The sequence below is a fragment of the Desulfitobacterium hafniense DCB-2 genome (assembly GCF_000021925.1).
In the GTDB taxonomy this organism is placed as follows: domain Bacteria; phylum Bacillota; class Desulfitobacteriia; order Desulfitobacteriales; family Desulfitobacteriaceae; genus Desulfitobacterium; species Desulfitobacterium hafniense.
The window spans coordinates 503,187-618,529 of sequence record NC_011830.1 but is presented as its reverse complement, the minus strand read 5'-3'; the positions used below and the strand labels follow the sequence as shown (position 1 = coordinate 618,529).

At 49.4% G+C, this 115,343-nt stretch carries 89 protein-coding genes (2 of these 89 cut by a window edge); 25 read left to right on the top strand and 64 right to left on the bottom strand.

The features are described 5' to 3' along the window. From DHAF_RS02855 to folE, 6 genes are all read right to left on the bottom strand, one after another. Positions 1 to 645 carry the 5' portion of an AAA family ATPase gene (locus tag DHAF_RS02855; protein ID WP_011459180.1) on the bottom strand. 303 nt of this gene lie to the left of the window's left edge, so the window shows 645 of its 948 coding nt (coding positions 1–645); the start codon lies at positions 643 to 645; the stop codon falls past the left edge of the window. A gap of 232 nt (positions 646 to 877) precedes the next feature. After that, on the bottom strand, positions 878 to 1,723 hold the full coding sequence (locus DHAF_RS02850) for a bifunctional 5,10-methylenetetrahydrofolate dehydrogenase/5,10-methenyltetrahydrofolate cyclohydrolase (RefSeq protein ID WP_015942841.1): 846 nt from the start codon (positions 1,721 to 1,723) through the stop codon (positions 878 to 880). After that, entirely contained in the window at positions 1,720 to 2,358 is a 639-nt protein-coding gene (locus DHAF_RS02845; RefSeq protein WP_015942840.1) for a cyclodeaminase/cyclohydrolase family protein, read from the bottom strand. The genes DHAF_RS02850 and DHAF_RS02845 overlap by 4 nt, the downstream gene beginning before the upstream one ends. Before the next feature lie 404 nt (positions 2,359 to 2,762). Next, positions 2,763 to 4,439, bottom strand: a complete 1,677-nt coding sequence (locus DHAF_RS02840; RefSeq protein WP_015942839.1) for a formate--tetrahydrofolate ligase — start codon at positions 4,437 to 4,439, stop codon at positions 2,763 to 2,765. Between the two features lie 33 nt (positions 4,440 to 4,472). Further along, positions 4,473 to 5,378, bottom strand: a complete 906-nt coding sequence (locus tag DHAF_RS02835) for a formate/nitrite transporter family protein (RefSeq protein WP_015942838.1) — start codon at positions 5,376 to 5,378, stop codon at positions 4,473 to 4,475. 40 nt (positions 5,379 to 5,418) lie between these two features. Next, positions 5,419 to 5,985 (bottom strand): GTP cyclohydrolase I FolE, encoded by a 567-nt coding sequence (gene folE, locus DHAF_RS02830; RefSeq protein WP_011459178.1) that lies wholly within the window; start codon positions 5,983 to 5,985, stop codon positions 5,419 to 5,421. 286 nt (positions 5,986 to 6,271) lie between these two features. Here folE and DHAF_RS02825 point away from each other — a divergent pair, with 286 nt between their 5' ends. Next, positions 6,272 to 7,813 carry a PucR family transcriptional regulator gene (locus tag DHAF_RS02825; RefSeq protein WP_015942837.1) on the top strand — a complete coding sequence of 514 codons (1,542 nt, stop codon included), beginning with the start codon at positions 6,272 to 6,274 and terminating at the stop codon, positions 7,811 to 7,813. 189 nt (positions 7,814 to 8,002) lie between these two features. On the opposite strand, the gene DHAF_RS02820 is transcribed toward DHAF_RS02825, so the two are convergent. The 10 genes from DHAF_RS02820 to DHAF_RS02775 all read right to left on the bottom strand — a co-directional run bounded on the left by DHAF_RS02820 (position 8,003) and on the right by DHAF_RS02775 (position 19,653). Further along, positions 8,003 to 8,560 carry a 4Fe-4S dicluster domain-containing protein gene (locus tag DHAF_RS02820; protein WP_015942836.1) on the bottom strand — a complete coding sequence of 186 codons (558 nt, stop codon included), beginning with the start codon at positions 8,558 to 8,560 and terminating at the stop codon, positions 8,003 to 8,005. Positions 8,561 to 8,571: 11 nt separating this feature from the next. Next, entirely contained in the window at positions 8,572 to 10,614 is a 2,043-nt protein-coding gene (locus DHAF_RS02815; protein ID WP_015942835.1) for a molybdopterin-dependent oxidoreductase, read from the bottom strand. Positions 10,615 to 10,881: 267 nt separating this feature from the next. Beyond that, entirely contained in the window at positions 10,882 to 11,736 is an 855-nt protein-coding gene (locus DHAF_RS02810) for a dimethyl sulfoxide reductase anchor subunit family protein (RefSeq protein WP_015942834.1), read from the bottom strand. Beyond that, positions 11,736 to 12,305, bottom strand: a complete 570-nt coding sequence (locus DHAF_RS02805) for a 4Fe-4S dicluster domain-containing protein (RefSeq protein WP_011459174.1) — start codon at positions 12,303 to 12,305, stop codon at positions 11,736 to 11,738. The genes DHAF_RS02810 and DHAF_RS02805 overlap by 1 nt, the downstream gene beginning before the upstream one ends. A 14-nt stretch (positions 12,306 to 12,319) precedes the next feature. Then, the gene (locus DHAF_RS02800; RefSeq protein WP_015942833.1) at positions 12,320 to 14,518 is read right to left on the bottom strand and encodes a molybdopterin-dependent oxidoreductase; all 2,199 of its coding nucleotides are present in this window, start codon (positions 14,516 to 14,518) and stop codon (positions 12,320 to 12,322) included. Positions 14,519 to 14,561: 43 nt separating this feature from the next. After that, positions 14,562 to 15,227 (bottom strand): TorD/DmsD family molecular chaperone, encoded by a 666-nt coding sequence (locus tag DHAF_RS02795; RefSeq protein WP_011459172.1) that lies wholly within the window; start codon positions 15,225 to 15,227, stop codon positions 14,562 to 14,564. 159 nt (positions 15,228 to 15,386) lie between these two features. Then, positions 15,387 to 17,030 (bottom strand): PucR family transcriptional regulator, encoded by a 1,644-nt coding sequence (locus DHAF_RS02790; RefSeq protein WP_015942831.1) that lies wholly within the window; start codon positions 17,028 to 17,030, stop codon positions 15,387 to 15,389. Between the two features lie 119 nt (positions 17,031 to 17,149). Continuing rightward, entirely contained in the window at positions 17,150 to 17,593 is a 444-nt protein-coding gene (locus DHAF_RS02785; protein WP_015942830.1) for a hypothetical protein, read from the bottom strand. Further along, entirely contained in the window at positions 17,580 to 17,795 is a 216-nt protein-coding gene (locus tag DHAF_RS02780; RefSeq protein WP_005809912.1) for a helix-turn-helix transcriptional regulator, read from the bottom strand. The genes DHAF_RS02785 and DHAF_RS02780 overlap by 14 nt, the downstream gene beginning before the upstream one ends. 301 nt (positions 17,796 to 18,096) lie before the next feature. After that, positions 18,097 to 19,653: a glycosyltransferase family 2 protein gene (locus DHAF_RS02775; protein WP_015942829.1), complete on the bottom strand. Its 1,557-nt coding sequence runs from the start codon at positions 19,651 to 19,653 to the stop codon at positions 18,097 to 18,099. A 514-nt stretch (positions 19,654 to 20,167) separates the two neighbouring features. Between DHAF_RS02775 and DHAF_RS02770 the strand changes: the two genes are divergently transcribed. The 9 genes from DHAF_RS02770 (at position 20,168) to DHAF_RS02730 (ending at position 31,511) form a co-directional block, all read left to right on the top strand. After that, on the top strand, positions 20,168 to 22,435 hold the full coding sequence (locus tag DHAF_RS02770; protein WP_011459168.1) for a molybdopterin-dependent oxidoreductase: 2,268 nt from the start codon (positions 20,168 to 20,170) through the stop codon (positions 22,433 to 22,435). A 22-nt stretch (positions 22,436 to 22,457) separates the two neighbouring features. Next, entirely contained in the window at positions 22,458 to 23,273 is an 816-nt protein-coding gene (locus DHAF_RS02765; RefSeq protein WP_005809919.1) for a methyltetrahydrofolate cobalamin methyltransferase, read from the top strand. 36 nt (positions 23,274 to 23,309) lie between these two features. Then, the gene (locus DHAF_RS02760; protein ID WP_015942828.1) at positions 23,310 to 23,966 is read left to right on the top strand and encodes a cobalamin B12-binding domain-containing protein; all 657 of its coding nucleotides are present in this window, start codon (positions 23,310 to 23,312) and stop codon (positions 23,964 to 23,966) included. A gap of 30 nt (positions 23,967 to 23,996) precedes the next feature. After that, positions 23,997 to 24,335, top strand: a complete 339-nt coding sequence (locus DHAF_RS02755) for an oxidoreductase (RefSeq protein ID WP_015942827.1) — start codon at positions 23,997 to 23,999, stop codon at positions 24,333 to 24,335. 13 nt (positions 24,336 to 24,348) lie between these two features. Next, positions 24,349 to 26,922, top strand: coding sequence for a molybdopterin-dependent oxidoreductase (locus DHAF_RS02750; RefSeq protein WP_005809925.1), 2,574 nt, complete (start codon positions 24,349 to 24,351; stop codon positions 26,920 to 26,922). 12 nt (positions 26,923 to 26,934) lie between these two features. Further along, positions 26,935 to 27,750 (top strand): 4Fe-4S dicluster domain-containing protein, encoded by an 816-nt coding sequence (locus tag DHAF_RS02745; RefSeq protein WP_015942826.1) that lies wholly within the window; start codon positions 26,935 to 26,937, stop codon positions 27,748 to 27,750. Between the two features lie 43 nt (positions 27,751 to 27,793). Then, positions 27,794 to 29,020 (top strand): MFS transporter, encoded by a 1,227-nt coding sequence (locus DHAF_RS02740; RefSeq protein WP_005809928.1) that lies wholly within the window; start codon positions 27,794 to 27,796, stop codon positions 29,018 to 29,020. 89 nt (positions 29,021 to 29,109) lie between these two features. Then, positions 29,110 to 30,309 (top strand): uroporphyrinogen decarboxylase/cobalamine-independent methonine synthase family protein, encoded by a 1,200-nt coding sequence (locus tag DHAF_RS02735; RefSeq protein WP_041271911.1) that lies wholly within the window; start codon positions 29,110 to 29,112, stop codon positions 30,307 to 30,309. A 341-nt stretch (positions 30,310 to 30,650) separates the two neighbouring features. Then, positions 30,651 to 31,511, top strand: a complete 861-nt coding sequence (locus tag DHAF_RS02730) for a methyl-accepting chemotaxis protein (protein ID WP_015942824.1) — start codon at positions 30,651 to 30,653, stop codon at positions 31,509 to 31,511. Between the two features lie 14 nt (positions 31,512 to 31,525). Here the strand turns inward: DHAF_RS02730 and DHAF_RS02725 are convergent, their stop codons facing one another. Continuing rightward, complete coding sequence (locus DHAF_RS02725; protein ID WP_005809935.1) at positions 31,526 to 33,625, bottom strand: sigma-54 interaction domain-containing protein; 2,100 nt, start codon at positions 33,623 to 33,625, stop codon at positions 31,526 to 31,528. 329 nt (positions 33,626 to 33,954) lie between these two features. On the opposite strand from DHAF_RS02725, the gene DHAF_RS02720 reads away from it, so the two are divergent. Both DHAF_RS02720 and DHAF_RS02715 read left to right on the top strand, forming a co-directional pair. Continuing rightward, positions 33,955 to 35,160: an MFS transporter gene (locus DHAF_RS02720; RefSeq protein WP_005809937.1), complete on the top strand. Its 1,206-nt coding sequence runs from the start codon at positions 33,955 to 33,957 to the stop codon at positions 35,158 to 35,160. A gap of 626 nt (positions 35,161 to 35,786) precedes the next feature. Continuing rightward, the gene (locus tag DHAF_RS02715; protein ID WP_005809944.1) at positions 35,787 to 37,508 is read left to right on the top strand and encodes a methyl-accepting chemotaxis protein; all 1,722 of its coding nucleotides are present in this window, start codon (positions 35,787 to 35,789) and stop codon (positions 37,506 to 37,508) included. A gap of 134 nt (positions 37,509 to 37,642) precedes the next feature. On the opposite strand, the gene DHAF_RS02710 is transcribed toward DHAF_RS02715, so the two are convergent. The 7 genes from DHAF_RS02710 to DHAF_RS02680 form a co-directional block, all read right to left on the bottom strand. Next, on the bottom strand, positions 37,643 to 39,097 hold the full coding sequence (locus DHAF_RS02710; protein ID WP_015942823.1) for an MDR family MFS transporter: 1,455 nt from the start codon (positions 39,095 to 39,097) through the stop codon (positions 37,643 to 37,645). Positions 39,098 to 39,396: 299 nt separating this feature from the next. After that, complete coding sequence (locus DHAF_RS02705) at positions 39,397 to 39,990, bottom strand: ATP-dependent Clp protease proteolytic subunit (RefSeq protein WP_080510884.1); 594 nt, start codon at positions 39,988 to 39,990, stop codon at positions 39,397 to 39,399. A 7-nt stretch (positions 39,991 to 39,997) separates the two neighbouring features. Then, positions 39,998 to 40,387 (bottom strand): helix-turn-helix transcriptional regulator, encoded by a 390-nt coding sequence (locus DHAF_RS02700; protein ID WP_011459161.1) that lies wholly within the window; start codon positions 40,385 to 40,387, stop codon positions 39,998 to 40,000. Between the two features lie 202 nt (positions 40,388 to 40,589). After that, positions 40,590 to 42,620, bottom strand: coding sequence for an FtsX-like permease family protein (locus DHAF_RS02695; RefSeq protein ID WP_015942821.1), 2,031 nt, complete (start codon positions 42,618 to 42,620; stop codon positions 40,590 to 40,592). Then, positions 42,617 to 43,381, bottom strand: a complete 765-nt coding sequence (locus DHAF_RS02690; RefSeq protein WP_015942820.1) for an ABC transporter ATP-binding protein — start codon at positions 43,379 to 43,381, stop codon at positions 42,617 to 42,619. The genes DHAF_RS02695 and DHAF_RS02690 overlap by 4 nt, the downstream gene beginning before the upstream one ends. 173 nt (positions 43,382 to 43,554) lie before the next feature. Beyond that, positions 43,555 to 44,550 carry a sensor histidine kinase gene (locus DHAF_RS02685; RefSeq protein WP_015942819.1) on the bottom strand — a complete coding sequence of 332 codons (996 nt, stop codon included), beginning with the start codon at positions 44,548 to 44,550 and terminating at the stop codon, positions 43,555 to 43,557. A gap of 96 nt (positions 44,551 to 44,646) precedes the next feature. After that, entirely contained in the window at positions 44,647 to 45,339 is a 693-nt protein-coding gene (locus DHAF_RS02680; protein WP_041272034.1) for a response regulator transcription factor, read from the bottom strand. A 93-nt stretch (positions 45,340 to 45,432) separates the two neighbouring features. Here DHAF_RS02680 and DHAF_RS02675 point away from each other — a divergent pair, with 93 nt between their 5' ends. Then, positions 45,433 to 46,641 carry an RNA-guided endonuclease InsQ/TnpB family protein gene (locus DHAF_RS02675; protein ID WP_011459156.1) on the top strand — a complete coding sequence of 403 codons (1,209 nt, stop codon included), beginning with the start codon at positions 45,433 to 45,435 and terminating at the stop codon, positions 46,639 to 46,641. A gap of 255 nt (positions 46,642 to 46,896) precedes the next feature. On the opposite strand, the gene DHAF_RS02670 is transcribed toward DHAF_RS02675, so the two are convergent. Further along, the gene (locus DHAF_RS02670; protein WP_015942816.1) at positions 46,897 to 47,376 is read right to left on the bottom strand and encodes a flavodoxin; all 480 of its coding nucleotides are present in this window, start codon (positions 47,374 to 47,376) and stop codon (positions 46,897 to 46,899) included. Positions 47,377 to 47,524: 148 nt separating this feature from the next. Between DHAF_RS02670 and DHAF_RS02665 the strand changes: the two genes are divergently transcribed. Continuing rightward, on the top strand, positions 47,525 to 47,908 hold the full coding sequence (locus DHAF_RS02665) for a winged helix-turn-helix transcriptional regulator (protein ID WP_015942815.1): 384 nt from the start codon (positions 47,525 to 47,527) through the stop codon (positions 47,906 to 47,908). A 120-nt stretch (positions 47,909 to 48,028) separates the two neighbouring features. After that, entirely contained in the window at positions 48,029 to 48,319 is a 291-nt protein-coding gene (locus tag DHAF_RS02660) for a hypothetical protein (protein WP_015942814.1), read from the top strand. Between the two features lie 174 nt (positions 48,320 to 48,493). Here DHAF_RS02660 and DHAF_RS02655 read toward each other — a convergent pair whose 3' ends face one another. Next, entirely contained in the window at positions 48,494 to 50,488 is a 1,995-nt protein-coding gene (locus DHAF_RS02655; protein WP_015942813.1) for a methyl-accepting chemotaxis protein, read from the bottom strand. Between the two features lie 258 nt (positions 50,489 to 50,746). Beyond that, positions 50,747 to 52,618: a sigma-54-dependent Fis family transcriptional regulator gene (locus tag DHAF_RS02650; RefSeq protein WP_015942812.1), complete on the bottom strand. Its 1,872-nt coding sequence runs from the start codon at positions 52,616 to 52,618 to the stop codon at positions 50,747 to 50,749. A gap of 335 nt (positions 52,619 to 52,953) precedes the next feature. Between DHAF_RS02650 and DHAF_RS02645 the strand changes: the two genes are divergently transcribed. Further along, positions 52,954 to 54,117, top strand: a complete 1,164-nt coding sequence (locus DHAF_RS02645) for an iron-containing alcohol dehydrogenase (RefSeq protein WP_011459150.1) — start codon at positions 52,954 to 52,956, stop codon at positions 54,115 to 54,117. Positions 54,118 to 54,333: 216 nt separating this feature from the next. Here the strand turns inward: DHAF_RS02645 and DHAF_RS24875 are convergent, their stop codons facing one another. Further along, the gene (locus tag DHAF_RS24875; RefSeq protein ID WP_011459149.1) at positions 54,334 to 54,546 is read right to left on the bottom strand and encodes a helix-turn-helix domain-containing protein; all 213 of its coding nucleotides are present in this window, start codon (positions 54,544 to 54,546) and stop codon (positions 54,334 to 54,336) included. A gap of 113 nt (positions 54,547 to 54,659) precedes the next feature. On the opposite strand from DHAF_RS24875, the gene DHAF_RS02635 reads away from it, so the two are divergent. After that, on the top strand, positions 54,660 to 55,046 hold the full coding sequence (locus DHAF_RS02635) for a response regulator (protein ID WP_011459148.1): 387 nt from the start codon (positions 54,660 to 54,662) through the stop codon (positions 55,044 to 55,046). A 402-nt stretch (positions 55,047 to 55,448) separates the two neighbouring features. Here DHAF_RS02635 and DHAF_RS02625 read toward each other — a convergent pair whose 3' ends face one another. Continuing rightward, positions 55,449 to 56,339 (bottom strand): DUF3102 domain-containing protein, encoded by an 891-nt coding sequence (locus DHAF_RS02625; protein ID WP_011459147.1) that lies wholly within the window; start codon positions 56,337 to 56,339, stop codon positions 55,449 to 55,451. Between the two features lie 133 nt (positions 56,340 to 56,472). Continuing rightward, complete coding sequence (locus tag DHAF_RS02620; RefSeq protein WP_005809975.1) at positions 56,473 to 57,051, bottom strand: cyclase family protein; 579 nt, start codon at positions 57,049 to 57,051, stop codon at positions 56,473 to 56,475. A gap of 230 nt (positions 57,052 to 57,281) precedes the next feature. Here DHAF_RS02620 and DHAF_RS02615 point away from each other — a divergent pair, with 230 nt between their 5' ends. Beyond that, a complete protein-coding gene (locus tag DHAF_RS02615) occupies positions 57,282 to 57,749 on the top strand; it encodes a MarR family transcriptional regulator (protein ID WP_015942810.1) in 468 nt (155 codons plus the stop codon). A 184-nt stretch (positions 57,750 to 57,933) separates the two neighbouring features. On the opposite strand, the gene DHAF_RS25995 is transcribed toward DHAF_RS02615, so the two are convergent. After that, positions 57,934 to 58,110, bottom strand: a complete 177-nt coding sequence (locus tag DHAF_RS25995; RefSeq protein WP_005809978.1) for a hypothetical protein — start codon at positions 58,108 to 58,110, stop codon at positions 57,934 to 57,936. A 159-nt stretch (positions 58,111 to 58,269) separates the two neighbouring features. On the opposite strand from DHAF_RS25995, the gene DHAF_RS02610 reads away from it, so the two are divergent. Next, positions 58,270 to 58,512 carry a helix-turn-helix domain-containing protein gene (locus DHAF_RS02610; RefSeq protein ID WP_005809979.1) on the top strand — a complete coding sequence of 81 codons (243 nt, stop codon included), beginning with the start codon at positions 58,270 to 58,272 and terminating at the stop codon, positions 58,510 to 58,512. A gap of 128 nt (positions 58,513 to 58,640) precedes the next feature. On the opposite strand, the gene DHAF_RS02605 is transcribed toward DHAF_RS02610, so the two are convergent. The 13 genes from DHAF_RS02605 to DHAF_RS02545 form a co-directional block, all read right to left on the bottom strand. Beyond that, the gene (locus DHAF_RS02605; protein ID WP_015942809.1) at positions 58,641 to 59,357 is read right to left on the bottom strand and encodes an ABC transporter permease; all 717 of its coding nucleotides are present in this window, start codon (positions 59,355 to 59,357) and stop codon (positions 58,641 to 58,643) included. Further along, positions 59,354 to 60,073: an ABC transporter ATP-binding protein gene (locus tag DHAF_RS02600; RefSeq protein ID WP_015942808.1), complete on the bottom strand. Its 720-nt coding sequence runs from the start codon at positions 60,071 to 60,073 to the stop codon at positions 59,354 to 59,356. Before DHAF_RS02600 ends, DHAF_RS02605 begins: the two co-directional genes overlap by 4 nt. Positions 60,074 to 60,159: 86 nt before the next feature. Further along, positions 60,160 to 60,675 carry a PadR family transcriptional regulator gene (locus DHAF_RS02595; protein WP_005809983.1) on the bottom strand — a complete coding sequence of 172 codons (516 nt, stop codon included), beginning with the start codon at positions 60,673 to 60,675 and terminating at the stop codon, positions 60,160 to 60,162. A 140-nt stretch (positions 60,676 to 60,815) separates the two neighbouring features. Then, positions 60,816 to 62,396, bottom strand: a complete 1,581-nt coding sequence (locus DHAF_RS02590) for a sensor domain-containing diguanylate cyclase (protein WP_011459143.1) — start codon at positions 62,394 to 62,396, stop codon at positions 60,816 to 60,818. Positions 62,397 to 62,599: 203 nt separating this feature from the next. Beyond that, a complete protein-coding gene (locus tag DHAF_RS02585) occupies positions 62,600 to 63,592 on the bottom strand; it encodes a hypothetical protein (protein WP_015942807.1) in 993 nt (330 codons plus the stop codon). Beyond that, positions 63,582 to 63,809, bottom strand: a complete 228-nt coding sequence (locus tag DHAF_RS02580) for a helix-turn-helix domain-containing protein (protein ID WP_005809987.1) — start codon at positions 63,807 to 63,809, stop codon at positions 63,582 to 63,584. The genes DHAF_RS02585 and DHAF_RS02580 overlap by 11 nt, the downstream gene beginning before the upstream one ends. Before the next feature lie 10 nt (positions 63,810 to 63,819). Beyond that, on the bottom strand, positions 63,820 to 64,806 hold the full coding sequence (locus DHAF_RS02575) for a hypothetical protein (RefSeq protein ID WP_015942806.1): 987 nt from the start codon (positions 64,804 to 64,806) through the stop codon (positions 63,820 to 63,822). A gap of 105 nt (positions 64,807 to 64,911) precedes the next feature. Next, complete coding sequence (locus DHAF_RS02570; protein WP_015942805.1) at positions 64,912 to 66,120, bottom strand: MFS transporter; 1,209 nt, start codon at positions 66,118 to 66,120, stop codon at positions 64,912 to 64,914. Between the two features lie 393 nt (positions 66,121 to 66,513). Next, on the bottom strand, positions 66,514 to 67,605 hold the full coding sequence (locus tag DHAF_RS02565) for a response regulator (RefSeq protein WP_015942804.1): 1,092 nt from the start codon (positions 67,603 to 67,605) through the stop codon (positions 66,514 to 66,516). 166 nt (positions 67,606 to 67,771) lie between these two features. After that, positions 67,772 to 72,424, bottom strand: a complete 4,653-nt coding sequence (locus DHAF_RS02560) for a cell wall-binding repeat-containing protein (protein ID WP_015942803.1) — start codon at positions 72,422 to 72,424, stop codon at positions 67,772 to 67,774. A 134-nt stretch (positions 72,425 to 72,558) separates the two neighbouring features. Next, positions 72,559 to 73,656, bottom strand: a complete 1,098-nt coding sequence (locus DHAF_RS02555; RefSeq protein WP_015942802.1) for a response regulator — start codon at positions 73,654 to 73,656, stop codon at positions 72,559 to 72,561. Between the two features lie 26 nt (positions 73,657 to 73,682). Continuing rightward, positions 73,683 to 75,620, bottom strand: a complete 1,938-nt coding sequence (locus DHAF_RS02550; RefSeq protein ID WP_015942801.1) for a sensor histidine kinase — start codon at positions 75,618 to 75,620, stop codon at positions 73,683 to 73,685. 83 nt (positions 75,621 to 75,703) lie between these two features. Then, complete coding sequence (locus DHAF_RS02545; RefSeq protein WP_242659924.1) at positions 75,704 to 78,760, bottom strand: hybrid sensor histidine kinase/response regulator; 3,057 nt, start codon at positions 78,758 to 78,760, stop codon at positions 75,704 to 75,706. Positions 78,761 to 79,158: 398 nt separating this feature from the next. Here DHAF_RS02545 and DHAF_RS02540 point away from each other — a divergent pair, with 398 nt between their 5' ends. Genes DHAF_RS02540 through DHAF_RS02530 form a run of 3 tightly spaced genes read left to right on the top strand, consistent with a single transcriptional unit; the run spans position 79,159 to position 83,793 of the window. Next, entirely contained in the window at positions 79,159 to 79,875 is a 717-nt protein-coding gene (locus DHAF_RS02540) for an ABC transporter ATP-binding protein (protein WP_015942799.1), read from the top strand. Between the two features lie 9 nt (positions 79,876 to 79,884). Next, the gene (locus tag DHAF_RS02535; RefSeq protein ID WP_015942798.1) at positions 79,885 to 82,458 is read left to right on the top strand and encodes a COG1361 family protein; all 2,574 of its coding nucleotides are present in this window, start codon (positions 79,885 to 79,887) and stop codon (positions 82,456 to 82,458) included. A gap of 3 nt (positions 82,459 to 82,461) precedes the next feature. Continuing rightward, a complete protein-coding gene (locus DHAF_RS02530; protein WP_015942797.1) occupies positions 82,462 to 83,793 on the top strand; it encodes an ABC transporter permease in 1,332 nt (443 codons plus the stop codon). 118 nt (positions 83,794 to 83,911) lie between these two features. On the opposite strand, the gene DHAF_RS02525 is transcribed toward DHAF_RS02530, so the two are convergent. Continuing rightward, positions 83,912 to 88,270 (bottom strand): InlB B-repeat-containing protein, encoded by a 4,359-nt coding sequence (locus tag DHAF_RS02525; protein ID WP_015942796.1) that lies wholly within the window; start codon positions 88,268 to 88,270, stop codon positions 83,912 to 83,914. 344 nt (positions 88,271 to 88,614) lie between these two features. Between DHAF_RS02525 and DHAF_RS02520 the strand changes: the two genes are divergently transcribed. Further along, on the top strand, positions 88,615 to 89,916 hold the full coding sequence (locus DHAF_RS02520) for an IS110-like element ISDha10 family transposase (protein ID WP_015942795.1): 1,302 nt from the start codon (positions 88,615 to 88,617) through the stop codon (positions 89,914 to 89,916). A 397-nt stretch (positions 89,917 to 90,313) separates the two neighbouring features. Here the strand turns inward: DHAF_RS02520 and DHAF_RS02515 are convergent, their stop codons facing one another. The 12 genes from DHAF_RS02515 to ahpC form a co-directional block, all read right to left on the bottom strand. Continuing rightward, complete coding sequence (locus DHAF_RS02515; protein WP_015942794.1) at positions 90,314 to 91,681, bottom strand: cadherin-like beta sandwich domain-containing protein; 1,368 nt, start codon at positions 91,679 to 91,681, stop codon at positions 90,314 to 90,316. A gap of 19 nt (positions 91,682 to 91,700) precedes the next feature. After that, entirely contained in the window at positions 91,701 to 91,964 is a 264-nt protein-coding gene (locus DHAF_RS02510; protein ID WP_015942793.1) for a phage tail protein, read from the bottom strand. A 75-nt stretch (positions 91,965 to 92,039) separates the two neighbouring features. Next, positions 92,040 to 92,288 (bottom strand): phage tail protein, encoded by a 249-nt coding sequence (locus tag DHAF_RS02505; RefSeq protein WP_015942792.1) that lies wholly within the window; start codon positions 92,286 to 92,288, stop codon positions 92,040 to 92,042. Positions 92,289 to 92,582: 294 nt separating this feature from the next. Next, entirely contained in the window at positions 92,583 to 93,797 is a 1,215-nt protein-coding gene (locus tag DHAF_RS02500) for a PucR family transcriptional regulator (protein ID WP_015942791.1), read from the bottom strand. An 86-nt stretch (positions 93,798 to 93,883) separates the two neighbouring features. Continuing rightward, positions 93,884 to 94,408 (bottom strand): 4Fe-4S dicluster domain-containing protein, encoded by a 525-nt coding sequence (locus DHAF_RS02495; protein ID WP_015942790.1) that lies wholly within the window; start codon positions 94,406 to 94,408, stop codon positions 93,884 to 93,886. Continuing rightward, positions 94,405 to 95,121, bottom strand: a complete 717-nt coding sequence (locus DHAF_RS02490) for a TorD/DmsD family molecular chaperone (protein WP_015942789.1) — start codon at positions 95,119 to 95,121, stop codon at positions 94,405 to 94,407. The genes DHAF_RS02495 and DHAF_RS02490 overlap by 4 nt, the downstream gene beginning before the upstream one ends. A 2-nt stretch (positions 95,122 to 95,123) precedes the next feature. After that, positions 95,124 to 96,365 carry an NrfD/PsrC family molybdoenzyme membrane anchor subunit gene (gene nrfD / locus DHAF_RS02485; protein WP_015942788.1) on the bottom strand — a complete coding sequence of 414 codons (1,242 nt, stop codon included), beginning with the start codon at positions 96,363 to 96,365 and terminating at the stop codon, positions 95,124 to 95,126. 13 nt (positions 96,366 to 96,378) lie between these two features. Next, positions 96,379 to 96,990 (bottom strand): 4Fe-4S dicluster domain-containing protein, encoded by a 612-nt coding sequence (locus DHAF_RS02480; protein WP_005810043.1) that lies wholly within the window; start codon positions 96,988 to 96,990, stop codon positions 96,379 to 96,381. A 4-nt stretch (positions 96,991 to 96,994) separates the two neighbouring features. Beyond that, positions 96,995 to 99,592 (bottom strand): molybdopterin-dependent oxidoreductase, encoded by a 2,598-nt coding sequence (locus DHAF_RS02475; protein ID WP_011459126.1) that lies wholly within the window; start codon positions 99,590 to 99,592, stop codon positions 96,995 to 96,997. Beyond that, complete coding sequence (locus DHAF_RS02470; protein WP_005810047.1) at positions 99,546 to 101,558, bottom strand: molybdopterin-dependent oxidoreductase; 2,013 nt, start codon at positions 101,556 to 101,558, stop codon at positions 99,546 to 99,548. The genes DHAF_RS02475 and DHAF_RS02470 overlap by 47 nt, the downstream gene beginning before the upstream one ends. A 388-nt stretch (positions 101,559 to 101,946) precedes the next feature. Then, on the bottom strand, positions 101,947 to 103,614 hold the full coding sequence (locus tag DHAF_RS02465) for an FAD-dependent oxidoreductase (protein ID WP_015942786.1): 1,668 nt from the start codon (positions 103,612 to 103,614) through the stop codon (positions 101,947 to 101,949). Positions 103,615 to 103,619: 5 nt separating this feature from the next. Beyond that, positions 103,620 to 104,183 carry an alkyl hydroperoxide reductase subunit C gene (ahpC, locus tag DHAF_RS02460; RefSeq protein ID WP_005810052.1) on the bottom strand — a complete coding sequence of 188 codons (564 nt, stop codon included), beginning with the start codon at positions 104,181 to 104,183 and terminating at the stop codon, positions 103,620 to 103,622. Between the two features lie 369 nt (positions 104,184 to 104,552). On the opposite strand from ahpC, the gene DHAF_RS02455 reads away from it, so the two are divergent. After that, positions 104,553 to 104,990, top strand: a complete 438-nt coding sequence (locus tag DHAF_RS02455) for a hypothetical protein (protein WP_015942785.1) — start codon at positions 104,553 to 104,555, stop codon at positions 104,988 to 104,990. Here DHAF_RS02455 and menC read toward each other — a convergent pair. The 7 genes from menC to truA form a co-directional block, all read right to left on the bottom strand. Then, on the bottom strand, positions 104,987 to 106,123 hold the full coding sequence (gene menC, locus DHAF_RS02450; protein WP_015942784.1) for an o-succinylbenzoate synthase: 1,137 nt from the start codon (positions 106,121 to 106,123) through the stop codon (positions 104,987 to 104,989). The genes DHAF_RS02455 and menC overlap by 4 nt on opposite strands. Further along, entirely contained in the window at positions 106,113 to 107,474 is a 1,362-nt protein-coding gene (menE, locus tag DHAF_RS02445) for an o-succinylbenzoate--CoA ligase (RefSeq protein ID WP_015942783.1), read from the bottom strand. The genes menC and menE overlap by 11 nt, the downstream gene beginning before the upstream one ends. A gap of 46 nt (positions 107,475 to 107,520) precedes the next feature. Next, the gene (gene menB / locus DHAF_RS02440; protein ID WP_015942782.1) at positions 107,521 to 108,360 is read right to left on the bottom strand and encodes a 1,4-dihydroxy-2-naphthoyl-CoA synthase; all 840 of its coding nucleotides are present in this window, start codon (positions 108,358 to 108,360) and stop codon (positions 107,521 to 107,523) included. A gap of 80 nt (positions 108,361 to 108,440) precedes the next feature. Further along, positions 108,441 to 109,244 carry a 2-succinyl-6-hydroxy-2,4-cyclohexadiene-1-carboxylate synthase gene (gene menH, locus DHAF_RS02435; RefSeq protein ID WP_015942781.1) on the bottom strand — a complete coding sequence of 268 codons (804 nt, stop codon included), beginning with the start codon at positions 109,242 to 109,244 and terminating at the stop codon, positions 108,441 to 108,443. A 27-nt stretch (positions 109,245 to 109,271) separates the two neighbouring features. Continuing rightward, the gene (gene menD, locus DHAF_RS02430; protein ID WP_011459122.1) at positions 109,272 to 110,924 is read right to left on the bottom strand and encodes a 2-succinyl-5-enolpyruvyl-6-hydroxy-3-cyclohexene-1-carboxylic-acid synthase; all 1,653 of its coding nucleotides are present in this window, start codon (positions 110,922 to 110,924) and stop codon (positions 109,272 to 109,274) included. Positions 110,925 to 110,939: 15 nt separating this feature from the next. After that, a complete protein-coding gene (locus DHAF_RS02425; RefSeq protein WP_005810068.1) occupies positions 110,940 to 112,118 on the bottom strand; it encodes an isochorismate synthase in 1,179 nt (392 codons plus the stop codon). A gap of 243 nt (positions 112,119 to 112,361) precedes the next feature. Beyond that, entirely contained in the window at positions 112,362 to 113,177 is an 816-nt protein-coding gene (truA, locus tag DHAF_RS02420; protein ID WP_015942779.1) for a tRNA pseudouridine(38-40) synthase TruA, read from the bottom strand. 323 nt (positions 113,178 to 113,500) lie between these two features. Here truA and acs point away from each other — a divergent pair, with 323 nt between their 5' ends. Next, on the top strand, positions 113,501 to 115,343 hold the 5' portion of the coding sequence (acs, locus tag DHAF_RS02415; RefSeq protein WP_011459120.1) for an acetate--CoA ligase. It continues 89 nt past the right edge of the window; 1,843 of the gene's 1,932 nt are visible here — the first part of the coding sequence; its start codon is at positions 113,501 to 113,503; its stop codon lies off the right edge, out of view.

The window sequence follows — 115,343 nt, the reverse complement described above, 5'->3', positions numbered from 1 at the left end:
GTCCAGATATAAATACAGGCAGCGCCGCCGCAGGGCATGGCTTAAGTTGCGGGTATTATTGCTGGTGAGCAGGACGGATGGGATGCTGGCCGCGCTGATCGTGCCCGTTTCCGGAATGGAGACCTGCCAGTCTGAGAGGATTTCCAGGAGAAAACTTTCAAATTCCTCGTCGCTTTTATCCACTTCATCGATGAGCAGAACCACTGGTTGGGGACTGCGGATAGCTTTCAGCAAAGGTCTGCTCAATAAGAATTCTTCCGAATAGATGGTTTTGCTGTTAGCGGCCCAGGCATTGTCTTCCGGATTTTGCTGATCTGAGTCCTGAGGATATGCCCCCTGAAAAGGTTTATCCTGAATGCCCTGCAGCCGGGTATTCTGAGATTGAATATAAAGCAGCTGCTTCTGGTAATTCCATTCATACAAAGCTTTGGCTTCATCGATCCCCTCATAGCATTGCAGGCGGATCAGGGGCCGCTGCCAATAACGGCTCCAGGCTTTGGCCAGTTCAGTTTTTCCGGCACCGGCCGGACCCTCGATCAAAAGGGGCTTGTTCAGCAGCAGTGAACACTGCATAGCCATGAGGGTATTGTCATCGGCTATATAACCCTGTTCTTTCAGACCTTGCCGCAGCTCATCAGAATCCATTGGTTCCCCTCCTTTTTCTTCAGTTCGCTCCTGACTCTTGTCTATTTTCTCCATCCAGGAAGGCAACTCCTGTACACTCTCGTGAAAACCCTGGTGAAAACCCAGGCAGATAAAATTACCAGCCTGCAGCTGAAGGCGCCTAGTAAAAAGAGAGCTTGCCGCAAGCATGCTCCCTTTTTACAAACACGATTATGTTTTCTCTGCATCCTCACAGGCCAGCCCCGGATTAAGATCATTGGCTTTTACAGGCTCTCACTAAATTATTTAAGAGAATGGTGGTGGTCACCGAACCCACCCCTCCCGGTACAGGAGTGATCCCTTTGACCTTGTCCACTACGGCATCATAGTCCACATCGCCGCAAATTTTGCCGTCACCGGCATCATTAATGCCCACATCGATGACGATGCTGTTTTCCGCAACATAGTTGTCATCGATCATTCTGGCTCTGCCCATGGCCGCAATGACGATATCCGCGTTTTTAGCGACTTCCGGCAGGTTCCTGGTCCGGGAATGACAGATGGTCACGGTGGCATTGTCCTGGAGCAGCATCATGCTCAAGGGCTTGCCAACGACTAAGCTTCTTCCCATCACCACCGCATTGGCGCCTTTCAGCTCAATGTCATAATGGCGCAGGATGGCCATGACGGCTGCCGGTGTGCAGGGCAAAAGGCCGCTCATATCCCCTTCAAAGACCTTCTCCAGATTGAGAGGGCTCATGCAGTCAATGTCTTTGTCCGCTGAAATGAGGTGCTTAATGACTTCTTCATCCAATTGTGGGGGCAGAGGCCGGAAAAGCATGATCCCATGCACAGAAGGGTCATCATTGACCTGAGTCATAACGGCAGTAAATTCTTCCATGCTGATATTCAGATCGAGGGGGTAGGTCTTGGTGGCGATTCCTACAGTTTCACAATTCTTAATGATATTATTCTCGTAGTAAACATCATCGGGGCGGCTGCCCACCCGGATAATTCCCAGCGTCGGCGCTTTTCCTTCCGCTTGCAAGGCCGCAACTTCCTGACGGAGGTTCTCCTTCATGGCCTGAACCACCGGCTTGGCATTAAGAATTTGGGTCACGATGATTTACCTCCCGTAATGGAATTCTGAACTTCAGCAAAAATCCGGTCGGCCTTGGCTGTATAGACTGTACAGAGATCGGCCAGTTCGGTCTCGATTCTGTGCTTGAACTCCTGATCCTTCATGATCTGGGTATTGATCAGAACATTGAGTTTGGCCCCTTCCAAGGCCGCCTTCAGGAAGGCCACACCCACGCCCACATCACTGATGGCGATCCGGGTGCCTTTCTGGGCGAATTCCTCCTGCAGGTCGATCCCCTCCGCACAGCAGCGGGCGATCTCCAGAGGAACCAGGGTGGCATTGACCAGGGCTTTCTGCAGTGTTTCCTCTTTGCGCTGAATTTCCTCTTCGGTGTTTTTAGGCATGCCATAAGCCTGAGATAGGGGATAAAAGGCTGCGGCATCTTCCGCCACCAGAGACTGGAATCTGGCGATGACTTTTTCGCTTTTTTCTATTAAAATCTTAACCTCTGCTTCAACATCAGCGTATTTTTTCTTACCCACGGTCAGATTCCCGACCATTACACCCAGTGCCATGCCCATAGAACCCACATAGGCCGAGGCTCCGCCGCCTCCCGGTATAGGTTCTTTTGATGAAAGGGCCGCTACAAAGTCTTTAGCGCTTGACTCAAGCATCCTGTTCATCTCCTCTCTCTAAAAATCGGTCTCATCCGCACAATTTATCTCTTTAGCTCTACCCTTTTCTATCTATCTTTATTTAACTCTACTCTTTTCACCTATTTTATTATCTGTACCCTTTTCACTTATCTTTATTAACTCTACTCTTTTCACCTATCTTTATTAACTCTACCCTTTTCACCTATCTTTATTAACTCTACCCTTTTCACCTATCTTTATTAACTCTACCCTTTTCACTTATCTTTATTTATCTCTATCCTTTTCTCCCGGATTTTTATATTATCCGCACCCTTTTACCAAGCTTTATAAAAACCCTCTCCCTATAACCCTGGGAACTGAGATGACAGCGTTAAACCGCCATCTCAGCTCAATTTGACAATGAAGCACTCCCTGGGTGCCGATCAGAATAAACCGGAAATCCTGCCTGTGTTGTCCACATCAATGCTTTCGGCAGCCGGAACCTTGGGCAGGCCGGGCATGGTCATGATATCCCCGGTCAGGGCCACAGCAAAACCGGCCCCTGCCGATACTTTGACACTGCGGATGGATATTCTGAAGCCGGTGGGACGTCCCAGCTTTTTCTGATCATCGGACAGAGAGTACTGGGTTTTGGCCATGCAAACCGGAATATTGCGGTAGCCGATGCTTTCGATGCCCTCGATATCCTTGGTGCTGGAACCGATAAAGTCCACACCGTCGGCACCGTAGATTTTGGTGGCAATGGCGGTGATCTTTTCTTTAAGCCCCAGATCGATGTCATAAGCAAAGGTGAAGTTCTTGGGGCTGTCCATGAGCTTAAGAACCTCTTCAGCCAATTCTACACCGCCGGCTCCCCCCTTTTCCCATACTTCGGAAAGGGCCACGTTGACACCCAGCTTTTTGCATTCCTCTTCCACCAGCTGGACCTCGGCCAGGGTATCGGTTGGAAAACGGTTAATGGCTACGACGGCGGGAAGTCCGAAGTTAACCGTAATGTTCTCCACATGTTTGAGCAGATTGGGGAGTCCTTCCTTGAGGGCTGCCAGGTTTTCCTGATTCAGATCGGCTTTGGCAACGCCTCCATGGGATTTAAGAGCGCGGACGGTAGCCACGATGACCACGGCATCCGGTTCCAGACCGCTTAAGCGGCATTTGATATCGAGGAATTTCTCAGCGCCCAGGTCGGCACCGAAACCTGCTTCTGTGACCACATAATCCCCGAGCTTTAAGGCCATCTTGGTGGCCATAACACTGTTGCAGCCATGGGCAATATTGGCGAAAGGTCCGCCATGGATAAAGGAGGGGGTATGCTCCAGGGTCTGCACCAGATTGGGTTTTAAAGCGTCTTTGAGCAGGGCCGCCACAGCTCCCTGAGCCTTCAGCTGACCGGCGGTGACCGGTTCTCCCTTGCGGTTATAGCCGACGATGATTCTCTCCACTCTTTGCTTCAGATCGTCCAGGTCACTGGAGAGGCAGAGAATGGCCATAATCTCCGAGGCCACGGTAATATCGAAACCATCTTCCCGGGGCATGCCGTTGGCTTTGCCCCCCAGGCCGTCATTGATATATCTGAGCTGACGATCGTTCATGTCCATGCATCGTTTCCAGGTGATGCGCCTTACATCGATGTCCAGGGCATTTCCCTGATAGATATGGTTGTCCAGCAAAGCGGCGATTAGGTTGTTGGCGGCACCGATGGCATGGAGATCCCCTGTGAAATGAAGGTTAATATCTTCCATGGGAACCACTTGGGCATAGCCGCCGCCGGCCGCCCCGCCTTTAACTCCAAATACAGGTCCCAGGGAGGGCTCGCGCAAAGCGATGACGACTTTCTTGCCCAAATGAGTAAGGGCGTCCCCCAGACCAACGGTGGTGGTTGTTTTCCCTTCACCGGCCGGCGTGGGATTAATGGCGGTCACTAAGATCAGCTTGCCGTCGGGGGTATCCCCTCTTTCCTTCAGGAGATTGTAGTCGATTTTAGCTTTGTACTTTCCATAGGATTCTACATACTCTTCGGCGATGTTCAGTTTTTCAGCGATCTCTGCCACAGGCAGCATGGTGGATTCCTGAGCGATTTCGATATCACTTTTGAAAGCCATGTTGTTTTTCCTCCCCTTATTGTTTAGATCTGTTTATTTTGATTTTGCCCAAGCGTTATCTAATTTTCCCGGCATAAGGCGGTCTGTTTTTTCCGCGGCTGCCGGCCTCCCTTTGTACAGGGTACCCAGCCAATAGAATACACCGACAAAAAGACTGCCCCCGATAATATTGCCCAAGGTTACCGGAATAAGATTATTGACTATAAAGCTTTCCCAATTGAGATGAGCCAGCTTGGCCGCCGTGACACCCAAAGCCTCGGCCTGCTCTACCCAGACGGGATTCATTTTGGCTATGATTCCTGCGGGAATATAGTACATATTGGCGATGCTGTGCTCAAAGCCGGAGGTGATAAAGAGCATAATCGGGAAAAATATGGCCAGCACCTTTCCCGCGATATCTTTGGCCGCAGCTGCCATCCAGACCGCCAGACAAACCAGCCAATTGCACATAATCCCCATTAAGAGAGCCTGGTTGAAGGTTAACCCGGTCTTGTAGACGGCGGTTTTGATGGTGAAGCCGCCGAGAAGTCCTCCGGAAAAGTCCAATTGGCCGGAATAGATAATAAACATAACGATGGTCAGGGCGCCTATAAAATTGCCCAGATAGACGATGACCCAATTTCTCAGCATATCGAACCAGCGGACTTTCTTTTCAATACAGGAAATGACGATCAGGGTATTGCCTGTGAACAGCTCTGCACCGGTAATAACCACCATCATAAGACCTGTCCCGAAGATGATCCCGGCCAGCAGCTTGCCTAAACCAACGGAATCCAAGGTGTGAATGGCAACATTTGAGCCTTCTGAGGCAAAAGCGATCAAGGCGCCGGCCAGTATTCCCAGTATAAACAGTTTGTAGGCCGGAGTGCTTGCTTTCTTTTGGCCGATTGCTACATATTCTTCTGTTATTTCTTTGGGACTCAGATACAGATTAGCCATCCTTTTTGCTCCTTCCTGTGCAAGATCATGCAAGCCTTCCCTAGGTTTTAATCAAGGATAAGAATTCCGCTCTGGTTTTGGCACTTTTCCTGAACAGGCCCCGCACTGCGGAAGTCACGGTTTTGGAGCCTGGTTTTTTGATGCCCCGCATACTCATGCATAAATGCTCAGCTTCTACAACCACGGCCACTCCCTGGGGATTTAACTTTTTCATAATGACATCGGCAATTTCCCGGGTTAAGCGCTCCTGAAGCTGTGGACGCCTGGCGATACTTTCCACCACTCTGGCCAGTTTACTGAGTCCGGTGACTTTGCCGCCGGCAGGAATATAAGCGACGTGAGCCTTGCCGATAAAAGGAACCAGGTGATGTTCACACGTCGAATAAAAAGGAATATCCTTTACCACGATCATTTCTTCATGTTCTTCTGTAAATACACATTCCAAATAAACTCCCGCATCTTCTGCCAACCCGCTAAAAATCTCAGCATACATCCTGGCTACCCGGTCGGGCGTATCTTTAAGCCCTTCCCGCTCAGGGTCTTCTCCGATTGCTTCTAAAATCATGAGTACTGCTTCCCTGATTTTTGCTTGTTCTATCAACTGCATAACCTCAAATCCTGTCGTCATACCTGAATGTGTTATCCTATCTTCCAGTTCAGAATAGCATTTTTCACCGAATGCGTCATTGTTCATAACTGACAGTATTTTTTATAGTTTTTTGATATTTTTGGACAAGTCAGACAGTTCCAATTTCTTTAACTCTTACTTCTGATGGAGAAAGATGCTTATCTATTTGGAATCTTCTTTAAAAAAGATATATAATGACTCTATCCGGTCTTTTTGAGCAATGTGCTGTAAATCGTTCAGCCGACCTGGCGGGAGGGGGAGTAAATTGAATATCAATATGCATATTCTTTTGGACGAACTAAGAGAGCTGAACCCCAAATCTTATCTCCATGATTCCATTGACCTCACCATCCGCTCCATGGCAGGTTTTGACAAAACATCCGACGGCTTTTTAAAGGACACATTGTATTTAGCCACCACAACTGCCTTGGCCGCCTGGGAAGGAAAATTGCAGGATGTGAATCTGATCGTCACCGGTGCTTTTGATCTTGATTTTGCCCAACGCAACCGGTGCAATATCATTTGTTTCGATGATTCCCTGACACCTGTCGAGATTGCCGGCCATATCTTCAGAATTCAAAAGAAATATGATGATTGGAACAATGCCCTGCTCTCAGCACTGATAGCCAAGAAACCCACGAAACACCTCTTCGCCATTGCCCTGGAAGAGATTCATAATCCCATGATGTTGCTCGGCCCCCTCAATACACTGATCCTGGCCGCTGGCGACATCCCGGCAAGCTGTACCGATACCCTTTGGCGGGAACTGCTGAATGAGGGTTATCTTTCCTATGAACATCCTTTATACAGTGAGCTTCTTAAAATAGCAGAAAAGAAACCTTCTGAGCAGCCTTTTATCGTTAAATTTCCTATGCATGATTACACTTATCTTATCGCCAATCTGTTTCAATCGGGAAAACGCTGCGGGGCTCTGCATCTGCTTGAAGTCAATCAACCTTTTTCCTTGGGGCAGATAACCCTTGTGGCCCATTTCCGCAGTATTCTTGAACAGGCTATTAAAACTATTCCGGATCTCCAGATTCTCTCCTCCAATGCCAACGGCTTTGTTTATCAGCTGCTGAATCACATCTATGTCAAAGAAAGCATTATCATCAATTCCCTCCAAGCTAAAGGGTGGAAGGTGTTTGATGAATTTCTTTGCTTAAATTTAATGCAGAATAAGATGCAGAGGGATGATACTTTATTGAATATTATTGTCCAGGAGCTGTCCAGAGTTTTCCCTGCCGCTATCATTCTGAATTACAAAGACGGGGTGGTCATGATCCTGCGTCATGCTGATTTTCCCTTTGACCGGGAAGATTTGCGGGCCAGGCTGGCCTCTTTCGTCAGGAAGTTTTTCTTAACCATCGGGGTCAGTTCGGTCTTCTATGATTTCAAAAACCTGAAAAGACATTATGATGAATGCAGTCTGGCTATCAAATATGGTCTGGCTCAGGATCCTACTCTGGCCCTTCATTTCTTTGATGATCATGTCTTCCGGCACCTCAGCCGGTTCATCTTCGTTGAGAATGGCAAGAACCAATTTATCCATACCAAGGTTGAGCTGCTCCATCATTACGATCTAAAAAATAACACGGAGCTGGTTAAAACCCTGCTCACTTATTTTCAGTTCGGACAAAGTAAATCCCTGGCCGCGGAAAAGATGCACCTCCATCGGAATACCCTGACCTACCGGCTGAACAGCATCAACAATCTTGTCGGTATTGACTGCAGCAGCCGGAATCTGCAGGAGGAGGAAATCTTTCACATCATGCTGTCCTGCAAATTCCTTGAATATATACCGTAAATTTGCATCCTTGACAACACCTTGTACATTTTGTTACAATATGAATAAGATAATTAAAGAAGTCTGTGTTCATCAACCCCAAGCAAAGCCTTTTGTAAATATCTACAAAAAAAAGCCCGGTTCTTTGTAATTTTCTACAAAGACTGGGCTTTTGTTTTGGCCTCTGATTCCTGGGGTTATTCCATTATGTTAAAGAATTTTTGTTCCTCTGGGCGGGTAATAAAAAGTGGAGGGTTTTGTTAAACGCAACGTCGGCAAAGGAGCCGTCAGGCGCAGAATCCTGTCCGTCGGATTGCCCTGAATTTCTCTGAGTTGCAAGGCTCCGGTGACACAGGCCTGCACGCAATAGGGTGCATTCCCTTTATCCAGCCGCTCATGGCAAAGCTGACACTTGCCGGCTTTGCCGGTCTGGGGATTGATTTGGGGAGCGCCGAAAGGGCAGGAGGCCACACAGGATTTGCAGGAACCGCATTTGTCCGGAAAATGAAGGACGATACCGTCCCGCCGCTTGGCATAGGCTCCGTAGGGACAGACCCGCAGGCATTCAGGATTGGCGCAGTGATTGCAGGCTGTGGAGAGAAAAAAGCGGGAAATCTGACCCCGGTCATAATCCACATCTTCCACCTGCCGCAATTTCCGCCAGGTCAGGGAAGGAGGCAGGCGGTTATGGTTGGCGCAGGCTTTGATGCACGCTCCGCACCCCAGACATCGGTTCACATCCAAAAAGAAACCCAATTGTTTGGCCATGTTTTCCCTCCTCATGAGGTGGTTTTTCTGATTCCGACAAAGGTCTCATTCAAGGCTAATCCATAAGCTCCTGTGGCATATTTCCCCATATCGGTCAATTCGCCAAGGTTGAGCAGATTCAGGTGGGGGGATTTTAGATTGGGCCGGTTCTCCTGATAAATCACGATAACTCCCTCTCCTATGCCCAGATCCTGCTCGATGATGACCGGGAAACTCCCGCCCCGGTTCCATAGGATGGCCTTGTCTCCTCTGTTCAAGCCATAGCCTTCAGCGGTTTTAGGATGGAGCCGGGCTTTCAATAAGGAGTCGCTCTCTTCGGAATAGAGATAGACCTGGGAATTCAGCCCGGATAAATGATGGGGGGTCAGCAGGCGCAGAGGAGTTTCCGGGGGTGCTTGACGTGGCGGCCGGTAAACAGGCAAAGGTGGGAGGCCCCATTCCTGAGCTTTCTCCGCATAAAATTCATACTTGCCTGAGGGAGTTTGGAATTGCCGTCCCTGCCAGGCGGTCCCGGGATAGTTTACCCGCCTGGGACCCTTAAGCAGCTCCTCAGCCGAGTCAATTCCCAGTATGGCCAGCATCTCCGGTCCGATGGCGCCGAGGACCCACTCCTTTTCCGACCCTTCTGTGGGAAAAGCCGAGCTGCCCGGTGAGCTTTGATTAAGGCGTTTCGACAAATCCCAGGCAATCTGCAGATCGGAGCGGGCTTCCCCCACCGGCTCAACGGCCGGTTCATTGATCCCAATATAGTAATGCCAGTAGCTGGCATGAAGGTCCCAATGTTCATAATGGGTGGTCACAGGAAGAAAGAGGTCGGCCGCGGCGGAGGAACGGGTGTGAAAGAGGTCACTAACCACGATAAGCTCCAAGGTTTCACTGAGTTTTTGCCAGCCGGCATGATTGCCATCCTGCTGGAAGGGGTTGCGGCTGGCGATCCAGAGCATTTTCACAGGAGGATCGGCTGCTAAGGCCAGCTGGGGAAATTGATTGATATCCAACTCCCGGTCCTGAGCATGGCCGCATTGGGAATGGGCTAAGGGCCCGGCAAAACGCCAGGTTTCAAAATGCCCGTACTGAACTCCTCCGCCGGGCCGGCCGATATTCCCGGTCAGGGCTCCTAAGGCGTCGATGGCTCTCAGATTCTGTCCCCCGTTGGTATAGCGCTGCAGTCCAAAGCCCGCCCAGATGCAGGCCGGTTTCACCGCCCCATACTCCAGGGCCAGTTCCTTCATGGTCTCCAGGGAAACCCCCGTCACTGCCGAGCATTTCCGGAGATCAATCTCCGCCTTCAGATAATCTATAAATTCATTATACCCCAGTGAATAGTCGGGCAGCTCCGGATCTGTAAGCTGATGATCGACGATAATTTTCGCCAGGCCTAAGGCTAAGAGCCCATCCGTACCCGGATTCACCCGCACAAATTGATGAACCCGGGCAGCCGTAGCTGAAAAATGGGTATCCAGACAAATGACTTTGGCCCCTTGGTCCATAGCCCGAAAGATAATGGGCATCTGGTGAGCGGCATTCCAGGCGGGATTGGCTCCCCAGATCCAGATGAGCTTAGCCTTCTCCATATCCAGAGGATCGGAGCAAAAGAAGGCCCCGAAATCGAAGACTTGAGCCTCCACCCCTGCCGACCAGCAGGGAGAGCCCACGGCCCGGGTGGTGGGACCAAGACCTGTCAGAAAAGCCTCCAGGGCATTATGAAGGATCCCGAAGTTGCCGGAGTATTTATTGTGAGCAAGGGGCAGGGTGGTTCCATACTTATCTTTAAGGTCAAGAATCTTCCGGCTGATGGTTTCCAGAGCTTCATCCCAGGTGATCCGCTCCCATTGCCCCGAAAAGCGTTTGCGCTGGCGCAGGGGGTAGCGGATCCGCTGCGGGCTGTATACTTTATGAATCTCATCCATAACTTTGGGGCAAAGCTTGCCCCGGGTATAGGAGTGGGCAGGATTGCCCTCGATGGAGGCCAACCGGCCATGGCGGGTGGTGCTGATTATGCTGCACGTGTCATAACAGTTTCGGGGACAGATATGATGATGTAAAGTATCCATGCCGGAATCCCCCCTGCAATCATCGCTGTTCATGAATTACCCTTATCTTCGCTAAAGAAGAGTTTTTTCCTGCTCAATTTTTTGTGCTAAAGTCATATTGAATCCCTCCTTACACCATAAATATAGCCCAATAGCAATTTAGTGTCAAAGCACCCAATTAAAGATCTTGTGTCGAAGATTACCAGGTTTTGATCATAGTTCAAAGTTAAGATACCCTGGACCCTCACCTCAAGAGTGAAGAGCCCAGGGTGTTTAAATTTAAGAGAATTACATCAAGGCCGTGATCTGCATTCCTACCGCACTGACATAGAAGAGTCCTCTGCCCAGGAGCTCGCCCACGACACCGCAGGTGAGAGCCAGAACAATGAGCTGGGATTGGGGATTATCCTGCTTGCTGATGGTATTGAGGATAAGAAGGATGGGGAGAATCCAGCCTACCGCCGCCCTCAGCCAGAAGACGGGGCTGCTTAAAAGGGCCTGAGCTGTAGCGGCTCCCTCCGGGGTAACTTCCAAGCCGGAGAAGTAGAGCAGATAGAGGATAGCACTACCCATGACACTGCCTAAGGCGATGCCCAGCATCTGCTTCATCTCTCCCCCGGCCAATGCCTTGCGGCCTAAGACGGCGGTGACGAGGGTGCCTAAGATCATGCCAGTCATCAGGAAGAAAATCACCGGTCCTAAGTTGTTCCAGGCGGGAACCCGGGGCAGGGTGTAAATCAAGGCGCTGCTGATGATCCCCAGGAAGCCTAAGGCCGAAGTGAGAGCTAAAACTCCTGTGAGCTTGCCTCCGGGTCTTCTGGAGAGAAGGGCCAGATAGGCCCAGGCCCCAAAGGTAAAGACGAAGAGAAGAATTTCCCGGCTTAACCAGGAGGTGCCCAGATGGGTTAAGGCCCGGTAAGCGGCCAAAGGATGCCCTAAGTGGAAAAGGGAGGCGATCATCGCCACGGCCAGGAGCACTCCTGAGACCAGGACGGAGCTTTGCATAAATTTTTGATACTCGGGGCCGGCCTGTACAGCCTGTTTACCCCGTTTCCTTTCCAGCAGCCAGAGACAGAAAATGATTCCCACGGATGTTTGACCAAGAACGGTAAAGAGCACTAATGGCCATTCCCAATGTCCCATTATACATCCCTCCTTATTTGCTTCCCTTGTTTCGGGCCGATAAACCGTATGGACGGATGGGTGACTGCCGGATCAGGCATTCCCGGCAGGGTGGTCAGAACTCCGGTCTTCAAATCCAGTTCATCCGTCATCTCCACCAATTGTAAGGCTTCGGGAACACAGGCCGCCACACAGGCCGGCTGCTGCCCCTGATCCAGGCGCTCATAACAAAGATTGCATTTCTCTACTTTTTTGACAACGGTATTGAATTGGGGGCGGTCATAAGGGCAAGCCATGGTACAGAGCTTGCAGCCGATACAGCGCTCCTGGTCATGGATGACAATGCCGTCCTCCCGTTTGGTGTAGGCTTTAACCGGACAAACCCTCAGGCATTCCGGGTTTTGGCAATGGTTGCAGGCCACGGAGATAAACATCCGGGTGGGCAGGGAAAAATCTTTTTCCCGCAGCTGATAGACCTGACGCCAACGGACCGAGGCATCGCTTTGGTATTCATTCTTGCAGGCCATTTCACAGCCTCTGCAGCCGATACATTTTTCTGAATTATGCAGGAAACCTAATTGCTTACTCATGCTTCATCCCCTCCTTACGCCTTTTCAATGGCCACAAAGTTATCATGGAAGGCAATACCGTCCATTCCGGTGGCCAGCTTGCCCATATCCGCGGGAATGGCCTTGACGGTATAGTTCACATTGAAGGGAGAATCCTTATACCAGGCCTCATAGCTGACGATCACATCCGGGGAGGTGGTTCTGGTCAGATGAGCCTTAATCGTGACTTCACCTAAGTCATTGTAGACCCGGACCTGATCCCCTTCGGCGATCCCGTGCCGGGCAGCCAGCTCGGGATGAATCTCCAGAAGGGGCTCCGGATTGGCAGCCATCATCCAGTCCAGGTTCTGGAATTGAGAGTGGATACCGTGTTGGGGATGGGGGGTCATAAAGCGAATGGGATATTGGGCAGGAGCCTTCATTTCCTCCACCCAGATGGGGATGGCAGGCAGACCATTTTGAGCGGCGCGCTCACTGTGGACTTCAAATTTCCCGGATGGAGTACGGAATTTACCATCGGCCCAGGCTGCCGGTGAGAATTTAGCTTTGCGGGGTCCAGCCAATAATTCCTTATAATCGGTGATTCCCAGCATGTTATAGACTCCGTCATTGAACTCCCTAGCTGTCCATTCCTCGGGATCACCCTCGGTGGGGTAGGTGCAGGAGCCGGGTTCCAGGGCATTCATGGCCTTGGACAAGGCCATGGCGATCTCCACATCGCTCTTGGACTCGTACATGGGGTCGATGGCCCGCTGATTGACTCCGACCCAGTGATGCCAGTAGCTGGCCATGACATCCCAGTCCTCAAAATGAGTGGTGGCGGGGAGGACGATATCCGACTGCTCCACCGTCTTATTGAAGAAAGAGTCTACGGTAACCACAAGTTCCATGGAATTGAACATTTTGATGATATCATGGGTATCGGGATCCTGGGACACCGGATTCCGGGCGGCAATCCAGAGCATTTTGACCGGCGGATCCGTCAGAGCCTGAACATCGGCGGCAAAATTGTTCATATTGACAGAGCGGTCCGTATGAGTGCCGTCAGGTCCTGCCATCCCCACCGAGCCTTCCGGGGCAGGCATGACCATGGCATGGTAGTTAAAACCCCAGGTCTCCAGATGGGCATAGTTGATGCCGCCGCCGGACTTGCCGATATTGCCGGTCATCAAGCCTAAGGCGTCGATGATGCGGACATTCTGCCCGCCGTTGGTGTGGCGCTGCATACCGTAGCCCACCCAGATGGAAGCCGGTTTGGCAGTGGCGTATTCATGGGCAAGCTGGATGATGATTTCTTTGGGAATGCCGGTTTTTTCCGCGGCCCAATCCAGGGTGATGTTTTTCTTTACATAGTCCGCCCATTCTGCAAAGCCGATGCTGTTGGCCTGGACATAATCCCAATCCACCAGATCATGATCCAGTATATAGCGGGCCATGCCGAGAGCCAGAGCCCCGTCGGTACTGGTATTGATCTGAATATAGAGATCCGCCTTGGAGGCTGTGGAGGTCAGAACGGGATCAATAGCCACTACTTTGGCCCCTCTCTCCTGAGCTTTGGTGATGAAGGGCAGGCTGTGCACTCCCGTCCAGGCGCAGTTGGAGCCCCAAAGAATGATGTAATTGGCATTGACAAAATCCTCAGGATCGTTGTTGACGATGGTCCCAAAATCATAGGTTTGGGAATCGATGCCCGCCGGCCAGCAGGGGGTTCCGATGGCTCTGGTGGTATAGCCGATGCTGGACATGGTTCCTTCAATACCGTAGTGGGTAATGCCAAAGTTGCCGGAGTACTTATTCATACAGATGGGCAAGGTGGAGCCGTAACGCTTTTTCAGATCGAGAATCTTTCCGGCAATGGTGTTCATGGCTTCATCCCAGCTGATCCGCTCCCAGTTCCCTGAACCCCGGGGAGTTTGCTTCATGGGGTATTTAATCCGGTCCGGGCTGTAAACCCGGCGGGTATAGTTATAGCCTTTGAGACAGAGCTTGCCGTTGGTATAGGTGCTCTTGGGGTCTCCCTCCACTTTTTTGAGCACCCCGTCTTCTACATACGAGATCTGGGCACAGGTGTCATAACAGTTGCGGGGACAGACATTGCGGAATGTCTTAACTCCGGCTTCAGCCCCGGCAGCCCTGGCAAAATTCGATTCAGCCAGCATGTTAAAGCCGAACAACCCGGCCCCGGCGGTGACTGCAGCGGTTCCGCCAATAAATTGGCGACGTGTGATTTTCATAGTAGACCTCCTTTTTTGTGCAACTCCATGGGTGGGGTAATTTTTAAGATGGAACAGCTCTCACCGTTTTTAGGATCATCTCGCCCAGGACATGAAAGAGGGGTTCTCTGGCCTGGGTGAAAAGGCCTGTCACAAAGCGAGGGAGCCAAATTCTCAGATGTTCCTGGTAAAAAGCATTGTAGTTTTTTAGATAGAGTTCGGCTTCTCCGGGTTGGTTTTTCTGAAACCCTGCCAAGGCCTTGGCGAGAAGGTAGGCGGCAAACTCCAGTTCCGTAGCAATGTAATCGTCAGGCTCTTTGCTTGCCCCTGCCAAGGATAACCCTTCCGAGCGATACCAGCGGCGAACGTCCAAGGTGGATTTTTGCATGACCAGGCGTTCCCCATGGCGATAGACGGACTCATAAGGGGGAACGGTTGGAGATTGAGGCCCCACAAACAGCCGGTTGAATTCATACCCCAGAGTTTTTTTCTCTTTTCCCTTTTGGGCCTGGAGCAGTTGATTGAGAATCTCTTCTTCCTCAGCCAATACCCCTTCCTTTTCCTCCAGCCACTGAGCATAGGCTTCAGACAACGTTGTCAGAGTTCGCTGGAGATTCTCCCCACCTGCAGAGAAAACCCCGCTTAGAGCCATCAGTGTGGCGATGCGGGCTTGAAGATGAAGTGTTTGCGCATCTCCTTCAGGTGAGCACACGAGCTCTGCCATAAGCATCCCTCCTTTAGTTTTGGTGACGTCGTGAATTTTTTCTTTTTTCTAACTTTACTTTACTTGTTCGGCATTATAAAACTTCATGAAAATCTTCCGCTTCCTTTGTAATAAAAAACAAAACCCTTGCACTCCATGAGGTGCAAGGGTTCCAAGGATTTGTCATCATTCCTGCCAGAGGGACTTCAGCCGGCCGATTTTTAAGGCGATAAACAAATTCATCCGGGTTTCCAGGCTGTTCAGATCCCGATCCAGGACCTCGGCAGCCTTTTTCAAGCGATAGCGCAGGGTATTGGGATGGAGAAACAACCGGTCTCCCGCCAGATTCAAATCCCCGTCCGAAGCCAGATAAGCCAGCAGGGTCTCTTCCAGGTGCAGATTATTCTCCTGATCGAATTTAAGCAAAGGGCCCAAGACCTCATTGCGAAAATCCTCCAGCTCCTGCTGCTCAAGATTGAGCAAAAGCCGCATCACTCCCAAATCCTGAAACAGGATCACCCGTTCCTGAAGGTTGAACAATTGCCCCAGCTCCAGGGCGGACTTAGCTTCCTGAAAGCTGCGGTGGATAAAGCGGGCGGAAGGATAAAGATTGCCCACTCCAAACATCATGGACCGCTCCTCTTCCAGGCCTTCCAGTAAGATTAAGAGAGGACTGAGCAGTTTTTTGGCTGTAGCTTCCCATTGACTGAGGGGTATCATCCCTTCCAGGGGATAAAGAAGGACAATCTGATCATTGCGTTCCAGGAAGATGGTCCGGGGCTGACTGCGCAAGGCCGTGGACACAGTATCCAGAAGTTCCTGAAAAGCTAACTGGTCCATGGAGTCCGGGTCATAGCCGGGGATCTCTCCAACCACCACCAGGTGGGGTTTGGTCAGATCCATTCCCCAAAGCTTGCCCCGTGATTGCACCACTTCCAGAGAGTCGAAGTTATTATACAGAAGATCAAAAAGGAAATCCCGATAATGCTGGCGCTCCGTGTCCTCTACGGATTGGGCTTTTGCCAGTTCAAAGTAAAGCAGGACCGCTGCTTTATAGAGGAAGAGTCTCCCCACCGGATTCAGCTCCCCCTGCTCTATTCCCAAACCGATGTATCCAAGCACCCCCTGATGGCCTGCCAGAGGATACCAGCTTAAAGGAAGCTCCTTATACTGGGCGTCATTCCATTTTCCTATGCCCAAGGGAGTCTCCAGCAGTAAATCCATGGATTTGAAATGGGAGAGCTTCGGCGTCACAAAGGAAACAGGATGAAAGGGGAAGCGCCCTCCTCCTTCCCAGGACAGAACCTTAAAATGCTTATCCAAAAGAAAGAGATCCACTCCCAGAGTTTTTTTGAGCTCGGCAAGAATGCTCAGCCCGTATCCCTGGGTAATCTGCTCGGTTAAATTCCTGGTGAACGCTTCGCAAGCGCCCAGGATTCTCCCTTTTTCCCGCTCCATCCAGTCCGCGGCCTGGGTACAGAAGTCCTCCCAGGTCCGAGAAAACGCACATAGGAAACTGCCCTGGGTACGGGGAGTCTTTTCCTCACCTTCCGCTATACGAAGACGAAGGTATTCTCCCTGATCCTCCAGGTGCACATGACTGCCGGCTAAGGGCAAGCTCAGAGACTTGCCCGGCAGCCTGTTGTTCCCGCCCTCCGAGAGCCCGCTCTCCCGACTGCTGAAAGATAAAGTTTGGATAGCCAGAGCCAGCATCTCTTCCTGAAAAAGGGGATCTTCACGAAGAGGCTCCAGCTTCTGCTGTTCAAGAAAACGCCCCAGTGTCACTGCCTCAGGCATATGGTTCAAGCCGCTCACCTTCCTACGAGACATTCTAACCTTATTTTATCATCCTTAGTAAGCAGCCACTATAAATTTCACCTATAAAGCGGTAATTCCCAGTGAAATTATATTTAACATTTTTAAAGAAACAAGAATCAGTTAAGACCGCTTCAATATTTATGATTGAGATGTCTGAATATGACCACCCCGGCAACATACTGAAAGACAAAATACCCTGCCAAATATAAAATGATCAGTTTGGCGTTAGTAATCACTTCCAACTTTCCCAGTATGGCAAAAAGCACTACAGAAGCGCTGAGCACCGGCAGCCCCAGCAAATAAGCATATCTTCCCGATTTATCCCTTAGTCTTTCTTTACGCTCATCACCCAATTCGATCCTCTCATTGTCCAACCGCTCAGCATATCTGCTTCTGTTTTGGGGAGCGGTCCAATAAAAGTATTTGATGATCATAATCGCTCCGGGAGCGATTAAACCACCGGCAAATCCAAATAATAAGCTATCCAATCTTGTATCCAGCATCAGAGCTATGGCCAGGCATACAACACCGCCCAGTATAAAGAGCATTCCTGCCCAAAGATTACTTTTTTTCATTCTCTTTTCTCCTTTCATAGATAAAAATCTCTTCTATGGACTTTTCAAAAAAATCTGCTATAGCAAAGGCCAGCTCTAAAGACGGATTGTATTTTCCGTTTTCGATTGAGCTGACCGTTTGCCTTGAAACACGAATGGCCTTGGCAAACTCTTCCTGATTCAGCCCCCGCTCCCTTCTCAACTGCTCCACTTTGTTGTCCAAGCAATCACCCCCTAATGTGACGACAAGTTTCCTTTACATTTTTATTGTAATCCAGTTCCATCTTGTTTGTCAAGGTTCCTTTACATTTGTTCTTAAGCCCCGAGTGCCACGTCACACCGGACTGGACCCTCACCCGCACCGGAACCCACAGCGGCTTGTTCGGATAAGGCAACTGCAGACAATGCTTATGAGAGGGTCTTCGTATATTCAAAAAATCAGCAAAGAGATAGGCGCTGTCCCGCAAGAGGCAGTGCCTATCTCTTTGCTTTTCCGTATCGGTTTGGGGTATGGTTCAATAAGTTTACTCCTCCCATTTCACCAGCCGGGGATTAGGGTCAAGAATGGACTCATACTGCTCTTTCCAACCATAGCGGGCTTCCGGGTCCAATTCCATATAGCGCTGATATTTAGCCATGCGGTGCTTGGGATCGGCCCAGCCCAAATGTTTTAGCCTTAATGACGATAGCTTGTAGGGAAGGGTCTTTATGCTTTTCGGGAAGCGGCCGCAATGCTGGGCAACCTCATTCCACTCGGCAACAAAACCCGGCCGGTAGCGCAGCAAAAAGGGCCGGTAGGTGGAGTGGGCATTCCAATACTCATCTTCCCGGTAATGGCTCTCATCCCAAAAATCATAAAGCCGGAAATACCATACATCTGTGTCAGGATCCTCGATCAACATCCTGACCTCCTGTCTGAACCTGTTCTCAAACACTTCATCGGCATCAAGGTTTAATATCCATTCCGGATTAGTTGCCGCAGTTGCCCGCCATTGCTGCTTCCTGAGCTCTACCTCATTGGCAAATTTAGAAGCGGAATTCTCAATGATCTGAAGAGGAATTCCTTGAAGTATGCTTAGGCACAGCTCTACACTGTTATCCGTGCTTCCATCATCGATGATCACCGCAGCATCGATATAGTGCCGGTGCTCCCGGAGCACCCTTGCCAAATCTTTAGTTGCTTCATTTTTCATGACCATGGATAAGGTCAGTTTCGGTTTATGCTGCTCTTGTACGGTACAGCTCCCCCGCCCCGGCGGTTTTTCCCCCCTACAAACGGCCTTAAATTCCTCCACCCCTGCCATTGATGATTCCCGGTAAATATGGTAAGCCGGATAATGGGTGTCCACCCATAAGCTTAAGCCCAAGGCATTGGCTCTTACACAAAAATGCCTGTCTTCTCCCCATAGGGTCAGGTTTTTTATCTCGCTGAAACTGATTCCCGCCTGCAGGGCTTGGCGGCTGAGCAGAGTGCAGGCGCCCAGTCCCCCCACCTCATAAACCCCGGGTATTCTCAACTGGTCGATAAACCCCTGGGCTCTTATATCCAGATCTTTCTGGCTTAATTTTTCTCCCCTTTGCCGGGGTGACATGTCGTAATGATCATAAAGCCATACATTAGGCATCTCCCGACTTCCCGGATACCAGGCAGTCCAGAAGATTTCCGAAATGATCTCTTTGCCGGTACTCACAAGGTGCCGGAGGGTTGCCGGATGCAGAACCAAGTCCGAATCAACCAGAAACAGATAATCATACCCCCACTCAAGGGCTTTCTCGATCATTAAATTTTTGTATCCGGCTACTTTCTGAATCAAGTGATCCCGCCAATGGTGGGTGATATCGTCGCATACATAGTCCCCCGGCCTTTTCTCCCCCTTGTCCCCTTTGATCAGGGTGACCAATCCCTCCTCTTCAAAATTCACCAGCAATCGGCTGGATTCTTCGCTCTCGTTATCATCGACAAAGATATAGTTCAATTCCAGCTCCCCTTGCTCGAGGCCCCTCAGAGAATCCAGGAATTCTTTTAGTACATGGGGGCTTTGGCGTATAGGGCTGCCGATTAATACTCTCTTTTTCTCCATAACCTTCTCCCGTTTCAAACTTATTAAGCACATTGCTTCTTATCATATTACGTCCCATTGGCAAGTCATGTGATTAATTCTGCCACCCCCGCTACAAACGACGCTCAAAAACCACGTCCGTATTGCGGGGAAAGCCCTTGACAAATTCTATGGCAACTATGCCGCAGCCGCCCAAATCAATAAATCAAACTTCAGCCCTGTTTCTCAGGGCCCTTTTTATTTCCAAAATCACTGCCATCGTGGGCTGACCCATCTTATTTGACCTTGTCGTCCCTGCTTGTGCGACAGAAAATCATAATGCGAAAGTCTCATCGCATAAGTGCGATTGATGCAACAAAAAAGTTGGTTCAAAGAAGAACTTTGGGTTGCGCGAAGCCCCTCACTGTCGGCCGGCGGGACAGTTTAGGGGTAATCTTTCCATTGCCGAAACCGAACTTCAACGTGGCACACATTTTGCAATACAAAAGGGCAGGCAAAAATTCATCTTCAAAATATCATGATTGGAGGAAATCCCATGGCTACACTACATTGGAACGAAAAATCCGCCCCGGCTGTGACCGAGCTGGCGGACGGCACCAAAGTCTATCGTACGAATGCCTGGTCGCCCCCGGGCTGTCACGGGGTGGGTTGCGGCCTGCGTATTTTCGTTAAAGATGGCGAGCTTCAGAAAGTGGAGGGCGACCCGGATCACCCCATCACCAAAGGCCGTCTTTGCGTCCGCTGCCTGACCATGAAGGAATATTTCTATCATCCCGATCGGATCAAGTATCCCATGAAACGGGTCGGCCAGCGCGGCGAAAACAAGTGGCAACGCATTACCTGGGATGAGGCCTACGACATCATCGTGGAAAATTATCAGGCCTGTGCGGAAAAATGGGGCGTCAACTCCGTCTCCGTCTGGTCCGGCACCGGCCGGGAAGCCTGTCGTTATCAGACTCCCCTCTGCCTGGACGTTTTCGGCAGCAAAACTATCGTCCATCCCAACAGCGGCTGGTCCTGCCTCGTTCCCCGCATGGCGGTGATGAGCTGGATTCTGGGCAGCGCTTACGTGGAATACGACTATGCCAACGGTCTGCCCTTGCGTTACGATGATCCTCGCTGGGAACCACCGAAGTATATGCTGGTCTGGGGCCGGGACCCACTGCGCTGCAATGCGGACGGCCTTTGGGGTCATTCCATGATTGAACTCATGAAACGCGGCACCAAGCTGATCTCTGTAGATCCCCGCGCCAACTGGCTGGCGACGCGGGCGGAATACCATCTCCAGCTCCGGCCCGGCACCGACGCTGCTTTAGCCCTGGCTCTGCTCCACGCTGTCATCAAAACCGGTAAATACGATAAGGAATTTGTGGAGAAATGGTGTTATGGCTTTGAGGAGCTGGCGGAGAGAGCTAACCAGTATAATCCGGAATGGGCCGAGGGGATCACCGGTGTGGCGGCCGCAGATATTTACGCGGTAGCTGAGTGCCTGGTTCAGAAACCCTCCAGCGCCTGCATCGGTCTGGCTATCGACCAGAACCCCAATTGTATCCAGATTGGGCATGCCCTCTACAGTATTTTCGCCATCACCGGTAACCTGGATATTCCCGGCGGTTTGTTCATGGGACAGCCGACCTTTTTTGCGGGTGACGTCAACAATGATCCGAACCAGAAATCTGAAGAAGCAGAAGCAGAGTTTGAAGGGATCGGTTACAAAGAATTTCCCGCCATCCCGATGATCGTAAATACCACCCATCCCGACTGTACGCTGGATACTTTGGAAACCGGCAGGCCGTATCCGATCAAGTTCGCTTTTATCCAAAGCACCAACTTCCTCGCTTCCTCGATTGTCGTCCAGCCCAAACGGTGGTATGAAGCGATGCGCAAACTGGACTTTATTGTGGCTTCCGATATTTTCATGAATCCTACGATTGCCGGCCTGGCCGATCTGGTGCTGCCGATCTCCACTTCCCTGGAACACGACGGGATCGTCATGAACAGCATGGCTTCCCAGCCCGGTCAGTACGGTGCGCTGGTGAAAATCATCGAAGATTTTGGAGAAACCAAGAGCGATCTGGAAATCCTCCTAGATTTGCATCACCGCCTGCACCCGGACAGCCAGGACCCCAGATGGAAGGATACCGACAGCTATCTCAGCCATGATATGGCCCCCATGCCCGGCGTCGACATTACCTTTCCTGAGCTGAAAGAACGGGTCATCGCCCAATACGAACTGGAGTACCGCAAATACGAGAAGGGCCTGCTGCGTCCGGACGGCCAGCCGGGAGTCAATACGCCCACCGGCATGATTGAATTGTACAGCACCATGCTGGAGGCGCTGGATGAAGACCCGCTTCCATATTATATGGAGCCCAAGTTCAGCGCCGTCTCCAGGCCGGATATCGCCGGGGATTATCCCATGATCATGACCACCGGCGCCCGGCGCTTTACCTCCTTTCACTCCGAGCACCGCCAGATCAGGACCTTGCGGGAAATTCATCCCTGGCCCACGGCGGAGATCAACCCCAAGACCGCTGCTGCCAAAGGGATCACCGAAGGATCCTGGATCTATGTGGAAAATCCCTGGAGCAAAGCCAAGCTGTATGCCCACCTGACGCCCATCGTCAAAGAAAATGTCGTTTCCATCGATCATGGCTGGTGGTATCCGGAAAGAGGCCCGGAAAAAATGTTTGATGTCTGGGAATGCAATATTAACAACCTGATCCCTAATAAGGAAAACGGCAAACTCGGTTTCGGCACCCACTTCAAGAGCATGCCCTGCACTATCTACCGGGCGGATTAAGGGAAGAAGGGAAGACTATTCATTGATTATTATCGGCGAAAAAATTAATGGCACAATTCCCAATGTTAAACAGGCCATTGAGACAAAAAACGAGGGATTTATCCATGATCTGGCTATGAAGCAAGGGCAAGCCGGCGCAGCTTATATTGATGTTTGTGCAGGTACTGCCCCCGAACTTGAAGCTGAAACACTGGCATGGCTGATCGACATTGTGCAGCAGGCAACGGATACCCCTATTGCTATCGACAGCCCTAACCCCAAGGCGATTGAAGCCGTTTTCAACTGCGTTAAGCATCCGGGGCTGATCAACTCAGTGTCTTTAGAGGGCGACAAATGCGACGTCATTTTTCCCTTGATCAAGGGGACCCCATGGCAAACGGTGGCGTTAACCTGTGATAATGCCGGAATCCCCAAAGATGTCCAAAGCCGGGTGAAGATTGCCGGGGCGATCGTTGAAAAAGCTCAAGCTTATGCTATCACCCCTGACAAAATTCATATTGACCCCTTGGTGACCGCCTTGTCGGCGGACAATCAGTCCCTGCTAAACTTCGCCGCGGCTGCCCGAAAAGTCAAGGAGCTTTACCCTGATATTAAAGTAACTTCCGGCTTGAGCAATATTTCCTTTGGTATGCCGCTCAGGAAAATCATGAACCAGAACTTCTTGGCCCTTGCGATGTTTGCGGGAATGAATTCGGCGATCTTAGATCCCTTAAACAGAGATATCATAGCCACGATCCTGGCTGTTGAAGCATTGCTGGGACAAGATCGCCACTGCCGCAATTATGCTAATGCTTATCGTCAGAACAAGATCGGGCCAGTAAAAGCGGCGGCTGATTGAAGGGCCGGTTCTGATTGACATTTTGGAGGGAAACGTATGATTGATTTGCAAAAGTTTACTCAATCTATTGGGGATTTGGATGAAAATGCGGTAATAGAGGCTCTGAATGAATTTGTTGCCGCCAATCCCACGGAAGAAGAAGCTCAAGCCCTCGTAATCGCCTGTCAGAATGGTATGGCCATCGTGGGGGACCTGTATGAGAAGAATGAGTATTATGTGGGCGATCTTATCTTTTCAGGAGAGATTTTATCCTCTGCACTGGATATTTTAAAACCCGTTTTAGGAACAGGCAACAGGGCTAAGGCCGGTTCGATTGTCTTAGGCACCGTCGAAGGAGATTTGCATGATATCGGCAAGAATATTTTTAAAGGGATGGCGGAAGCGGCAGGTTTTGAGGTTTATGACTTGGGAATAGATCAGTCTCCCAGTGCTTTTGTCAAGAAAGTCAGCGAGGTTAAGCCGGCGATTGTAGGTATGAGCGGTGTTTTAACTCTGGCCTTGGATTCCATGAAGCACGTCGTGGATGCCCTTGAGAAAGCCGGGTTGCGAAAGGATCTGAAAGTGATTATTGGCGGCAATCCGGTTACGGAGATTGCCTGCAGGCATATTGGCGCAGATGCCTTCACGGTTAATGCCGCGGAAGGGGTAAAGATCTGCCAAGGCTGGACAGCTCAGCAGCCAGGAGATCATTGAGACAAAATTACTTTAAAGGAGATGAGAAAAATGGCACAATACGGACTGTTGATTGACAATGAATACTGCACTGGTTGCCACAGCTGTGAAGTGGCCTGTAAAAATGAAAAAATGCTGCCCCTGGGTCAGTGGGGCATCAAACTTCTGGAGCTCGGCCCCTGGCAGCTGATGGATGACAAGCACTGGGAGCACCGCTACATCCCTGTTCCCACCCAATACTGCGACCTCTGTGAGGACCGTGTCGCCGGCGGGGGGCAGCCTTCCTGTGTCCTGCACTGCCTGGCCAGCGCCATGGAATTCGGCCCGCTGGAGGAACTGACCGCAAAAATGGCCGCCAAAGGCCGCCAGGCCTCAATCTTTATTCCCTGAAAGGAGTTGCCTTATGTCGGACATCAAAACAACCATCAAGACCCTCGGTTTCTGTGGACCTTGTACCGCTTCCGACCCGGCGGAAATCGATGTGAAAGACGGAAAAATTCTGCGCACACGTCCTTTCCGTTATACGGACCATGCCCCCAAGGAAGGGCTCAACGCCTGGACCATCAAGGCCCGCGGCAAGGAATTCCGCGCGAAAGAGAAATCCGAAATTTCCCCCTTTGCCCTGGCCTATAAACAGCGGGTCTATTCGCCCAACCGTATTTTATACCCGCTGAAGCGGGTGGATTTTGATCCCAACGGGGAAAGAAACATCCAAAACCGCGGCAAATCCAAATACGTGCGGATTTCCTGGGATGAAGCCACCGATATCATCGCCCGGGAAGTGCTGCGCATCAAAGAAAAATACGGGATGAATTCGATCTTCGTCCAATCCGACGGGCATCATGCGGTCAAGACCATCCATGGCCCCCGCGGAACCCAAGGCGCCCTGCTGGATATTTTAGGCGGTTATACCCTGCAGGCCCGCAACCCGGACAGCTGGGAAGGCTGGTATTGGGGTGCCAAGCATATCTGGGGTCAGGATCCCGTTGGGCAGGGCAATCAGAACAATCTGTTTCTGGATGTAGCCCGAAATTCGGATATGGTCCTGTTCTGGGGCTGCGATGTGGTGACTACCCCCTGGGGCTGGGGCGGGCACTTTCCCAGCCGTTACTGCTTCTTCCTGCGGGATATCGGGGTGCGCCAGATATACATCTGCCCGGACGTCAACTACGGCTGCGCGGTGCACGGCAACAAGTGGATTCCGGTTCTGCCCAACACCGACTCGGCCTTACAATTGGCTATCGCCCACACCTGGATTAAAGAGGACCTTTATGATCAGGAGTATATCGCCACCCACGCCGTTGGCTTTGGGACCTTTGTCAATCAGGTCATGGGGCGGGACGATGGCATAGAGAAAACGCCGGAATGGGCGGAAACCGTGTGTGGCGTTCCGGCCCGGACCATCAAAGCCCTAGCCCGCTCCTGGGCCAAACAAAATACCTCCATCGCCCACTGCAACGGCGGCTCATTTATCCGTTCCACTTATTCCCATGAACCGGCGCGGCTGGAGGTGGCCCTGCTGGGCATGCAGGCTCTGGGCAAACCGGGGCGCAACCAGCTGAAGATGATGGAATACCAGCTTTTCAGCCTGGATTCCCAGATGCCCGCCCCCCGGGCCCAATTCATTCCGGATTTGGTTTCCATCCTCTTCCCCTATGCCGCCGATACCCGGGAATCCTTAGTTACGGAAACACTGGTCCCGGAAGCCCTGGCCGGCGATTATTCCCGAGAGAATCCCCTCACCTGGTACGGCTGCACCTGTGCGGGGGTTCCGGTAGAAGATCAATTCCGAAAAATTGAGTACCCGGCTCCGGGCTGCGAACGCATCCACATGGTCTGGACCGACTCCCCCAAATGGACTTCTTCCTGGAACGGCGGCTTTAAATTTATGGACGCCCTCCACAGCGAGCACATCGAATGTGTGGTGGCCCAGCATATTTGGATGGAAGACGATTGTCTGCTGGCCGATATTATTCTCCCGGTCAATACGAAGTTTGAGGAGTATGATATCAACTGCGACATCACTTCCGGCAATTACAACATGCTGCTCATCGAAGAACAATCCATCCCCCCTTTGGGTGAATCCAAAAGCGATTATGAATGCGCCATGGCCGTGGCCGAAAAGTTGGGAGTGCTCCAGGAACTGACCGGCGGTGAATCCATCGCGGATAAAGTCAAAAAAGGCTTTATGAACTCGGGTGTCCAGGATTACATCAGCTTTGAGGAGTTTAAGGAACAGAAGTGCTACGTGGTTCCGGCAGCGGAAGACTGGGAAGAGGATGTGGCCGGCTTTTATGCTTTCTACAGCGATCCGGAGAATTTTCCCCTTACCACACCCAGCGGCAAGCTGGAATACTATTCCCAGCGTCTGGCTGAATCCTTCCCTGAGGATACGGAGCGGGGACCCTATCCCAAGTGGATCGAAAAAGGCGAGACCCATCCGGATGAACGCTTAAGCACGCCCAGGTCTGAAAGCTATCCATTCCTCCTGGTGTCCAACCACCCACACTGGCGGCTGCATTCCCAAATGGACGACTGCGCCTGGTTCCGGGAGATCAAGACCTGCAAAGTCAAAGGTCCCGACGGTTATGCCTATGAGCCGGTCTGGATCAACCCCGTGGACGCGCAAAAACTTAACATCAAATCAGGCGACATCGTTAAGCTTTTCAACGAGGGAGGCTGGGTTCTTGGGGGGGCTTACGTCACGGAGCGCATCAGACCCCAGGTCGTTCTCCAGGACCACGGCGCCAGAATCGACCCCATTGTGCTGGGAGAAAGCGACCGGGGCGGTTCCAACAATCTCATCGCCCCGAAAAAGATCACTTCTAAAAATTGTGCCGGGGAAGTCACCAGCGGTTATTTGGTCGGGATCGAAAAGGTGGATGTCTTCGAATTGGCCCAACGCTACCCGGAGGCCTTTTCCCGCAAGTATGATCCTGAAACCGGTGTGATTGTCGACGCCTGGCTGGCAGAATAAGGAGGCCTGATTATGAAAGTATTTATCGTGGACATGGAACGATGCAATGGCTGCTACGGCTGCCAGATTGCCTGCAAAGACGAACATGTGGGCAATGCCTGGCCGCCCTATGCCCTGCCCCAGCCCAATACAGGTCAGTTCTGGATGCGGGTCAAAGAAAAAGACCACGGGCAGGTGCCCAAAGTGACGGTGGAATACACCCCCTGGCCCTGTATGCACTGCGACAAGCCGGCCTGCCTGGAAGCGGTACCGGAAGCGGGCTATAAACGGGAAGACGGTCTGGTCATTCTTGATCCGGAAAAGGTTAAAGGCAAGAAGGAAATTGTCGAGGCCTGCCCCTATCAGGCCATCTTCTGGAATGAAGAGTTAGCTATCGCCCAGAAGTGTACCGGCTGCGCCCACCTGGTGGATGCCGGGAAGCTTCCCCACTGTGTGGACCTGTGCGCCACCGGGGGTCTGCGCTTCGGGGAGGAGGAAGAGTTTGCCCAGGAGATTGCCAGGGCAGAGACCATGCTGCCGGCAAGCGGCTGCCGTCCCCGCGTCTATTATCTGAACCTGCCGAAACTCTTCCTGGCCGGCGAAGTATGGGACCCGCAAGCCAACGAAATTATTGAGGGTGCCACGGTCAGCCTGACCTTCCCCGGCGGTGAAACTCTGACGACTGAAACTGATGATTTCGGGGATTTTTGGTTCAGGAAGCTGGAGGCGGGCATGTATTTCCTAAGTATTGAAGCCGAGGGTTATGCCCCTGTAGAGAAGACCGGAATTAGATTAAATGAAAGCCTGAATCTGGGGGATTTCCCCCTGAAGAAGCCGGGAGCCCTGTGAGATCGACTCCCCAAAAACTTAAGAATAGAAGGAGTAAAAAATCATGAATGAAATGAATCGCGTCACTCGCTATGGCATCGTATTTGCCATCATGTTCATGAACTTTTTTATCCCAACCCATGGGATTGTGGCGACAACTTTCGCCGCCATGGCCGAATCCTATCCTGATGTTTCCGCCTCTGCTCTTACCTATGTTACTGCCGTTGTGAATGTGGCCCAAGTCGTCGCCTCCATCGGCGCCGGGGTCCTGATCGGCCGCAAATTGAAATACAAGACGGCCGGCATCATCTCCCTGCTTTTGTTTACCGTGGCCGGCGGCTTCCCTTTCCTGATGGGAGAAGGCCTGTCCTTCGGAGCCCTGCTGGCCAGCCGCTGCCTGTTTGGCCTGGGCCTTGGCGCTTTCTCTCCTATCGTCAATTCCACCATTGCCTACCTGTTTGACAAGGAAAACACCCGGGCTTTCATGATGGGGGCTAAAGATGTCTTCTTCAGTCTCGGTGCCACCATCGGCAATATTATCGCCGGGATTCTCTGCCTGATCAGCTGGCAAACCACCTATGTCTTTTATCTTTTCGGCATCATCCCCCTGGTTTTCTTCGTCATCTTCTACAAGGAACCTGAATTCGTCCAAGAAACCAAAAAGGAAAAAATCAAGATCCCCAAGACAGCCTTTTATTACCTCTTTCTCCTCCTCGTCGTGATGCTTCTGACTCAGTTCTGCTGGAACTATATCGCCTTTATTCTCACGGATATGGGCTATTCCAGCGCCGTCATCGGGACGATCGTCACCTGCTTCACTGTTGGGGCGATCTTAGGGGGTATTGCTTATGGCTTCTGCTATCGTTTCTTTAAAAACTATATTCTTTTTGTGGCCATGATCATGGTTTCCCTCAGTTTTATCATTATCTATGGGGCTAGTTCCTCTGTTTCCACCTCGCTCTTGTTTGTCTTCGGCATCGGCTTCTTTCTCTCCGGTTTTGCCAGCGTCATGTTCACGGCCGGCATCCCCATGAGCTTGTCCCTGACCGTTCCGGCCTCGGCGATTGCCGCGGCAATGGGGCTGTTCTTCGCCTTTCAAAACTTCGGCAGCTTCCTGGCTTCGCCGGTCGGCCAGCTCTTCTTCAGTATTGTCGGTCAAGACGCGCCCATTAATACGATTTTCATCTTCGGGCTCGTGGTGGCGCTTATCTTTACGGTTATCGTCTTCATTACCAGCACACGGGACGCTAAACTGGCCAAAGCTCAAAAACAAGAGATGAATTCTGTCTGAAATCTGTTAGGATAATACCGGGCAGGCGGCCGCTGCCCCACTCCCCCAGTGTCCGCAGGTCAACCTGCGCGGCCGGGGGGATTCGCACAATGAAGGGAGGATTTCGCTTGGCTTCGCTATCCTTGGTTCAGGAAACCCAACAAAATCTCTGGGATGCAACAAATTTCAGAGAACCCAAAAAAGTGCCGGTGGGCATGGAATTTACTTACTGGCCCTTTTCCTACGCCGGCGTAACGTATAAAGAGGTTGCTCACGATCCTCAGCTCACTGCGGAAAAATATCTGCAGTTTTTAGATGATATTCACCTTGACTACACCTGGGGAATGGCCTCTTTGCCCAACCCCTATAAAGCTTTTCAGGCCCTGGGTTCGAATTCTTTTTTCTTGGCCAATGATCAGACGACAGTGGCACACAACCAGACAGCCGATGTCTACATGGAAGATGACGAATATGATGAATTCAGCAAAGATCCTTATTATTTTATTAATGAGATCTTACTGAAAAGGAAGCTGCCGAAGCTTGATCAAGGGCGCAAGGAAGCTGCCTATGGGGCGCTTCGGCAAAGCATGCTGGAATTCCGGCATTTTGACCTTACCAATGAATTGATTTTGCAGGGATTAGCCGAAAGAGCCGTCTATACCTTAGTCAATGCTCCCATCGTTTTCAACTCTCCTTTAAAACTTCTTTTTGACAAAGTCAGAGGAATGAAAAACACTCTGATCGACTTACGCAGGCGACCGGATAAGGTCAGAGCGGCCTGTGCTCAACTACTGGCAGCAGATAAGGCGGCAATTCCCCTGAAGCCCGAAGACCTGGCCAAGATGCCGGGACTTAAGGTCGGACTGACAGGGTATCATGTGGAATGTTTCCTGAGCGGAAAGCAATTCGATGAATTTTTCATGAAGCCCTTTTTGGAAGTATGCGAGCCTTATATGCAGGCAGGCGTGAAGTTTTTCCTCAAAGGTGAAGGCAAGTTTCTCAATACGATCGAAAGGTACCGGCAAACACCCAAGGGCAGCATGATTATTATGCTGGAGGAAGATGATCCTTTCGAGGTCCACAAACTGGTTGGTGATTGGTGCACACTGGCCACGGGTATAAGCGCCAGCCTCTTAAAATACGGAACGAAGCAGCAGTGCATCGATTATGTCAAAAAGTGCTACGATACTTTTGCCCCGGGCGGCGGATTTATCTTCATGCAGGACAGGCCGCTTCTCAGTGCCAATGATGCCAACCCGGAGAATATTATAGCCGTTTATGAATTCGCCAACGAATATGGAAAAAAATAAGAAGGGATGAGGTATCCGTGGCTGAAGAAAAGTATAGCATAACCGAGTTATTTGCCATGCTGCAGGCTGATGATTCCTGGGAGAAGGACCCGGAGCAAAGAGCGCAATGGATAGAACGTTTTAAGATGTCACTAAACGTTTGGTATTGTTAGAAATAGGGGCAGGCTTTTGCTGTAAAACGACGAACCGGCAGACTGCTGAATCATATCGGCCGGTTCGTTGATCTGTTTACTCTGATTTAAACAATTGAAGTGTATGCCATCACACTATTCTTGGTAAGCCATTCACAATTTAACGTCGGAAAGGTTGTCTTTTCCGATATATCTAAAAAGGGGCGAATCATGATGAACCTAGCTGTGCAAAGTGATGAAGAATTATTGGCAGGTTATGCCGCAATATTATCACGACTGAAAGAACTGATCAAAGAAGACCTGATGGTACTAATAACCGATAAAACTCATATTCTTTATTTTTATCCCGGATACAAACTGAATGCTTCCAACATGCAACTGGTCGGCCTTGAATTGCCTGCGGACGATGATCTCGGCCGGTGTGTGAGGACCGGAGAATCCAATACGGAATTACGCCCCAAAGAAGCATTTGGTGTTCCTTTCTTAGCTATGACGGCCCCCATTCATAATAGCCGGGGGGAAATCATCGGCTGTGTATCGATTGGGCGGAGTATGGAAAAAGAGGCCAATCTGGAGGAAGCATCACAGAGCCTGGCCGCCAGCCTCCAGGAAGTGAACGCCGGCCTGCAGGAGATCGCCTCAGGCTCCCAGATACTTTCGTCTAAAATTAACAGCGTGGTCCAATCGGCCAATGACTCTGCGGTAAAAATTAAAGAAGTCAATCAAGTCATCCGTGCCATTGCCGATGTATCCGCCCATTCCAACCTGTTGGGGTTAAACGCCGCCATTGAAGCCGCACGTGCCGGAGAACAAGGGAAGGGCTTCGCCGTTGTGGCTGAGGAGATGCGGACCCTTGCCAGGCAAAGTAAAGATTCGGCAAAAATGGTTACAGAAATACTTACCCAAATGAAAGATTCCATAGAAAGCATCATCTGGGAAGTTGATCAAATCGGTGGTATTGCCGGAAATCAGGCGGCATCTACCCAAGAGATTACAGCTGCCCTTGAGGAAATAAGCGAAAATTCCCAAACCTTAGTAGAACACGCTAAGATTAAGATCGAGAACCGCTGAGGCCGCTCCTATCCTTAGGCCAGATTATATCTTTTAATCTTGCGGTAGACTGTTGATTTGCTTACCCCTAATATTTCAGCCACTAACGGAATATCATGATTAAATTCTTTCAGCATTTTTTCCAGCATGACTTTTTCCACATGATGAATCGTGCCATAAGCATCCGCCTTTTCAGTATCTGGAGCTTCTCCCGGCGCAAGGGACGGTGGAGATGACTGGATGACAATATTCGGGATATGTTCCGGCAGGAGAACCTTGCAATTCCGGCTTTTGGCTATCGTCATCATATACAGGATTACATTCTCCAGTTGCCGTACATTGCCTGGCCAATCGTATTCCTCCAGGATCTGGAGCGCTTCATTGGAGATGGACAGAGACTCCGGATTGTTTTGCCCGCAGCTGTTCATGAAATAGGAGACAAGCAGCTTGATATCCCCCTTTCGGTCCCGTAACGGCGGGATGTTGATGGGGAACATGGAGATTCTGTAGAAGAGGTCGGGGCGAAACTGACCGCTCTCCATCAAATCCTTAAGGTTACGGTTGGTGGCCGTGATCAAATTGAATTCAATTTGATGGGAGACGTGATCGCCGATCCGCGTTACCTGCTTGTCCTGGAGAACACGCAATAAGACAGCTTGAAGTTCATAGGGCATATCGCCGATTTCATCCAAAAATAACGTACCCCCATCAGCCATTTCGATTTTTCCCTTCCGCCCTTTCCTGTCCCCGCCGGTAAAAGAACCGGAAGCATAACCAAACAGTTCACTGCTGATCAGCTCACGAGGGATTGCCGCACAGTTGATGGCCACAAACGGCCCTTTTTTATCCTGACAGTTGTGAATGGCTTTGGCAAACAATTCTTTGCCGGTACCGCTTTCCCCGGTCAGCAGGATATTTCCATTTGAGTTGGCGAAACACACAGCCTGATCAATGGCGTTGCGGAAAGCATGACTCTCGCCAATCAAACTGTTGAAACAGTCGGCAGCCGGTGAGCATTTGCCCGGAGCCGTAGCTTGGCCGGACTCTTTGGCATTGGAAAAAAGCAGGATCGAACAGGATCTGCCTGCCGCTTCAAAAGGCCTGATCTGAACAGAATAAAGGCCGGTGGCCGGCGGGGAACAAATCACTTCGGTAATGATCGTTTGTGCCTGGGTTTGGATAAGGGGAAGGAGTTTGGAATTGGCAGGAAGATACCTTCTAATATTGCCGGCTTGACCATCGGTCGGCAGGGTGGGAAAAAAGCGGCGGCCTGCCGGATTAATGCCGATGATCGTTCCTGCCGGGTCGACGACAATAATGGGGGGATCGTTGATCAGGTCGGGGCAAGGGATTTCTTCCCGGCCAACAGGGATGTCTCTCTCGGCAGGGGGGCGGATACTGGTCTGAATCCGGTGTGCCAACAACAGCACTTGAGTCAGGATGGTGGACACTTTCTCCGCGGTATCTTTTTCCCAGGGAATTCCCGTTTCCCGGTAAGCCAGGGTAATGATGGCATCGAGATTGCCGCTCACGTCAAAAATCGGTGCGGAAGCACTGTTGATATTGAGGTCGCTCTCCAGATAATGCTCCGGTCCCAGCAGTACTGCCGGACACATGGAGCGTTTACAGAGCAGATGGGAAGTCAGTCCGCTCTTGCGGATTTCTCTGGGTTCATTGCTAAAAAGAAACTCCTGAACAAAATAAGACTCGATACCGCTTTCTGTTTTTTGAAAAAAGAACGTACCCTGCCGGTCGTGAATGTTCATAAAGATGGGGATCTTATTGAAATCTCCGAGGTCATGGATCGTCGGAAAGACAATCTGGGCAAAGGGCATGAGATTTTCGTTTCTCAGCATATCCTCCTCCGGATCATGGGTTTTATCTGACGGCCGTAAGCCCAGCTTATAGGATTCGATCCAAACCTTTTTAATCTCGGCGCGCGGATATTCAGAGGTCATTACGGCATCGAGGTCCCCGTCCAGCAGGGACTTCTTACAGCGAACGGTGGTCTCCCAACGGTCTTTGGTCATAGGTCGGTTGTCCACATCCCACAGGGGAGCTTGCTGAAGATTGGGAACGATCATTTGGTTCAGTACGTCATCGAATTTTTTTAGGTTAAACGACTTCGATTGCATAAATTTCCCTCCCAAAGCAATTTGACGTCAAGCTACTGATTTAGTTATTATAAATGTTGTCATTTGTGAATGGGAATTCTTGCTCAATATCTTATTTTAACATTTTTTCATACGAATCACATTGTATAATCCCAGATTCGACTATATGTTATATTTTTAAGCATCGATTGTCGCAGCTTTGAGGCGAAGCTGCTGCGGAAACAAGTACGCCAGCCCTGGAGCGCCTGAGCGGCGCGGATGTATGATAAGCTGCATGAAAGTCTGATATGTAACTAGATCATATAAGATGCATGTGAGGATGCTCACTATTTACGAAGGAGGATTACTCTATGAACTCTCAACCAAACAAAAAATTAGGACCTATTGTGGCCATCATGTCAATGTTCATTTTTATCCCTGACTTTTTCATAATCTCAAGTATTCTCAGCAAAATCTCTGAGTCTTATCCCCATATCTCCATGGCCGGTATTACCTATCTGCTCACCTCGGTCAGCCTGGCCCAGATGGCCGGAGCGCTGATTACCGGTGTCGTTCTGGGGCGCAGAATTTCATTCAGAGGGCTGTCCCTCATTGCCATTGCGATCTACGTGATCTTCGGGGGAATGCCTTTCTTCTTTTCCATGTCTTTCGGCGCGCTGATGTTTACCCGGGTTGCTTTTGGCCTGGGTCTGGGCTGCTGGCTTCCCATCTGCCAGTCCTATATTGCCAAATTGTATGACGACGAGGCCAAGCGTGCCGATATCCTCGGCATCGGCATGGCGCTCTTCAATGTCGGACTGATCCTCGGCATTATGGCCGGAGGTATCCTTGGGGCATTTAACTGGCGTTATACCTTCGCCTTTTATCTCCTCGGCAGTATTTCCTTTGTTTTAGTAGCCATTTTTATGAAAGAACCAGTAAATGAAGCGGAAGGAAAAAAAGAAAAGATACGCATCCCCAAGGAGGCTTTCGGAATTATGGGCTTTTTCATACTGGCTCAGTTGATCTTTGGGGTCTTCTCTTCTTACATCAGTTACGTCGTAGCGGAAATCCACGGTACACCCATCCTTGCCAGCACCATGATGACCGCCTTCAGCATCGCCTGCATTGTGATCGCCCTCTTCTTTGGCCCATTGTACCGCCTGGTTAAGCAGTATATCCTCTTGTTTGCTTCAGCCCTTGTCGTCGTCAGCTATGCCCTGCTCTATCTTGGCGGCACTTCCGCTTCCATTCCCTTGTTATTTTTAGGCGCCGTGTGCTGCGGACTGGCTACGAACATGTGCAGCACGGGGGTTGCTATGATGTTAAGCATTACGGTGCCCCAGGCTTCTGTAGCCGCTGCCATGAGCGCCTCCATAATTTGTATGAACGTCGGAACCTTTCTCACCAGCCCTTTTCTGCAAATCATCTCTATAGCTGCCGGTGAGGGGGCCCCCGCCTATACAGCCTATCTCGGCGCCCTTCTGCTCGCCGTCGTCCTGCTGATCATCGCGGTTCCCTTCAGCACAAAACTCAGAAGAGCTGCCAAGGCAAAGGAAACTATGCCAGCTGCTTAAAGTGTTTAAAGAGCACAAAACTCAATTCAAGTAACGAATCAATAAGAATAGACAAGGAGAAAAAAATCACCTTGTCTATTCTTGTTTTTAGTCCTTATTCTCTGTCTTTGACTCTGACTCTTTCTCTTTCGCTAACTCTGCTTTGCATTTGATGCATTTCTTGCTTATCGGGGGATTAAGGGCACCACATTGGGGGCATTTTACTGGCTTTTGAGCGCTGGGTGGTCTAAAACACATTGTTTAATTCCCTCCTCATCATCATTATAAAAAATTTGTCATTCTATGTAATAATGCAAATTTCATGCCACCCAGCCAGTCCGGATTATATGAGGTTCAGTTATTTCAAATTATCATAAATGCGCCTTTTTACTATATTTTAAAGCTACAAAATTACACGCCATGCCCTTGGGGGCTATCCAGCTTTCTCATTCTATGTCATTGCTGCGACAGCCTTTTCGCATAGTGAAAAAACCTATTGGCTGAATGTTATCATATTACGTCCCATTGGCAAGTTATGTGATTAATTTGCTCCCTTTCTACTGCAAACGAAGGATTTTGTTGGTATTTGTCGAATATTGCGCATCACTAGGATTTTTAGCAGAAAAAAATATAGGGGGGACAAGCAGATGAAATGGGTGGAAAATATAAAAACCGTTTACAAGTTGGGGATTCTTGTCATCATTGCCTTCTTTTCCTTAGGTTCTGTCGGGTTTACAGGCTATTACGATCTCAAAATTGCCAACGATAATTTGCAGACAATGTATGAAGATCGCTTAATCCCGGTAAAGATCGCCTACGATACTCGTTCCGATATCCGGGCTATGAACGGCTTCCTTTTGGAATCGATGCTGACCGCTGATCGGGGCAAAAATCAAACCCTTCTGGACTCTATTCAGGAAAAAGGGCAGGGAGTTGAGGATAAGCTCAGCCAGCTGGAAAACCTGAGCCTGGATCCGCAAAGCCAGGAGTTGTTTCTGAAGATTAAAGCCTCCTATAAACAATACGACCAAGTTAAAAATCAGATCGTTGCCTTTGCCAAGGCAAATCTCAATGACAAGGCCTATAACCTCTATGAAACCTCCGGTGGTCATCTGTCAGACCAATTAGTGGAAGATATGCGGGCTCTGGGAGAATACTACGCCAGCCTTTCCCTCCAGGCCAGTCTGGACTATGAAGCAAGCTTTAAACATACTTTGTGGTTTATGGGGGCGATCGTTGCCGCCGCTCTCTTTTTGCTGGCAGGAAGCGGCTATATCATCGCTTCTTCCCTAACCAAACCCCTGGGGACAATGGTCGAAGTCTGCAATGATTTTGCTGCCGGAGATTTCCGGGATAAACAGCGGAGAAGCGGTGCCGGTAGAGAGGATGAGATTGGCCTGTTGTACCAGGCCTTAGCCGCCATGCAGAATAATCTCCGCCCTTTGATCAAAGGAATCTCCACCTCCGCGGAACAGGTAGCGGCCTCCAGCCAGGAGCTTACGGCCAGTTCGGAGCAATCCGCCCAGGCGGCAGGGCTGGTGGCCGCCTCCATTTCCCAGATCGCCTTAGGAGCCGAACAGCAATTGGCGGCTGCCAATGAGACGGCTGCCGTGGTCGGGCAAATGTCCCTGAACATGCAGGAAATCGCCGCCAAAGCCAATCAGGTGACCTTCCAGTCCAGCCATGCCAATGAGCAAGCCAATCAAGGCATCACCACTGTGGAAAAGGCGGTGGCCCAGATGACTCAAATCGAGGGCACAGTCAATTCCTCTGCCGATGTGGTCGCCAAGCTGGGCAGACGGTCTCAGGAAATCGGGGAGATTGTGGACACCATTTCCGGAATTGCGGCCCAGACCAATCTTCTGGCCCTCAACGCCGCTATCGAAGCGGCCCGGGCCGGAGAGCAAGGCCGGGGCTTTGCCGTAGTGGCCGATGAAGTTCGCAAGCTTGCCGAGCAGTCCCAGGAAGCGGCCCGGCAAATCGCCCTCCTGATCGGTGAAATCCAGACCGATACTGAACAAGCCGTTGCGGCCATGAATCACGGAACCCGGGAAGTCAAAGCAGGGACGGAGGCGGTGGATGCTGCAGGCCAGTCCTTCCGGGAGATCGCCCACCTGGTAACCCAGGTCTCGGGCCAATTGCAGGAGATCGCCACAGGTCTTCAGGCCATGGATTCCGACGGCCGGCAAATCTTCAGCTCTGTGCAAAGCATCGATCAAATCAGCACTACTACGGCATCCGAAACTCAGACCGTCTCCGCTGCCACTGAGGAACAACTGGCCTCCATGGAGGAGATCGCCTCTTCCAGCCAATCCTTATCCGAACTCGCTCAAAATCTGCAAAATGAGATCGCCAGATTTAAATATTAGACTTTTAGAACTTGGCTGCAGCTCATGATTAACTTGCACCCTTGTGCAGCAAAAGACAGATGCCACGCCGGAAAACGTGGTATCTGTCTTTCTGACTTCCTGCCCAAATATACGCCCAATCAGTGAAAATCAGCTCAGGCTTGTTTTTCTTTTTTCATTCCAGGCATAGTCATTGCTAAGATCATGGACAGCAGGGTAATGATAATAAAGGCGGCAAACAGGACATGCATGGAACTGTTTAAGGAAAGGGTTATTTGCTTCGCCGCAAGGGCGGCATGGGATAGGTCTGGCTGATAAAGGTTGCCCGGATTGATCCCTTCTATGCCTTGCCGGGTGAAATATTTAGTAATATACAGGTTAAAAATAGTCCCGAACACACTGATGCCGATGGTCTGGCCCAGGGTTCTGAGCAAGGAATTGGTTCCCACCGCAGCTCCCCTTTGGCTGTACTCCGCCGAATCCTGAACGATAATGGTTAAGGCCGCACTGGCTCCGCCGAAACCGATCCCCATGATAAAGCCATAGGCGAGTATGATGGGCAGGGGAGTATCTATTCCTAGAGTGAACAGCAGCAGGGTACTGAGCAGCAGCACAGCATTGGAGGCCAGAATAACATTCTTCCCCCCATACCTGACCAAAAGCCTGCCCAGGATAAAGGAGACGATCAGCCAGGACACCGACATGGGCAGCATAGCTAAACCGGCGGCTGTGGGACGGTATCCCAAAATATTCTGCAGGTAAATCGGCAGATAAACATTGACGCCCATGAGCACGGCATAGATCAGGAAGGAAATCAGATTGACAAGGATCGTCGTTCTGGTAAAGATCGCAAAAGGAATGATGGGTTCCGCCGCTTTTTTCTCGATCTTATAAAATGTATAGAGCAGGAAGAACGTCAACAGGAGCAGCCCGGCTACCCATAAAGAGGGATAGGGAGAAGTGCTCCGATCGAATAAAAAGATGCTTAAGAAGACCACGATGGCTAAGGATAAAGTCAAGGTTCCGGCATAATCAATGCTGGGTTTCTTCTTGGCAAAGGTTTCTTTCAAGGAACTTTGCAGCAGAATGACCGACAGCAGCCCAAAGGGAATATTGATAAAAAAGATCCAGTGCCAGGAAAGCACGTCGATTAAAAATCCGCCGAAAAACGGGCCGACAAGACTGGCGATCCCCCATACCGTGCTTAAGGCACCCTGTATCTTTGCTCTTTCCGCCAGTGAAAAAACATCGCCGATGATGGTAAAGGAAACCGTAAATATAGCGCCCGCTCCCAGTCCCTGAATGGCGCGAAAGACAATCAGCATAACCATACTCTGGGCTAATCCGCATAAAAAGCTGCCCGCCAAAAATATGATAATGCCGATGGAGAGGATATTTTTCCTGCCGTACAGATCGGCAAGCTTGCCATAAGCCGGTGTGGATAAGGCCGAGGTTAATAAATATACCGAAAAAACCAGGCTGATAAATTCAAATCCCTGCAAATCCCTGGCGATCGTAGGGGTAGCCATGGTAACAATCGTTCCCTCAACCGCCGCTAAAAACATAGCCAGCATAAGGGATAGTATTAAAGGTGTCTTTCTTATATTCATTATCTTATGTTCCTATCTTTTTGTCATACCCAGTGGCCGTACCCGGCACAGGGATTAAAGCCGTTCTCATTATATGAGCGGTTCACACACCTGTCAAGGAATAACTTGCCGAGGCCCTTAAAACAAAAAAACGGTGGCCTAAACAGTTCGTCCCGGATTGAATGCATGTTCAATCCGGGACGAACAAATCCTGACTCCCTATAGATAAGCTATTTAGTACTCCGCAACACCTAATTCTTCATATTTCCGGGCAATGCAATTTTTAAGTGTTACAGAGTACTCGTTTTAATCCGCGAATATCACAGGATTTTGTCAATCAATCCATAGTCCTGGGCCTGCCCGGCCGTCATATAATAATCTCTCTCCATATCCTTCTGGATTTTTTCCAGGGGCTGGCCTGTAAGCCTGCTATAGGTCTCATTCAGCTTCTCCTTGGTTTTGGTCAGCCAGTCGCTATGGATTTTAATATCGGTGGTTTGTCCCTGGAGCCCGCCGGATATTGACGGCTGATGAATCAGCACTTCACTGTTTGCCAAGGCAAAGCGTTTGCCTTTCGCCCCTGCTGCCAGGAGCAGGGAGGCGGCACTCCCCGATTGGCCTATGCTGATGGTGGAAACATCGCATTTAATATAGTTCATTGTATCCATAATGGCCAATCCGTCCGTTACGGAACCACCGGGGCTGTTAATATAGAAATGAATATCCTTATCACAGTCGGCGGATTCCAGAAAAAGCATTTGGGCGATAATCAAGCTTGCTGATTCATTGGTTACCATGCCATTAAGCATGACGACGCGATCATTCAGCAGTCTGGAAAAGATATCGCAGGAGCGTTCCCCGCGGGATGTTTGTTCGATTACCATAGGTACAAGCTGGCTCATCTTAACCTCCATAGGCTGTTTACGCAACCATATCCACGATTTTAGTGAAGGAGCTGAAATTAATAACCTTAGTGGGCTTTCTGCTTCCGTGGATTTTCCGGTATTTCCCAGGTGCCAGTCCATAAATCCTCATAAAGGCTCTTGTAAAGGATTCCTGAGAAGCATACTGATATTTCAGGGCGATATCAATGATGGGCTGCTCAGTTTCAACAAGCTCCTCGGCAGCCTTCGCCATCCGCCTCCTGGTTATATATCTGGTGACGGATTCGCCTGTTACTTTGTGAAAAAGCCTGTGATAGTAATATTTCGACAGGTAGGCTTTTTGGGCAAGGTCCTCAAGGTCAATCCTGTCATCCAGATTTTCTTCAATATAGTCAAGGGAATCATACACCTTGGCACGATAATCCATATACTTTCTCCTTTCCAAGAATCTGTCATCATTATATACTCAAACGGCGATTCGTTCTTGATAATTTTTGCTTAAAATAAAGAGCGTACGCCAACGTTCATTAGGTTCTGAACATTGGGCGATACGCTCTTCTTCTCCAGGCAAGCTCTGATAACGTCCAAGGGGGGTCTCCAAGCAGGGAGAGCGCATCAGGGCATGTGTCCTAATGCTCCACCCCGCCGCTGACAATACTGTAATAAGCCCGGGAAGTAAACACATACACCAGCACATAAAACAAGGTGAATACCAGATAGCAGCCTACCGTGACGGCAGCGAGCAGACTTGTATTGGTCAGGCTGAACAGCGCCATCAGCTTGGAAATCATGGGAAAGGCAAAGGTTATATGAACGCCCGCGGCAGCCAGGGGCAGAAAGAACACCGTCAGCACCTGGGAATTGATGCTCTTGCGGATTTCCCTTCTTGTCATGCCTACTTTCTGCATGATGTCAAAGCGGGCCTGATCCTCATAGCCTTCACTGATCTGCTTATAGTACATAATCAGCACTGCTCCCAGGATAAAGACGATCCCCAGCAAAACCCCGAGGAAAAGCAATCCCCCATACAGAGCATAGAAATCGGCCCGCTCCTGAGCGACAGAATGGATACTGGCGGCGGGAAACTGGGGATCTTCCAGCTGCATCCGGCTGACCGACTCCGCAATATCCTCTCTCAGGGCAATCTGCACCTCCTCGGCAAGGTTCAGATCAAACCCGTAATAATGATACAGACTGGATGCCCTGTCTCCGTAAATCTCCCTCTGTTTCTCAAAAACAGCGTCCATGTAGGCAAGCTCCGGGACAACGATAAAGAAGGAAGGAACAACCTGCATACCATCCATACCGTTATCTACAAATTTCGACACAGTCTTTTTGATCTTCAGGGTGCCGGCCCCGGCCACCTCAAGTCTGTCATAGGCATAATCCCCCTTGCTGGAGTACAGGAGGATCTCGTTTTGGCCCAGAGTTTCCCCGGCTCCTGTCAGCCGGTTATAATCCTCCAGGGGAATGATCAACAACTGCCGGAGGTTGGCCGAATCCTCATTCCGCAAGGTCTGACCCTGTTCGCGCTTGAAGCTCACCTGCTCCCCTTCCAGATATCCGGTCACCCCCAGATAGCGGTAACTAAGACTGTTTTCCGGCTGGAGGCCCCTCTTTTCCAGAGCTTTGTCCACAGCCCCGGTCAGGGCAGCGGTATAAGCCGGATCGATGGAGTGGATCTCCACCTCCACCTGCCGGGGATACCGGGAGCGCAGACTGTCCTCCGCTCCTATATACAGGCAGACCGTCGAGGACAGCATCACCAGCACCATGGTGGAGAGGATGCAGATGGAAGCCAGCCCGGCCCCGTTGCGTTTCATACGATAAACCATGGAGGAAACGGAAACAAAATGACTGGTCTTGTAATAGTACCTTTTGTTCTTCTGCAAAAGCCGGCAGAAGACCACGGAACCGGCAATAAACAGCAGGTAAGTCCCTATGATCACCATCACCACCGCCACAAAGAACCAGAGCATGGCCGCCAGGGGCTGCTGAATGCTGAGGGCCAGATAATAGGCTCCGGCCAGAATGAGCACTCCCGGCAAAGCCAGGGCCCAATTAGCCTTGGGGGGCTTTTCCCCCACGGTGTCGCTGCGCAGCAGCTCCACGGGCTTGGAGACATGAATCTGCCGCAGCCCATTGAGCAGAATCAGCAGAAAAATAGCGGCAAAGAGGAGGGCGGCCTCTAAAAGGGATGGCCAGTCCACGGAAAATCCGGATTGGATGGTGCTCTTGAGCACATGAGCCAGGGACAGCTCGGCAACCTTGGCAAAGAGGACGCCGCAGAACAGGCCCCCGGCCACCGAAACAGTCCCGATCACAAGGCTCTCCCAGGTAAGAATCCGGGCCAGGTTCCATTTGCCCATGCCGAGAATATTATAAAGGCCAAATTCTCTTTTCCGTTTCCGAATCAAAAAGGAGTTGGTATAAAACAGGAAGATCAAGGAAAATACTCCCATGACCCCCCGGCCCAAAGTCAGGATCGCCTGCAGGGAACCCCCGCCGGGCATGGCGCCCACGGCAGGATTGACCGCTAGAAAAGAGATGATGTAAAACATCATGACCATACCCATGCAGGTCAGTATATAAGGCAGGTAAAGCTTGCGGTTTTTGGCCATGGCGGTCAGGGCCAGTCTGAGATAAAGTCCCCCTGTCATGGTCTGTCCCCCCCTGTCGCCAGCAGGGTAAGGGTATCGGATATCTTCTGATACAACGCCTCATTGCTGCTGTTCCCCCGGTAAATCTGGTGAAATACCTCCCCATCTTTAATGAACAGCACCCGGCCGGCATGACTGGCCGCCTTGACTGAGTGGGTCACCATCAAAAGGGTCTGCCCCTCCCGGTTGATCTCCCCAAACAGGCGGAGCAGTTCATCCGTGGCTTTGGAATCCAGAGCTCCGGTAGGCTCGTCCGCCAGGATCAGCCGGGGATTGGTAATCAGGGCCCGGGCTACCGCCGCTCTCTGCTTCTGTCCCCCCGATACCTCATAGGGATATTTGGCAAGCAGCTCCACAATCCCCAGCTTCCTGGCAATGGGGGTGAGCCGTGCTTTCATTTCCGGGTAGGATTTGCCGGCCAGGACCAGAGGCAGGAAGATATTATCCTCAAGAGAAAAGGTGTCCAGCAGATTAAAATCCTGAAACACAAAGCCTAAATTATCCCGGCGGAAGGCGGCAATGTCAGACTCTCTGATCTTGCTCAGATTGTGCCCGTCGAGAAGGACCGTGCCCCCGGTAGGCTTATCCAGAGCAGCCAGAATATTAAGCAGAGTGGTTTTGCCGGAACCCGACTCCCCCATAATGGCTACGTACTCTCCCTTTTCCACGCTGAAGGACACACTGGCCAAAGCCTGAATCTTCTGGCTCCCAAAGCGGGTGGTATACACTTTTTCTAAATGATTGACTTCTAAAATCGTCATTAATTTCTTCTCCTCCGTTATCTGCAAATCCAAGGCTGAGACACGCTCATCTTTCCCCCATGATTTGGCTGCAAGTAAACATGTCCTGACTCTAGTTTACGCAAAACAGGGAAATATCCGCCATGGCTTTGGCTTACATTTCCCCGTTTAACCTTACTTTTTTGCAAGGTTGCTTATTCTATTGCCAATTCAGCGCTTTGCAGATCGAGCCGGATCTCCGTGCCCCTGCCGGCAGCAGAAACGGCGGTGATCTCATGGCCCAGATTGCGGCAGATCCGGCGGCAGAGGTAGAGCCCTATGCCGCTGGCTTTCTTATCTGTGCGCCCGTTAAAGCCGGTATAGCCCTTTTCAAAAATCCGGGGCAGGTCTTCCGGTGCGATGCCCATGCCGGTATCCCGGATGCACAGGGTTTTCGGCTCTTCCAGGGTAATGGCGATGGTCCCGGACCGGGTGTACTTAAGAGCGTTGGACAGGATCTGCTCAATGACGAACAGGAGCCATTTTTCATCCGTCAAAACCCAGCAGTTCAGGGGTTCATACTCCAGCCGGATCTTCCGGCGGATAAACTGAGAAGCATATTTGCGCACCGCCTGTTTGATTATGCCGTCCAAATCATACTCCCGGATCAGATAATCCGTGGCGGGAGCCTCCAGCCGCAGATAGCAGAGGACCATTTCCACATAGTGTTCAATGCGCTGAAGCTCCTCCCTCAGCTCCCGGCTGTGTGGGGTGTCCCCCTGCTCCCCTTGCAGAAGAAGCCCCATGGCGGCGATAGGGGTCTTGATCTGATGGGCCCATACCGTATAGTATTCTACCAGATCCGTATACCGCTGGCGCATGTGGCCGGTCAGCTGCAGCTTATCTTCATAAAGAACCCGGATGACGGCCTGATAGTCTTCCTCCAGGGGTCCCCAAGGCTGGGGAAGACCGGCGGCGGTCACCGTGATTTCCCGGCGCAGAGCCTCCAGCCGTTTATGCCTCTCATAAAAAGCCCTGTAATCCAGAACCACCAGGATCACGCCCAGAAAAGCACAGAGCACCGCTCCGTAACCCACTGCTTCCACCGGCAGTTCATAAAGGGCAAACACTATAGCAAAGATGAGGCAAAAGCCCAGGAATGCTCCGATAATTTTACACTGTGACTTCAGATAAGAGAAAAACAAGTCCATCGACCGGCTCCTTATTCCAGCTTACCGGACCCTCTTCACTGGGCCGGTGTTTCCCTTCCCCACTCTGCCGGGCAATCCCGCTCTGCCCGGCGCCTTTCACTCAATCAGATAGCCCAACCCTTTTTTGGTAATGATAAAATCCTTCAACCCTGCGGCCTCCAGTTTCTTGCGCAGGCGGGTCATGTTGACGGTCAGGGTATTTTCATCCACAAAGCTGTCCGTTTCCCACAGCCGCTGCATCAGGGTATCCCGGCTGACCACCCTGCCCTTGTTTTCCATCAGGGCCTGGAGGATGCGGTAATCGTTTTTCGTCAGTTCGATATGCTGTCCCTGATAGGTCAGGCTGGCGTCGGCCGTATTCAGCAAAGCTCCGCGATGTTCCAGGATCTTGACCTGTCCGGCGAAGTGATAGGTCCGGCGCAGAATGGCCTGTATTTTGGCTGTGAGCACATTCAGATCAAAGGGCTTGGCGATAAAGTCGTCTCCCCCCATGTTCATGGCCATGACGATATTCATGTTGTCCCCTGCCGAGGAAATGAACATAATGGGGACCTGGGACACTTTGCGGATCTCCCCGCACCAGTGGTAGCCGTTATAAAAAGGCAGGGCGATGTCCAGCAGCACCAGCTGGGGGTCCAGTGCGGCGAACTCAGCCAGGACGTTCCGGAAATCCTCCACACAGCGGGCTTCCAGACCCCAGGACTGGATATGTTTGCGGATAGCCTCGGCAATGGTGGCATCGTCTTCCACAATCAGAATTTTATGAACGTACGGCGAGAAGACTCCCACCTCTAAGGTGTTGAGATGAATCGCCGACCTCAAACTATCATCGAACAATTGTTCCCAATCTCCTTTCTTTATGGTAAAATATAGCCAATATGGATGAAGGAGGTGTTCCTCATCATTCGAGTCTATAAACTCCCTTTCCGGACTTCCCAAGACAATCTCAATCGTCTCTATGCCTGTAATCGCATTTCCGCCCAAATTTGGAATCAGTGCCTCGACTTAGCAAAAGAGCATGGACAAAGAACCAACACTTGGCTAAGCCGCAAAGAGCTCCACTTAGCTACAAAAGGACGATATCCCATCCACAGCCAATCCATCCAGGCAGTCTATGAAAAATATCTCGATGCCCGTGAAAACGCCCTGCAAGCGAGAGCCTTAGGCTACACCCAAATCCGCTACCCCTATAAAGAAAAGCATCATTTCAACACCCGTTGGAAAAAAGATGGCTTTCGTATCGGTGAGAAGGGCCGCATCGAATTAAGCCTGGGGCTTTGGGAGGGGAAGCGTCAGAAACCCATTACCGTCCGTGTTGCTCACTGTCCTCCCGGACAGATTAAAGAAATTGAGCTTGTCTATGACCGAGGTCTCAAATTAGCCATGGCCTTTGAAGACGGTATTTCGCCCAAAGCGAATCCTGCTCAGGGCACAGCAGCCATTGACTTAGGCGAAATACACACCCTCGCTTCAGTCACTGACCAGGGACAAGGTCTCCTCATCACCGGGCGCAAACTTCGCAGCATCAAACGGTTACGGAATAAGAAGTTGAAGGAACTGCAGCGAAAGATGGCCCACTGTCAAAAAGGTTCCCGCCAGTGGAAAAAATACCGGCGGGCCTTCCATTATGTCCTTAGTAAGAGTGAGGCTCAACTCACCGATGCCCTCCATAAAACCACCCGTGAATTCGTCCGTTGGTGCCTGGACAACGCCGTCAAGGATGTAGTCATAGGAGATGTAGAAGGAATCCAGCGTCACACGTCACCGAAGAAGAAACAGACTCAGCGGAAGCGTTCGCGAAGAATCAACCAGAACCTCTCCCAATGGACCTTTGGTAAAACCCGGCGCTATTTACAGTATAAATTGGCTGCTGAAGGAATCAGCCTGAAGAAAGTGGATGAAGCCTACACTACACAAACGTGCCCCGTTTGTGGGAAGAGGCGTGTGCCCTCTTCCAGAACATATCACTGTGGCTGTGGTTATGTACAGCATCGGGATCTGCATGGAGCGGGTAATATCTTAACCCAACACCTGTATGGCCACTATCAAGCGATCGTCTTGAAAGACTACAAGTATCTACGGATCGCCTGAAGGCGGGAAGTAGTAGACGCCATGAACCTGGCCTCTATGCCGCAAGACATAGAGTTGCTGGCTGAAGCCGAGTGATGGACTCACGCCCTAAGGGGTGGGGTAAGCCAAATGGACTATCCATTGAGACAGGCATAAGGTATTAGCCAGAAGCCCCGATCCTCTTAGTGCAGCGTAGGTCGGGGAGGTTCACACAAACTATCCCCTTCTTACACATACAGGTGATTAGTACGAACAGCTTAAAAAGCTCTGAGTTTATCATAACTGCTTCAGGCAGGAAAGGCAAAGAAGCCAATCTTGAACTTGCTGTTCTTCAAAATCGCCTGTCACAGCCAATCCTGGCAGCAACTTCGCATCAGGGCATTCCTGAGCTATATTGATCTCTATTTGCCCAAATCCCCCGCCGCCATGGGTGCAAAAGGGAATAACCGTTTTCCCCTTCAAATCAACGCTGCGCAAAAAGCTCAGGATCGGCGGTGCAAACGATTTAAACCAATTCGGTGTTCCGATAAAGATATAGTCATAATCATCGATGGGCTCATTTCCAGACAATAGCTTAGGACAGTATCCCCTTTCGATTTCAGTTCTTGCTTCTTTTGTTGCGCCATTATAGGTAAATGAATAAGGTTTTTCCGGAATTAATTCTCTGATATCTCCATCGGTAATAATCGCTATATCCTCTGCTAAACTCCTTGTTGTACCGGAATAAGAGTAGTATACAATCAATGGTTTGCTCATCCATAGTCCCTCTCTGCTCCTGCTTATTAGGTAGTTTATGCTTGTCTTGTTCTATCTTAAGGGCCATGAGCTTATGGTGTCCAGCACATTGCTGATTTAACTATCATTTGCTATAGTCACTAAGTAAATGAGAAGTGAGGAGATCATTATGAAATATGAACCTAAAATCGAAAAAGAAATCATGTGTCCCATCGAATACGGCCTTGATGTCTTCGGCGGGAAGTGGAAAGCGAGAATATTATGTGTGCTTTCTACAAACACAGTGATTCGCTATAATGCCATCAGAAAAGAACTGGGCAATATTACCGATGCGGTCCTTGCCGCTATGCTTAAAGAGCTTATTGCCGATGAATTAATTGAACGGACACAATATAACGAAATTCCTCCCAAAGTAGAGTACGCACTGACAGACAGAGGACGCTCAGTGTTGCCGATTCTTCAGAACATCTGCCAATGGTCACGACAGCAGACCAAAGATGAATTGGAGAAAAAACTTCCCCCCTGTAAAACTTGCGACCAGCTTAAAAAATAGTTACTATTAAATTTATTAGTCACTCATAAAATTCCTAATATATTGAGCGTTCATAGTGGGTTTGTTATACTCCAGTCATGGTCAAACCCCTAAAAATTAACGCCAATGGAGGAATGGAACATGAGTGTAAAAGCATATCTTGAAATCACTATGGTGATTAAGGAAGCCGATCGCCCGGCGGCCGGAAAAATCTATGCTGACTACCGGCAGCCTTTCTTGCGCCAGATCAAAGGCGCTCTTACCAAAGACCTGCTTATCCGCGGGGAAGATGTACAAGTTCTGCATGGCTTTGACAGCGTGGAAAATGCCCAGGCCTACTTAACCAGTGATATGTTCAAAAATGATGTTTTCCTTGGTCTTAAGCCCCTGTGGAGTGCCGACCCTGATGTAAAAATTTATACTGTTGCTTAGGTTAAGCTCCATCCATGTATAGAACCAAAAGCCTGCCTCTCGACGTTAAAACGTTTGGCGGCAGGCTAATTTTCCTTTGGCAGGACTGGATACGTTTGCGATGGTCTCCGCGCTTCCCTTCTTGTGCATACAGGTAATGGGAATGAACAGTTTGAATGTTCCTTGCTCAACGTTTTAAACCGTAAATTTGCTGAGACTTACCTGCAGACTTTCCGCCATTGCAGCCAGGTTCTGACTGGAAGCGGCGATTTCCTCGATGGATGCTGTCTGCTCTTCGGTGGCGGCAGATACTGTTTGGGAGGTGTCCATATTCTCTTTGGTAATGCTCTCCAGACTGCGGACGGCTTCAACGATGCTCTGGCTCCCTTGGGCAAGCTGCTGGATGGCGGTTGAAATCTCCGCCACTTGGCTTGATACCATGCTCATAAGGGTATCGATATCTTCAAAAGCCCCCCCGGCGGTATTGACCACTTCTATGCCCGCTTGAATATCTTCACTGCTTAATTCAATCGCCGTCACCGCATCCGTAATATGGGACTGATTCAGGGTGATACGCTGGGCAATCTGCTTAGCTGCGGCCTGAGACTGTTCGGCCAGTTTGCGCACTTCTTCGGCTACTACGGCAAATCCCCGGCCCTGCTCCCCCGCTCTGGCGGCTTCAATAGCCGCATTCAAAGCCAGCAGATTGGTTTGTTCCGCTATTCCCGAAATCACATCATTGATTTCACTGATTTCCTGGGAACTGACAGCCAAGCGGCCCACGGCGCTCTGAACCTTCACAGAGACTTCGCCTATATTCTTCATTTGTTCCACAGCCCGCAGCGCCGATTTCTGTCCTTGAGAAGAAGCCGTCGCCGCTTCTTTTGTTTGTTGGGCAACTCTGTTGCTGTTGACCGCCAATTGTTCTATGGTGACTGAAATTTCTTCGACGGAGGCGGTTATTTCATCCACGCTTTTTTCCTGATTTTCCGCCCCCAAGGCTAAATTGGTTATGGTGCTGGCCACTTCACTGGCCGCTTTGGCCTGCTGCTCCGCACCGGTGGTCAGTTCCTGGGAGGAGGCGGCCACCTGTTCGGCCAGAGCGCCGGCAGTGTTTACCAAGTCCCGCAGACTCCCCAGCATGGTGTTCAGGGCGTCCCCTACAAGGCCCACTTCATCCCTGCTCTTGACTTCCACATCTTCTACGGCCAGATTTCCTTTGGCCACTTCCTGAATTTTATCCACCAACTGATTGAGGGGGCCGACAATATTGCGGGTGAATCCATAAGCAGCAACGATCCCGATCAAAAAGAAGGCAAAGGAACAGATAATCAGGATTTTCCTCAGATTATCGACCCCAGCCATAACTTCCTTCTGTGGAGCAGTTACGGCTAATGACCAGGTTGTTCCCTCCACAGGAGCGTATCCTGTATATTTTTTTATCCCTCCGTAAATATATGAACCCACACCGCTTTCTCCGGCGACCATTTTCTTTTGCAATGCCGCAAAATCGGCCAGTCCGGGGTCTTTTTCAGCATTTTTAAAAATATTGTCCATGGTTTTAACCTTTTCAAGGTCCGCATTGGCAATGGCCGTACCCTGACCGTTGATCACAAAAACAGCTCTGGAGCCGCCCAGTTCTATAGACTGGGTAAACCTGGACAACTCGTAGCCGTCACGGGTGGCAATTAAAGCACCGATGATTTGGCTGCCATGTTTGACGGGGACCGCATAAGCAGTAATTACGGAGTCGTCAACCTTGCTTGTTTTGGGATCGGAGGCTACGGCTTTGCCGGCTATGGCTTCCTTGAAGTAGTCCTGATCGGCGATATTGACCCCGGCCACTCCCTGACCGTTGATTAAGTTTCCCTCTAAGTCCGCAATCCCCAAATCTATATATCCTGCCCGTTGGATTTCACTTTTCAAAACCCTTACTTTTTCTTCCGCGGGCACCTCCGGGTCCTTAATCGCCTCCAGGTTGGCGAGGAGTTCTAATAAACCAAGCTGTCTTTCCAGGTCGTTCTTCAATGCCAGCGCCGTCTCCCGGGAAACTATCTCCAACGATTGATTGACCTCTTTGAGTACCGCTTGAGAAGAAAAATGATTGCTGATAAACCCAAGGCTTCCACAAACGATGATGAGAAGAATACTGATCAAGAACACAAATTTTGTAGCCAGACTTTTCAACACCTGATCTCTCCCTTTTGGTTACTTGCATAACCTTATTCTGAGCAATTATTTACATGTAATTGCGGCTTCTTTTATAAAGTTGCAATAATCGTGCCAATCCAAGAAATTCCCATTTTTTACGGACAGAAGCCCCTCCATCGAGGTAAATCAGTCCTAAATTGTGACAATATTTTCATATTGCGACATTTTCCTTATGTTTTATGATCAAGAAAAACCGAGGCGAGCCTCGGTTTTTCTTGTCTCCTAATGAATGTTAAATCAAAAAACACTTATATCAAACTCTTTTATTTTCCTATACAGGGTATTCCGACCAATGCCTAACAGCCGCGCTGCCGGAGCAATTTTCCCCTGAGTCTGGGCAAGAGCAGCTAAAATCGTTTGTTTAGTTTGCTGATCAAGGAGGGAGGGACTCTCTACCCTTTTGGAGTCGGGGATTTGCCTGAGCTCCAAGGGCAAATCGTCAACTGTTAAGACATGGGAATTGGCCATGGCAATCATGCTTTCGATACAGTTTTCCAATTCGCGGACATTTCCCGGCCAGGAGTAGGCGTAAAGGTAGGGATAGACATTGTCCTCGATTCCGCAACAGGTAAGCTGATTCAGGGTGCATGATTTTTGAATAAAATACGGAACCAGGTCCCTAATGTCCTCCAGCCGTTCCCGAAGGGGCGAAAGTTCAATGGTGATAACTTTGAGCCGGTAGTAAAGATCCAAACGGAACGTCTTGGCCTCAACCAAAGATTTTAAATCTTTATGGGTGGCGGCAATGATCCGAACATTTATTTTGTGTGGTTTTGTCCCTCCGATTCGGGTGACTTCCTTTTCTTGAAGTACGCGGAGCAGAGCAACTTGTGCCGTCAAAGGCATGTCGCCAATCTCGTCCAGGAAAATCGTTCCCTGGTGAGCTAATTCAAATTTGCCCGGTTGACCGCCCCGGCGGGAACCGGTAAAAGCTCCGTCAGCATAACCAAATAATTCACTCTCTAAAAGAGAACTGGGCAGTGCTGCACAGTTAAGAGCTACAAAGGGACCCTCTCTGAAGGAGCTGAAGTCATGGATCATACGGGCAACAATTTCCTTTCCGGTCCCGCTTTCCCCTTGAATAAGAACAGAAGAGGGAGCGGCAGCCGCCTTATAAACACGATCCATAATCTGTCGAGAGCTGGGACTGCTTCCGACCCAAACAGGACTCGCGGTTTGCGGCTCAGTGAGCTGCACCGTTCCAAATGCTCCGAGGAATTCTCCCGACTCATCGGCAACCCGCCGCCAGGATGAGGCGATCTCATGACCGGACTGATTTTTCAAGTGAAGATCCAGCGCTTGATTATTGACTATCCAGCCTTTGGGAGCACTGAATACCTCTGCAACAGGCTTGCCAATAATATCGTTGCGCTTGCGTCCAATCAGGGATGCCCCGCTGGGGCTGATATTGGTAACCACGCCAAACCGGTCTATGGAAATGAATCCTTCCTTGAGCAGATCGATAGCCAGCTTTGCCCCTTCACGATAAAATTTAAGCTGACGCTCAATATCTAAGGTGCGCAAATTTTGCTCTATCAGCTTTGCCCCTAAAATGGCAATCCCAATGATCTGCTCCTGATGATTTCCCGTTTCACCGCTTATATCGATAAACCCAACAATTTCTCCCTGTACATCATGAATGGGTGCCGCCCAACAGGACATGAAATGATTTTCCTGGACAAAGTGCTCACAGCCGGAGACTGTGATGGGACAATCCTCAGTGAGTGCTGTTCCTATGGCATTGGTACCTTTGATATCTTCCCGCCAATTCGCCCCGGGAGAAAGATGAATCTTTTGCGCTTTGGTCAGAAACGGACCATCTCCTAACGCTTCTAAAATGAAGCCTTTTTTTTCACCTAATAAGACAGTGTAGTTGGCACTTTGCAACAGCTTGCCCAGGTGGGGCAGCACAGATTCAGCGGCGCGGATGATATCTTCCTGAGAGTCCTTTAATTCACGTAATTGAGAGGTAGTTAAGATCATATTTTGAGAGATTTCAGTATGATTGACATTGTAGCTTACGCTCCGTTGCCAGGAACGGTAGATCATTGGAGCGATTCCGTTCTCAATAAGTTCGCCTTTGAGAAATTTTCGCCAATGGACATTCATAAGTGAACCCTCTCTTAAAATAAATATTCAAATAAATTTGAAAAGTACAACTATATAATTAGAATAGCACATCCCAGCAGCTGGAACAACCTTGTCGCCAAATAACCTTGTGTGCCAATATAGAGCACTTGTCAATGCTCAATGTGCAGGAATGGAGCAGAAATTTCATAAATTCCCAGCTAAAAAACACTCCCAGTCCCAAGAGTTAAGAATATATTTCTGAATATTGAGCCTATTCAATATATTTTGCTTCTCTAAGCTTCGGATGGCATGTGAATTGCATTGTAGTAAGTCAACTATCCCGAAAGGGAAATAAAATGCAAGGAGGATACACTATGTCTGTCGTGCATCAAGTCTATGGCTACTACATGCCGACCGTCAATCTTATGGGGGCCGGTGCAGCCCAGGAGGCCGGAAAACAGGCAAAAATCCTGGGAGGCAAAACAGCTCTTCTGGTGACGGATGCTTTCCTTAATCAGAGCGGACTGGCCAAACAGATCGCGGAGATTATTGAAGCTGAGGGCGTAAAGGTTGTCATCTATCCCGGAGCGGAACCTAATCCTACCGATAAGAATGTTCATGATGGCGTGGCCGTGTTTGAAAAAGAAAACTGCAATATGATTGTCTCACTGGGAGGGGGGTCTGCTCACGATTGTGCCAAAGGTGTGGGTTTGGTTGCCGGAAACGGCGGCAATATCCGTGATTTTGAAGGAGTGGATAAATCCGCAAAACCTATGGTACCGATGATTGCTGTCAACACTACGGCAGGAACAGCCAGCGAGATGACCCGGTTCTGTATTATTACCGATACGGACCGCCATATTAAAATGGCTATCGTGGACTGGCATGCTACCCCCAATGTCTCCATCAATGACCCCTTATTGATGATCGGAAAGCCTGCCCCTCTGACCGCCGCCACCGGTATGGATGCCCTGACTCACGCTGTTGAGGCCTACGTCTCCACTGCAGCTACCCCTATTACTGATTCAGCTGCCTTGATGGCGATTAAGCTCATCAGCAAGTACCTTCGCCGTGCTGTTGCCAACGGCCAGGATTTTGAAGCCCGGGACCAAATGGCCTATGCCCAATTCCTGGCCGGTATGGCCTTTAACAATGCCAGCTTAGGTTATGTTCACGCTATGGCCCATCAGTTAGGCGGTTTCTATAATCTACCTCATGGTGTTTGCAACGCCATCCTTTTACCTCGTGTATCCCGCTTTAATCTGATTGGAAACCTTGAGCGCTTCGTAGACATTGCCGAAGCTCTGGGTGAGGAAATAAAGAATTTATCGGCCAGAGATGCCGCAGAAAAGGCTTTGACGGCAATGACAACCTTATCCCAGGATATCAGCATACCCAGCGGACTCACTGAGCTGGGCGTAAAAGAAGAGGATCTGCAAACCATGGCCGTCAATGCCATGAAAGATGCCTGCAGTCTGACCAACCCGCGCCTGGCCAAGCTGGAAGATATCATTCAGATTTATAAGAACTCTTTATAAATCCTAGCTCAGCAAACCCTATCATTTAAATGGGGATATATTGAGAAAGGAAGTAACTCATTCTAAAGACTTGCTTAAGTCGGAAGTGCATAAAGATCAAAACAGCGGGGCTTGATACCCCGCTGTTTTGATCTTTCGAGAAGACAGTAATACGATGCCGGCTAAAAATGCGGCGTTAACCCACAGAGTATTTCCGCCGGACACTGAAATATAGGCTCAGTGATAGGGACGCTTATTTTCTGTAAGTCCGACCAGATAGTCAATGCTGGTTTTATAAAACTTTGCGAGTTTAATCATGACATTCAGTGGAACATCACGCTCCCCTCGCTCATATTTGGAGTATAAAGATTGATCGCACCTTAAGTATTTTGCAACTTGCTGTTGGGTTAGATCATGATCTTCACGAATATCACGTATTCTTAATCGCATCATCATCACCAAAGCAAGTATATCTTAGGACGATAAGTCCTATTGACATTTAGGACTATTTGTCCTAAGATCATTTTACAAAGCCCGCGTTGGATATGTGGAGGAGATAAGTTTTGTTTAGTATCGGTGTTTGCGATGACAGACCCTTGTGTCGCCAGCTATTAGAGGAATTTATTCTTTTATATGAAAAAGAGAAGGGGATTCTATTTGATATTCACCAGTTTGGCAGCGGTGAAGAGCTTCTCGAAGAACTTCATAAACTTGATATGATTCTCGACCTTCTTTTCCTTGATAATAGCATGAAAAAGCTGACTGGCCTCGAAACCGCCAAACTCATACAGCAATCCGATTCCATGTCAGCATGCAGCATCGTATTTGTCACAGCTGATGATGATCACGATCAATTCATGCAGATCCAGCCTTTACAAGTGGTAGGCAAACCTGTCACCCGGGAGTGTATAGATGCTATATTAGATAAAGTTCTGGCTGAAAAGGCATAAATGGCTTTCGTGCCTCTGCACGCAGTCCAGCGCACGCTTCATTGCTGAACGCTAGGTGTGAATGAAGCTTTTGCGAAGATTCGTGAGGACCTTTAAGCATGGAGTATGAGGTAAAGTTAACTTTTCTTACCACAGCACAGATTCAAGAGGCTATTTCCTATATCTCCAAGACCCTTTTAGAACCTGAAATTGCAAGACGGTGGGCAGATTCTCTGCAAAAGAAATATCTTCACTGGCCACTATGCCTCAGGCATGAGTTCGGCTCCGAATGGAGATAGCTCTCCGCCGTTTTGATGCCCAATCCCTTTTGATAATCTAAAGTCTGCTAAATTAAGATACTTTTCTCTCCCACACATAATTATCCTGACATGGGAAGCGCCCAGGGAAACAAACCGGCTCTCTCTAGAGTTTCTCCTTCATTCCCTTCGTTAAAAAGTCCATGACCTTATCTCTATACACTTCATAGGTTTCCGGCTCCTTAGCTGCGAACTCTTTCAGTTCATGGCGCAGCTCCCGGAAATTGCGCTCCATACTTTCATATAAAAAAGCGATGCGATTGGCCTTAGCCTTATGATAGGCTGCATCAAGGTTTCTGCTCATTCTGTCGATAGCCTTGGCGGAAGTGCTTTGTTTTTTAGATTCCAGATCCATGCTCAGCTTCTCAACTTTAGCCTCTTCCTTTGTTTTAGCCCCAGCAAGCTCCTCGGCCTTCTTTTTCAGACCATCCCGCTCCTTGGTCAGGTGGGTAACCCGACTATCCCGCTCCTCCACGGTTTTCTGGAGCTCTGCATTTTCCTGTAAGGCCTGGTCCCGTTCCGCAGCCGCCTGCTTCCGCTCCTGGATTGCCTTTTCCAGCTCGCGGGTGGTCATGCTTTCCAGATCCAGCTCCTCCATAAGCTGGAACCGCTCCTCTTCCGGAACACCCAGAAGAAGGAGGGCCTGAGTATAGTTCAAATTAGGCGGCGGCCCCTGTTTTTGAACCTGGTCCTCAGAGGTGGGAGAACCGGAATTAAGAGCACCGGCCTTCCGAGAAACCGCACCGGCAGGAGGGATCTGCTGGCTCCCATAGGCATCGAAGATACGCATCAAATTCTGAGCTGTTCTTTCTGTATAACTTACGGATTCCTCCAGCCACTCCGTCCATTCCCCATAGGGAAGCAACTCCTTGGCTTCCCTCAGACGACGGCCAACTTCAATGGCACTGGCCAGAAGAATTTTCCCTGTTTGCTGTTTAATCGTGTTAATTTCAGTTGCGATTAAAAGCGGCGTCCGCTCTGTGAGCAAATCATCCATATGCTGCAGATCCTTTCTTTAGTTGTTTTACTTTCAGCATATGGAATCATTCTCCCGGGGGTGAAAAATCTTCCTTAATATAGATTTGTCCCAAAAACGAAAGCGCTTTCGTTTTTGGGACAAACCACGGTGATCAGGCCAGTTCAGCAATAACACGTGCAGGAAGTCCGGTGGCACCGCCTAAATTTAGGGGGTACGTATGCATGGTAAAAGAGTGGGCTCCAGCCGCCTCCAAAAGCTGTTTCGTGTTATTTAAATTCTCAATAATGAATATGCCGTTATCTGCACACAACTGATCGGCCGGAGCATGTTCAGCTCCTCGGCGTACTCCGGCGAAATCAACACCGATGAGACCGACATTCTTCTTGATCAGCTCCCGGATTAATTCATAGGATAATTGGGGATGTTGCCTAAAATAGGGCTCCGTACCATAGCCCTCCTTGTCCATCATTCCTGTATGAAAGATAACGAAATCCTTCTCTTCGACCTCATCCATCTCAAAATCACCGCTTTCAATATCCCGGTTCTCAACATTGCTCACATCAAAAACCTTGCCGGAAAGTTCGCAGTATTCCAGGGGAAAGCTCTTGTCCATCACATCAAAATGTGTACCTATATGCCCAAACTTCTGGTACTTCCCATCATTTTGTACCCCTTCCAAGAATTTATCCAGCATCCCTCTTGTCAGTTTATACGTCAAATCAATGCGCATATTCTTTTCCTCCTGTCAGATCATTTTCACTGCTATTGTTATTCATTGTTTCCCAACTGCAACGTGATTTCATGATATTCCTTCGTCAAAGTTTCCTTGGAAACCATACAAATAGTAACATATAAGCTATTGACAATCAAGGTCTTTTTCAAATATCATTAAAAGCAGCTAAGCAAGCACATTGATTAAGATTCCAAGGAAACAATCCTCAACATGAAATGGAGTTTAAAATGGGAAAAGGAAGTCAGGATTTTATATTAAATAAAATAGAAACCCTTATGACAAAATTGACTTTAGGAAATCACGAGGAAGAAGAATGGCATACCCTATTATCGGAGAGCGATTTAGCTTACAGGGATCAGGTCACACTTTCTGAATGTCATATCATTGACTATATTGGCAAAAACCGCCTGACCAATGCTATTGGCATTGCCACTAACATGAATATCACTAAAGGCGGAGTTTCCAAAATTACGGCCCGCCTCGTTAAAAAGGGATTTATTGAGGTACACCGCCTGGAAGGCAATCGCAAAGAAATCTTCTTCACCTTAACCAATGAAGGTAAAAAAATATATGAGCTGCATGACAAGCTTCATGTCCGCGTATGTCAAAGAATTACCGATCTTTTTGACAGTTATACAGAATCTGAGTTGCAAGCCATAGGCCGATTTTTCAGTGAACTAACCGATATTGTTTAGTTTTGCCTATTTAAATAGCAACAGTGAAGTGTAAACGCCTGAGGAGAATTGACTTCCTCAGGCGTTCGCTTTCAACGAATCCTGTCCCAAAAACGAAAGCGCTTTCGTTTTTGGGACAATCCAAATTACAATTATCTCGTAACAGTAAAGATGATCTGGCTCTTCAAGTTTCTTGATGCTGCCTTTATCGGTTTACATATTCTTTCATATATTTTAAGACCAATGCATCAACCTTTTGGTTTTGAACCATAAAGTTCTTATCTTGGATGAGAGGCACACCTCTCTGCCACGCTTCGTCAGCGAGCTTACTGAGTTTCTTTCTTTCGTTTTCCAGCTTTTCATTCAGAAGCGCATCTTTCATTCTATCCCCCCAATTTCTCACAGTGTTCTACTCATTAACGGTATATCGTTAGTACATGTCAATTACTCGTAGATTTCAACGATATTCCGTTAATCATTGGTAATATTTATTGCTATCCTGTGAATGATAAGGATAGTTTTTCTCTTTTGAGGTGATAGCATGAATATTTCTCAGGCGGTAATCCGCCGTATCGAAGAACTTTGTCGTGAGAGACATTTGAGCATTAATGCTCTTAGCAACATTTCCGGCATTACCCAATCCACTGTCAATGATATTATGAGCGGCAAAACATACAACGCCGGCATAGGTACCATAAAAAAGTTGTGTGACGGCCTGGGCCTCAGTGTTCGGGATTTTTTTGACAGCGAACTATTTTCTAATCTAGAGCAGGAAATCAAGTAGGGTATATAAAAACCAGCGGGGAATCTTCCCGCCGGTTTTTTGCCGTACAAACCGTTATTTAACTAAAGCAGAGCAGAAAACTACCCCTTTATCTACCAACAGAGGGCCTTATTGGCGGGCACAACGCCTTAAACATCGGTATACCGAAATGTTTTCAAGGCCAGCACCAATGCCGCTATTGCCACCAAGGATATGAGTCCCATACTGGTTAAATAGTCGGCCCATGCTGAATCCAAAGCACTGCGCAGGCCATCAATGAACCATTGAAAAGGATTCCATCTGTTGATGGTTTGAATAAATGCCGGAGCGTTGTTCAGGGAATAAAAAGCGCTGCTGCCAAGCAGGAGAGGCATGGTGATCAGGTTTGTCAGAATACTGACATTGTTTTCCGACCGGCTCAGACCGGCAATAAAAAAACTGAAGAAAACATAACTGAGAGTTGCAATAAGGATGATGGGAACCATCGCCAGGAAGGATGGCAGGGAGACATTCAGTTTAAATACCAAGACTCCCGACAACAATACAAGCAGCGCACATAAAAAAGAAATCAAAGTCCAGGCGCCTGATAGGCCGCATACATATTGCCAAAGGGGCAGGGGCGTCACCCGCAGCAGATGATAGACACCTCTCCGGCGTTGCGCCAGGATGGCAAAAGAGGTGGTCGTGAAAGCGTAAAACAAAATACTGACAGCCATCATCCCGGTTACGATGCCCTGGGGATATTCCGGGGATTTTATCAGCATTCCTAACCCAACCATGCCCCCGATGGGCAGTAAAATCGACCATAGCAGTAAAAAGGGATCCCGGCTTGCCGATTTGAAGGTAAGGCTGAACAGTGTTTTCATTGTTGTGTCTCCTTTCCTGGTACAGTATCCGTCAGCTCAAGATACAAATCATCAAGATTTTCCGCATGATACTGCTCTAAAAGACGATCCGGCCGGCCTTGAGCGACAATTCGCCCGTCGTGCATCAAAATGATCCGGTTGGCGATACGGGATACTTCCTCCATATCATGAGAAGAAAAAAGCACCGTCACTTTGTTTTTCGCCAGTTGCTGAATCATTCTTCTTATTTCCTGCCGGGCACGGGGGTCAAGCCCTGAGACCGGTTCGTCAAGTATGATTAAATCCGGATTGTGGATCGTCGTGACAGCAATCGCCAGCCTTTTTTGTTGCCCGCCGGACAAACGGGAGGCCAGGGTTTTTCTGGCCTCCTGCAAATTGCATTCTGCCAATTTTGCGTCTATTTGCTTCTTATCCAGCTTTACCTGATACAATGCCGCAAACAGCCGCAAATTTTCTTCGGCTGTATAACCCTCAAAAAAAGGGGTGGCTTGAAGCTGCACACCCACATGGGCCCGGTAATCCTCTCTCCAGCGGGTGATCTTCCCGGCATCGGTTGGCAATATTCCCAGGAGCATGGCCAGGGTGGTTGATTTGCCGGCCCCGTTTGTGCCGATCAGAGCGAGAATTTCACCCTGCTGAATTTCCATGTCAATCCCTTTCACAACTTCGCGGTTGCGAAATCGTTTGCGAAGACCTTTCGCCTCAATTAAATTCATAAACAAAACCTCCTCTTATATAATGTTGTTTATTCAACATTGAGTATACGGGTATTTTTTTCTCCCTCTGTGACGAGGGAGAGGTTTTAATTCTCAGTGTCTAAAAGTTCCAGCGCCTTATCAACAAAGTCCTGCTGCTGCTTGATCAGGGAAAGCATGTTATCCATCACCAGCATGACCATGGGCGGAATTTTATGATTCATGGCTGCGTCTTTGGCCGCCAGGCCTTGCTTTACAGCATTATATTCTTCTTCTAATGCACTGCGTTGCTGTTGCAGTGCTTTTCGGCATTCATCCTTTGCCAGCTTCTCATAGAACGACAGGCCGGAATAAAGGGTTGAAGGATAAAGTACAGAAGACATTTTAAGCGCATCCTTGATCAGTTCCTGAAGATAGATTTTCCCGGCCTCAGTTATTGAATAAACCGCCTTTTGACGGTGCCCTGTCCGTTCTATGCTGGTAACGGCGACATAGCCTTCTTGCTCCATCTTTTTCAGCGCATGATAGATAGAACCAATCAACACACCACCCCAGCGTTCCGCATCTGTCAGCTGCAACGCCTGCTGGATATCATAACCGGACATTGGCTGAACCTCCAACATGCCAAGTACAAGTAGCCGTGTCAATTTTTCACCCCCATTACTCAACGTTGAATATTATATCATGAGTAAATAATTTTGTCGAGCCTTTAGCCTCTCTTTGCCAAGTTCTCATTATTTGTCGGTTGGCTGCCTATCCTTGTCTAAAGGATGATATTGACCTGGTTGCGCCCCTTGGATTTGGATAAATACAGGGCTTGATCGGCCCGCTTCAGCACCTTGGCAAAGTCCTCATCGGTTTCTTTGAAAAAAGAAAATCCGATGGAGAGGGTGATCCCGATCTCCTTCCCCTCGGCAACCAGAATTTTCAGGTCGGACACCTTGGACAGGATTCTCTCCCCAAAGACCAAGGCGTTTTTCTCCTGGAGTCCGTAAAAAATCACCACGAACTCATCCCCGCCCCAGCGGATGATCTTATCGGAACTCCGGATCATGCCGCTGATAGCCTTGACGACTTCGATCAAAACCAGATCCCCCACAGAATGCCCATACTGATCATTGATGCTCTTAAAGGAATCCAGATCATAGATCATAATCCCGGGACTGTAACCGCTGGCCTGGTACTCCTTAAAGGCCGCGCTCAGATCATGAGTCCCGCTTCTGCGGTTACCGGCCATCGTCAGAGGATCCTGGTTCATCTCCGATTCCATAATTTTTCTCGATTTCCGATAGTGCCTCTTCTCAATCAGCACCATCAGGGAAAAGCTGAGAATAAGAATAGCTACAAACAGCAGCACCAAAAGCAGGGTAAGCCGGGAGGCCAGAACCTGGCTTTTTTCAGTGGTCTGATCGATATAGGCTTGAATATCATCCTGGTAGACCCCCATGGCGATGACCCAGTCATAGTCCTTATAGAGTTTGGCATAGGTCAGTTTCAAGGATACCTTTTCACTGTTCAGTTCTTTAAAATAATACTCGAAATACAGTTCCCCATCCTTTTTTATCCCTTCAAGCTCGGTCAAATAAGGCTGGTTGCCTTTAATATCCCTCATCTCCGTGGAGAGGTAAGTGCCCTCCGTTTCCGGCAGATTGGGATGAACCCGCCTGATGGCATAATGAGGTCCTCCTTCATAGTTGAGTATTTCATTGACCCAGATGTAAGTATTGCCTTCAAATTCAGAGTTTCTGATGATATCCGCTATCTCTGTTTTAACAAGCTCATCCACGTAAGTTTTGCTGACGCCTAAAAGAATCTTTTTGGCTCCATGGTCCAGCACCGTGTAAGCCGACAAGCCAGGGATTACAGCATTAAGCGTGCTCTCCCAGGTGGAGCCTGCCAGATTCTGTCCATCATAAATAGCCCTGTCTTTTCCGACATCCCACAAAATTACGGACATAAAGCTGTAATCCGGGTTATCTCTGAAAAATGAGATCAGGAAATCGTTGAATTCAGCGTCGGCAAGGCCCTTTTTAAGGTTAATGGCCACCGCCGTTCTGTTCACAAATCTCTCCATGGCTTCCGCTCTGGCATCTCTTCTATGGTCAATCACGGAAATCATATTGTCCACGGTATTGGCCAAAAAGCTCTTTTTTAAGCCGTAGACCGTTTTCTGAGTCTCGCCAATGTAAATATCCCTGATTTTATCTAAAGAAAGCAAATAAAACAGGATCATCACGAAGCACAGAATACTGCCGATTACAATTGTGGTTAAGGTATATCTGCGATTAATAACCCACATCCCCATTTCCCAGAGTATCAAGGTCACAAATGTAGTCCAGTTCATTGTAAACCAAGGGCACCTTTCTGTCCAACAACCTCTGTTCCGGCGCGAATCACCCCAAATTCATGGTAAGTTCAGCTCACCAGCAAAGGACCAGCCCCTATGCGGATAGTAAAAAACGAGGTTTCAGCCCTAGCCGCTACCTCGCCCTGCCTTACATCATCCTCCGGCGCAGAAAAAAAGCATACCTTTCCCGGTATGCAGCACTACAGAGCAGACAAAGAGGGAAGCTCCCGCTCGATAGGCACCTGCTTTTTGATACAGATACCATCCTCCCGGCAGAAAAAGGCCTCCAGATACTCCTTGTCCCGATCATAGATTGCGCGGTCCTTAAGAATCCTGCCGCTATTGTCCCTCTTCTTGGTCTCGACGATCAAATAAGCGGTATCCTTTTCAGGGGTAATCCTTTCCGGCACCTCCCCGGGCCCATACTCCCCGCGGGAGATCACAGCGCCGTCCTCCCCCATCTGCAGAATCACAATCTCTTCCGGCGGATACATCATATGAATGGAAAGCTGCACAGAGATGCTGTCCTTCACGGTTCTGCCGTTTTCCGTCACGGTGTAATCGGCTTTCATGGTCTGAGTTAAAGCCTCGCCCTCACTCTGCTCTCCCCCGGAAGATATACCGCTGCCGGAGGTCACATAAACCCGGCCGTCGGCACTCTGATACATGGGATTGAAATAATAGGTCCGCCCCAAGCCCGGGGACACGTAGACCGTACCCTCCAGGGCGACGCTGTTCCCTCCGTCGCTGCTGTGCAGGCTGGTATGACCGTCACTGATTCCTTCGTCAGACCCGGTGGTGAAATAACCCTCCCTCTCTTCGGTGTCAGGAACCCGCAGGGAATAGTAGGCTATGCCCTCCACCCCTGGAAAGTCATACTCTTCCCTTTCCACCTTATGGCCGCTCTCCACGTCGGTCAGGATCTCCTTAGTCAATTCAGCATAGAGCCGGCCCTGATACTTCTCCCCGGCACCGTCAATCTGGACTTCCCCACCCGAAAAGCTGCCGATATGATCTTCAACATATCCTGCAAAATCGAACAGATCCAGATACTCCGTGGTCACCAACACCCCGACCAGCCTGTCTTCGTATCTCCCGGCGCTCCCCTCTTCCTTGGCCAGCTGGCACCCGGTCAGGAAGCATCCTATGAACACCAGCAGGCAGAGCCCCATGAACCTCCCTTTAATCTTCATCCTCTTCCTCCAGCTTTCCATCGAATTTCAAAATATCTCCCACATCGCACTTCAGATGCCAGCAGATTTTATTGATGGTGCCAAAACGCACCCCTTTAGCCTTGCCGCTGCGCAGAATGGACAGATTGGCTTCCGTAATCCCCACCAGAGCGCACAGCTCTTTCGAGGTCATGCCCCGGGCCTTCAATACATCCTCCAGATGAACCTGTATCCCCATTCCGCACCTCTCAGATAAACATATCGTTATCGTCCTTAAGCCCCTTGTTTTCCTCCATAAACCGGGCAACCAGCAGGACGGCCAGCACAAAAGCCAGGGAAAATACAGGAATCTGCACCGAACTGCTGATCACCAGCAGTTTTTGGGCAAAAAGAAGCTGCAGCAGATTAAAGGCTATGCTGCTCAGCACTGTAGCCGCCAAGGCGGTACCGCACAGCCGGGCTAACCGGTCGGCCCCTTCCACACTTTCTGCGGAATAACGATCCGCTCCCATGTCCTCCAGCAGCCGGAGGGCGGCGAAAGCCACCAGGACATCAAAAATGTAGGGCAGGGCGTTCACCGCAAATTGGAGCGCCAGAAAAACATAACTCACTCCCAGCAAATGCTCATTGCCGTTGTTACCCGCCTTCAAGTCTGCCAGGGAATGGAGAAGCTCCCGGAAAGAGGCGCCGAAAATCAAATAGACAAAAACCACGGTCAGCAGGCTCAGCAAAACCATCATATAGTGCTGAAGCCTGACCGTACTGCTCTCAAAACAAAGACGCAGCAGCCGCAGAACGAAATAGCCGCACACCAGGGAATACACCGTGCCCCCCAGGACCGCCTTGCCTACAGCCGGCCCAGCTCCCCCTGAGCCTCCCAGGGCTCCGCCGAAAAGGGAACCGATCATCCCCGGATTTGTCATAAAGTACAGCACGGGGAACAAAACAACACTCAAGAGCGCCAGCAGCCCGTCCTCCCGCTGCAGCTCCCGTTTCCTGCTCAGAAGGAATAGGATCAGAAGAGGCAAAAGTGCGGCGGCTCCATAGATCAGCAACGCCGCTGCATTCCCAGCCCCTCCGGAAAAAGAAAGCATCCGCAGCAAAAGCCCCAACTGCTCAAAAGGAAAAGCCATGGCGGCTGTAAACCCGGAGGAAAAAGAGGTTTGCAGAATGCCGAACAGGACACAAGCCGCCCCTTCTACCCCCAGCACGATCCCCAATACCTTGTGTTTCATATCCACCTCATAATTATTGTTTTACGATAATTACCTGCATTATAAACCAGTAAATTATCGTTTGTCAATAATTACCCCATAATTTGGCTCTGGCTTACCGACGTATCAGGCTTTTCTTAATGCCGCCGCCCATTTGAAGGCCAGCAGCAGCAGAATCAAAGCTGCGCCCCAATAATATACCTCAATATTTATTGCTGAAGCTATCAGATAGACGCTTACGGCTCCTACAGCCGAACCTAAATCTGTGACTATTGAATAAGCTGTCATTATGGACGTTTTGACCGTTGTCTGCGAAGCCACATCACCCGCTACCGCATCCACAACCGTCGTTAAAACAGTGGCCGTTAATTGAACCCCAAAAATTATGGCAATCCATATCCCGAACGGAACTCCCGTATTGATTAAAGCAAATAATACAGATGCTGCCAGCAAAGCGATAATCAGGACCGGCCTGCGTCCCCAATGATCGGATTTCCGACCGAACCAAGGCGCCAGCCAAGGCTCCCAACCCCAGCGGATTGCCTGGATAATTCCCGCCAAGGAGGCCGATGCGATCATGACATGGGCAGCCATCTGCTGAGTTTGCCGCAGATCGATCAGATGACTAAGGGTTGAAGTAAATGCTCCCTGATAGAGCATTGTCACCAAAAAACCGGTGAGCAGCATCCAGATTATTTGGGAGTCTTTCCATACATTAGTGATCTTTAACGGATATGTTGCCGGCGGAGCAGCCGTTGCCAGGGGGGTTGTTGAACCCGAGGATGGATAGACTGAATAGTACACCAGAAAAAGCGCTGAAAGAGTAATACCGGCAAACACAAACGAGACCGCTTTCATGCCGAAGATATCGGCAATGATGCCTCCGGCAAGCATACCGACTAAACTCCCCAACCGGAAAATCCCGTTATAAATGCCCATATAATGCCCACGATTTTCGTCAGCTGAAATATCGAGGATAAAAAAATAAGCTCCTAACCTGAGAAACGTCCAGGCGATTCCCCAGATTGCCCGCATCAATAATAAAAACCAAAAGCCACTGATCCCATAAGAAGCTGTCGCCATGGCCGAGAGAAGGATTGCTAAAATAATGCCCTTGCGATGGCTTAATTTTCTATAAAGCCTGCTCACAATCGGATTCAGAGGTACCCGGATAAAGCGGTTTATCGAAAGCAATGCCCCAACTTCCCAGAGGGAGGTCAGCCCGGCCTCTTGCCAGTGGGTGGGCAGCACAACATAGAGCATTGAATCTCCCAAAATGCATAAAGCAGTAATTGCGGCGATCATGACAACCTGAGCCTTATTCTCTTTAGCCATGTGGTCCAACTCCTTCTTGAATTTGGCATCCTAAAAGTTAAACCCATCCATAATCATGATACTTGTGTCTACTTTTTCAATCAAGTCAAAATATTTTGTGCTTAAACCATAAAAGAGGTATGCACATCATACCCCTTTCATGACTTACTTCTGATTTTGCCATATTGGTAAACTCTGCTTTGCTACGCAGTGACAAACTGTCTGCGGATTAATCATAGCATAGTTTCTCTGAAATGATTAGAAAAGCGCTTGAAATCCCGCAATTTCAAGCGCTTCCTCTTTGCTCTCCTTCAGCTTTATGATTTACCCTGGCTCATCGTCTCGTTTCAATAAACTCAAGGATGCCTGCTATCTTTTGAATCTCAAACTGGATTTCAGCAAAGAGCCAGGATGTTACTCCAGCAGCGGCAGCTCCGCCGATGCTAATTTTTCGTTAAACCGGTGCCGGTACTCATCCGATTTCTCCTCATAGCCCTGCCAATGAGCCACGAGCTTCAGCCATTTCCGCAGCATATCCTCATCTTCAATATACTGAGCCATATAGTGCTGGATAATTTCCTCCCCTTTTTGGAGTTGGTTTTGCTCATAATAATACAAAAGCAGCCTATGACAAAGCTTCCCATATTCCTGGGCCACGTATTTTTCTATATGCAGGCTCCAGAAATAATCCTTGTCGCCAAACAAAGGAGTTGCATAGGAGAAAAACAAGCTTATAGAAGCTTCCAGAGGAATTTCGCTGTTCTCCTTGCTCTGCTTCATGACCTCCAGAAATTCTCCCAAATCAGATAAATTCCTCTGAGCCTCCAGTATATAGCCTTCATTGATCTTCTGTATCTTAGGTGACAAGGGAAGGGTTTTTAAGGCTTGCTTAACCCGGTAGATGGTATTATACAGGTTGGGAATGGCTCTTTCTTCTTCTATTTCCGGCCAGAAAATCTTCAAAAGTTCCCATTTGCTGATATATCTGCCCTGATTGGCTAAAAAGTAGGCAAATACTTCTTCCGCTTTTCTGGTCGGCCATCGGACCATCTGCTGTTGTTGATCTCTTACTTCAAAGGCACCAAAGCAGCGAACAGCAAAGGAGGGCTCACGTTTCAGAAGGGAACCTTGCCTCTTTTGGATGCCGAAAACCCTATTGAGCCGTTTCAGAACCCTTTGCAGTTCCTCCTTCATAATAGGCTTCATCAGATAATCTATAGCTTCCACCTCAAAAGCGTCCAAGGCGTACTGCCCGTAAGCCGTGGTAAAGATAATGCTTAAATCATCTTTCACTTTCAGCAGTCTGCGGGCCAGCTCCAGCCCGTTCATCCTGGGCATTTCAATGTCGATAAATGCCACATCGGGCATTAGGTCCGGAAAAGCAGCCAAGGCCTCATGGGGAGTTGCAAAAGTGCCCTTAATCAAAAACTCATCCATGGAAACCACCAGTTTATTCATATGCTTTAAAATATTAAGTTCATCCTCAACAATAATAGCCGTGTACATTTAAACCAGCTCCTTAAGCAAAAAATACTGCACCCTTTGAGCATCAAAGACCTTGCCGAAAAGTTCGCTAAAACCCATAACCAAAGCACTTCCTATCCGGCTTTGACCTGATAGGAAGTGTGCTTTAATTATTAGGTGTCGGTCTTTAATTGTGCTGGGGTCCCGTCTACTTAATGAGCTCTCTCAGCTTCTGCTCTATCTCAGCATTGAGGACGGCCTCTCCCCCAAATAGAGTGACTCCGGTCAGCTCCCTTGACTTTAAGTAGTCCATCACCTCACCGGGGATGGTGTCGTTTAATAATAGCATGGGGGCATTATGATTGGCGGCATAGACACTGCCCGCCAGGGCATCCGGGAAGTTGTTGCCCGTGGCGATGCCGATGTTTTTGCCGGATAAGTTAAAGTACTTGGCTACGGCCAGGGAGGTCTGATACCGGTCTGCTCCCCCGATTCTGACGATGTTTTCTTGCTTCAGGGAGGTTAATTGAGCCACTTCCTCTTCCACGTGTTGACTGATGACTCCTTCCAGACCGATGATATAGACTTTGCTGGGCTTGATTTGGGTTAGTTTGTCTTTTACTCCTTCACTGATCCCGTTTTTCTCTACTAAGAGAATGGGACTCTGGAGTACGGCGGCGGCGCTGCTCACGGATAAGGCGTCGGGATAGTTTCCGCCGTAGGCCAGGATGACCGGCCTGCCTTGTTCTACCTTAAGTTCTTCGGCGATCTTCAGGGCGGTTTCGTAACGGTTGGCTCCGCCCAGCCGGATGATTTGGTTGTATCCGTTGGCTTGGAGGGTTTGTTCTACTGCCGCGGGGATAGCACCGTTGCCCCCCAGCAGGGTGAGGGTTCCTTGGGTTTCGACATGGTCTTTCAGATAAGCCAGCAGGGCTTCCTGCTCCTTGGCTGTTTTGCCCACCAGCAGCAGCGGGGCGTTGAGTTTATGGGCCAGGACGCTTCCTGCCAGGGCATCCGGGTAATTATCCGCTGTGGCTAAAACCGCCTGGGCGACTTTGCCCGGGTAACTGGCTTGGGCGATGGCGATAGCTGTCTCCACCCGGTTGGGGCCGAAAAGCCTTAAACTTTTGGCAGCCGAGGATGCTAAGAAGGCATCCGTTCTGACTACGGTGAAGATACTGAACTTATTGATATGGAAGCGGATTCCGTATACCCCCTCCTTGTATTCCACCAATTCCCCCTGGACCAGCTCCTTATCTCCGTCAGAATGCTCAATGTAAACAGCCAGTTGCTGCAATAAGGCAGCTTTCTCCGCTGGATTGGAAGGTAAGGTCATTCCGGTCAGAGGGAGAGTGATATCTGCCTCTGTGGAAGACATGTTGGTTTCAATGGTCACCGGATTCCCCACAATGGATAAGCTGCTATCCGTATTGCCGCTTACAAGGGCAGCTTTCAGCAAGGCCTGATCTATTGTACTTTTCTTCTGGGCTTCGTCCTTAACCGGTACAAGACGGAAATACAAATCCCCCTCCACCTCTTGACTGATCCCAGTGATGGTATTTTTGGAGATATCAATCTTTGCTTCTTCGGTGTCAATCTGCAGATTGATTCCGCCTTGGGCCAAGACCTCAAGGGCTTGGACCGGAATATTGACCTTCGTCTCCGCTACCTCATCTTTTTCATCCGGAATGACGATTCTTGCCGTATCTTTGTTTTCTTCTTTTAATTTCTTGACGGTCTCTGCCGCTTTACTTTCCTGATAGGTCACGGTATCGGTTTTCTTTCCGTCGCTCCCGGTTCTTCTTTCTACCGTAATCTGGGCAACGGTGCTGTCTGTATTGCCCTGTTTAACATCCACGGTAATTTGGGTTACACCGGAGGGAGTTGAACTAACCGGGGTTGTGTTTCCACCGGAGCTTTCGTCGTCCGATGATCTTGGTCTTTGCGGTGTTACGGCATTGGAGGCAGCTGAATCAGTCCCGTTTCCTGCTGCATTGACAGCTTTCACCGTAAAGGTATAGGTGGTGCCATTGCTCAAGCCCGTAACTGTAATCGTCGTTCCTGTCCCTGTTGCTGCAATGTTGCCAGGGCTTGAGGTAACTATATACCCGGTAATGGGGCTGCCTCCATGATCGGAGGGTGCAGTAAAGCTAATGGTCGCCTCACCGTTGCCGGCGACAGCGGTTATTGCGGTGGGTATTCCGGGAGTTGTGACAGGAGTGGCACTGACTTGGCCGGAAGCCGCAATGACCACCGCATTACTGTCCAGTGCTTTAACTTCAAAGTGATACGTGGTTCCGTTGGTAAGTCCGGTTACACTGATTGCACTTCCGGTTACAGTTTCTAAGAGGGCATTGTCTTTAAATACGCTGTAGCCGGCTGCTTCGGGGATATCGTTCCAGGTCAGGGTTACCTGCTGATTGCCGGGCGCCGCAGTAAGAACCAGCGCACCAAGTTGATTGACGGTCAGGGTTGCCGCATTACTGGTTATATTGCCTGCTGCATTGCTCACATAGCAGGTATAGCTTCCTGCATCCGATGCCTGGGCATCGGTGATGGTCAGGGTGCTGGCAGTTGCTCCGGGTATATCTGTACCATCCTTTTTCCATTGGTGGCTCAGTGGGGCTGTACCTGTTGCAGTTACTGTGAAGGTTGCTGTCTGCCCTGCCGTTACTGTCTGATGGCTGGGCTGGGCCGAGATGGTTGGTGCTATGCCGAAAGGAGCATACCGCCTTACGACTGCCCTACCCTCGTTTTCATGATCAGCATAGGACAGATAAGGGACGCCATTCCATACAGCCAAGGAAATCCCGGATGAGTCTCCATCGGAAGCATATCCATCTCCGCCCACCGGTACCCAGCTGTTATCGTCCAGCTTGAATACTCTTGAATACTCGCCTTCGCCGATTACATAGGCGACATAAGGTGTTCCATCCCCATCTACGTACAAGGAAGTTTCCCACGTGAAATCCTCTGAAACATAATCATCGCCTACTGTCACCCACTCGTCCCCCACAAATTTCCTGACGATTGGACGATAGTCGGATTGAGCATCTGCATAGGCTACATAGGGAGTGACATTCCCGGAGCCGTCATCATATAGATACAACGAGGGGCCATTTGTCCTCCCGGGAGAAACAAAATCCCCTACCATCGACCAGGTGTCGCTGGCGTAAGGTTTCTTCATCACTTTAATCCGGTCTGACGGGCTTGATTCGAATACCAAATAAAGGTTCCCGGCGGCATCGCCCTTCATGGACACATAGCTGGCCAAGGTTTCGCCCACATCCCCCACCGGAACCGGAACAGTGCTACCACTGGCAAACATCTTTACTACCGGGCTGTCATCGTTAGCCATGTCGGCATATGCCACATAGGAAACGCCGTTATGGACATATAGGGACAGACCACGGGCGAGTTCATCTAACGAGGTCGTACTGCCTACCATATTCCAGTCGATTACACCGCCGGAATTGACCAGTTTCAATACTTCTACATGCGCATCATAAGTAACATAGGCCATATAAGGAGTATCCGTATTCTCATCGACATACACCGCACCATCTTGCACCGATTTAGCGAAGTATCGGTTGAGTACAACTTCCCATTGATTGCCCACAAACTTTTCTGCTACGATCCTGTTGGCATTATCCCACTGATCTGAAAAAGCAAGATAGGGAATGCCGTCATTCATAAATAATGAGGTAAAGTTTGCGTATGGCGATGAGCGCGGCCCGCTTCCTACCGTCTCCCACACTGAACTGGGCGGCAGTTCATGCCACCTTACCACTGGAGCGTTACCGTTGTGAGCATCTCCATATGCCAGATAAGCGATTCCATCATAGACAGCCAGGGAAAGATGGGATGCCGATCCGGTTGAAGCATACCCCTGGTAGCCTACCGGTACCCAGCTGGTATTCTCCAGCCTATATACCGTTGCATTATGGCCATTTCCGCCTTCATACGCCACATAGGGAGTTCCTTCATCATCTATATATAAGGAATTGCCTGCTGCAATGTCATTGGAGACACCGTCTCCGCTTCCTACGGTCAGCCAACTGTCACCCTCAAACTTTTTTACCACACACTTCTGATCCTGTGAATTTAAAATATTAGTAAATGCCACATAAGGCGTACCGCCATACACAAAAAGCGAAGCATCAGTTCCAAAGTCGGAAACAGCGCCGCCTACCTGTTCCAGGGTGCTCCCACCGGAGGATAATTTTTTTACATTTACATAGCCGACCTCTATATATGATACATAAAGGTTTCCGTCACCATCGCCTTTCAATGACAGCGATCTGGCATAGCCGTTCGCGAACGATCCTATCTCGGAAAAACCTCCGCCAGCTTCGTCGTACCGGGCAAGCTTCGCCTGGCCACCTTGCGCATAGACTACATAGAGGATTCCGTTATGGGCATACAATGATATCTCATTAGTCATAGTTAGGATCGTTGGGGTTCCCAGCGTCTCCCAGGCTCCACCCATGTCATTCAGATTATATTTTACTAATTTCAGTTCACTGTCGCCTTTCAGATAGGCAAAATAAAGGGTGTCGTTATCTGCATACAGTGAGCCGTTCCATGCGTATTCAAGATCTGAGCCGATTTGCCCGTTTCCGCTTTCATCCAAGCGGTATACTGCCGTTTTGCTGGTACCAACTGTAACAGCTGCATACGTTGTTCCGCCATCTACGGGCAATGACGTAAGGCTTGTTGATTGCGGTGGAAACGCTCCATTTCCTAACACCTGCCAGTCTGTTGGGGTATCTGCGTATACCGGCGAAACTGGGATCATGGGAAGCAGCATTGCCACAACCAACAGCATCCCCAACAATTTTTTCACTTTTCGATAATTCATTAAGAATCCTCCTTTTGTAAATTTATTACTTTGTTTGGCAGACAGGCTTTCTAGTTATTTTACATTTTTCGACTAAACAAAAAATAAACAAAAGGCCCCGGACATTCCTCCGGAGCCTCTTTTCACACCATATACTATTGTTCCTCAAAAAATTTTTTCAATTTATCCTGAGGCTTCTCTCCTAGCTCTTCCATCAGAAACTTTTCCATCTGGAGATATAAGCGCAGCGCCTCGCTTTTCCTGCCCATTTTCAAACAAATTTGAATGATATGGCCGCAGATCTCCTCATTGAAGGGATCGATTTCAAGGGCCCTTTTATACATTTTTTCAGCCTGTTCATATCCCTGCTTTTCCCTGTAATATTCCGCTGTTTCCAGAAGGGCGCTTATAAAGCCGCTCTCAAGGCTTCGGGATTTTGAAAAGGACCACTCATAGGCTTTGCCCTGAAAGAGTTCACCCTTGTACAGTTCAGCCAGCCGGTCAAGAGTTTCGACGCGGTCTTTGCTGCTCGGCCTGCCTCTCAGCAGCCTTTCAAATTCATATAAGTCGCAGGAGATCAGCTCTGAATCGATACGAATCTCCTTACGGGTGGCGGCGATGCATTTTTCCAGGCCGTGGGGGCTGAGGGCCTTACGGATATAGTACATGGTAGAATTTATGTTTGTCAAAGCCCTGTCCGGTTCTAAACCATCCCACAGCGTATTGACAATTTCATCCCGGCTGACATTTTTTTTAAAAATGAGAAAGGCGAACAGCTCCTCCGTCTTGGGCGACCGCCAGTTCACAATGCCGGAGTCCGAGTCCCCAACAGCCGCACGAAAACCGCCGAAGCAGGAAACCTTCATCTGGGGTTTGCTTTGCCGGCCTGTGCCTATACAGGCGCGCTGCAGCCTTTGGACCGTCTTTTCAAGACGGTCACGGCTGATCGGCTTCATCAGATAATCAACGGCTTCCAATTCAAAGGCTCTGACGGCATATTCGTCATACCCTGTCACAAAAACCACCTTGGCGGAGTCGTCAATATCCTTAATCTTGTTGGCAAGAGCAAGTCCGTCGGTTTCCGGGATGCAGATATCCAGAAACACCGCATCCGGTTTATTTTCATTGATATATCGCAGCGCTTCTGCGGCCGTATAAAACAGTCCGCAGACTTCAACGCCTGGCATACCGGCAAGCATATTACCCAGACGGTTCAGGGACAGTTCTTCATCATCAACAACTATGACCTCCATCTAATATTACCCTCCGCTACGATTCATCATAGATTACCGTGTGACAGCGATGTTTCCCGGGAATTCCAGGGAAGCTGAAACGATACCCTCGTTCCGACTCCTCTTTCACTCCATACTTCAAGCTCATTTCCGTAGATCAGTCTGAGCCTTTGGTTGATATTCCACAGGCCCACCCCGTTTTCGTCCGGCGCCTGCTCCAGCAGCCGCTTCACCTGTGAAGGCTCCATACCGATTCCGTCATCCTCAATGGAAAAAACCACGTTTGCCATCTCTTTTTTTATCGAGATTTTAACGGTTCCCCCGCTTACGCCGGACATCAGACCGTGTCTTACCGCATTTTCGACCAGAGGCTGCAAGATGAGGGGAGGAATCGGAAAATTGATGCTTTCATCGATATCATACTCCACATTAAGCCTCTTGCCGAAACGTACTTTTTCAATGTTCAGATAGGCCTCCAGCAGCTCCGTTTCCTTTTTCACCGTGGTAAGCGAATCCAATGTTTTAAAATCAAAGCTTCCTCTCAGATACTCGGAAAGCTGTATGACGACGTCTTCCGCCTGATCGGGAGCCTCTTTGCATAAAGCGGCGATGGAATTCAGGGCATTATACAGAAAGTGAGGCTTGATCTGAGACCGTAAAAACGCAATTTCAGCGTCCTGTGTACGCTTCATCGATATCCTGAGGTTAGCCAGAACCTCGTAATAATGCATGGAAAGCCGGAAAATCGTCACGAAGGCAAAGGTGACAATATAAATCTGGCAGAGAGAGGAAACCGTCTTCAGGGACAGTGCAAAAAGAATCGAATCGGCGGAATAAAGATTGAGGGCCAGGATCGCAATGAAAAGCAGTAAGTAATCAAGCACGTCGGATTTCTTACATCTCAGAAATAAAACTGTCGTCCTTGCCAACAGGATGATCAGCACGATTGTATTTAAAAGCATAATAAACGGGTGCAGCTTGTAATAGAGGTAGATCGGCAGGGTCAGCACAGCAATCAGATAGCAGCCGTATACCGCAGAGACCATTCCTGTCATTCGCAGCGAGATAATACCCTTTCTGGCCTGATAAAATATCACGGTTACGGCAATCAGGCTTGCGGACAGAAAGAAATCCTTCATTTTAAATATCGCTTCAAAGGAAATATCCGGCAGCATCATTACCAGAGGACGTTGATCGGTGAGCGCGTTTCCGACAGCGAAAAGGAAACAAAAGATTGCAAAAGACAGCAACGAAGCAGCCTTTCTTTTGAAGTATCTGGCGTTGATAAAAAAAATGAGATACAACAGCGCAATGGACCACAAAGTAACCAGGACACTGAAGCCCAGCAAATTGCCTTTCTCCTGCTGAGCCAGCATGGCTGTTTGTTCGCCAATCTTAAAGGACACCGGTATCCCGCCATTTATGTAATCGTAATTTGCAGCCTGCACGATAATTTCCAATTCGCTGCCGTCACAATAATAGAAGCCCAGCTGGGGATTGTTTCCCGATTCATACTCCGCTTCCGTAAGCGACGGCACTCCGTCTGAAAACAACTCCTGACCATCCACATAGACCCTGCTTGACAGGCGGACATTTTCCTTTTTCAGCCCCAGCACACCGTGGTACGGGATATTCTTTAATACAAGCCGGTAGGTTGCACATCCAAAAGCAGGAAGTACCGTGCCATTGAGTTCTTTGCCGCTCCATATTGACGGAACCCTCATATATCCTGTCAGCTGGGGAATTCTCCCGCCGTCCGGCTGAAAATCCTCCGGGCCGAGAAGCTGACTCCAGTAAAATTCCCATTCCCCATCCAGCTTTAGGGTTGGATCCTTCTGAATATCCCATGCCGAAAGATCCATCGTCCCAGCCTCAGCATGCAGCGAAAGAGGGTCCGGCCCCCGGCTGTCGGAGATCACGGAAGGCAGAATCGAGGAAACCCCTATGATCGTAATGATTAAGATTGCTAAAATTCGTTTTATCAAGATACTTTCTCCTGAGGTCTCCTTGTTTTACACTATTTGATTATGCTTTAAAATAAAGCGCGAGACAAGCGGATTTTTGGAATTTAAACCAGCTCTTTGGGCAAAAAAATACTGCACCGGGTTCCCTTTTCCAATTCAGAGTCGATTAAAAAAGCAGCTTTGGGCAAGGAGGCTACCCTCATCAAAACATTCTTGAGGCCTACACCCTTTCCCCCTTTTCCGTTCAGGATCCTCCCTACCTCATCCTCACTCATACCTACGCCGTTGTCTTCTACGATAATGTGAATAAATCCTTCCCCCTCCGTAATCCTCAGAGACACCGTTCCCTCTCCTTCTTTATTAAAAAGCCCGTGCCGTATGGCGTTTTCAACCAAAGGCTGAATAAGCAGCGTCGGAATCTTTATCCCCTTATTGAGGATTTCCGGATCAACATAGGTTTCATAGTGAAGATGCTTTCCAAACCGCAGCTGTTCAATTTCCACATAGGTTTTGATAAGGTCCAGCTCCTGCTGCAGTTGTAAAGTCTGCTGGTTCTGATCCCGCTGAAAAATATGTCTTAAATATCTGCTCAGGAGGGATAACATCTCTGAAGCCTTCTCCCCATCCTCATGACAGAGGGCAATGATATTGCTTAAAGCATTATAGATGAAATGGGGCTTGATTTGGGCCTGCAAATAAGCCATCTCACTTTCAAAAGCCTTCTCCATGGTATCCGTCAGCTTCAGCAGGCTCCTTACCCTCCATTGAACCTCTTCTGCCGTAAAGGGTTTGGTAATATAATCATTAGCGCCGTTTTGATAAGCCAATTCTATTTCCCTCTCTCTGTTCCTGGCTGTGGCAATGATAATAGGCAGTTCGATCAGAGAGTAATTTTGTCTTATTTGTTGGGTCAGTTCGATACCTGACATGCCGGGCATCATCAGATCGGTCAAAAGAAGATGGAATTTTTCGTTTTTAAGTGATTCCAGGGCTTTCTCCCCACTATAGGCTGCAGACACCTGATACTCTCCCTCCAACATAAGGGATAAAACTCTAATATTGGTGGGTTCATCATCGACAATCAATATCTTTTTCATTTTCTCACTTAAGCCGGAACTTGTTGGTTTTGAACTCCAAACTTTTCTTTCCAATACCGATCCGGCAGTCATTTCGGTGTTTAAACACTGCCCCTTGGCAAGTCGTACCGCCATACTTGTCCCTTTATTGACAACAGAATCGGCAATCCATACCTCCCCCTTCATTTTTCTGGCCAGCTGCCTGCTGATATATAACCCCAAACCCATACCCTGTTTATAGTCCTGCTGCGGCAGCGAATCATGATTGAAGTCCTTAAAGACCAGCTCCCAATGTTCCTGCGGAATTCCCTTTCCCGTATCGGAAATGGTCAGGACTATGTCCAAGCCCTCCTCCCTTGCCTGGGCAACAATTTCTCCTTTTTCCGTATGCTTCATGGCGTTGGAGGTAATATTATATAAAATTTGCCTCAGGCGATTTTCATCAGCCTCTACGAAGGTCATAGGTTTTACTTTATTCAGCATCTTCACTTCCTTGCCCTGCAAATCAAAGGACAACAGTTGAAATACCAGTTGAATCACCACATATAAATCAACCGTGATAAGATTCAGCTGCAAGTCCTCATGGCGAAGCTTTATTATGTCAACTAAATCATTAACCAGCAGCGAAAGCCTGGAGGAAGTATCCTGGAGCAACAAAAGGTTTTCCCTTTGCTCCAGGCTTAAGGAAGATGTCTCTCCCTTCAAAAGGTGGCCGGAGATATTGATAATACCGTGGAGGGGAGTTTTCAGCTCATGGGATGTTCTGGCCAGAAACTCATCCTTTATTTCCCTGGACCTTATCAATTCCTCGGAAAGGGCTTGTACTTCATTCATTTTGTTGGTGAACCGCCTGGACAAAAAGAGATTGAGGCTGAGCAAAAAGGCGAATATCCCTAATCTCGCAATCATATTTCCATTGGTATATCCTGAATAATATAAGTTGTAATCAATAATGATGACTCCGGCAAATATACAGCACAGGAAAATATAAACCGACTCATTAAGGGGCAATTTTCCCTGTTTTTTATAAAAAAGCATATAGATAAGTCTTATAATATAAAAAAACAGCAGTAAATTAGCGTAAAAAGTAATATATAATTTGACGGGCGAATACCAGTGGTAGGGTATCAAGATAACCACTCCCAGATAAATCAGCACGGGCATCAGGGATAGAATTAAATTCCTCCCCTTGATAGTTCCCGGCTCCAGGGACTGAATAAATAAAGTCAGCGCTGCAAAGCTGGCAAAAAGAAAAAAATCCTGTAATTTATAAGCCACGGCAAAGGGGATCTCCTCAAAAACCTGCATTAAAACTTTTTCCCCAAAAGTAATTGAGACTATAGAGATGCTTAGCAAAAACAGTCCGCTGAACAGGTAGGTTTTTTCTTTGTCCCTCATGTTGTACATATGAAGGTGATAAATTCCAAACATAAGAAACAGCAGAAAAACTGCCATATCTCCTCCAAAGGCCAGCATATTTTTCTTCTCTATGTAATTCTTGAGCCCCAGCTGAATGGGGTGGGCAATTCCTCCCGTAAAATGGACTTGATTCGATACCTGAATAACGATCTCCAGCTCCTCAGCCGGCTCTACTACAACAACGTATGGCGTATTAAGGGCCTGATAGCCCTCAAGACTGTCTGAGGGCAGTCCGGATTCTTTGACCAATTGACCGTTGATAAAAAGCCTGTGGGCCATCCATATATTATGAATTTTTAACCCCAGCTGCTCCTGCAATTCCGGCAGCTTTACAGAGAGCCTGTAGGTGCCGTTTCCCCTTGATTTCTGAAGGAAAGCCCCCTTTGTTTTATCCCAGCCCCCGGGAACTTTCATGAAATAATGAGTTTCCTTGGGAAGCTCTTCAGGCTGCAGAAGTTTTCCCGGGTAAAAATCCCATTCTCCATTTAGGAAGACACTCCTATCCTTTGTGAAGTCCCAGGAAGACAGATCCAGAGTCCCCTGTACAGCAGCAGGAGATTCTTGTTCGGGAGCATCGGTATAGTAAATAGTGGATAGCATCAGCAACATTGTGCTTAATAGGATTATCACAGCGATAAGCTGTTTTATCTTAAAATATCTTCTCAATCTATCCAGCACCTTTTCTCATAATCTACTATAAGTTTATCAATTTCTCTCTCAAAAATCTCTCAATAAAAACAAACGCAGCTCACACTTTCATTTTCTTTTTCTGTACTTTAAGGGCAGTATGCCGAAGGTACTTCGAAAGGCAAAAAGAAATCTCCTTGGTTAACCTAAGCTAACTAAGGGGATTTAAACAAATACCTAAGCAAGATTTGCTAAAAAACATAAAATTCCGATAAAAATCCGATATTGCAAGGGTTTTGGAATATAGCTGTCGAATCCTAGATGTTGGAAATATAAAATTCGGTTAATGAGTCAGGACAATCCGGGAAGTTCACAAACCGATAAGAACGGACCTTAAGCTTACAGATAGTAGCTTAAAATCAGGAAAAGGAGACCTATTGGATTTGGAGAAACCATTAATTGAAATCCGTAACCTTCGCAAAGAATACATTATGGGGGAAGAAGTTGTTGTCGCTTTAAAACGAATAAACTTCTCCATAAATCGCGGGGAACTGTGCTGCATATTCGGCGCGTCAGGTTCTGGAAAAAGTACGCTTTTAAATCAATTGGCAGGGATGGAGAAACCTTCTAAGGGGGGCGTAAAAATAGGCGGTGTCCCCATTTCCCATTTAAATGAAGATCAGCTTGCCGAATTCAGGCAAAAATATATCGGCTTTGTCTTCCAGTCTTATAATTTGCTGCCTATGCTGACCGCCACAGAAAATGTGGCCCTGCCCCTGATGTTTCGTGGTGTGCCGGAAGGAAAACGCAATGCCATGGCCCAGAGCATGCTGCAAAAGGTCGGGCTTGGGCATCGATTGCATCACTATCCCGGACAAATGTCGGGGGGGCAGCAGCAGCGGGTGGGAATTGCCAGGGCCTTTGTCACAAAACCTGCGGTTGTTTTTGCGGATGAGCCTACCGGGAACCTTGATACAAAAACAACCAAAGAAGTTATGACTATGATCAAAAACTTTGCAGGGACGTTTAAGCAAACCATCATCCTGGTCACCCATGACCCGGAAATGACAGTTTATGCCGACCGGATTGTGACACTGGTAGATGGCGAGATTGTCAGCAATGAAATAAAAAATAAACCGATTAACGGGAATTAAGGAGGAATTATGAAGAGCACTCTGCAAAAATTACGTTACATAATGGCTATGCTTTTGGCTATAATTTTGATCGTTTCCCCCTTGAGGACTGCTGCAGCATTAGGGGCCGATACAACCGGTATAAAAAGCAATCTGGCTATAACCGGATATAAGGTTACTGATACTTCTGGAAACATCCTGTCATCAGTCCCCTCGGGTTATCCGATAAACCTGGAAATCACTGTGAAAAACCCAGGTATTAAGAGTTCTGACATATCAGGTTCTGCGGATATTGACGTATCCAAATTAGTGGATAGCTTTTCAGGGAGTGGTAATCCTGAAGTTACAATAACCTCTCAAAACGACGACGATCCCCTTGCCATGACTATCAAATTCTCTGATGTTAAGTATAGCGGGTCCGGTAAAACCTTTAAGTTCATGGTTGGCTACAAGAGCTTATCTGTAGATTATGACATCACAGATTTATCTATAACGGAATGCGTTGATCAGGAAAACAAACCTGTCGATAATGACAAAGTAACCCCCACCCCCACCCTGCTGATAACCGGCTCTCTCAACCGGGACACCTTGAAACCCGATCAGCTCATGGATCTGACCATCAACATTGAAAACCTCAGCGACTCGAGCCTTCAGGATGCGGTGGTGACACTCAACCCTTCAGAATCGATTTACCTTGTGGCCGGTAAAACCACTTTCTTTTTAGATACGATTGGCGGCAAACAAACCAGGTCTTTTACCGTGAAAATCAAAACGGGGAGTGAGCTTCCCCCGGCGTCCCAAAGCGTTGGCGTGGATCTCAAATATAATTATGACAACGGAAGTGCCATTGTCCAAGGTACCGCCAGCGAAAAAGTTAACCTGATCAGCGAAATCGACGAATCTTCTGAGCCAATTCTCTTCATCAGCGGCGTTCAAACGGACGAAGTCCTGAAAAGCAACGGCGAGAGGGATGTAACGATTAAAGTCACCAATATGAGCGATACAATGGCTTCCAAGATCAATGTTGTGCTCACTCCGTCGGACTCCATTTATTTTCCCAACGGCAAAAACTCCTTTTTCTTACCCAACATGAAAGGCAACTCCGAAGAACGCCTTACCGTGAGAATAAAGGCGGCGGGTGCGCTGGCCTCGACGCTGCAAAGTATCGGTGTCGAGGTAAAATACTCCTATACCAACGGCAGCAGCATTGTCCAGGAGACGGCTACCGGCAAAATTATCATTGTAACCGCCGACAAATCCCCTGCGCCCGTTCTTTTTATCAGCGGCAGCCAAACCAAGGACATTCTGAAAGGCGACGAAGAGAAGGATGTCACTCTGCAAATAACCAATATGGGGGAGACAACCGCTTCCGATATCACAGTTTCCCTCAATCCCTCAGACTCCCTTTATTTCCCGGACGGCCAAAGCTCTTTTTTCCTGAAAGAGATTAAGGGTCACACGGAAGAAAGCATCACCGTCAAAGTAAAGGCCGCCAGCGAGCCGTCCTCATCCCTGCAAACCATCGGTGTCGACGCAAGCTATTCCTATGACAGCGGCGGCGGTATCGTACCGGGCACGGCCTCCGGCAAGGTTGTTGTGGTGACCGAAAGTCATAAAGAAACCGACGCCTCGGTTCCCTATCTCATCGTCAGCAATTACTCTTATGGGGGAGCTCCGGTAGCAGCTAATACAGCCTTCAAGCTGTCCATGGATTTTTACAATACCAGCTCTAACTTGAGTATTGAAAACATTGTGGTCACCCTGGAAACAGGTGAGAATTTTTCTGTGGCCAGCTCCTCCAACACCTTTTACTATGAATCTCTGGGGGCGGGACAAACCCTTACCCAGGATTTGGATTTGCAGGCCTTGCTCGTCGCCAACTCCGGTCAAACCAGTATATCGGGTGCTAAAACGGTAGAAGTCAGTTTTAAATATGAGTATAACACCGGCAGTAAACGCGCCACCAACACCATGAGCGAAAAGTTGTCCATCCCCATTTACCTGCCGGATCGTTTTGAACTGGCGCAGCCTCAATTACCTGATTTCGTCGCTGTCGGGCAGGAGTCGGTTATTACTTTAAGCTATGTGAATAAAGGGAAAAACCCTATATCGAATGTGGAGGCGGCGATTGAGGATATTACAGGGGAAATGGAAACGCCTGCCAAGGTGCAGCAGCTTGGCAATATTGAGGCGGGAAAGAGCAGCACCATCGGTTTTGCTTTTATGCCTTTGCAGCCAGGGGAACTGTCCTTCACCATCAGAATTACTTATGAAGACGCTAATTTAGAACCTGTCATCAAGGAATTTCCGGTGCTGGTCTCAGCTTTTGATGCGCCTCCCCCCATGGATATGGGCATGCCGGAAATGGCTCCTGAACAAGATAGCAAAATCCCGCTCCCTTGGCTGATTGGCGCAGCCATTGTCTTACTGGCTGGTATAGGAATTGCCGTAATGCGCATCAGGAAAGCCCGGGCACAAAAGAAAATAAGCGCCATCGACTTTTCCTGGGAAGAAGACGCGCCCGCCCAAGACCTGCCGCTGACGGAGGATAAAACCGGCGGCACCGCACCAAGCACAGATGCTCCTTCCAAAACAGAGGTATAGAGGATGACTTGGAAAGATATTTTAAAAATGTGCCTGCGCAATTTGCGCCGCCGCAAATCCAGAACCTTATTGACCGTGCTGGGGGTACTGATCGGGTGTTGCAGCATTGTCATTATGGTATCCATCGGCATCGGCACGAAAGTCTCCCAGGAAGAAATGCTGGCGGAAATGGGAGATTTGACAATTATCACCGTTATGGTGCCCAATATGGGCAACGATCAAAATAAACTGGATGATGCCGGCATCAGAACGATTGCTCAGATACCCAATGTCATCGCCGTATCGCCGAAAATCTCTCCCGACGAACTGTTCAACGATATTTACTTTAAGATCTACGCCGGAATTGGCGACAGATATATCAACGATTGGCTCCCGGTGGCGGCCTATGACAGCTCCAGCCTGGAAAAACTGGGATTCAAGCTTGTGGATGGAGCATACCCCGCCACTACTAAGGGGGTGCTGGTCGGCGAAATGTTTGCTTACAATTTCCGGGATTCCTATCGGCCGGAAGGAAGCAATCGGGTTGACCGTTACGCCAATATTGATTTTAACAATTTCGATCCGGACCAACTCAAGAACAATATGCCGGACCCCTACTTCAACCCGCTCACGTCCTCCCTGACTCTGGTCCTGGAAAAGGAAGGCATCGCCAAGTACAGCATCCCCCTTGAAGCAACCGGACGCGTCAAAGAAGATTACAACAAAGGTTACGAAACCAGCGAAGGTGTCTTGCTGGACCTGGCTTTTCTGGAACAGATCTTAAAGGATTCCGGTGCGGCAAAAAACACGACCGAAAAGAAAAGCTATCAAAATGCTCTTGTTAAGGTAGACCACATTTCCAAAGTCGCCGAAGTGGAAAAGGAAATCAAGCGGCTTGGCTTTGATACACGATCTATGGAAAGCATCCGTGAGCCCATGGAAAAAGAAGCGCGGCAAAAACAGCTGATGCTGGGAGGACTGGGAGCTATTTCATTGTTCGTGGCCGCTATTGGGATTACCAATACGATGATTATGTCCATCTCTGAGCGGACCAAGGAAATCGGCATTATGAAAGCGCTGGGCTGCTATGTAAAGGATATCCGTATTATTTTTCTTACGGAATCCGGTATTATTGGTTTCCTGGGTGGAGTTGTCGGCAATGTCGTCAGTCTGATCATTTCACTGATCATGAATTTTGTTTCGGAAGGTGCCGGCGGCAGCAAACTATCCATTATACCCCTCTGGCTTATCGGCTTTGCCGTTGTCTTTTCAATTTTTATCGGGGTGGGCTCCGGGTACTATCCCGCCAACAAAGCCGTGAAAATATCGGCGCTGGAAGCAATTAAAAGCGATTGAATCCTGAGCCGCCGGCTGCCCTTGCGTAGAAAAGAAGCATTTGCATATGAAAACGACGGCCTTCCGCCGCCGTTTTCATTATAGAAGGAGGGCAAGTTCCCTTCTTCATGTATTTTCTTTATTTCCCGATGATCTGCTTCAGCATTTCTTCAACTGCTTTACTGACGGCTCCTTCTCCCCCGAAAAGGGTTCCTCCCGTTATAGCCCTTGTCCTTAAGTATGCTGCTGCTTCTTCCGACAGTTCTTCATCGCAGAGGAGGAGCGGGGAGTTGTGGTTTGCGGCATAGATGCTTCCGGCTAAGGCATCCGGAAAGTTCTTTCCTGTGGCTATACTGACATTTTGTCCCGACAAATTGAAGTATTGGGCTATTTTCAATGCGGTTTCATAACGATCTGTTCCACCAATCCGCACTATTTTATCAGCTCCTAAGCCTGCTGCCTCGGCAACCTGTTTTTCTACTGCGGAGCTGATCTTTCCTTCGCGCCCTAAGATGTAGACTTTAATCGGCTTTATTTTTTGTAGGGCTTGGCTTATTTCCGGCCGGATTTCATTTCGCCCTACTAAGAGAATGGGGCTTTGCATTGCGGCTGCGCTGCTGCTTATGGATAAGGCATCAGGATAGTCTTCCCCATAGACTAGCACGACCGGGGTCCCCTGGGGTACTTCTAAGTATTCTGCGATCTTTAGGGCCGTTTCATAGCGGTCCTTTCCGCCAATCCGGGTGATCTTTGCGAAGCCCCGCGCTTTTATTTTTTCTTCGATCTCACTGCCGACGATTCCTTTGCCGCCTAAAATATGGACAGTTCCTGCACTGTCTAAGTTCATGCTTATATACTCCAGAACTTTTTCTTGTTCTTCGCCGGAGCTGTCGATAAGCAGGATGGGGGCATTGAGCTTGTAGGCCAGCACACTTCCGGCTAAGGCATCAGGATAATTGGCAGCGGTAGCTAGGATGACATGCTTTACTTTTGCAGTGAAGGTTGCTTTGGCGATTTCCAATGCGGTGTCGACTCGGGTTGGGCCGGCCAGCCGTTTTATGCCGAGGAGGGGCTGATTCATTTTGAAATCCCATTTGACGAGGTCTTGTTCGACGGAGATGGTGGGGCTTTTATACTCCTCATACCCTTCTTTGTTCGCCACGAGGTAATAATCGCTTTCCGGGAAGACCATGAAGCCATAGGCTCCGCTGGGGTCGCTGTTTTGAGGGTTTATATTCTGGTTGGGCTTGAACTCTTCGAGTCGGGGAAGTTCGATGAGGGTGCCCGGGGTTTTGCCGGCGGCTTTATTCCGGGCGGTATCGGCATAATAAAGGATTACTTTGGCCCCGGCAAGGGTTTTCCCTGTTCTTCCATCCGTAATGATGCCGTAGGGGTCGATTAAGGTGACATCGAGTTTGACGCTGCCGCTGGGATCGACCGTGATGTCCATCGTGCCGATGGTAATTTTTTGGCCATTTCCTAAATCATAGCCGATCTTAAAGGTGTGGTCCGTACCTTGGGCCAGGTTCACGATTTGGAACGTTCCGTTTGCTGAGATGGAAAGCTGGGTTCCTGTATCCTTGGTAATCACTACCTTAGCTAGATCGAGCAACGGTGTGATTGTACCGTCCGGCTGCTTGGTGACGGCAATCTGGGCCGCGGGCAGGGTAAGGGTTATCTGGTTATGGCTGTCCTTGGCTACGGTGGCGGTAACGTTGGACACGGTGCCGCCAGTGGCTCCGTCTTTAACATTGCCTGTGACGGTAGCTGGGGGTGTCGACGGGGGTGTTGGTGTGGAGGGAGACGTGGAGTCGTCTCTATCCGATGAATCATCCGTAGGAAGGGTTGCCCATTTGGCATAGACTGTGAGATTGCCTGTCACAGGGGTAATTGCCGTGAATTCATCGGCAAAGGTCCCATTATCGGTGTACCATCCGGCAAAACTGTATCCTGCTTTGGTCGGCTGTACCGGCAAGGCTACGGTGCTATTCTCTACCACATTGGGGATCGCGGCGACCGCGCTTCCCCCATTGCTCTCAAACGTTACGGTGTAAGTTGCCGGAGGCAGGGGCGTCCATTTGGCATAGACTGTGAGATTGCTTGTCACGAAAGTGCCTGCCGTGAATTCGTCGGCAAAGGTGTCATTATCGGTGTACCACCCGGCAAAGCTATATCCTGCTTTGGTCGGCGGCGGTGTCGGTAAGGCTACGGTGCTATTCTCTACCACATTAGGTATCGCGGCGACCGCGCTTCCTCCGTTGCTCTCGAAGCTTACGGTATAGGTTGCCGGAGGCAGGGGCGTCCATTTGGCATAGACTGTGAGATTGCTTGTCACGAAAGTGCCTGCCGTGAATTCGTTGGCAAAGGTATCATTATCGATGTACCACCCGGCAAAGCTGTATCCTGTTTTGGTCGGCGGCGGTGTCGGTAAGGCTACGGTACTATTTTCCACCACATTGGGGATCGCGGCGACCGCGCTTCCTCCGTTGCTCTCGAAGCTTACGGTGTAAGTTGCCGGAGGCAGGGGCGTCCATTTGGCATAGACTGTGAGATTGCTTGTCACGAAAGTGCCTGCCGTGAATTCATCGGCAAAGGTGTCATTATCGGTGTACCACCCGGCAAAGCTGTATCCTGCTTTGGTCGGCGGTTCCGGTAAGGCTACGGTGCTATTCTCTACCACATTGGGGATCTCGGCGACCGCGCTTCCTCCGTTGCTCTCGAAGCTTACGGTGTAACTTGCCGGAGGCAGGGGCGTCCATTTGGCATAGACTGTAAGATTGCCTGTCACGGGAGTGTCCGCCGTGAATTCATCGGCAAAGATGTCATTATCGATGTACCACCCGGCAAAGCTGTATCCTGCTTTGGTCGGCGGCGGTGCCGGCAAGGCTACGGTGCTATTCTCTACCACATTAGGGATCGCGGCGACCGCGCTTCCTCCGTTGCTCTCGAAGGTTACGGTGTAGGTCACCGCCGCAGTCATTGTAACATTGACTAAATTGCTGATCTTAGCATTGCTTGCTGTCCCCGATGCTTGTTGACACCCTGCTGCATCTATGGTATATGCCGTATTACTTTTCGGCGCAAAGCAATAGGCATACCCACCGGCATCCGTTGTGTACTGGCTTGAATTTATATTAATCGTTGCTCCGGCTACATTGCTTCCTTCTTTGGTTACATTAAATTTCAGATAGACCCAGTCATCCGTTCCATTTTTTAAGGTTCCACTGCTTCCACCCATACCTTTACCTTTACCAATATCCTCAGCTCCGGTTCCAGCAAAGGCTTTAACGAGCGGGTTGCCTGAAATGGTAACTTTTTCACCATTATTACCCGATGTTCCGCCAATACCTGCGCCTCCATTACTTCCACCAATGGCCGTTATCGAACCCCCGGTAATATTTATTGTTCCTTGTTCAGATAAATAACCACTGCCAATACCCGACCCTCCAAAGTTGCTGTTAGTTCCTCCCGTTGCTGTTATCGTACCACCAGATATATTTACAATCGTGGGAGAGCCAAATCCAAATGAAGAGCTTCCTATGCCTGCACCGGCACCTTCCGCCATATCAGCACTTCCATTGGCCGTAATAGTCCCACCATTGATATTTATGATGTAACCTCCCCCCGTGTTACCACCACCAATACCTGCTCCAGTTTTATTTCCTGAAGCGACAACAGTTCCGCCATTAATAGTTATTATTCCTTGGCTGGCTCCATTATAATTAAAGCCCATACCGCCTCCGATACCTGCCGCTGCTTCTCCTCCAGTTGCCGTTATAATACCTCCATTAATTGTTATGGTTCCGCCTTTTGTAAAGCCTTGAACAGAAATAAGACTTCCACCGATACCTGCTGCTCCGTAAACAAAATTTGGGTAAGCCGCTGCTCCTGTGGCATTTATGGTTCCACCATTGATCGTTATTTCACCGCAGCTACCGTAATCAGTGTGATTATTTTTATAATAGCCGCCAATAGCTGCAGAACCATTTTTACCAAGTACAGTAAGTACTGCATCAGCATCGTTTGCAACATCGGCTGCCTTGTCTATTGTCAGCTGCACTCCATCATTTACAGCAATACCTGCTTGATCCCCCATAATCGAGCAATTCCCTTTGAGCCAAAGCTTATGTCCATAATTACCGGTGTTAGAAAAATCGATACCATGCTCACCACTATTACCTCCCGATACTGGAGCCGTTATGTTGAGGTCTTCAATGGTTAATTCCAGTGCTGAGCTTCTCCCACCTTCCACACCAATACTTGTATCAGTGTGAGCACCATTTCCGATAATTCTTACAGCAGTTGCTGTCTCAGCAATGGTGATTTTACCGGAATATCCTGCATCCAATTGATAGTCGCCATTGCTTGAAATAGTGTAATTGCCCGTTGGCACATTTGTTGCAGCCAATACATAGACACCGTGTCCCGGGATCATACCCAGTACCAGGCATAAGGTTAACAGAATTGTCATTGTCTTTTTTATTAAGTTTGTATACATAAATCAACCTCACTTGTAAGATAGATATTGGGTTAAGTTAAAAAACCTACCCGAACGTTCTTTGAAAACCTAATCCTTATTGTTCAGATGAATGAGCTGACACTCTACGTAACCAATATCGCTAAACCTCTGGTATAATCATTTCTTGGTCAGAGAGATAGATGTGCGTACCTCCTGGATCCCTCTTTGAGGCTTATCCGTGAAAAAGCGTGTCACTCCACAAGAATGATTCGATGTTTAGCTGGTTGGGTCACGGATTTCGTGTTACCCGTTTCAAATGCAAGGGTGTTGGCATTCTTTTTTAGTGGATGCTCTGACTCATCTGTTGGAAAGGTTGTGTTAATTTGTCCCAGTTTCTTCATGACTTTGTTGTTGGAATCGATGTTTCTTCTGAATTCTCTGTCGTTGCTATGCTCGCTCCCTCTGGGGAACTCATCCGCAAACCTTTTCGGATTGATCATAATCCCGCTGGCTTTCATAAACTGCTCGATATCCTAAAAAAGGAAGAAGAGCGGTTACAACGAAAGCCCATCTACTTCGTAGAATCTACGGGTATCTTTCATTTACCACTCTTCTTCTTCTTGAGGTCGAATAACCTTAAGGGTTTTGTGCTGAACCCCTTGAGTGTTCATTCTACCAAAAATTTCGACTTAAGAAAAGTGAAAAATGATAGTAAGGATGCCGAAGCGATTGCTAGACTGGCTAAATACCAAGATGTGAAGGTTTCTCTGGTTCCTGAGCCCCAAATTCTGGCTCTACGCATGATGACTCGGGAGTATTATGCTCTGTCGGATACCCTCACCGAGATGAAGAACAGACTATCCACGGACCTCTATCTTCTGTTCCCGGGATTCCTTGATGTGTTCTCTGGGGCCTTTGGCAAAACAGCTTTAGCCATTCTGAAAGATTTCCCTTCACCACGGGCCATTCTAGCCGCTGATACCGATTCACTGACTTCTCTTATCTCGAAAACCAGTCGTAAGGGGACCGCTTGGGCAACAAAGAAGGTGAACCAACTCAAAGACTGTGCCCAGCTTGCTTCCTCCATGCCTCATGAGTTCTCTTGGCTGGATGCTAAGATCAAAGTCCATATCGACGGGATCGAAAGCATGCAGGCCAGTTTAGACGGGGTTGTAACGCAAATACAAGCGATGATTGACTCTGAGCTCTTTCCTGCCGATGCTAAGCGTCATATTGAGCTTCTTGATGGTATACCTGGTATTGGCTTTCTGACAGCAGCTACGCTGATTGCAGAAATCGGAGACTTTAGGCTTTTCAACTCGGCTAAGGCCTTGACAGCTTTCTTTGGGCTGGATCCATCCGTCAATCAGTCTGGAAAATTCCAGGGTGACCGAAATAAAATCTCGAAACGCGGCACACGGATCGGGAGAAGAATTCTGTTTACCATCGCTATGGCCTCCATTCGTACAACACGTAAGGGGGATGAGATCAATCCGGTTCTGCGAGAATTCTACGCGGCAAAATGCGTGAACAAGAAGAAAAAGGTAGCTCTCGTAGCCGTAATGCATAAACTTCTCCACTACATCTTTGCTGTTCTTCGTGACCAGAAACCCTTTGAAATCAGGCAACCTGAGGATCATCAATCCTGGAGAAATACTAAGCTCAGACAAGCACCTGCTGCTTAAACATCTCTTTGTTGCATGATTGTAAGTTTGCCCGTGTCAAGGGTGATGCGAGGGATACCGAGGCCCTCAGGCCGAGGATATGCTCGCCATCATCCCATTGACACGGAACAACACCTAGAAGCTTGAAGACGGCAAAGTCTCTAATGCCCCAAAGTATTACTCCATATTAAAGAGAGTTTGCCTGGCAAGCGCCGAGCGTTTCGTTCCCCCCATAGTAAATACCTCGATTTGGTCATTGTTCGGATTTTTCAATGACTTGGTTTCTTATACCCATTTTTCTTGGACCTTGGAACTAAACTTTTTTTACATTACACCTTGACTTTAATTAGCTGGTCTTATAAATTGATTTTCTATCTATATTAAATGGCTATTGTAAACTGCATGCCTGATATACCTTTTACTTTGAAACCTCAATGATGTATTTTTTTGTTGCGCCCCCTGTTTGGGAAGTCACTGTAATCGTAACAAAATTGCTTCCCGCAGCAGGTACAGGAATAGGTGATGAAAAGGCATCATGAGGTAAATCCGTTGAAGATCCAGAGTTAATCTGAAAACTCACCTTATTTATGTTGGGATAATCCTCCAAAAACACCTTTATTCTAAAAGCTACTATGGTGACAACCTTATAATTGTAATAATCTCTTACAAATCCTGTGCCGGGCCCGGGATCTTTGATAAATGTTACAGCAGGGATAGGATCTATACTGCTTATATAAGCACTGCTCGGTCTGGTCACTTTCAGCGAGTAAGACTGTGTTGTTGTGCCATCAGCAGCCTCAACAACGATGGCAGTGCTGTAATCCCCAGGACTTGACATTGTAACTGGGAAGGTTATCGGACCGCTGCTGGATGCACCGCCGTTCACGGAAAGTTTGGCATTGGGGTCATCAGCCGTAAGCACCACTGTAGCACTGGTGTCATCATAATCAGCTAGAGCAGTGTAGTTAAAACTATTTTTCGGATCAAATGTCTGATCAAGTGAAATGGCTACTTTGTTGTTACCGGTAATGGAAATCGCCTTGAGATAAGGATTGGCAGCTGCGGCTTTAGTGATTTCAATAGTATATATCTTTGTCACACCGTCAACAGTAACGCTTACCTCAATCTGGTTTGTTCCAACATTGATCGTTATCGGTGCAGAAGAAGTCCCGGAGACAACCTCCATACTATTTACCTTTATTACAGCCGAGCTGTCCAGTACCGTTGGGATTAGGGTTACCGATGCCACAGACAGCAACACAGTGGCTTTATAGCTATCCGTATTGCTGTTGAATGCAGGGTTCAATTCTACAATATGATCGTCGCTGTCCTTTACTATAAGTCCCGCCAATGAGGGTGGCGCTTGGTAAATCTCAAATTCCATAAGAGATGCAAACTTATCGTTTGCATTAAGACCTTTTGCCACATATATCCTTACATAGCGATATGAAGCAGCTGCAGTCAACATCCGATCAACAATAGCACTGGTATTGGCAGCCACATTATCAAGGTCAGCCCAACTTTCAGCATCGTTACTTCCCTGTAGTGTAAAATCACTCATGCAGTAGTCGGGCGAAGGCCATCCCGCAATTGGCATCTGTCTTACTACCCATCTGTCGAAGCTATAGACCTCACCCAAATCAACGGTCAGCCATCCCGGCAAATGTGTACAAAGCCACCTACTCATAGGGGTCATGTAATCACCATTCACTGCTCTTGCAGGTTCATAGGGCTGAAGATAACTGCTGCTAATAGTTGGCTTTTTTAGAGCTAAATTAATCGCCATATCAATAAATCTCCTCCCATCATGGCCGTTGCGGAAATATTCCCGAGTAGGCAATACAATATTTCATATTCGGGTGTGGCTCAGCGCCGATTAAGTTGGGAAGTGCGAAAGTGGTTTTGCCATCTCCACCATATGTATTGCCAAGCAATGAAAAAAGGGGCTCATATTGAGCTGTTGGCAAAGACCTTCCATCGCAGATCAGCCATCTTTTGGGTACAAAAGGATACGGGAATAAATAGATTGCACCGAGCAATACTTCTAAATCCTCATTAATAACCATCATGACATCTTCCTTTCATTCTCTGTAAAATCTACAAACCGAATTATCGTTTAACAAATAGAATACATTGACTATACCTCATGACCTTGAAGGGTAAATTCCATCATAAACTATATAATAGCTCATACCAGGAAAGGGGGAAGCATTCATCAGGTTAGGCACCGCAAATATCCCCTCTTCGGCATTCCCACCGTAAAAATCTCCTATAAGACTGAATAGTACTATATACTGATCCATTGAATAAGTTTTTCCGTCGCATAGAAGGCATGTCTTAGGTGCAAAGTTATACGGGAATAAAACAATTGAACCAGTTAATGCAAAATCCATAATAAGACACCTCCTTCAGGTCTATTTTTATCTTAAAAACCAGGGAAATTGTCAATAATTGAAACAGCTTGATTTTAATTGTAGCAAGCGCTTCTCGCAAAAAACTCTCAAACCTCATAAAGATAGGTATTACTAATTTTTAAGAAACACTCAACCGGAGAGCAAATCAATTTTAAAGAGGAACAAACGGACAGCCTCTTACTGCTATCCGTTTGTTCCTCTTTATTTGGCATTCTTCATTGAACCTGCGCTCACATCATCAAAAACACACTCATTTTAATATAAGAAAGCAATTCACACCTCAAAGATACCCAGCATAAGCCCTACTTTTAAGGCGGCATAGATATTAAACCTGACCTCCTGATCATCAAGGCTTGAAGCTGTAAGCTCCTCCACTTTGCGCAGTCGGTAGCGAAGGGTATTGGCATGAATAAACATTCCCTTGGTAGCTGCCGAGATATCTCCTCCCGAAGCGTAATAATGCCATAGAGTTAAAAGCAGATTGCCGTCATTGGTTCGATCATACTTGAGAACCGGGCCCAGAGTCTCTTCAAAGAAATCACGCAAATCCTGCTTCCGTTGATTATAAAAGAGACGGATTGCGCCTAATTCGTTAAAAAAAGTCAGCTTCTCCTTTTTACCCAGTACTTTGCCCATCTCCAGGGCAACCTTGGCTTCCTGATAGCTTCGATAGAGCAAGGGCTGATCCGGATAAATGCTGCCGACACTGGCCCAAAGCTTAACATCATCCAGAATTTCCTGTAATTCTGAGTAAGCTTTCCTGGGTATGTTCTTCCAGTTGTCGTTGGTATGGCCGTCTTTTTCTTTTGTCTTTTTTTCATAGGGGAACAAAACCACAAGGTGTTTTCCGATCATCCCGGTAACTGTTCCAGGATACTTTGCCTCAATAAAATTCTCAGCCTTGGTTCGGACTTCTGAAAGGCCATGACCTGGCACCTTCGTCTGCCCTTCCAGAATCATAACAATATGGGTAATCAGCAAATTCCGCCCCCAGACCTGCCCCATGGTTTCCAGCTGATCAGAATTATTAAAGAGCAGGTTCAGAATCGATCCATCCCTTAAATACTGTTTCAGCTTCAACTGCTCTTGTTTCTTGACGATTTCCACCAACAAAGCCGAACGGAGATATTCAGTAATCTCCATTTCTTCTGCTGACAGGTTTTCCTTTTCTGTTAATATCCAGAGATACCCTTCCTTCTTCTGATTTACTATGGGCCAACAATAGTAAGCACATTTATGTCCCCCAAAGGTGCTTATACCCCGGGTCATTTCAGTGGATGCCGCAACACTTTGCGGGAGCGATAACCTCTCCTGGATGACAACCGGTTGCTTATTCCAGATATGGCAGCTCAGTACATGCCCCTGGTCACCCGTAACCATAACCGTTTTCTCGATTTTTTGCATTAACAGGCGGCTGAGTCCCATCATACCGCCGTTTTCAACTTGTACCCGGGCAATTTGCTTAACCCATTGAAGATGACTTGCCATGACAGCCCTCCTTGAAAAATCCGTACCTATTCCTGCAAAATCCACATTTTTTCAGTACCTTATTCTTTTCAACCTGAATCATGTTGTCATATAGAACTGTGGATAAACCGGATAGAAGGCTTCGTAATCAAAATATTAGTGAATCCCGTCACAGAACCCCTGGCGTCCATAGGGTCCGGCTCGTTGGGGAATAAATGACAGAGAGCGTTGACCGGGCAAGCCGCCACACAAGCCGCCGGCAGACCTTTGTCCAAACGATGAAAACACAAATTGCATTTATCGACCCGGCCTGAAGATAAGGAATATTTCGGAACGTGAAAAGGACAGGCGTGGGTGCATTTTCCGCAGCCGCTGCACCGCCAGGGATCATGCAGGACGATTCCATCCTTGCGCTTGCGGTAGGTCCCCTCAGGGCAAACCCGGACACACTCCGGATTCTCACAATGGTTGCAGCTTAAGGACAGAAAGTAATGCAGACCGGAGTGATCCTCTACTTCCTTCAGCCAGCGCCAGCGGGCACCTTCCTGGTCGGCAAATTCATTGCGGCAGGCTATCTCGCAGCTGCGGCACCCCAGACAAAGATCAGGGTTAACCAGGAAACGCCAGCTCATATTCTCTCTCCTTCTCCGGTACATAGCGGACCGGGCTGAACGTTCCGGCCCACTTCTTCCAGCAGATCCAGATCCCAGAGGAGGATACCCCAAATCAATTGAATTAAGCCGCTATAGAAACCGATGGTTCCCTTGGTGTAAGCATCTTCATGAAAGTCGGCAATCCAGGTCAGGGGGTGGTTGGAGATGAAATCCCTCTGGAGTTTAATCATTTCGAAAATCTTATTTTTACTGCCCTTTCCGGTGATCAGCCTGGCCAAGGTATCGCTGGCCATGGCCAGGAACATGAGCTCCAACCCCAGATGGTCCTCCGGCAGCTGGTTTTTACGGGAAATTTCAAACCCTGCCTTACCATAGATTTTACGGACTTCCTGGGTGGGCCACCCGAAGAGAAGTCTTTCCGGAGTTCGGTAGACCGACTCCCAGGGCGGCGCCTTAGGCTGACCCGGGCCCAGGAAAAGATCCATGAATTCCAACTGAACTTCCTGACTGGCCTGGGACGGAGGTAATTTTGCCAGATACTCTGTACAACTGATGATCCTGCTTAATCCGTCCTTCATCTGAGGATTTGCTGATTCCAAGGGGAATTCATCCCAAAATTCCCGCTGCATAGACACTGATCCCTCTTCCGGCACCGATTCAAGCAGGCAATTTCCCAAGAAGCCATACAGATTGGTCCGTAAGCTGCATACCTCTTCCCAAGAGAGTTTCATTCTTATTTACCTCCAAGCACTTGACTGGTGTTAGACCGACTGGTGATATTTTCGCTGAGCAAAGCTTTTGGGGATTGAGCAGATATGAGCCCCTGGAAGAGCAGCCTGAAAAGCAAGATTCCTGAAGATATAATCCCTAGGAAAATAAGGCCCTCAATCATCGTTGGGGAATAGCTTCCCGCTGTGGCCCAGATATTGGGGATCACAATTGAATCCACACCCTCTTTAAACTCACCGAGAGTTACCCCTAACTGTCCAGGCACTAAAGGGAAAACAAAGGATGAAAACAGCAGCCAGACCCGTTTGAAAAACACACCAACCACAATGAGGACTGAGGCCAGCAGAATAGAGCTCTTCTTGGCGCGGTTCCTGGCAAAGACCAGAATTAAGAAAGGAAGGAACAGGCCCAGAAGGATTTCTCCCCAGAAGAAGGGTGCCAGAGAGCCTGTGAAAAGGAGGGACACGGCGTTCATAACTTTTTCCTCACCCGGATAGATGAAGGTGAGCACTTCACAGCCGATAAAAAAGGCATCGACCGCTACGAAGACTGCCAGCAGTCCGGCCAGGCTGCTGAAAAGCTGATCTTCGACTTTATACTTGCCGGAGCGATTCAAGGCCAACAGAACAATCAGGAGCAAGGCCAGTCCGGAATCCAAGGCCGAAGCCACAAACAGCGGCGCCATGAGGGCACTGTGCCAGGCAACCCGGGCAATCTGCAAACCAAAGATCCAGGCCGTAACGGAGTGAACACCTATGGCAACCGGCAAGGCGATTCGGGACATGATCCTTATTTTTCTCTGATCCGGATTAGGCCGGGTCATAAAATACAAATAAAGCACCGAGATAAGCAGATAGGCCGTGATAACGATGACATCCCACATCAGAGGAGACTTGAATTGGGAATGGAGGAGCAGATTGAACATTCTTTGGGGTTTTCCCAAGTCAACAACGATGAAGAGTGCGGCCATAATAACACAGACTACGGAAAGGAGCACCGCCGGCAAGGATACTTTTTTAAACGGAGCAATATTAAATACGGTGGCGGAAGAAGATACAATCAGACCACCGGCGGAAAGACCGACGAAAAACATAAAGGCCGTGATATAAAGCCCCCAGGAGACGATATTGCGCATTCCGGTAAGGATCAGGCCATTGGCCATCTGATAGAGCCACGCCCCCAGTCCGGCCAGGGTCAGCAAGCCTAAAATACCGAACCAGATAAGATTCTTTTGCTTATTGTCCATATTCTCATCTCCTTTAACGCAAGTAATAAACTTGCGGCTTTGTTCCCAACTCTTCCAGAAGCCGGTATGAATTCTTCCCGCGGATTGCTTGGGAGACCGGGCTGTTGAGGTCATCCAGATTGCCGAATTTGCGGGCTTTGGCCGGACAGACCACAACGCACAGGGGTTCCAGCCCCTGGTCGGTCCGCTCTTTGCACATGGAGCACTTTTCCACAACACCTGACGGCCGGACGGGGGCGTCCCCGCAACTGAAATCAGGCTGACGAACCGGCCTCTGCCAGTTGAACACCCTGGCATTGTAGGGGCAGGCGGCCATGCAGTAACGGCAGCCGATACAGCGGTCATAGTTGATCAAGACCCTGCCGTCCTCCGCCTTATAGGTTGCCCCTACCGGGCAGACTTTGACGCAAGGGGCATTTTCACAATGCTGGCAGGCCACGGTCAGCCAGTTTTTCGTCAGATGAGGATACTCCCCTTCCGCACTGTCCAGGCCTTCGCCGCTTTCGGTGAGCACCCGGTTCCAGAGCATGCCCATGGGGACATTATTTTGCATTTTGCAGGCCACTGCACAGGTATTGCACCCCACACAGCGACTCTGATCTATGGTTATTCCCAGTTTAGCCATGCGCTTAACCCTCCACTTTCTTCACTTCGACCAAGGTATCCAGAAAAGCAACAATCGGACCATAGAGCAGCTTCTTGCCGCGGGGATTTTTGTTGGGATTGGTGACTTCCTGCAAGTCTCCTTTTTGGAAATAGCGGGACCACCATCCTTCGGAAAGCTGAACCATTCCCGGGCGCATATCATTGACGATCTGGCAGCGGCACTGGAAGCTTCCCCGGTCATTAAACACTTCCACAAACTCTTTATTTTGAATTCCCCGGGCCTGGGCGTCGATGGGATTAATCCGGACAAGAGGTTCATTATTAATCTGCAACAGCCAGCGAGCATTGGAGAATGTGGAATGGGCACGGAAACGAGCATGGGGTGAACCTAACATGAGGGGATATTTTTGATAGAGGGGATTGGCCGGCGACGCTTCGTTGGGTTCCTCCCACACGGGGAAAGCGCAATGGTCTTCCAGGAATAATTCATTGTAAAACTCCAGTTTGGTGGACTCAGTACCGAATACCCGGTCAAGATAGGCTACGTAAGGCTGATCAGGAACATTCAGCCTCATGATGCATTGATTGGCTTTCAGCGCTTCCACCGTGATTCCCTGGAGGGCCGGGTCCGGTGAGTTCAAGAGCGCCCGCACATAATCTTCCGGTGTCTCAGGCAGATATTGGTCAAGGCCCAGCTTTTGAGCCAGTTCCTTTTCAATTTGAAAATCGGATTTGCTTTCAAATAAGGGTTCAATGACTTTTTGCTGGAGCAGAATGTGATTCCGCTCATTGATCAAATAAGCGATGTCATACTCCGATTCAAAACTTGAGCAGGCCGGCAGGACAATATCGGCGTAATTGACGCTGTCACAATGCTGGTTGTCCACCACAGCGATAAATTCCAGGGAGTCGGCCCATTTTAAGGATGTATTGTAATCAGGTATCATCTGATGGAGCATATTTCCCTGAAAAAAGAAAGCCTTGATGGAGGTGGAAGCCGTAGGAATGTCACTAAAAGGCACTTCAGCCGGGGCTGGAGCAAACTCCGGCGGCAAATCCCAGCTGCCCATAGCGGTGACCCAGGACCAGCAGGTTACATGCTGAGTGCCTTGCCCGACTCCGCCTCCCACACGGCCGATATTTCCGGTGAGGCCGGCGAGGATGGTAGCCAGACGGCCGGTGGTATCGGAATGATACCATTTATCCGGGCCGCCCAAACCCCATTGGATGCTGGCCGGGCCGCCAAGGGCGTATTCCCTGGTCAAATCCGTGATGACCTCTTCCGGTATCTCCGTCACTTTAGCCGCCCAGGCCGGGGTATATTGCCGGATATGTTCAGTGAATGCTGTCAGAACCGTTTTCACTTTAACTCCATTTACCGTAAACTCTCCTTCTAATTCCGGCAGAATCCCCGGTGCATCAACAGGTCGGGGGGAATCGGAATTCTTATCCCAGACCAGATAGTTATTTCCTTCATCCCGTAAAATCCTTTGGTTGTCTTCCCGGATCAGAAAGGGAGCACTGGTATAACTTCTGACATACTCCTGATCATACCATTGATTATTCAGGACCAGATGGATCATGCCTAAATATAAGGCGCTGTCCGTCCCGGGGCGAAGGGGAATCCATTGATCGCACTTCGCCGCTGTCGTGGAAAACACCGGATCAATGCAGACCATCTTCGTGCCTTTTTCCTTAGCGTCAAAGAAAAAGGCCGCATCAGTGAGTGAGGTTTCCAATAAGTTATTGCCCACCAACAGAACCAGATTGGAATTGACCCAGTCCGTAATCTCATTGGTATTGGTTATATTGAAGGGTCCCATAACGATGGATTGCCCGCCGGCCTGACTCATGTCGATGCCGAAATCCAAAGCACCATGCTCCTGAGCGCCGATCAGGGCGGCCAAGGTACTCATGGGATACTGGACGCCGGAACTGTTTGACCATAAAATCGATTTTCCGCCGTATTTGCCTTTGATTTCCGTAAGCTTGTCGGCAATGGTCGTCAGGGCTTCATCCCAGGAGATAGCTACAAACTTGCCTTCTCCTCTTTCCCCAACCCGTTTCAGGGGGGTCTTTAAACGATCCGGGCTGTACACTCGTTCTACTTCGCTGAGGCCCCTGAGGCACACTTTTTTGTGATGGCCGTCGGGCCATTCATTAGGCTCAATTTTCACCAACTTGCCCTTACGGACGGTGCATTTCATTGAACAACGGCCTCCGCAGTTGGGGGGATGAAAGGTATAGGCAATCTTCTCCTCTTCCGCCCCTTCCGCTGCTGCCGGACGAATCCAACGGTTCAATGATCCGGTACCTATCATTCCGAAAGCGGCCAATCCGCCGCTGGCCTTAATAAAGTTCCGCCTTGAGATCTCCATGTAAGCATCCTCTCTTTTCTGTTTGATTGACTTGTCTAGACGTTGATAACTATTCCCGTTTGTGCTTATTTTCTCCTTTGTGGTACCGGCCAAAGAAGATGAGATCCCTTTGTTCCTTTTTGCCTTTTTCCTGAGCTGGGTGTCCGTGGATTTGGCGGCATTATACAAACTGAACGGGGCAAATTTGTGGTTATTTCTAATCCCGGGCAATATTGACAAATACATCATGAAAAGCCGGCTCATTCACTCCATTGACGGCCTGGCCCAGATCCGTTTCCTGGCTGCCGGCCAGGCTGTTGATGCTTTTGCCGTTGATATCCTGCCTGGCTGAGCAAAGTATCAGATGAAGGGGTAAGTCATGGCGGATTTTGGCTTTTAAGACCACTTCCCCCCAGGAGTTATAAACGACGACCTTGTCTCCGGCTCCAATGCCTTTTTGTCGGGCTAATTCCCAGCTCAGGGAAAGCTCGTCTGTCGCTTGTCTCTCCAGGAGCCAGTCAAGATGAGCAAACTGGGAGTTGAAGAAATCCGCCCGCCGCCAATTGAGCAGCCGGTAGGGATAACCCTGGGGAGCAGTCTCCGGCAGCACCATCAGGGGAAGCTCCGGACACCCCCACTCCATAGCCTGAGGGACGGAGAAGCGGTACTTGGGATAATGTGAATCCGATAACATATCAGGTTGCACAATTTTTCTTGGGCCTTGCTTTAATTCCCGGTAACTGTCGATTCCCAGGGTTTCACATAATTCTGGCGGAACAGCCCTCTCCAGCCATTGGGACAGGGGCCGCTCCACAGGAAACGGGCAAAGTCCCGGGGCTTCTTCACTAATAGCCACAGCAAGGGATTGGGCAATTTCCAGTTCGGAACGGGTCTCACCGAGAGGCGCAATGGCCTGTTCATTAAGTCCAATCCAGCGGTGCCATTCCCCTGCCACCAGATCCTCAGCCTCCAGAAAGGTGGCCGCCGGCAGAACAATATCGCAGCAGCGGGAGGTTGACGTCAGAAAAAAATCGGTGCCCACAATCAAATCCAGACCGCCCATCAGCTCCCTAAGCTTTTGCAGGTGGGTTCCCTGGACCAAGGGGTTGCTTTGGGTGATCCAAAGCATCCGGATATCCGCCCCATCGTCCCCATGGTTCACTGGCAGGGTAGGAAGGCTAAGCTTCCGGTTCCCCCACTTATCTGAATCCCAGAGATCCGCAAAGGGTGAAAACCCAGACCGGGCCGCAAAAATACCTTCACCGTAATTTTCCGTAACTCCGCCGGCAGCGGCAAGGGCATGGATGGCCCGGATATTCTGGCCGCTGTTGCTGTATTTTTGCAGCCCTTTACCAAGCCAAAACGCCGGATTTGAGCTATGGCGCAGCTCATTGGCCAGATCCGCAACCATTTGGGGGGTGACCCCTGCAATAGTTCTCATCTCTTCCGGATCCGCTTCCAATAACCAATCCTTGAGGTTTTCCCAGCCTTCCGCCTCATGGACAAGAAAGCGGTAATTAATGCTGGTTTTAAACATAAGCTCCCGCAAAACAGCCAGAGCCAAGGCCCCATCACCGCCCGGCTTAACCACAATCGTCTCATCAACCCGGCCGGCTGTGGCGGAAGGGAACACGTCAATCAGGATAACCTTGGCGCCGCGTTGGCGCGCCTGCTGGAGAATCTTCATTTGGTGAATTGCCGTAGCGGCAGGATTGACGCCCCAAAGAATAATCAAATCCGCCTTCTTCATATCTTCCGGATCTTTGAGCCTAACCCTGCCAAAATCCAAGAATTGAGCGTCCATCCCCGGTCCGCTGCTCTGGGGCCCCCGGATCTCGGTGATTGGCGCCATTGCGGACAGCATGCCGGACAAAGAGCGCGCCAAGACCCCGGTATTGGCTTTTCCGTCCAGGAGCCCCAGGGGTAAAAGATGGTTATGCCGGTTGTAAATCTGCACTATTTGCCGGGCAATTTCCCCTAAAGCCTCTTCCCAGGTTATCCTTTGCCAGTCTCCTGAACCCCGGCTGCTTTGCCGCAAAGGGTGGAGAATTCGCTCGGGATGATACACATGCTTAACAAAGCTATATCCTTTGGCACACAGAGTGCCCAAGGTATAGGAATTTTGGGGATCCCCCGTTATTTTAAGCAGCCGACCATTGTCTGTATAAGCCAGGATACTGCAAGTATCATAGCACTTGAGGGGACAAACATGCCGGGTCATCTGCATCATCTTTTCCTCCAATACTTACGGAACAATCAATGTTCACATTAATAACCTTACCAATCTATAGAAGTGATAGCTATTTCCCATGAAGTCAGCCTGTACCGCTATTTGTTAAAACAATGAACGGGAGCCTTTCTTATTTTACCAAAGTATTGATTTTTACTGAATCCCCTGAAATCTTTTCTCCCTGAGGTTTGCCCCCCCACTCCTTTTAGATTCCACCTCGTGACGGCCACCCTTGGTCTTGGCCATACACCCCCACTATCACTGTACTCATCAGGGCAAACAGCATAAGGCGGACAGCTTCCCCAGCTATCCGCCTTATGCCCCATGCCCCAGGCATGTGTAACCTATTTCTCTATATTATCCTCCTCTGAACCCGGCCGGTTCCCTCTTAACCTCCCGCCAGCTCCAGCAATTCCTCCAGATTCTTCTTGCCGAAAACGACTTTTTCATCGTTGACGACAATAGCCGGTACGCTCATAATCCCGTACTTGTTTTTAAAGTCGGGGTAATGAGCCACGTCGATCATCTCCGCCTCGATCAGGGGATTTTTCAAGGCCATCAACTGGGCCAGAGTCACTACATCCGGGCAGAGAGTGCAGGAAAGCGAAACCCCGATTTTGAAGTTGACTTTCCTGCTCACTCTCCGGATTTTGGCCAGGGTCTCTTCTCCTACCGCCTGGCCAGGTCCTGCCGCGTTATATAGGGCCAGAATAAAAGAGTTGATTTCGTGGCCGCCGGGTATGCCGTGAAACTGCACTCCCGTATAGACCCCGTCCGGTCCCAGCACCGCAACGGCGGGGAAGAGGGTGATCTTGGCTTCTTTCTCTCTGACCGCGTCCTCACCCCGGTTCAGGAACTCAACCTCCACCTTATCAGTCAGTCCGGCAAACTCGGACAGAAAGCTCCGCAGTTCCTCGCTGAACCCGCTGCTCCCCTCCAGAAAGGCCAGCAACCCAATCCGGTTTTCCAGCCGTTCCAGAATAGGCACCAACTGCTCCTTAAGGGAGTCGTCCAATAAAGACGTTCCCTGCCGGGTGACCGGAGTTTTCTCCTCATCGCTCAGTTCATCCCGCTCACCCGATTCACCCAGCTCGCCCAGTTCACCCAGCCCCAGCCGTTCCTTCTTCCCTACCAGATATTTCTCAGCGCTGGTGGCCGCAATAGCGCCGTCCGCTACGGCAGTAACCAGCTGCCGCAGCTCCTTGGGACGGATATCCCCTGCGGCATAGACCCCTTCCACATTGGTGCCCATGCTCTCATCGGTGGGAATATAGCCCCGCTCATCGATGCGGACCTCCTGAGCATATTCGGCGCTTTGCGGAATGTATCCCACGAAAACAAACACCCCAAAAGTCTGCTTCTGTTCCCTTACATCATACCGCCATCTTTCGCCGCTCCGGTTATTCACGAATTCAGCATAGCGGAGAACCGCATCCCCGCCCGCTTCCCGAAGCTCGGTGTTGAACTTCACCTCGATCTTCGGGTGGGCCAGGACTCTTTCGGAGATGGTTTGGGGGCAGGAAAATCCATCCCCCCGGACGATCATGGTGACTTTTCTGGCATAGCGGGTCAGGAAAATCCCTTCCTCCGCCGCAGCCAGCCCTCCTCCGATCACGAAAACATCCATCCCTGTGAAAAACTCCCCGTCACAGGTTGCACAATAGCCGATACCCCGTCCTCTGAATTCCTCTTCCCCAATGAAGCCCAGCTTTCTGGGCACAGACCCGGTGGCAATGATCACAGCCAGAGCCTCATAGTCCCCTTCAGCCGTCCGGATTTTCTTAATATCCCCAGCCAAATCCACGGACTCCACCGCCGCCTGCCGAAATTTCACGCCGAATTTTTCCGCCTGCCTGCGCATGGCCTGGCTGAGCTCTTCCCCTGAAATATTCAGGATACCCGGATAATTCTCCACCTCGGAGGTGATTTTGATCTGCCCTCCGGCCCGGTCCCGGTCAATCACAAGGGTTTTAAGCTTCGAACGCCCGGCATAAATGCCCGCAGCCATCCCCGCACTGCCGGAACCGATAATAATCAGATCATAGAGTTCTTTCATAGAGCTTACAGCTTCCCTACCAGATCCAGGCTGGGTTTGAGCGTCTCCGCTCCGGGCCGCCATTTGGCCGGGCAAACCTGATCCCCATGCTCCGCAACGAACTGGGCAGCCTGGACCTTGCGCAGCAATTCCGAGGCCTCACGGCCGATGTTGTTGCTGTTGACTTCATAGGCTACGATCTTCCCTTCAGGATTGACCACAAAGCTGCCCCGCAGAGCTAAGCCCTCCTCTTCAATATAAACCTCAAAGTCCTTGGCCAGCTTGGCAGTTGGGTCGGCCAGCATCGGATAGCGGATTTTTCTGATGGTGTCGGAGGCATCATGCCAAGCCTTATGCACAAAATGAGTGTCGGTGGACACGGAGTAGATCTCCACACCGATTTTCTTGAATTCATCGTATTGATCGGCCAAATCCCCCAGCTCTGTGGGGCAAACGAAGGTAAAATCAGCGGGATAGAATACGAAAACCGACCATTTGCCCAGCAAATCCCCTTTGGTTACTTCCTTGAAAGCACCTTCCACAAAAGCCTGCACCTTGAACTCGTTTACTTCTTTACCGATAAGTGACATAATAATTTCCCCCTTATCATTATTTTTTTATGGTGATCGGCAAAATGCCGGATCGATCTTCTCTGCTTTTACTCATCTTCCTCTGCCCTTACCCACCTTTAATGATAATTATAATCTTTATAAATAAGTAATTTATATTATATATTGTATCTATTTGCCTGGCAAAATCAAGTACATTTTAGTCAATTTGCTAAATTTTTTTCCTACATCTATTTGTGAAACCACTTCCTCCGCAGCCCGGCCGCTCCCCCATCTTAAGCTTTCCGGCCGGAAGCAAAAAATAGGACGGTTTTGCTTTGTAAGAAAAAAGCAAACATCCATCCTTTTTTCGGCATATTATGCAATATCAAGATAAAGGGGTAATTCTCAATGCTCAATTCCACCCAAAGAAGCGCTGCCCAGGCCGCCCATGAAACTGCCTTTGATCTAAGTTTAATCAAAGATGAAAGAATCGGCGATGTTCTTTTTCTGATTGCTTCTATGATCGCCTTAATCTCCACTTACCAGGCTGAGGAAACCATCATCATCGAAGAATTCAGCCAGACACCTCAGCCGGATCGTTCTGCCCGCACGGTCGCCGCGTCAAGCTGGACATTTTTGATCGGCAGCATCCTTATAGCTTATGTAGCCATTGTCAGATACCGGGAAATCGCAGCCTCTGCCCCTGATGCATCACCTTTAATGTTAAAGGGAAGATGGTTCACTGCTCTGGGGGATATCGTCAGCGTCATCGGCTTTGGTCTGTCCGCTCTGGGCGACCAGCTGAAAGCCCATGCATCTTCAGAAGGACCAACCATAGCCCGTTAGCTGGGGCCATTGATTCCGGGGCCCGTACCCCGTTCCAGGGCCCTCTGATCAACTGTGTAATACTTTAAAGCCTCTTCATCGATTTCCACACCTAAGCCCGGGCCCCGGGGCACCTGGATAAGGCCCCTTTGGACTGTTATCTCCGGTCGAATCACATCTCTGGCAAAATAACGCCGGGATGAAGATAAGTCTCCGGGGATATAGTTGTCTTTCAGGCTGGCTAAATGGACATGGAGAATTTTTGATATCCCGCTTTCCATCATACTGCCGATCCAATAATGGATCTTACGCTTACGGCAGATCTCAATCATTTCTTTAACATAGGCCAGACCGCCTACGCGGCCCACCTTGAGATTGACAGCCTGACAAGCTCTTAACTCAGCAGCCTGGATCAGATCCGCTTTGGTCTGGATACTTTCATCCAGACACAGGGGCGTCCGCATTTGCTCCTGAAGCCTTTGATAAGAGACCAGATTTCCGGATGCCAAGGGTTCTTCAAGGCACAGCAATCCCAGCTGATCCATTTCTCTCAGCTCGGGGAGCTGTTCTGCCTGGAAACTTCGGTTCCCATCAGCCAACAGCATTAAATCAGGGTATTTTTCACGGACCCTCTGCAATTTGGCAAAACCGTCCCCAGGCTTGATTTTAATTTTAAACCGCACATACCCCTCTTGAAGATAATCTTCGATTTGCCTGAGCAAGGTGGCCGGCTCCAGGTCTCCCAGGACCATGCCCCCATAAATCCTCGCCTGGGTCTCCTCATGAAAGACAGCATCCATAATCGGCTGCTGCTGCCGGCGGGCGAACCCGTCCAGAAGAGCGTTCTCTACCCCGGCTACAGCCATGGGATAACCCAAATCCGGCCAGGAGTGAATGGCAAAGGGATGGGGTATTTCTCTCCCCAGGAGTCGGGGAAGCAAGTGCTGGAGCAGGACTTCCTTGGCGCGGGGCAGGGTCTCCCCTGTATAAAAAGGTTCCTTGAAGGCAACCGCTTCGCCAAACCCGGAATGGCCCAACTCATCTGTCACCTTAATCACAAGAGTCTCCCGCTGATTAAGTATAGTTTGGGCGGATTTAAAACTAAACTTCATGGGCATGTTCAAATGGAACACTTCACTTTTCTCAATCCGCATGGGCCAGCTCTGCCAAATTCTTTTTCAGTATTTTGCCCGTGGCATTTTTCGGCAGTGACCGTAAATGCACTATTTTCCGGGGCAATTTATATCTGGCCAGCTTCCCGGCCAGATAATCCCTGAGCTCCTCATCTCCCAAAGAAGAAACCACAAACAAAACCGGTACCTGTCCCCACTTCTCATCCTTCATCCCCACCATGGCACATTCAGATATCTCAGGATGGGCATACAGCACATTCTCAATTTCCCGGGGATAGATGTTTTCCCCTCCGGAGATAATCATATCTTTGCGCCGATCCAGGATGTAGAGATATCCCTCCTCATCCACATAGCCCATATCCTGGGTGTTAAGGAACCCCTCCACCGCCTCTTTCCCCAGATACCCGTCCATAACCATGGGGCTTTGGATGGCTACTTCCCCGATTCCCTCTGCATCCGGATTAACAATACGCAGGGTGACCCCCGGCAAGGGCAAGCCCACCGCATCAAGCTTAGCAGGATTTTCCGCCACACAAAAGGTCGTGCATTGGCTGGTGGTCTCTGTCATGCCGTAGGATTTATAGATGGGAATCCTTTTCGCCAGACAAATTTCCACCAAGGACTTAGGAATGAATTCCCCACTCACCAAAACCACCCGCAAACGATGTTGGCGGATGCGGTTGACAATCCTCATCAACAGGGTGGGAACCAGGGAGAGCATCGTCAGCGAGCCCTCTTCGATCCCTTTTAAGATCTGCTCTTCATCAAATTTCCCCATCAAGGTGACTCGGGTGCCATTATACAAACTGCGCATTAAAATGGCTAAGCCGCCGATATGGTACATGGGAAGGACGAGCAGCCAGTTATCTTCTTCCCTGACCCCCAGAACTTGCCGGGAGGCCTGCACATGAGCATCCAGCTGCTTCCGGCGCAGGGGCACCGACTTATAGTCACCGCTGGTGGCACTGGTATCCATAATCACCGCAATTTTCTCCGGGGCCTCCTCTTCCCGGCAGCGTGCCTGTTCATCATAGTCACCGGCCAGCACCCTCCCAAAGGGAATAAAGGTATCATCGTCGGAAAAAGTCACCCGGATGTTTAATGTTTTTAGCTTTTTTGCTCTTTCCTCCCCAGTCAGGCGAGTATTCATCATGAACACCTCCATTTGCAAAGCCTGCAGGGCCATGAAAAACAGGGCCATCTCCACAGAATTATGAGCATAAAGAGCAACTCTGTCTTCAGCTTTAACAAAGGGATAGATCCGGCCGGCCAGGTCGCTGACACGCCGGTCCACCTCCTGAAAGGACAGCTCATTTAAAAACAGCTTATGGGGTTTTTCCAGAGCCTGTTTTTTAAGCCAATTGACCACCATTACCTTCCCCTGCCCTTGCTTAGTTCAGTAAAATTCGTGGGCATTCTTAAGGAAACTTGGGAAACCGCTGAAAATCCGGGCTCCGTTTCTCCTGATAAGCGTCCCGCCCCTCTTTCGCCTCATCAGTGGTATAGTACAAAAGGGTGGCATCCCCGGCTAATTGCTGCAGGCCGGCCAGCCCATCCGTATCGGCATTGAAAGCCGCCTTGAGGAAACGCAACGCCGTGGGGGAATGCCGGAGAATTTCCCTGGCCCAGGTTACCGTTTCCTCTTCCAGCCGCTCAAAGGGCACCACCTTATTCACCAAGCCCATGGCCAGGGCCTCCCGGGCTGTATATTGACGGCATAAATACCAGATCTCCCGGGCTTTTTTGTGTCCGACAATGCGGGCCAGATAGCCGGCCCCATAACCGGCATCAAAGGACCCCACTCTCGGTCCGGTCTGACCGAAGCGGGCATTTTCCGAGGCAATACTCAAATCACAAACAAGATGCAGAACATGACCGCCGCCGATGGCATAGCCATTGACCATGGCAATGACGGGTTTGGGAATGACCCGGATTAAGCGCTGGAGATCCAAAACATTAAGCCGGGGAATCTGATCCTCGCCCACATACCCCCCATGGCCCCGCACCCGCTGGTCCCCTCCGGAACAAAAAGCCTCCTGATCCTGACCTTGGCCATGATTGGCCCCCGTCAGAATAATAACGCCAACCCGGCTGTCTTCCCGGGCCACCATAAAAGCATCCATCAATTCCTTAACCGTTTTGGGCCGGAAGGCATTGCGGACCTCCGGCCGGTTGATGGTGATTTTGGCCATCCCTTCACAGGTCTCATAGATAATGTCTTCATACTGAGCGGCAGCCGTTTCCCAGGCAAATTTCATAATCATACCTCCAATCAAACTTTTTCACACCTTCAGGGCTGAGAGCACCAGACCAAAAACACCGGACCAAAGGCATGGCCTTAAGGCTTGGCTAACTCCTGCAAAAAATTCCCGACTATTTCCGCAAACGTGACGGGATTTTCAAGATGAGCATTATGTCCCGCCCCCGGGATCATCTCCCTCTTGATTCCGGGGTTTAAATCCATGAGCTCCTGGCCAATTTCCTTATACTTCTCATCCTGTTCCCCATGGATGTACAGGATTGGCATCGATAAAGTCGGGATCTGCTCCCTTAAACAGGGAAACACTCCCTGCCCGCTTCCCAGCAGAGTATTGGCCAGGGCATGAGGCGCATTCCCCAGACGCCTTGCCCTGATCTTAGCGCGGATTTCCGGAGGCAAGCGGGTCTGGGAGGCAAACAGAGGGAGGCTGGACCAGTGCTCAGCGAACCACTCTATTCCCCTATCCAGAATCTCCTGGGCCAGCCGGACATCCTGTTCTCTCCGCAGAGCCCGCTGCTCCTCGTCCCCTATCCCATAAGCTGAACTCTCCAGAATCAGCCCCTGAACCTCCCGGGGATAAGCGGCCCCATAAGCCAAGGCTATACGCCCACCCAGAGAATAGCCCAGCAAAGAATATCCCGTGCAGCCTAACTCTGCCATCAGCTCATGGAGATGCCCCAGCAGCACGGGCAGTTCGTAGGGTTCAAGGGAACGGGGCTTAGCGCTGCGGCCATGCCCGAGCAAATCCACCAGGACCATTTGACAGTCCTGAAGCTGAAGGGCTTCCCAGGTGCCGGAGTTTTCCGCAAAACCATGGAAACAGACCAGAGTCGGCCCGGAACCCTTTACCTCCGCATAATACCGGCAGCCCTCAATCGTCATGAACACCTTGTTCTCCTCACTTATCCTTTAATCAAGATTCGTCAACCGATCATGGAGCTCTTTGCTCAGCCGGGCATCGATTTTGACATTCAGCACCTTGACCCCACTTAAAGTCAGGGCTTCCTGAAAATTCTGCGCAAAGCTTTCATAATCAACCGGTTCATAATAAGTCAGATCATAGAGGGTCTTAAGCCCGCTGAAATCCATACCGTGAGGGGTCATAAACAGCAATTCAAAATACTTATTTTCACTTTGGGGCAGATACTTAAAAATAGCACCCCCATTATTATTGAGGAGGACGATAATTAAATTCAGTCCATGGTTTTTCCCGATCAGCAGGCCGTTTAAATCATGAAAGAAGGCTAAGTCCCCGGTCAGCAGCACCGTAGGATGGCCGCTGGTGGCAACTCCCAAAGCAGTGGAGACCGTGCCGTCGATGCCATTGGCCCCCCGGTTGCCTAAGACTTTAATCCGTTGTCGACGTGCCTCCAGAAAGTAATCCACATCGCGGATGGCCATACTATTGGCAACAAAGAGACGGCTCCCCTCGGGAAGACTGTCCTGCAGCTTTTGCACCAGCTTCCCTTCAAACAGCTCCTCCTCATCCTGAGCGAGATTGAGCCGCCGGCGCATGCGGGCTTGATAATGCTGCCACCGTCCCGAGTAGCCATCATCGGTATTGTGAACCTTGACAGACCGGGCAAAAGCCTTGGGGGAGGCCACAAGATACCGGCTGATCGACAAGGAGGGATCCCGGTATTGAAAGTAGTCATTGACCTGAAAATACAGAACATCCTGATGCATGGCCGTGAAATTCTGCAACCGTTTGGAAACGGGAGTCTGACCAAAATGAATGATAAATTCAGGCTTTAATTCCACCTTAACCGCATCACTTTTCAGAAAGGCGTCATAGCAATCCATGATCAGGGGATGGTCATCATTGCGAAAATTGGCGAGAGGATCGGCCAGCAGGGGGGCCTTTAAGCGCTCTGCCAGCTCCAGAACCTCCCTGTGATAATCCGCGTAAGGATCACCGCCGCAGATAATGATTCCCTTTTTATCCTGGAAAACCGAACTATCCATAGTTAGCCCCTTCTCCCCTGTTTTCCAGGCAAAAGGATAGTCCAAGCGGCCCGCCGTGAAATCCACCCCATCCAGATCAGGGCTTAAGGGTTCACGCAAAGGGATATTGATATGAGCTACCCCATATCCCTGATCCAAAGAACTTACATAGGCTTTGCGCATCACCCCGCGCACATACCGATACATGCCTTCCCTTTCTTCAGGAAGAGCCAGTTCTTCAAAGTACTTGGCGTAATCATGATAAAACTTGATTTGATCGATGGTTTGAGGAGCCCCCACCTGACGCAACTCGGGGGGCCGGTCTGCCGTTAAAACGATTAAGGGGACATGGGAATGCTTTGCCTCGACGATAGCCGGGAAGTAATGGGCCACCGCCGAACCGGAGGAACATACCAGCACAACGGGGCGCTCTTTTTCCTTAGCTATGCCTAATGCGAAAAACCCTGCCGACCGTTCATCGATACCGACATAGACCTGAAAGCCGTATTCGCAAAACAGCACGGAGAGGGGAGTGGAACGGGAACCGGGACTGATGACCGCTTCACGCACACCGAGCTGGTATAATTCGTCAACCAGGGCCGCAATATAATTTGTCATCGTTGTTCCCCTTTATCACAGACTTTCCAGGATGGTTTTGGCTTTATGGGCCGTCTCCGCATACTCCTCTGCACATTCTGAACTGGCGACGATCCCACAGCCTGTATAGGCATAAACTGTCCTTCCCTCAATGAGAGCCGAGCGGATTCCGGCCACAAAGATGCCATCCCCCTCTTCGTTCATGATGCCCAGCGGTGCGGCATATAGCCCCCGCTCATGCTTTTCCCAGCGGGCGATGATGGCCAAAGCCTCTGCCACCGGATATCCGCCTAAGGCCGGGGTAGGATGCAGGCGTGCAACCCAAGCGGTTAAAGAGCTATTCTCCTTGGCCTTCGCTGCCAGAGGAGTCTTCAGGTGATACAAATTCCTGAGCTGCAACGTCGTCGTCTCTCCGATCAGGACTTCATCGCTGTATGTGTTCATGACCTTGGCTATGTAATCCAGGACTATTTGATGCTCATGACGGTTTTTGGGATCGTTGAGAAGGGCCGTCTTCCCTTGCTCATCCTCTTCATCAGCAGTTCGTGCCCGGGTACCCGCCAAAGCATAGCTCATGATTTGCCCTTTTTCCTTCCTCGCTACTATTTCCGGCGTTGCGCCAAGGAAGGTCTTTCCCTCCTTACAATAGGCAAAAACGAAGGAATGGGGATTTTTCTCCATAAGGTTTTTCAACACACTTTCAACGGACACCATGGTATTACACTGAATTTTTATCTCCCGGGAAATCACCACTTTCTGAACTTTCCCGGCCAGAACTTTTTGTTTTGCACACTGGAATAACTCCTGCCATTCCTGATAGTCATCAGCAAGGATCTCATAATCATGTCGATGGGAAGCAAACTCTTTGGGGGGAACAGCGGAAATATCGGCTGTCTCATGGGCGTAATAAAGCTTTTGCCCGGCCTTTTCTTCAACCAGATAGTATTGGAAGGCTATGGTCTCATTGCCCAGCCCCGACCATTTCGGATCTTTAAGGGTGGGAAAGAAAGTTCTGGTGGAAAAGACAAAGGGATATCCCCGGTAGCTCTCCCCCGGCCCAAAGGTTTTTAAACGCCTGGCCCCCATAATAAGCTGTTGCTGGAAAGGATGATAAAACAACACCCGCTCCTCATCTTCAAAGCTCTGCCAAAAAGCAAAGCTGTCTTTTAAAGCCACTTCCTTCACTTGGTAGTTCAAACTTATCTCCCCGTTCAAATTCGCTTAAATCAAATAATGAATTCAAGTTCATTTCTTCATCTTGGATATTACTCTCATTCCTATTTATTGTCAATAAAAAAAATCCCCCCATAGTGTTTTAAGCAGTCAATGCCAAAAGCCTGAGGAGAATTGACTTTCCTCAGGCTTTCCTTTCAGTGAATTATTTTCCTGTCCCAAAAACGAAAGCGCTTTCGTTTTTGGGACAGCCCGGCAAAAAAAGATCTTCAGGTACTCCGTGGTTTATCTAGAATCATGGCTAACGCCCTCCTGAAACAACTCAGGAAAAATATCCCTGGGCAGCTCTTCCCCATAATGAACATAACTCAGAGTGAGTCCCTGGGGAGTTGCCGTAACTCCCCCCCGTTTCCGATCGAGAGACGCCAGTATATCCGGAATCTCCCCCGGCTGAATGCGGTTTTTCCCCACATAAACCAAGGTCCCGGCAATAATACGCACCATATTATAAAGGAAGCCATCGCCGATGCAGGTAATCCGGAGATGTCCCTGATTCTCCGCCACTTGACATAGATAGAGGGTGCGTTCAAAGGTTTTGCTGGTTCCCCCTGCCGCTGAAAAAGCTTTAAAATTATGCCGTCCCACCAAATACTGGGCCCCCTGCTGCATCCTTTGCCAATCCAGCCTGACAGGCTCATGCAAAGAGTACAGCCGGGTAAAGACATCGGCTACCGGATGGTTATCGATCCGGTAGTCATAGCGCTTCCACTTAGCGGAGAAACGGGCATGAAAATCCTCCGCTGCTTCCTGAGCCGCCAGGATGCGGATATCCCGGGGGAGCAGACTGTTAAAAGCCTTGGGAATCTTATCTACGGGGATCCGGGCCCCGGTCCGGAAATTTACCACTTGACCGGCGGCATGAACCCCTGTATCTGTTCGTCCGGCTGTATTGAGGGTTACTTGTTCTTCCACCAGCTTAGCCCACACTGTCTCCAGAGTACCTTGAATAGTGGGGCCGTGGAATTCCGGCTGGCGTTGAAACCCATGGTAATAGGTCCCGTCATAAGCAACCTTCAGACAAATATTCCTCTTATCATCCATCTGGAAGCTATCCTTTCTATCCTTAATATAGCATGGCCTTTCTTTCCCATATTAAAACCCCCGTTCAACACCGTCAAGCCACCGTTGAACCCCCAAGTTCCCCCGCCTCCCCATTGCCCTAGAAAAAACGACCATTCGCCCTGGAAGGAACTTTTTCTCCAAAGTTTGTGCCCCGGATAACTTCCCGGAAAGCTCCTTTAATCCCGGTCCGCCGCCCTTTCATTCTTATTCCGTTTTCTTCCTTTCCCCCCTTTGATACAATGCAATAAACATTTTCATCTTTATAAACTATTGAGGATGGTATGAGAGAAGGAGGACTACCTATGGAAGAAAAGAATCTTGAGGCTTTGCTGGAAGAGGATAGACAGTTCATCCCCAGTGAGGAATTCCACAAAAACGCACTCATTCAAAGCGCGGATATCTATGAACAAGGTCAAAGCCTCGGCTTTTGGGAGGAACAGGCTAAACAACTCTCCTGGTTGAGCCCTTGGGAAAAAACCCTGGAGTGGAATCCTCCCTTCGCCCAGTGGTTTGTCGGCGGGAAACTCAACGCCTCCGCCAACTGTCTGGATCGCCACCTCCAGGATTGGCATCGCAATAAAGCCGCTATTATCTTCGAAGGCGAAAACGGGGACAGCCAGGTTCTTACCTACCAGGATCTCCATCGTGAAGTCTCCAAATTCGCTAATGTCCTCAAAGCCAATGGGGTGAACAAAGGTGATCGGGTCACCATCTATCTGCCCATGATTCCGGAAGCTGTGATTTCCATGCTGGCTTGCGCCCGGATTGGGGCTCCCCACAGTGTGGTCTTCGGAGGCTTCAGTTCGGAAGCTTTGCGGGATCGGGTCATTGATGCTCAGGCCAAAGCCGTCATCACTTCCGATGGCAGCTTCCGCCGGGGCAACACCATCCCCTTGAAAGATAATACCGATATCGCTTTGGACGGCGTGGACTGCGTGGAACATGTCTTTGTCATTCAACGAACCAAACAAACCGTACAAATGAAGGAAGAGCGGGACCTTTGGTATCATGAAGAAATGGCCAAGGCCTCCCCGGTGTGTCCGGCGGAGCCCATGGATGCAGAAGATATGCTCTTTATCCTCTACACCAGCGGTACCACAGGAAAACCCAAGGGTGTAGTCCATACCACGGGGGGCTATATGGTAGGGGTATCCACCACCCATCGCTGGGTCTTTGATCTCAAGGAAGAGGATGTTTACTGGTGCACCGCGGATGTGGGCTGGATTACCGGTCACTCCTATATTGTCTACGGCCCCTTGGCCAATGGAGCCACTGTCCTTATGTATGAGGGAAGTCCTGATTATCCGAACCGGGATCGGTTCTGGGAAATCGTCGAGAAATACAAAGTCACCATTCTTTATACCGCACCCACCGCCATCCGGACCTTTATGAAGTGGGGTCCCCAATATCCCCAGAGCCGGGATCTATCCAGCCTGCGCTTGCTGGGCTCTGTGGGTGAACCCATCAATCCGGAAGCCTGGATGTGGTACTACAAATACATCGGCGGGGAACGGTGCCCCATCGTGGATACCTGGTGGCAAACCGAGACGGGTATGATTATGATGACCCCTCTGCCGGGAATTACTTCCTTAAAGCCCGGTTCCTGTACCGTACCTTTCCCAGGAGTCAGAATCGAAGTGGTGGACAGCGCCGGCCATCCCGTCCCCAAGGGAGGCGGCGGCTACCTGGCTATCAAGGAGCCCTGGCCTGCTATGCTGCGCAATATCTACGGAGATCCGGCGCGCTTCGAGCGGACGTACTTCGGCAACTGGCCGGGAGTCTACTTCCCCGGTGATGGCGCCAAGTGGGATAAGGACGGATATTTCTGGATACTGGGCCGGGTGGATGATGTCATCAACGTTTCTGGTCACCGGATCGGCACCATGGAAGTGGAAAGCGCTTTAGTGGATCACCCCTCTGTTGCCGAGGCTGCCGTTATCGGTAAAAACCATGAAGTTAAAGGGCAGGCCCTGGCCTGTTTCGTCACTTTAAAGGAAGGCATCGAAATCACTCCCGATCTGGAGGACGAATTAAAGAAACATGTGGCAAAGAAGATCGGAGCTCTGGCCCGGCCGGATGATATCTTCTTTACCGCCGAACTGCCCAAGACCCGCAGCGGTAAGATCATGCGCCGCCTCCTCAGAG

Excerpts from the sequence above, each read along its gene's own strand:
- menC (WP_015942784.1), bottom strand. The coding sequence starts at position 106,123 with ATGCGGATTGAGAAAAGTGAAGTGTTCCATTTGAACATGCCCATGAAG.
- DHAF_RS02665 (WP_015942815.1), top strand. The coding sequence starts at position 47,525 with ATGAAATATGAACCTAAAATCGAAAAAGAAATCATGTGTCCCATCGAA.
- DHAF_RS02645 (WP_011459150.1), top strand. The coding sequence starts at position 52,954 with ATGTCTGTCGTGCATCAAGTCTATGGCTACTACATGCCGACCGTCAAT.
- DHAF_RS02585 (WP_015942807.1), bottom strand. The coding sequence starts at position 63,592 with ATGAAGATTAAAGGGAGGTTCATGGGGCTCTGCCTGCTGGTGTTCATA.
- DHAF_RS02845 (WP_015942840.1), bottom strand. The coding sequence starts at position 2,358 with ATGCTTGAGTCAAGCGCTAAAGACTTTGTAGCGGCCCTTTCATCAAAA.
- DHAF_RS02735 (WP_041271911.1), top strand. The coding sequence starts at position 29,110 with ATGAAGGGAGGATTTCGCTTGGCTTCGCTATCCTTGGTTCAGGAAACC.
- DHAF_RS02530 (WP_015942797.1), top strand. The coding sequence starts at position 82,462 with ATGACTTGGAAAGATATTTTAAAAATGTGCCTGCGCAATTTGCGCCGC.
- DHAF_RS02475 (WP_011459126.1), bottom strand. The coding sequence starts at position 99,592 with ATGAGCCGGCTTTTCATGATGTATTTGTCAATATTGCCCGGGATTAGA.
- menH (WP_015942781.1), bottom strand. The coding sequence starts at position 109,244 with ATGACGATTGAGGGCTGCCGGTATTATGCGGAGGTAAAGGGTTCCGGG.
- DHAF_RS24875 (WP_011459149.1), bottom strand. The coding sequence starts at position 54,546 with ATGCGATTAAGAATACGTGATATTCGTGAAGATCATGATCTAACCCAA.
- DHAF_RS02660 (WP_015942814.1), top strand. The coding sequence starts at position 48,029 with ATGAGTGTAAAAGCATATCTTGAAATCACTATGGTGATTAAGGAAGCC.
- DHAF_RS02515 (WP_015942794.1), bottom strand. The coding sequence starts at position 91,681 with ATGGCGATTAATTTAGCTCTAAAAAAGCCAACTATTAGCAGCAGTTAT.
- DHAF_RS02725 (WP_005809935.1), bottom strand. The coding sequence starts at position 33,625 with ATGCAATCGAAGTCGTTTAACCTAAAAAAATTCGATGACGTACTGAAC.
- DHAF_RS02695 (WP_015942821.1), bottom strand. The coding sequence starts at position 42,620 with ATGACAGGGGGACTTTATCTCAGACTGGCCCTGACCGCCATGGCCAAA.
- DHAF_RS02590 (WP_011459143.1), bottom strand. The coding sequence starts at position 62,396 with ATGAACTGGACTACATTTGTGACCTTGATACTCTGGGAAATGGGGATG.
- DHAF_RS02820 (WP_015942836.1), bottom strand. The coding sequence starts at position 8,560 with ATGGCCAAACAATTGGGTTTCTTTTTGGATGTGAACCGATGTCTGGGG.
- DHAF_RS02560 (WP_015942803.1), bottom strand. The coding sequence starts at position 72,424 with ATGAATTATCGAAAAGTGAAAAAATTGTTGGGGATGCTGTTGGTTGTG.
- ahpC (WP_005810052.1), bottom strand. The coding sequence starts at position 104,183 with ATGTCACTTATCGGTAAAGAAGTAAACGAGTTCAAGGTGCAGGCTTTT.
- DHAF_RS02615 (WP_015942810.1), top strand. The coding sequence starts at position 57,282 with ATGGGAAAAGGAAGTCAGGATTTTATATTAAATAAAATAGAAACCCTT.
- DHAF_RS02815 (WP_015942835.1), bottom strand. The coding sequence starts at position 10,614 with ATGGATACTTTACATCATCATATCTGTCCCCGAAACTGTTATGACACG.
- DHAF_RS02720 (WP_005809937.1), top strand. The coding sequence starts at position 33,955 with ATGAACTCTCAACCAAACAAAAAATTAGGACCTATTGTGGCCATCATG.
- DHAF_RS02505 (WP_015942792.1), bottom strand. The coding sequence starts at position 92,288 with ATGGATTTTGCATTAACTGGTTCAATTGTTTTATTCCCGTATAACTTT.
- DHAF_RS02700 (WP_011459161.1), bottom strand. The coding sequence starts at position 40,387 with ATGGATTATCGTGCCAAGGTGTATGATTCCCTTGACTATATTGAAGAA.
- DHAF_RS02525 (WP_015942796.1), bottom strand. The coding sequence starts at position 88,270 with ATGTATACAAACTTAATAAAAAAGACAATGACAATTCTGTTAACCTTA.
- DHAF_RS02705 (WP_080510884.1), bottom strand. The coding sequence starts at position 39,990 with ATGGAGGTTAAGATGAGCCAGCTTGTACCTATGGTAATCGAACAAACA.
- DHAF_RS02535 (WP_015942798.1), top strand. The coding sequence starts at position 79,885 with ATGAAGAGCACTCTGCAAAAATTACGTTACATAATGGCTATGCTTTTG.
- menD (WP_011459122.1), bottom strand. The coding sequence starts at position 110,924 with ATGACAAATTATATTGCGGCCCTGGTTGACGAATTATACCAGCTCGGT.
- DHAF_RS02755 (WP_015942827.1), top strand. The coding sequence starts at position 23,997 with ATGGCACAATACGGACTGTTGATTGACAATGAATACTGCACTGGTTGC.
- DHAF_RS02470 (WP_005810047.1), bottom strand. The coding sequence starts at position 101,558 with ATGATGCAGATGACCCGGCATGTTTGTCCCCTCAAGTGCTATGATACT.
- DHAF_RS02730 (WP_015942824.1), top strand. The coding sequence starts at position 30,651 with ATGATGAACCTAGCTGTGCAAAGTGATGAAGAATTATTGGCAGGTTAT.
- DHAF_RS02770 (WP_011459168.1), top strand. The coding sequence starts at position 20,168 with ATGGCTACACTACATTGGAACGAAAAATCCGCCCCGGCTGTGACCGAG.
- DHAF_RS02580 (WP_005809987.1), bottom strand. The coding sequence starts at position 63,809 with ATGGGGATACAGGTTCATCTGGAGGATGTATTGAAGGCCCGGGGCATG.
- folE (WP_011459178.1), bottom strand. The coding sequence starts at position 5,985 with ATGCAGTTGATAGAACAAGCAAAAATCAGGGAAGCAGTACTCATGATT.
- DHAF_RS02740 (WP_005809928.1), top strand. The coding sequence starts at position 27,794 with ATGAATGAAATGAATCGCGTCACTCGCTATGGCATCGTATTTGCCATC.
- DHAF_RS02690 (WP_015942820.1), bottom strand. The coding sequence starts at position 43,381 with ATGACGATTTTAGAAGTCAATCATTTAGAAAAAGTGTATACCACCCGC.
- DHAF_RS02675 (WP_011459156.1), top strand. The coding sequence starts at position 45,433 with ATGAAGGAGGTGTTCCTCATCATTCGAGTCTATAAACTCCCTTTCCGG.
- DHAF_RS02685 (WP_015942819.1), bottom strand. The coding sequence starts at position 44,550 with ATGGACTTGTTTTTCTCTTATCTGAAGTCACAGTGTAAAATTATCGGA.
- DHAF_RS02650 (WP_015942812.1), bottom strand. The coding sequence starts at position 52,618 with ATGAATGTCCATTGGCGAAAATTTCTCAAAGGCGAACTTATTGAGAAC.
- truA (WP_015942779.1), bottom strand. The coding sequence starts at position 113,177 with ATGGATGATAAGAGGAATATTTGTCTGAAGGTTGCTTATGACGGGACC.
- DHAF_RS02810 (WP_015942834.1), bottom strand. The coding sequence starts at position 11,736 with ATGGGACATTGGGAATGGCCATTAGTGCTCTTTACCGTTCTTGGTCAA.
- DHAF_RS02455 (WP_015942785.1), top strand. The coding sequence starts at position 104,553 with ATGCTCAATTCCACCCAAAGAAGCGCTGCCCAGGCCGCCCATGAAACT.
- DHAF_RS02840 (WP_015942839.1), bottom strand. The coding sequence starts at position 4,439 with ATGGCTTTCAAAAGTGATATCGAAATCGCTCAGGAATCCACCATGCTG.
- DHAF_RS02790 (WP_015942831.1), bottom strand. The coding sequence starts at position 17,030 with ATGTCTCGTAGGAAGGTGAGCGGCTTGAACCATATGCCTGAGGCAGTG.
- DHAF_RS02555 (WP_015942802.1), bottom strand. The coding sequence starts at position 73,656 with ATGGAGGTCATAGTTGTTGATGATGAAGAACTGTCCCTGAACCGTCTG.
- DHAF_RS02600 (WP_015942808.1), bottom strand. The coding sequence starts at position 60,073 with ATGAATTTAATTGAGGCGAAAGGTCTTCGCAAACGATTTCGCAACCGC.
- DHAF_RS02575 (WP_015942806.1), bottom strand. The coding sequence starts at position 64,806 with ATGAAACACAAGGTATTGGGGATCGTGCTGGGGGTAGAAGGGGCGGCT.
- DHAF_RS02775 (WP_015942829.1), bottom strand. The coding sequence starts at position 19,653 with ATGGAGAAAAAGAGAGTATTAATCGGCAGCCCTATACGCCAAAGCCCC.
- DHAF_RS02670 (WP_015942816.1), bottom strand. The coding sequence starts at position 47,376 with ATGAGCAAACCATTGATTGTATACTACTCTTATTCCGGTACAACAAGG.
- DHAF_RS02760 (WP_015942828.1), top strand. The coding sequence starts at position 23,310 with ATGATTGATTTGCAAAAGTTTACTCAATCTATTGGGGATTTGGATGAA.
- DHAF_RS02785 (WP_015942830.1), bottom strand. The coding sequence starts at position 17,593 with ATGAAAAAAAGTAATCTTTGGGCAGGAATGCTCTTTATACTGGGCGGT.
- DHAF_RS02565 (WP_015942804.1), bottom strand. The coding sequence starts at position 67,605 with ATGTACACGGCTATTATTGTTGAGGATGAACTTAATATTTTAAAGCAT.
- DHAF_RS02715 (WP_005809944.1), top strand. The coding sequence starts at position 35,787 with ATGAAATGGGTGGAAAATATAAAAACCGTTTACAAGTTGGGGATTCTT.
- DHAF_RS02795 (WP_011459172.1), bottom strand. The coding sequence starts at position 15,227 with ATGCTTATGGCAGAGCTCGTGTGCTCACCTGAAGGAGATGCGCAAACA.
- DHAF_RS02805 (WP_011459174.1), bottom strand. The coding sequence starts at position 12,305 with ATGAGTAAGCAATTAGGTTTCCTGCATAATTCAGAAAAATGTATCGGC.
- menE (WP_015942783.1), bottom strand. The coding sequence starts at position 107,474 with ATGGTGGTCAATTGGCTTAAAAAACAGGCTCTGGAAAAACCCCATAAG.
- nrfD (WP_015942788.1), bottom strand. The coding sequence starts at position 96,365 with ATGGACAATAAGCAAAAGAATCTTATCTGGTTCGGTATTTTAGGCTTG.
- DHAF_RS02510 (WP_015942793.1), bottom strand. The coding sequence starts at position 91,964 with ATGATGGTTATTAATGAGGATTTAGAAGTATTGCTCGGTGCAATCTAT.
- DHAF_RS02465 (WP_015942786.1), bottom strand. The coding sequence starts at position 103,614 with ATGAAAGAACTCTATGATCTGATTATTATCGGTTCCGGCAGTGCGGGG.
- DHAF_RS02835 (WP_015942838.1), bottom strand. The coding sequence starts at position 5,378 with ATGGCTAATCTGTATCTGAGTCCCAAAGAAATAACAGAAGAATATGTA.
- DHAF_RS02620 (WP_005809975.1), bottom strand. The coding sequence starts at position 57,051 with ATGCGCATTGATTTGACGTATAAACTGACAAGAGGGATGCTGGATAAA.
- DHAF_RS02800 (WP_015942833.1), bottom strand. The coding sequence starts at position 14,518 with ATGAAAATCACACGTCGCCAATTTATTGGCGGAACCGCTGCAGTCACC.
- DHAF_RS02750 (WP_005809925.1), top strand. The coding sequence starts at position 24,349 with ATGTCGGACATCAAAACAACCATCAAGACCCTCGGTTTCTGTGGACCT.
- DHAF_RS02500 (WP_015942791.1), bottom strand. The coding sequence starts at position 93,797 with ATGGCAAGTCATCTTCAATGGGTTAAGCAAATTGCCCGGGTACAAGTT.
- DHAF_RS02745 (WP_015942826.1), top strand. The coding sequence starts at position 26,935 with ATGAAAGTATTTATCGTGGACATGGAACGATGCAATGGCTGCTACGGC.
- DHAF_RS02495 (WP_015942790.1), bottom strand. The coding sequence starts at position 94,408 with ATGAGCTGGCGTTTCCTGGTTAACCCTGATCTTTGTCTGGGGTGCCGC.
- DHAF_RS02480 (WP_005810043.1), bottom strand. The coding sequence starts at position 96,990 with ATGGCTAAACTGGGAATAACCATAGATCAGAGTCGCTGTGTGGGGTGC.
- DHAF_RS02610 (WP_005809979.1), top strand. The coding sequence starts at position 58,270 with ATGAATATTTCTCAGGCGGTAATCCGCCGTATCGAAGAACTTTGTCGT.
- DHAF_RS02490 (WP_015942789.1), bottom strand. The coding sequence starts at position 95,121 with ATGAAACTCTCTTGGGAAGAGGTATGCAGCTTACGGACCAATCTGTAT.
- DHAF_RS25995 (WP_005809978.1), bottom strand. The coding sequence starts at position 58,110 with ATGAAAGATGCGCTTCTGAATGAAAAGCTGGAAAACGAAAGAAAGAAA.
- DHAF_RS02570 (WP_015942805.1), bottom strand. The coding sequence starts at position 66,120 with ATGGCTAAAGAGAATAAGGCTCAGGTTGTCATGATCGCCGCAATTACT.
- menB (WP_015942782.1), bottom strand. The coding sequence starts at position 108,360 with ATGAAATTTGCCTGGGAAACGGCTGCCGCTCAGTATGAAGACATTATC.
- DHAF_RS02595 (WP_005809983.1), bottom strand. The coding sequence starts at position 60,675 with ATGTTGGAGGTTCAGCCAATGTCCGGTTATGATATCCAGCAGGCGTTG.
- DHAF_RS02605 (WP_015942809.1), bottom strand. The coding sequence starts at position 59,357 with ATGAAAACACTGTTCAGCCTTACCTTCAAATCGGCAAGCCGGGATCCC.
- DHAF_RS02710 (WP_015942823.1), bottom strand. The coding sequence starts at position 39,097 with ATGAATATAAGAAAGACACCTTTAATACTATCCCTTATGCTGGCTATG.
- DHAF_RS02625 (WP_011459147.1), bottom strand. The coding sequence starts at position 56,339 with ATGGATGATTTGCTCACAGAGCGGACGCCGCTTTTAATCGCAACTGAA.